Below are 102,469 nucleotides of genomic sequence, written 5' to 3' on the forward strand. Positions count from 1 at the left end.
TGCGTCGCTGCATCTGCAGCAGAGAAACGAGATTATGTACGTCGTTTCAGTTACTGTCAACAAGAATTTGAAGCTTTTCTTGTTGACTTGCCTTTCAGCTTCTTCAGACCACTGCGGAACATACAACCCGCTCAAACCAAACGGGTCGTGCGGACATCGCACGACCCGTCTACGTAGTCTTGGTGCCGGCTGCAGGACTCGAACCCGCCACCTGATGATTACAAATCAACTGCTCTACCAGATGAGCTAAGCCGGCGAAGGACGGAATTCTACTTCATTTGACGACTTTAAGGTGCGATCGCCCAGATGATTTTGAAGCATCGTCATCCGAGCTTGCCGAAACGTCGTCGCTCGACGAAGTCCCGTCGGCGTTGGACAGTTCCTCTACCGCGTCTTCCACGATACTTTCGTCTCGCTCGACCGGATGCGGCGCGGTGTTCGCGCCCGACGCGTCGATAGCCGTTTGCGATGAAGGCTCGACCGGGAACGCCATTCCCTGCCCGTTCTCTCGTGCATAGATGGCCAGCACGTTCGTAACCTGCACTTCGATCTTGTGCGACTTACCCGAGAAACGCGCGCTGAATTCGATCCATTCGTTGCCCATCTGAAGCTGGCTCGTCGCCTCGAAACTGATGTTCAGCACGATTTCGTCGTTACGCACGAACTGACGCGGCACCCGTGTGGCGCCGTCGACCCGCACCGCGATGTGTGGGGTGAACCCGTTATCCGTGCACCACTCATAGAGCGCGCGCAGCAGATACGGCTTGGTGGAAATCTCTTGCATCAACTTTCCTCTACAGGAGCGGGGGGGGCGAAATGCGCACCGCCGCGCTCCGATGCCCGCAAACTATCGACGCATCACCTTTTCGGAAGGCGTCAGCGCTTCAATATAGGCCGGACGGCTGAAAATGCGTTCGGCGTACTTCATCAACGGCGCAGCATTCTTCGACAACTCGATGCCGTAATGGTCCAGACGCCACAACAGCGGCGCGATGGCCACGTCGAGCATCGAGAATTCTTCGCCGAGCATGTACTTGTTCTTCAGGAAAATAGGCGCGAGCTGCGTAAGACGATCGCGGATTGCACTGCGCGCCTTCTCGTGGTTCTTCTCAGCGGCTTTGCCCTTCTCGTTTTCGAGCGTGCCGACGTGCACGAACAATTCTTTCTCGAAGTTCAGCAGGAACAGGCGCGCGCGGGCGCGTTGCACCGGATCGGCCGGCATGAGCTGCGGATGCGGGAACCGTTCGTCGATATATTCGTTGATGATGTTCGATTCATACAGGATCAGGTCGCGCTCGACGAGGATCGGCACCTGACCGTATGGGTTCATGACCGCGATGTCTTCCGGCTTGTTAAACAGATCGACGTCGCGAATCTCGAAATCCATGCCCTTTTCGAACAACACCAGCCGGCAGCGCTGGGAGAACGGGCAAGTAGTGCCGGAATACAGAACCATCATGTCTTTAAAGTTCCTTCAGTAAACTCGAAAGGCCGGCCGCGACGCTTCCCGGGGAAACGCCGTCGTGCCGACCCACGCCGTCTAGGGCGCTATTTAATATCTTTCCAGTATGCCGCGTTCAGGCGCCATGCGAGGAAACTCAACAACGCCAGGAACAGCAGGACCCATACGCCGAGGCGCTTGCGAGTCTGCTGGGCGGGTTCGGACATCCACGAGAGGTACGAAACCAGATCGGCCACAGCATTATCATAATCCACGGAGGACATGGAACCCGGGCTAACCTGAGTGTAACCCACGAATCTCTTTACCTTTTCGCCGGTGTGCTCGTCGGTTTCGGTTTCGAATTTTGCATCGCGGATACCCTGCATCGTCCACAGCACGTGCGGCATGCCGACATTCTCATACACGCGATTGTTCCAGCCGGTCGGCCGCGCCGGATCGCGATAAAACCCCCGCAAGTACGTGTACAACCAGTCCTTGCCACGCGCCCGCGCTTCGACCGACAGGTCCGGCGGCGACGCGCCGAACCACGCTTTCGCGTCTTCCGGGCGCATTGCAATGGACATCGTGTTGCCGATCTTGTCTGTCGAAAACAGCAGGTTTTCCTGAACGTCCTGTGGCGTGATGCCGAGGTCGGTCAGCCGGTTGTACCGCATGAGATTGGCGCTGTGGCAATTCAGGCAGTAGTTTACAAAGATTTGGGCGCCGTGCTGCAACGAAGCAAAATTGTCCGCGTTATCGGGCGCGCGGTCGAGCACCGCTTCTTCCTGCGCGTACGCCGGCGCACTCGCGCCGAACGCGAACATCGCCGCACCGATGATTGCCAGGGAACCGAGCCATTTTTTCATTGTGTTTGTCTCCGGACGAGTGCTCAGTGAGGTTTGAAAGTCACTCGCTCGGGCGGCGTCTTGAATCTGCCGCGCGGCGTCCAGAACGGCATGCCGAGGAAAAACGCAAAGTAGATCAGTGCGCAGACCTGCGCGATCAGCGTCCCCACCGGTGACGGCGGCCTCGTTCCCAAGAAGCCCAGCACGAGGAACACGACCACGAAGATGCCGTAGAACACTTTATGGAAAAACGGCCGGTAGCGAATGGACCTCACCGGACTGCGATCGAGCCAGGGCAGGAAAAAGAGCGATACGACCGCCGTGCCCATGACCACCACGCCCCAGAATTTCGACTCTGTCAGCGCCATGAAGACGATCACGGCGAGCGAGAGCACCGGCAAGCCGATCCGCCATTTGCCACGCGCGCGTAACAGCGCAAAGAGGCCAAGCAGCGCGATGATGACCATCAGCACGATCTTGAACGGATCGGTGGTGGCGCGAAGCATCGCGTAGAAAGCCGTGAAGTACCAGACTGGCGCGATTTCAGGCGGCGTCTGCAACGGATTGGCCGGCACGAAGTTATTCGCTTCCAAAAAGTAGCCGCCCATCTCCGGCGCGAAGAAAATGATCGCCGCGAAGATCAGAAGGAAGACCGACACGCCCAGGAAGTCGTGCACCGAATAGTACGGATGGAACGGAATGCCATCGATAGGAATGCCGTTCGCGTCCTTCTTCGCCTTGATCTCGATGCCGTCCGGGTTGTTCGAGCCGACTTCGTGCAGCGCGACCAGATGCGCCACGACGAGGCCAATCAGCACGAGCGGAATCGCGATCACATGGAACGCGAAGAACCGGTTCAGCGTGACGTCCGACACGACGTAATCGCCGCGAATCCAGAGCGACAGATCCGGGCCGATGAAGGGAATCGCCGAGAACAGATTCACGATCACCTGCGCGCCCCAGAACGACATCTGCCCCCACGGCAGAAGATAGCCAAAGAACGCCTCGGCCATGAGGCACAGGAAAATTGCGCAGCCGAAAATCCACACCAGTTCGCGCGGCTTGCGATACGAGCCGTACATCAGCCCGCGAAACATGTGCAGATAGACGACGACGAAGAACATCGAAGCGCCTGTCGAATGCATGTAGCGAATGAGCCAGCCCCACGGCACCTCGCGCATGATGTATTCGACCGATGCGAACGCGAGCGTCGCATCGGGCTTGTAGTTCATGACGAGAAAGATGCCCGTGACGATCTGAAGCACGAGCACGAGCAGCGCGAGCGAGCCGAAGAAGTACCAGAAGTTGAAGTTCTTCGGCGCGTAGTACTCGGAAACGTGCTGCTTCCACGTCGCGGTGAGCGGAAAGCGCCGGTCGATCCAGCCGATCAGGCCCGTCGTCTCCACATCCTTGTCTGCGGTCGCCATTAAGCCTCTCCCTTTTCGTCCTTGCCGATCACGAGTTGCGTCGCGGAAGTGAACATGTACGGAGGCACGTCCAGATTTTGCGGCGCGGGCTTGTTCTTGAAGACGCGGCCCGCCATGTCATAGGTCGAGCCGTGGCACGGGCAGAGAAAACCGCCGGGCCAGTTATCGGGAAGATTGGGTTGGGCGCCTTCGGTGAAACGCGGGGTCGGCGTGCAGCCCAGATGCGTGCACACGGCCACCGCCACGAAAATGTTCTTGTGATCGGTGCGGGAACGGAACTCGTTGTTGCAGTACTCCGGCAACGGCATCGAGAATTCCATCTTCGATTTCGGATCGGCCACTTCGGTGTCGGCTTTCTTGACGTCCGAAAGCATCTCGTCGGTGCGGTTGACGATCCACACAGGCTTGCCGCGCCACGCGACGGTCATCATTTCGCCGGGCTTGAGTCCGCTGATATCGACCTCGACCGGCGCGCCTGCCGCCTTCGCCTTTTCCGACGGAGCGAACGACCCTACAAACGGAATTACTGTTGCTACACCTCCGACACCACCTGCTACGGTCGTCGCTATCAGCCAGGTACGGCGGCTACCGTCAACGCGCCCATCGTGCTTATCGTCCTTGTCTCGCATCACACGCCCCACTTCTGAGTTGGATTTATACCGTCACATCAGTGTTCCGTCGCTAGTGTGCGCGAATGGAGTTGGCATTTACAAGGCCCGAATAGGAAAAATCACTCCAAGTGATTGTTCTTTCCGGGTTTTCCCGCACGTTTTCGCGCCATCTTGTGAAGCAATCATTTAAGGCAACTGCAAGGCCGATTAAAACGATAATCGGCGCAAAACATTTATACCGGATTGTCGATATCGATAAACACATGCTCGATGTCGAATTCTTCCGACAGGTGATTACCCAGCGCCTGGACGCCGTAGCGCTCGGTCGCGTGATGGCCAGCCGCGATGTAGGCCACGCCCGATTCCGCCGCAATGTGCATGGTCTGCTCGGATACTTCGCCGCTGACGTAGACATCCGCGCCCGCCGCGATGGCTTCTTCGAAGTATCCTTGCGCGCCGCCCGTGCACCACGCGACGCGCCGCAGTTCGCGGTCTGAATCGCCGAATACGAGCGGCTTGCGGCCGAGCGCGTTTTCGACCGTTGCAGTGAAATGTTCGAGCGAAAGCGGCATGGTAAGCGGCGCGATCCACCCGAGATCCTGGCCTGCAAAACGGCCGTCCGCGATCAAGCCGAGGCGCGCGCCGAGCTGCGCGTTGTTGCCGAACTCCGGATGCGAATCGAGCGGCAAATGATAGGCAAACAGGTTGATATCGTTGGCGATAAGCGTGCGGATTCGCTGATACTTGCGTCCCGTCAACTGCGGCGCCTCATTGCGCCAGAAGTAGCCGTGATGCACGAGTACCGTGTCCGCGCCCCACTCGAGCGCGGCTTCGAGAAAGGCGAGCGAGGCCGTCACGCCGGTTGCGATCTTCTGAACCCGGCGCGCGCCTTCCACCTGTAGACCGTTCGGGCAATAGTCCTTGAAGCGGCCGATTTCCAGCAGATTGTTCAGATACAATTCGAGTTCGATCCGATCCATGAATTCCTCTATCCCTTCAAATGCTTAGACGCTTCTGGCTATTTTTTGCCCAAGCGGTCACCGTGTTTTTGGCCCTGATGTTCATCATCGCGACCTTGAAACCGCAGTGGCTTCAACGTCAGGGCCAATTCGGCAAGCAACTCGCCGAACCAATAGTCGCGCTGCAGGAAGTGGCGCCGAGCATAGGCTCGCGACCGCTTCAATCTTCCTATGCCGAAGGCGCGCAAAAGGCCATGCCCGCTGTGGTCAACGTCTTTTCCAGCAAGGACGGCAATCTGCCGCCGGACCCGCGCGCCAAAGACCCGCTGTTCCGCTACTTCTTCGGCGATAAAAACAAGCGCAAGAGTGACGAGCCGCCAGCGTCGAATCTCGGCTCGGGTGTCATCGTCAGCTCGGAAGGTTACATTCTAACGAACCAGCATGTCGTCGATGGCGCCGATCAAATCGAAGTCGCGCTTGCCGACGGCCGCACGTCCAGCGCGAAGGTAATCGGCGTCGATCCGGAAACCGATCTTGCCGTGCTCAAGATCAACATGACGAATCTGCCGACCATCACGCTCGGCCGCATGGACCAAACGCGCGTCGGCGATGTCGTGCTGGCTATCGGCAATCCGTTCGGCGTCGGGCAGACGGTAACCATGGGCATTGTGAGCGCGCTCGGGCGCAATCACCTCGGCATCAACACGTTCGAGAACTTCATTCAGACCGACGCGGCAATCAACCCCGGCAACTCGGGCGGCGCGCTCGTCGACGTGAACGGCAATCTGCTCGGCATCAACACGGCGATTTATTCGCGCAGCGGCGGCTCACTGGGAATCGGCTTTGCGATCCCGGTGTCGACGGCGCGCAGCGTGCTCGAGAGCATCATCACGACGGGCACGGTCACGCGCGGCTGGATTGGCGTGGAGCCGCAGGACGTGACGCCGGAGATCGCGGAATCGTTCGGGCTCGACCAAAAATCTGGCGCCATCGTGGCCGGGGTGCTGCAAGGCGGCCCGGCGGACAAGGCAGGCATCAAGCCGGGCGACATTCTCGTCAGCATCAACGACGACACTATCACCGACACCACGCGCCTCCTGAACGTGGTCGCGCAGATCAAACCGGGCACGTCGGTGAAGGTTCATTTAATGCGCAAGAACAAGGAACTCGATATCAACGTGACTATCGGCAAGCGCCCGGCTCAACCGCGCGCGCCACAGTTACCGGAAGACGAGGATCAAGGAAACGATCAGGGCGACGAATAAACTCGGTTCTCCGTTGAAAACAAAAAGGCAGCTTCGGTAATCGAAGCTGCCTTTTTTGCGCATCCGACATTTCACTGCCGCGGCAATACGCCGCACCTACTCGGCCGTTGCCTCTTCGCTTTTGATTGGCTGCTTTCCAACCACCAGCCGCGCCGCAATAATCCCCGCTTCGTAAAGAATGATGAGCGGAATGGCCAGGATCAGCTGCGAGAAAACGTCTGGCGGGGTAACGACCGCCGAAATGACGAACGCGCCGACAATCACATACGGGCGAATCTGCTTGAGCTTCTGGATGGACACGACACCCATGCGCGCCAGCAACACGACGACGATCGGCACTTCGAACGTTACGCCGAATGCGAGGAACATCGTGAGCACGAAGCTCAGGTAGTTGTCGATATCCGTGGTCATCTCCGCGCCGAGCGGCGCGTTGTAATGCGCCATCACGCGAAAGATGGTCGGAAACACGACGAAATACGCGAAAGCCATGCCGCAAAGAAAGAGCGCGTAGCTGCTGAACACGAGCGGCGCGACGAGCTTCTTCTCGTGCTGGTACAAACCCGGCGCCACGAACGCCCAAAGCTGATACAGCACAAGCGGCAGCGCGATGACGAAGGCGACGAGCATGGTCACCTTCATGGGCACGAAGAACGAGCCGGTCACGTCGGTGACGATCATCTTGCCGTCGGCCGGCAGGTTCTGCATCAGCGGCCGGGCCAGTAACTTAAAGATGTCCGGCGCCCAATACACCAGCGATACGAACACCACGATAACCGAAGCGCCCGCTTTAATGATGCGGTCACGCAATTCGACCAGATGCGAAATGAACGTCTCTTCGACGGGCTCGTCTTTATTTTGTAGCGGGTCGCTCACGCCGGCCCTCGGTATGGATCATCGATGAAAGGAAGTGGCCCGGATCAGAAAAACCGGGTCGGGCGGCGCAAGGTTTCTGGCGTATGACGCGCAACGCGAGCCGCGCCAGATTGAACCCGCGTGCGGCGCAGATTCGTTCGCTTGTACCAGTTGGGGATGGCGCTTTGTTTGACGCGCCAGTTCTTGCGCGCGGCGCGGATGCCCGATGTGCGCATCCACGGTTTGTCCGTGACCGCCGCGCTGCCGCCGATCGCCTCGGCCTCTTCTCTCGCGACGCTCGGCGACACGGACGTGCCCTGACTCCACGCGTCGTTCAATTCGGCTTCGTGGCGCTTCAGGTTGTCGTGAATGGACGTTTCGACGTTCGACGCAGCGGTTTCGAAGTCAGTGCGCATCTTCTTCAGCTCGTCGAGTTCCATCTCGCGCGCCACTTCGGATTTGACGTCGTTGATATAGCGCTGCGCGCGCCCGAAAAGTGCGCCGGCCGTGCGCGCAACCCCGGGCAGGCGCTCAGGCCCGAGCACCACGAGCGCCACGACGCCGATCAGCGCCATTTTGGTCAGACCGAGATCGAGCATTGAAGAGTAAGTGAAAGATTGCGGTCGATGACCGGATTAGCGATAGTCGCCCGAACGGGTCTTGTCCTTCGCTTCCACGTCAACCGCACCGTTGCGCGGCAGTTCGCGCGGATCGGTGGTCGAAGCCGGCTGCTCACCATCGCGCATGCCTTCCTTGAAGCCCTTGACCGCGCCGCCCAAATCGCCACCGATGTTGCGCAGTTTCTTCGTGCCGAAGACGAGCGCCACGATCAAAAGGACAATCAACCAATGCCAAATGCTCAACGAACCCATGAATGAAAATTCTCCGTAATTCCGCCGCAACGGCTTTGTGCGAACGGAAGATCGGCCTTGCGGCCCGCGCCGAAAAAGTCACTTCGGCTATGAATACCGATTCTGCGCGTCCAATATTGCAATGGAAAGGCGTTTGCCGACAAAATTTGCGGTTTTCAGCCCATCCGGCGCCACGGACGCTCTCCTGCCAGCAAATGCGCGTGGATGTGATAAACCTCCTGTCCACCGCCCGGCCCCGTGTTGATCACCGTCCGGAATCCCGTCTCGCCGCCCGTGTAGGAGACGCCGAGATCTTTTGCCAGACGACCAACGAGACTTACCATTCTACCAAGCAGCGGCGCGTCGCTTTCCGTGCAGTGCGACAGCGTTTCGATGTGCTTCCGGGGAATGACGAGCACGTGAACCGGCGCGGCCGGATTGATGTCGTTGAAGGCGACGAACTCGTCGTCCTCATAGAGCTTCGTGCTTGGCAGTTGTCCTGACGCAATCTTGCAGAAAATGCAGTTGTCTTGGCTCATGAAATTCCCGTGTCTCCTGTTGCCAGGTGTTGCCGTTCAAAACCACGCGCGTGGGTCGAACGTTTTTCCTTCATAAAGATACAGCCAACCTTTGATGACACGATAAAGCGTCCAGATGCCGACCGCGAAAAGAATCACGAAGCCGATCCCGACGAAAATGAGCGCCGCGCCGACCAGATGTCCGAGGACAGCCCACCAGAACGTGCGGATCTGCCAGGTGAAATGGGCTTCGTAAGGCGTTCCGACGGTATCGCCGCGTTTCAGATAATTGATGATGATCGCGACGAGCACGGTCAACCCGCCCGTCAGCCAATAGAGCGCGTAAAGCGCATACAAGACATGCGTGAGCGTCTTGAGGCTGCTCAGCCGCTGCGGGTCGAGCTGATTCTGATACACCGGCGGCGGGTACTGTTCGTGAGGCGTATTCACGGGGCCCTCCTTCGCAATGGGCGTCTCGTCAGCTGCCGTTTTGCTCGCGCTCGCGCGTTTTGCGCAGCGCTTTTTCTTCGATACCCGACAAACCTTCGCGCCGTTCCAACTCGGCGATCACGTCGGCGGGGCTCAGGTCGAAATGCGACAGCATCACGAGACAATGGAACCACAGGTCGGCGACTTCCCCGACGAGCGCTTTCGGCGCGCCGCCGTGGCGCGCATCCTTCGCGGCGAGCACGACTTCCGTCGCTTCCTCGCCGATCTTCTTCAGGATCGCGTCGTCACCTTTATGAAAGAGTCGCGAAACGTAGGATTGTTCCGGATCGCCGCCTTTTCGACCGTCGATAACCGCGGCGAGGCGCAGCAGCGTGTCCTGCGTGGTGGCTTGCGTCATTTGTAAATACTTTCGGGGTCTTTCAGAACCGGCTCGACTGCGACCCACGCGCCGTCTTGCGCCGTTCCTTCGAATTTCTGGAAAAAGCAGGAATGACGGCCGGTGTGGCACGCGATCCCCGATACCTGTTCGACTTTGAGCAGCACGACGTCTTCGTCGCAATCGAGCCGCACCTCGTGCACATGCTGAACGTGCCCCGATTCCTCGCCCTTGAACCACAGGCGCTGACGCGAACGCGAAAAATAGACGGCGCGCTTCAGTTCGATGGTTTTGGCGAGCGCCTCGCGATTCATCCAGGCGAACATGAGCACGTCGTTGCTCGACGCTTCCTGCGCGATCACCGGCACGAGGCCGTTCGCGTCCCAGTTCACCTTGTCGAGCCAATCGGCTTGATCCGTCACCGTCAATTCCTCACCGAAATGCCTTGCTCGGCCATGAAGCGCTTGGCTTCGCCGACCGTGTGTTCGCCATAGTGAAAGATGCTCGCGGCCAGAACGGCGTCGGCGCGGCCTTCCGTGATGCCATCCGCCAGATGCTTGAGCGTACCGACGCCGCCCGAAGCGATCACCGGCACGGGCACGGCGTCCGACACGGCGCGCGTGAGCGCGAGGTCGAAGCCGGACTTGGTGCCGTCGCGATCCATGCTGGTCAGCAGAATTTCGCCCGCGCCGAATTCGGCCATCTTGCGCGCCCATTCGATCGCGTCGATGCCCGTTGCCTTGCGCCCGCCGTGCGTGAACACTTCCCAGCGCGGCGGCTCGCCATCGGCGGAAACGCGCTTGGCGTCGATGGCAACGACGATGCATTGCGAACCGTGCTTGTCGGATGCATCGCGTACGAGTTGCGGATTCGCCACCGCCGACGAATTCATGCTGATCTTGTCCGCGCCGGCGTTGAGCAGGCGCCGCACGTCTTCGACGGCGCGCACGCCGCCACCGACGGTCAGCGGAATGAACACCTGAGACGCGACCGATTCGATGATCGGCAAAATGAGGTCGCGCTGGTCGGAAGTCGCGGTGATGTCGAGGAACGTGAGTTCATCCGCGCCTTGGTCGTCGTAACGTCGCGCGATCTCCACGGGATCGCCCGCGTCGCGCAGTTCGACGAAGTTGACCCCTTTGACGACGCGCCCGGCGGTCACGTCGAGACAGGGGATGATGCGTTTAGCGAGAGCCATGTTCCGCCACTGCAGGTCCAAAACGAATGAAGGGCGGCAAGAGCCGCCGCCCGGCGTGCTGCAACGTGCTCGCGCCCGAAAGAGCCTCAGGCGCCGTCCGCTTCGCGCAACGCATCCGCGCGCGTTTGCGCGGAAGTGAAGTCCAGGTCGCCGGAATAGATGGCGCGACCGCAGATCACGCCTTCGATGCCTTCGCCCTCGACTTCGCAGAGCGACTCGATGTCCGCGATGCTCGACAGTCCGCCGCTCGCGATCACGGGAATCTTCACGGCTTGCGCGAGCCGCACGGTGGCGTCGATATTGATGCCCTGAAGCATGCCGTCGCGCCCGATGTCCGTGTAGATGATCGACTCGCAGCCGTAGTCTTCGAACTTGCGCCCGAGATCCACTACTTCGTGGCCGGTCAGTTTGCTCCAGCCGTCGGTGGCGACTTTGCCGTCCTTGGCGTCGAGCCCGACGATGATATGCCCCCCGAACGCGCTGCACGCATCCTGCAGGAAGCCGGGATTCTTCACCGCCGCCGTGCCGATGATGACGAACGAGAGACCGTCGTCGAGATAGCGCTCGATGGTGTTCAGGTCGCGTATGCCGCCGCCTAGTTGCACGGGAATCTCGCTACCCACTTCGTCGATGATTGCGCGGATAGCGTCGCCGTTCCTCGGCTTGCCCGCGAAGGCGCCGTTCAGATCGACGAGGTGTAGTCTGCGCGCCCCTCGGTCGACCCAGTGCCGGGCCATTGCCGCCGGATCTTCTGAAAAAATGGTCGCCTGGTCCATATCGCCTTGTTTGAGGCGCACGCACTGACCGTCTTTGAGATCGATGGCCGGAATGAGCAGCATAGGTATCGCGTATTTTCTGGATTGAGTTGATCGAAACGGCCGCGCGTGAGGTCTCGGTGCCTTACAGCGGGCCGCTTCGCTAGTGTAGTACAAGTATTGCAACGCCCGGTTGCGCGCTTTACGGGTTCCAGTGAACGAAGTTGCGATACAGCCGCAAGCCCGCGTCGGCGCTCTTCTCGGGGTGGAATTGCGTGGCGAAGATGTTGTCGCGCGCCACCGCCGATGTGAACGCGGAACCATAAACGGTTTCGCCCGAAGTGTGCGCCGGGTTGTCCGGCACGACGTAGTAACTATGCACGAAGTAGAAGAACGCGCCATCCGCCACGCCGTCCCACACCGGATGCGCTTGCGTCTGACGCACGCGATTCCAGCCCATTTGCGGCACCTTGAAGCGCGAGCCGTCGTCCTGCAACTGGCCTTCGAGTTGAAAGCGCACGACCTTGCCGGGGAAAAGCCCGAGGCCCTTCGTGTCGCCTTCTTCGCTCCAGTCGAACAGCATCTGTTCGCCGACGCAAACGCCGAGCATCGGCTTGTTGCGCGACGCTTCGATCACCGCATCCTGCAAGCCCGACGCGCCCAAATGGCCCATGCAATCGCGCATCGCGCCTTGACCCGGCAGCACGATACGATCCGCCGCGCGAATGGCCTCGGGCTGATCGACGATCGCCACGTCGGCGTCGGGCGCGGCCTTCTTAAGCGCCTGATACACCGAGCGCAGGTTGCCCATTCCGTAATCAACAATCGCTATCGAAGTTTTCATTTCAAAGATGGCATCAAGGCCTTCAACCCGTTGACGATGAACTCCACCGCCAGCGCGGACAACATCAAACCCATGAGACGCGTGCCGATATTGATACCCGTGCGCCCGACCCAGCGCGCGATCGGCTCGGCCAGATTCAACGCGCCGAAACACAACGCCGCGATGATCGCGCCCAGCACGACGAGCCCGAAGCGGTCGTACCAGTGCTGCGCATTTGCAGCATAGACGATCACGGTGCTAATCGATCCCGGCCCGGTGAGCAGCGGAATCGCGAGCGGCACAACGGCAACGCTATTGCGCTCCTCGGCTTCCATGCGCTCTTCGACGGTCGAGCGCGCGTTGCCGACTTGCGCGTTCAACATGCTGATCGCCATGAGCAGCATGATGATCCCGCCGCCGACTTCGAACGAGCCGACCGAAATGCCGAAGAACGCGATGATCTGCTGCCCGAGCAGCGCGGTGATCGCGATTACGCAGAACACCGAGATCGACGCCACGCGGATGGTGTTGCGCTTTTCGAGATCGGATTGTTGCGCGGTCAGGCTAAGAAAAAACGGTATCGCGCCGACCGGATTGATCAGCGCGAGCAAGGATATGAACGACTTGAAGAGATCCATCGCGGGCGAGCCTTTCGTGCACGACGCATTGCTGCGTCGCTTGGAACGGGCTGATCAGAGACTGCCTTTGGTGGAAGGAATTTGTCCTGCGGCGCGTTCGTCGGCTTCGACGGCCATGCGCAACGCGCGGCCGAACGCCTTGAACACGGTCTCGACCTGATGATGCGCGTTGATGCCGCGCAGATTGTCGATGTGCAGTGTCACGCCCGCGTGATTCACGAAGCCACGGAAAAATTCGATGGTGAGATCGACATCGAACGTACCGATGCGCGCGCGCGTAAACGGCACATGGAATTCGAGGCCCGGACGGCCGGAGAAATCGATCACGACGCGCGACAGCGCTTCATCGAGCGGAACATACGAGTGGCCATAACGGCGAATGCCCTTGCGGTCGCCAATGGCTTTCGCCACCGCCTGACCCAGCGTGATACCGGTGTCTTCGACGGTGTGGTGATCGTCGATATGGAGGTCGCCATGCGCTTCGACTTCGAGATCGAACAGGCCGTGTCGCGCGATCTGATCGAGCATGTGATCCAGAAACGGCACGCCGGTGGCGAGCTTCTGCTTGCCGGTGCCGTCCAGATCGAGCTTCACACGGATCTGCGTTTCGCTGGTGTTGCGAACGACTTCCGCAATGCGCATGGTGTTTCCTTGAGGCTTTCGAAGAGTGGGGATTTAGTTGAGCGCGAGCTTTTTGAGCGCCGCGACCATGTGCGCGTTTTCCTCGGCCGTGCCGACCGTCAAACGCACGCAATTTGCCAGCAAAGCATGCATTTTACTCACGTTTTTGACGAGAACCCGCGAAGTCAGCAGGGTTTCGAACGCGACGGCGGCATCCGGCACGCGCACGAGCAGAAAGTTGCCCGCGCTCGGATACACCGTCATGCCGGGCAGCGCGGCGACTTCGCGCGCGAGGACGGCGCGCTGCGCGCGCAGATCGGCGGCCTGGGCGTCGAGGACATCGAGATGATCCAGCAGGAAATCAGCGGTTGCCTGCGTTAGCACGTTGATGTTGTACAGCGGGCGCACCTTGTCGAATTGCATGGTCCACGCGGGCAGACCGACCAGATAACCAAGCCGGATGCCCGCAAGTCCGAGCTTCGACACCGTGCGCATGACGACCACGTTGTCGTACTCGGCCGCGCGCGGCAGCCACGTCTTTTCCGCGAACGGCTGATAAGCCTCGTCGATGACCACGAGACTCTTCTTCGCCGACGCGATCACGCGCTCGATGTCGGCATCGGCGTAAAGCGTGCCGGTCGGATTGTTCGGGTACGCGAGATAAACGAGCGCGGGCTGATGTTCGTCGATAGCCGCGATGAGCGCGTTTGCGTCTAGCGTGAAGTCCGCGTTGAGCGGCACGCCGATGAATTCGAGCTGCGCGAACTTCGCCGACATCTGATACATCACGAAGCCCGGCACCGGCGCCACGACTTTCGCGCCGGGCGTGGCGCACGCCATCGACATCATGCTGATCAGTTCGTCCGAGCCGTTGCCGAGCAGCACGTCGCAGGCTTCCGGCACCTTCATTGCACGCTTGATCTTGGCGAGCAGATCCGCCGGACGCGGCGATGGATAACGGTTCAGCGCCACGCCCGCGAGATGTTCGCCAAGACGCTTGGCGAGATCGGCGGGCAAGGAGTACGGGTTTTCCATCGCGTCGAGCTTGATCAAGCCCGTGGAATCGGCCACGGGATAGCTCGTCATGGAAAGGACGTCGGGACGCAGGATGTCTTGAGGTGTGGTCATGATGTTGCCGACGTCTTTGCGCCGGACATATGGCGGCTCTCAGGCCGCCTTGGTCGTCTAAGCCGGCCAGATTCAGCCGACGTTTTTCATCCGATACTCCGCGCTCTTCGCATGCGCTTGCAAGCCTTCGCCGTAAGCCAGTTCCGCCGCGATCTCGCCGAGCGTCTGCGCGCCTTCCGCGCTCACTTCGATCACACTCGAACGCTTCATGAAATCGTACACGCCGAGCGGCGACGAGAAGCGCGCCGTGCGTGAAGTCGGCAACACGTGGTTCGGGCCCGCGCAGTAATCGCCGAGGCTTTCGCTCGTGTAGCGGCCGAGGAACATGGCGCCCGCGTTGTGGATCTGCGCAGCCCACTGATGCGGATCGAGCGCCGAAATCTCCAGATGCTCGGGCGCGATATCGTTCGCGATCGCGCACGCTTCGGCCATGTCCTTCACCTTGATGAGCGCGCCGCGGTCTTCGAGCGAGCGCTGAATGACTTCGCGGCGCGGCATGGCCGGCAGCAATTCGGCGATGGCTTCTTCGACGCGCCGAATGAACGTCGCGTCCGGACACAGCAGAATGGATTGCGCGAGTTCGTCGTGTTCGGCTTGCGAGAACAGGTCCATCGCGACCCAGCGCGGGTCGGTGGTGGCGTCGCAGATGACGAGAATCTCGGACGGCCCGGCGATCATGTCGATACCGACCGTGCCGAACACGCGCCGCTTCGCCGATGCGACATACGCGTTGCCCGGCCCGCAGATCTTGTCGACCGCCGGCACGGATTCGGTCCCGTACGCCAGCGCGCCAACCGCCTGTGCCCCGCCGATGGTGAACACGCGGTCCACGCCGCCGAGCAGCGCCGCCGCGAGCACGAGCGGGTTCTTGACGCCATCGGGCGTCGGCACGACCATCACGATTTCCTTGACGCCCGCGACGCGCGCCGGAATGGCGTTCATCAGCACGGACGACGGATACGCCGCCTTCCCGCCCGGCACGTAGATGCCCGCGCGATCGATCGGCGTCACCTTCTGGCCGAGCACCGTGCCGTCGGCTTCGGTGTAATGCCAGCTATGACTGCCGCATTCGATGCGTTGCTTCTCGTGATATCCGCGCACGCGAGCAGCCGCTGCTTCGAGCGCCGCGCGACGTTTCGGCTCCAGCCCTTCCAACGCGGCTTCCAGTTCCGCCACGGGCAATTCGAGCGCCGCGACGCTGTGCGCCTTCAGACGATCGAACTGGTTGGTGTAGTCGAGCACGGCGGCATCGCCGCGCGCTTTGACATCCGCGAGAATTTGCGCGACCGAGCGCTCGATTGCTTCGTCCTCGCTCGCCTCGAATGCGAGAACCGCGCGCAAAGCTTTCTGAAAACCGTCGGTGCTGGAATCGAGTTTGCGAATCTTGATAGACATGCTGGTTTTCCGTTTGCTGTGGCTCGCCGCGCGACTACGCGGCTGCCCTAATTATCCGTTCCTGCCGATGCGCGCTCGAAAGCGTCGAGATACGGCTTGAGCGCCGCGCGCTTCAGCTTGAGCGCGGCCTGATTCACGACGAGGCGCGACGAAATCTGCATGATCTCTTCAACCTCGACCAGATTATTCGCCCGCAGCGTGCCGCCCGAACTGACGAGATCGACGATGGCATCGGCCAGACCGACGAGCGGCGCCAGTTCCATCGAACCGTAAAGCTTGATCAGATCGACGTGCACGCCCTTCGCCGCAAAATGCTCACGCGCGGTCTCCGTATATTTCGTTGCGACACGCAGACGCGCGCCCTGACGCACCGCGTTCGCGTAATCGAAGCCGGCTTTCACGGCCACCGACATCCGGCAGCGCGCAATGTTCAGATCAACCGGCTGATAAAGCCCGCTTCCGCCATGCTCGATCAACACGTCCTTGCCCGCCACGCCGAAATCGGCCGCGCCGTATTCGACGTAGGTAGGAACGTCGGTGGCCCGCACGATGATCACGCGCAAGTTCGGATTCGTCGTCGGCAAAATGAGCTTGCGCGAGCTTTCCGGATCTTCCACGACCTCCACGCCGGCAGCGGCGAGCAGCGGCACCGTCTCCTCGAAGATACGCCCTTTCGACAGCGCGAGCGTCAGCGGCGCATTGGCGGCAAGCGAGGACGACGTCTGCGGCAACGAACTCATTGTTCGCTCCCGCTGCCCTTGATACGGCTCACCCGCGCGCCGACCGCCGTCAGCTTCGACTCCATGCGGTCGTAGCCGCGATCCAGGTGATAGATGCGGTCGATGAGCGTTTCGCCATCGGCGCACATTGCCGCGATCACGAGACTTGCCGACGCGCGCAGATCGGTCGCCATGACCTTGGCGCCCGACAGCATGTCCACGCCCGAGACGAGCGCCGTGTTGCCGTCGATGGTAATGCTCGCGCCAAGCCGGTTCAGTTCCTGCACGTGCATGAAGCGGTTTTCGAAGATCGTCTCGACGACTTGCGACGTGCCCTTGGCAATAGTGTTCAGCGCCATGAATTGCGCCTGCATGTCAGTGGGGAACGCCGGATATTCGGACGTGCGGATGTTGACCGCTTCGGGGCGCTTGTTCATGCGCACGCGCATCCAGTCGTCGCCTTCCTCGATGCTCACGCCCGCTTCGCGCAGCTTGGCGGTGACGGCATCGAGCAGCGACGGCGTGACGTTGCGCAGCGTGACATCGCCGCCCGCGGCCGCGACCGCGCACAGGAACGTGCCCGCTTCGATACGGTCCGGCACCACGCTATGCTTCGCGCCGTGCAGCTTCTCGACGCCTTCGATGACAAGCCGATCCGTGCCGATGCCATCGATCTTCGCGCCCATCTTCACGAGCAAATGCGCGAGGTCGGTAACTTCCGGCTCGCGCGCGGCATTTTCGATGACCGTCTCGCCGTCCGCGAGCACTGCCGCCATCAGCAGATTTTCGGTGCCGGTGACGGTAATCATGTCGGTGACGATGCGCGCGCCCTTCAGACGCTTCGCGCGCGCTTCGATGAAGCCGTGCTCGATATTGATCTCGGCGCCCATCGCCTGCAGACCCTTGATGTGCTGATCGACCGGACGCGCGCCGATTGCGCAGCCGCCGGGCAACGATACCTTCGCCTCGCCGAAGCGCGCGACGAGCGGACCGAGCACGAGGATCGACGCGCGCATGGTCTTGACCATTTCGTACGGCGCGACGAGGTTGTCCACTTTCGATGCGTTGAGCGTCACGCGGCCATCGCTCGACGCTTCGGAGTGCACGCCCATCTGGCGCAGCAATTTGAGCTTCGTGCGCGTGTCCTGCAAATTCGGCACATTCGACAGATGGACGTCGTCGGCCGTGAGAAGGCTTGCGCACAGAATCGGCAGAGCCGCGTTCTTCGCGCCCGATACGGTGATTTCGCCGGAGAGCTTCGCGCCCCCCGTGATGACCAGTTTATCCATGATGACGTGTCCTTCGACCGAGCGTCCTGCTGCGGAGCCGCTTTCGGCGCCGCGGTTGTCTTGAATGATTCGCACTGTTTCCTGCCGGTGTTGCCGGGTGTTACGGGATGTTGCGTGTTGCGTATTGCTACGAATGTCGCGTATTTACGCGGCTTTGAATTCGTCGGGCGTAAGCGTCTTCATGCTGAGCGCGTGAATTTCTTCGCGCATGCGCTCGCCAAGCGCCGCATAGACCAGTTGATGCCGCGCGATCAGCCGCTTGCCGACGAACGCGTCGCTCACGATGGTCGCGAAGAAGTGCTGGCCATCGCCTTCGACTTCGAGATGCTGGCAGGCGAGGCCGCCAGCGATGTAGTCCTTCACTTGCTCGGGAGTCGGCAACATGAAAGTCTCCTAAAGAATTAGTGACGCAGCTTGAAGCCGCTCGCGAGCAGACGCACGGCAATGAGCGCGAGCACGGCCAGAAATGCAGCGACGATACCCATGCTCACCAGCGGATTCACGTCCGAAAGACCGAAAAAGCCGTAGCGAAAACCGTCGATCATGTAGAAGAACGGATTTAGATGCGACACCGCGCGCCAAACCGGCGGCAACGTATGCGTCGAATAGAACACGCCGGAAAGAAACGTGAGCGGCATGATCAGGAAGTTCTGAAACGCGGCCAACTGGTCGAACTTGTCTGCCCAGATGCCGGCAATCAAACCCAACGTACCGAGGATTGCCGAACCGAGGATCGCGAACGCAATGATGTAGAACGGCGCGGAAAAAGACATCGGGACGAACCATATCGTCACGACGAAAACGCCGAGCCCGACACAAAGTCCACGCGCCACCGATGCCAAAACATACGCAAAGAACATTTCCCAATGCGCAATGGGCGGCAACAGCACGAACACGAGATTGCCTGTGATTTTCGATTGAATCAGCGACGACGAGCTATTCGCAAACGCGTTCTGCAATACGCTCATCATCACGAGGCCGGGCACGAGAAAGCTCGTATAACCAACGCCAGCATAAACTTGTACGTGCCCGGAAAGCGCGTGACCGAAGATGGTCAGATACAGCAACGCCGTGACGACCGGCGCGAGCACCGTTTGAAACGATACCTTCCAGAAGCGCAAAAGCTCCTTGTAGAACAACGTCTGAAAGCCGCTCATGAAAGTCCCTCGACCACGTCGGGTTCGTTCATGACTTGCACGAACACGTCTTCGAGATCGGCTTTGCGAACCTCGATTTCATCCAGCGCGCAACCGGCCGCGCGGCACTTCGCAAGAATCGGCTCGACATCGTCGTAGCTCGAAAGGCGCAGCAGATGCTGCATGCCGGACACCGCGTGCGGATCGACTTCCAGCGGACGCAATTCCACAGGCAGCGAGCCGCTTGAAAAGCGCAGATAAAGTTGCAGACCGGAAAAGCGTTGCAGAAGCGTGCTCGTGCGCTCGAGCGCCACGACTTCACCGCGACGAAGCATGGCGAGACGATCACACAGCGCTTCGGCTTCTTCGAGGTAATGCGTGGTCAGCACGATGGTGTGCCCTTCGCGATTCAATCGCGAGATGAACTTCCAGAGCGTCTGACGAAGTTCGACATCGACGCCCGCCGTGGGCTCGTCGAGCACGATCACCGGCGGCCGATGCACCAGCGCCTGCGCCACCAGCACGCGTCGCTTCATGCCGCCCGAGAGCGCGCGCGTGTTGACGTCCGCTTTCTCGGTGAGATCGAGATTGGCCATGACTTCGTCGATCCAGTCGTCGTTCTTGCGCAAACCGAAATAGCCCGACTGAATTCGCAAAGCCTCGCGCACGGTGAAGAACGGATCGAACACCAGTTCTTGCGGCACCACGCCAAGCGCACGGCGCGCCGCGCGGAAGTCGCTCACGACATCGTGGCCGCGCACGGACACCGTGCCGCTATCGGCGCGCGCGAGTCCGGCAAGGATGCTGATCAGCGTGGTCTTGCCGGCACCGTTGGGGCCGAGCAAGCCGAAGAATTCGCCCTCTTCAACCGTGAGGCTCACGCCTTTGAGCGCCTGAAGCTGCTTGTAGCGCTTTCTGACGTTTCGGATTTCTATGGCTGACATTGACAGTGCGCGTGCCTCGTGTGGCCGCGCCTCGATTGTGCGGATAACGCTTGACGGACCCGGGCTCGATCGAAAAATTGCCGGGTGCGGGCCCGAAAAAGCATTTGATTATAGGGCAAACCGGATGGAGCCGACTTCGGAGCGATCCTGATCGCGGCAACGCATGCCTGGTTGCCGCACCTGATATGGCGTCAGGACAGGATCAATGTCGGAAGGAGAGCAGCGTGTCGACGCCGTAAGCTTGCGCGAGACTGGCAAGCTTGGAAGGAACATTCACGACGCCAAGCGCCGTGCCGCGCTCGGTGGCGGCGCGTTGCCATGCAAGCAGCACGGCGAGCGCGGATGAATCGAAATGCGTGAGCGGCGCGCAGTCGACTTCGGTTGCACCCGCCGCGATACGCGACAAACCCGCGTCGAGCGCAGCCTTCGCGCTTTCGTGGGTCAGCGTGGCGGCCGTTTGGAAGCGGCCGCCCGCGACTTGCGCATTTGCCTGCGTGCTCACGATGCCTTGCCGTTCGCGAGTTGCTGATTACGCTGCGTGAGGAATTGCAGCAAGCCAGCCACGCCATTCTGCGAAATCTGCTCGTTGAACTGTTGCTGATACGCCTGGATCAGCCATGCGCCGAGCACGTTGATGTCGTACACGCGCCAGCCTTGCGGCGTTTTGTACAGGCGGTAGTCGAGTTCGATCGGCGAGCCGTTATTCATCACGACCGAGCGGACCACGACATCCGTGTCCTCCGGCGACGCGCGGAAGGGCTTGTACTGCACCGTCTGGTTACGAACCTGAGCGAGCGCGCCCGAATACGTGCGAATGAGCAGCATCTTGAATTGCTCGACGATCTGCTTTTGTTGCTCGGGCGTTGCCGTGTTCCAGTTGCGCCCCATCACGAGACGCGTGGTACGGGTGAAGTCCGTGTACGGCAGGATCTTCTGATTGACGAGTTCAGTGATGCGCTGGATGTCGCCCGACTGAATCTTGCTGTCGGACTTGATGTCGTCGAGCACTTGTTGCGTGACGGTCTTGATCATCACGTCGGGCGCGCTCGAGTCGACGGATTGCGCCGACGCCGCGCCGCAGAACGCGATCAGCATGGCGAAGATGGGAAGCAAAAAGATATTTTTCATCGCAGATCCTGCAAAAAAAGGGGCTTGAGTTTGAGCGCGCTGGCTAGAACGAGTTCAGACCGCGCGCCTGTCAAACTGTAAAAAATGCTGCCAAGTATTTTACCGGCCGTTAGCGCCAGTCCGCTCAACGCAAGCGGAACGAAGGGAATCCCGGCGCGCGCGGCGGAACGTACTGATGTCCCGGAACCGTGTTATTGCCCGTGTCGCTCGCTGCGCGCGGCGCGCCAGCGGCTCCAAAAGCAGGTGTCGCGCCCGATGCCGCTTCGGACGGAACCGCCGTGGCCGAAGCGCCCGCCGGAGTCGCGGCTTCCGCGCCTTCCGCATCGTAGTTTGGAAGCGGCGCTTCGCTGTAATCGGGCGAGTTGCCTTCGCCACCGGTAATCAGATATTGCCGCCGCTGCAGGTAAGCGTTACGAACGAAAGAGTATTTGTCGAGCGCGGCATCCGAAAGAATGTCGGATGCATCCAGCAGGTTCGCGCGCGTGTTCACGAGATTTACGCCGTACAAGGCCCAGCTCACGGAATCCGGCTGCACGTAACTCAGCGGATTACCGAAATAATCGACCGCGAGGCCGCCGGTATCGCGCACGGTGCTTGGTCCAAGGAGCGGCAGCACGACGTACGGGCCAGGCGGCACGCCGTAGTGGCCGAGCGTGAGACCGAAGTCGCCCGAATGCTTCGGCAGCTTGGCGATGGTCGCCACGTCGAACAGACCGCCCACGCCGAACACCGTGTTGATCGCGACGCGCATGATGTCCGACACGCCATCCGCGATTCTCAGTTGCAGAAGATTGTTCGCCGCGATGTAGACATCGCCGATATTCGAGAAGAAGTTCGTGACGCTGTTGCGCACGGGTTCCGGGACGGCCCAGACGTAAGCCTGCGCCACCGGCTTGAACGCGTATTGATCGACCTTGTCGTTGATCGTGAACATCGTCCGGTTGTAGCTCTCGAAGGGATCGCCCTTGGTCGGAGTGGTCACTGTCGCGCACCCGCCGAACATGCCCACCGTTGCCGCTAGAACGATTGCGCGCCGCATCCCTGTCGAGTGCATGTTGTTTCTCCTTATTGAGCCGTACCCGAGGCTGCGCTCGCGCCCATCGCGCTTGCCGCACCCGGAAATGCCGGTGCGGGAGCTGCCGTTGCCGCCGGCGCCGCCGAGGATTTCGACGCGCCGGAATCCGCTGCCTTGTTATAGAGGAACTGTCCGATCAGATTTTCCAGCACCACGGCGGACTGCGTCATCGTGATGGTGTCGCCATTCTTGAGCATCTGATCGTCGCCGCCCGGCTCCAAGCCGATGTACTGCTCGCCGAGCAGACCGGAAGTCAGAATCTTGGCGGACGAATCTTTCGGAAATTGATATTGCTTGTCGATGTCGATGGCGACCACCGCCTGATACGTATTTCCATCGAAGCTGATCGAGCCGACGCGCCCGACCGTCACGCCCGCGCTCTTGACCGGCGCGCGCGCCTTAAGGCCGCCGATGTTGTCGAACTTGAGCTTCACCGCGTAGGTCTGCTGGAACGACAGCGAACTCATGTTGCCCGCCTTCAGCGCAAGGAACAGCAGCGCCACGAAACCGAGCACCACGAAGAGGCCGACCCAAAAGTCGAGAGCAGTCTTTTTCATCGTCTTCCCAAAGAGAATCTTGTCGCAGAGCGCGTGTGAGGTCTGTGCCCTTCACAACGCCCACGCCCTCGCGGGCGTTTTGCATTTGGTTCATTAGCTGGACATCAGCTGAACATCAACGCGGTCAGCAGGAAATCGAGGCCGAGCACCGCGAGCGACGCGTACACGACCGTTTTCGTGGTCGCGCGCGACACGCCTTCCGGCGTAGGCCGTGCTTCGTAGCCCTGGAACAATGCGATGAACGTCACCGCGAAGCCGAACACGATGCTCTTGATGACGCCATTGCCGACATCGCGCCACACGTCCACGCCGCCTTGCATCTGCGACCAGAACGCGCCGGAATCCACGCCGATCAGCAACACGCCGACCACATACCCGCCGATTATGCCGACCGCGCTGAAAATGGCCGCCAGCACGGGCATGGCGATGATGCCCGCCCACATGCGCGGCGCGACCACCACTTTCATGGGATCGACGGCCATCATTTCCATTGCCGTGAGTTGTTCGCCCGCCTTCATCAAACCGATCTCGGCGGTCAGCGACGTACCCGCGCGGCCGGCGAACAACAGCGCCGTGACGACCGGCCCGAGCTCGCGCACGAGCGAAAGCGCGACGAGCAGTCCAAGCGCCTGCTCCGAACCATAGCGGTTCAGTGTGTAATAACCCTGCAGCCCGAGTACGAAGCCGACGAACAGGCCCGACACCGCGATGATGACAAGCGAATAATTGCCGACGAAGTGAATTTGCTTCGTGACGAGACGCGGCCGCCGCAAAAGCGGGAAGAATTCGAGTACGAGGCGCAACAGCATGCGCATTGCATAACCGGCGGTTCCGAAACCGTCGAGCACCCAGCGTCCGAGTGCGCTGATCATGCTTTCCCTCCGATGCCGAAATCCGCCGCGAGCGGCTGGCTCGCGTAATGAAACTTGAAGGGACCGTCCGGCGTGCCGTCGATGAACTGACGCACGGTCGGGTCTTCCGACGCGCGTAATTGCTCCGGCGTGCCTTCCGCGTGAATGCCGCCGTTCGCGACGAAGTACACGTAGTCCGCAATGGCGAACGACTCGGGCACATCGTGCGAAACGAGAATGGACGTGGCGCCGAGAGCGTCGTTGAGCGTACGGATGAGTTGCGCGGTTATGCCGAGCGAGATGGGATCGAGACCGGCGAACGGCTCGTCGTACATCATCAGTTCGGGATCGAGCGCGATGGCGCGGGCAAGCGCGACGCGGCGCGCCATGCCGCCGGAAATCTCCGACGGCGCGAGATCGCGCGCGCCACGCAGGCCGACCGCGTTGAGCTTCATCAGGACGAGATCGCGGATGAGCTCTTCCGGCAGATCCGTGTGTTCCCGCAGCGGAAACGCGACGTTCTCGAACACGGTCTGGTCGGTGAACAGCGCGCCGAATTGAAACAGCATGCCCATCCGGCGGCGCAGCGCGTAAAGACCATCGCGCGATTGCGTGCCGACGTCCTTGCCCGCGAACAGCACCTGACCGCGGCTGGCTTTCACCAGCCCGCCGATCAACCGTAAGGTTGTCGTCTTGCCGCAGCCGGAGCCACCCATGACCGCAACCACCTGACCACGCGTGAAACGCATGTTCAGGTTCGAGAGAACGGGCCGATTACCGTAACCGAAATCGACGTCGCGAAGCTCTAGCAGGGGCTCGGGGAAAGCTGGCACGAGGTAAGAAATTCCTTGGACGCAAGAGGCCGAATTATAGGGCCTGCGCGCAATCGGTGCTTTACCTACGCTCTACCCGATATGATTTTCAGAACATTTACCCTTGATTTGCAAAGCTTTGTTGTAGCGACTCGACGGCGGCTTCGGTGTCCGCCGCTTCTGTCACGGCACGCACGACAGCAGCGCTTCCTACGCTGGTCGCCAGCACCTCGGGCAATACCTTGCCGTCGATACCGCCGATCGCGACGAGCGGCACACGTCCTTTCAGAAGCTTTACGTAGCGTGTAAGCCGCGCCAGGCCTTGCGGTTTGGTGGGCATGACTTTCGTCGTGGTGGGAAACACCGCGCCGAGCGCGAGATAGCTCGGCCGGAAGTGCAGCGCGCGAAGCATCTCGTAATAGCCGTGCGTCGAAAGTCCGAGGCGCAACCCGGCTTGCGCGATTGCCTGCAGATCGGCGGTTTCGACATCTTCCTGACCGAGATGCACGCCGTAAGCGCGTGCGGCGATCGCTTCGCGCCAATGATCGTTGATGAAAAGCTGCGCCTGATGCCGCTGCCCCGCCACGACCGAACGCTCGATTTCGCCGTGAAGGTCCGCTGCGTCGGTGGTCTTGCGGCGCAACTGCGCCGTGCGCACTCCGAGGTCCAGCACGCGTTCGACCCAATTCGCGCTCGGCAAGACGGGGTAAAGACCGAGCTTGTCCGGGCAAGCGGGAAAAGCAGGTTCCGGCGCGGGTGGAAGATCGCCGACGCGCGGGAACGTGTCGAAGTCGCTTGGCCACGCGTCTTCTTTCTGTTCGTCGCCGGCGCGCCATGCCATTGCCAGGACGAGCGCATCGTGCGGTTCGAAATTGCAGTCGAGGAACGCCGCCAGCGCGGCCAGCCAGTCGTCGGAACGCTCGCCTTCGAGAACATGGCGCGCGCCTGCATGCAGCAATATCACGCGACGTTCGTACGCTTCCAGCACCGTCGCATTGCCCGCGGCGTATGGCTCGTTGACGACGAGCAGATCCTGCGCACTTGGCGTATCCGGCACGGTCAGGCAGATGCGCCAGCGCGTTGGCGGCGCGGGCCACTCGCCGAGCCGCGCGCGGATACGTTCGGCGACTTCGGTCAACTCGTCCGCCGGCGGCCAGAAAACTTCGTGTCCGAGCAAGCTCATGCAGCACCTCCGTCCTGATGCCAGAACGGCATGCCAACGACCGGCGTGCTGGCCTGCGCGCTGTCGCGCTCGGCCATCGGACCGGCGAGAAACGCCGTGCGCCCGGCTTGGACACCCAGCGCGAACGCGCGCGCCATCTGCGACGGAAAGGTCGCCTGCGACACGGCGGTGTTCAAGAGCACGCCGTCGAAACCCCATTCCATCACCTGGCACGCATGCGAGGGCACGCCGAGGCCTGCATCGACGATCAGCGGCACGTCTGGCAGCCGCTCGCGCAACGTGCGCAGACCGTAGGGATTGGTCACGCCCTTGCCGGTGCCGATGGGCGCGCCCCAGGGCATCAACGCCTCGCAGCCGGCATCGAGCAGACGGCGGCCGATCACGAGATCCTCGGTGCAATAAGGCAGCACCTTGAAGCCGTCGCGCACGAGCTTGCCCGCCGCTTCGACGAGGCCGATCGGGTCGGGCTGCAACGTGTAGTCGTCGCCGATCAGTTCCAGCTTGATCCACGGCGTGTCGAAAACCTCGCGCGCCATGTAGGCGGTGGTCAGCACTTCATCGACGCTATGGCAGCCCGCCGTGTTTGGCAGCAGCGCGACGCCGTGACGCTTGAGGACATCGAAAAAACCGGCCTCGCCAGTCTCGGACTGACGGCGCAGCGCGACGGTCACCATGCCGGGCCGCGCGGCATCGATGGAATCCGAAAGCGATTGCAGCGACGGATAACGCGATGTGCCGAGCAGCACACGGCTCGGGAACGTCTGGCCGTAGAGCGTGAGGCTATGGGCGGCGGTGTGTGAGGTCATGATTCGATCCTTCGGATTCGATAGATTCAGCCGCCCGCGACGGGCGACACGACGTCGAGCTTGTCGCCGGCTCGAAGCGTCTTCGTGCCGTGCTCGCCGCGCGCGACGAACTGTCCGTTGAGCGCGACCGCGAACGGCGGTTTTGCGCCGAATGCGGCGAGCGCGTCGGTGACGGTGGCGGCATCGGTCAGACTGAATTCGCGCTGATTGATGTGGATGTTCATGGCTTTGACTTTCGATGACTAGAGCGCGGCCGCGATGGGCGGTTCGCTATGCAGAAGTTCGGACCAGCGCGCGCCGCCGCGATAATCCGCGAACGATGCGGCGTCCGCGACGGTTCCGCCCGCGATGGCTTGGGCGAGTGCGCAGGCGGCATCGGCGACTTCCGGCGCGATCAGGAAGCCGTGCCGATACAGGCCGTTCACGCGCACGGTCCGCGCCCCGTCCCAGACGATGGCCGGCCGATGATCCGGCAGCGTCGGCCGGCACTGAGAATTGAGTTCGAGGATGCGCGCCTCGCCGAAACCCGGATGCACCGCGAACGCCGCACTCATCAGTTCCAGCGCCGAGCGCACGCTCACGGGCGACATGTCCTCGCCTTCGACTTCGGTCGCGCCGATCACGTAAAGATCGTCCTCTTTCGGCGCGATATACAGCGGATAACGCGGATGCAGCAGCCGCACCGGCCGCGACAACCCGATGCCCGGCGCATGCACGCGCGCCACTTCCCCGCGAATACCACGCAACGCGGGCCACGCCGTTTTGCCGCCCAGCCCACGGCAATCGATGATCCAGCGCGCGTCGGGCAGGGCATCGACCGGAGAATTCCAGTGCGTGCGCACGCCGCGCGCCCCAAGTCCGGCCGCGAGCGCTCGAAGCGCCTGACGATTGTCGAGTTGACCTTCGTGCGGCAGCAGCCAGCCTTGCGCGAAACGCGTGCCGAGCGCGGGTTCCGCTTGCGCGACTTCCGCGCCCGCGAGCTTGACGAAGCCGCCATCGAGCAAGCTTGCAGGCGCGTTGGCGCGCAACCTGCGTTCGAATAGCGGCGCTTCCGCGCGATCCGCGCCGTGCCAGACGACGAGCGTGCCGTTGCGCTGAAAGTAAACCGGCTCGGGCAACTCGGCGATGAGACCCGGCCAGCGTTCCAGCGACGCCGCGCCGAGTTCGACGACGAGCGGCTCCGCACTCGTCGCCTCGGCGAGCGGCGCGAGCATCGCGGCGGCCACCCACGCAGCCGACTGCGTGCCCGCCGCGTCGCCGCGCTCGTATAGCGCGACGCCGTGGCCCGCGCCCGCGAGTTGCCACGCCACGAGCCGCCCGACGAGTCCTCCGCCGATGACGGCGAAGTCTGGCCGGCGCGCGGCGGGCTGATCGATCGTGTTCACTTTTCCGATGTCTCCTGTCGATCGAAACGAGGCTGGGCGCCGCTCCGGTCTTATCCACGACTGATAACGCCGTGCAGCAAACGCACGAACGCGAAGACAAAACTTGCAGAGGAGAGACCGGCCCGGCAGCGGCAACGCAAACAACGCGCGCCAGGCGGAAAAGAAAGATGATGGAAGAACCTGGAGGAAAGGCGCGACGGCCGCGCGTTCTCCGGAAACTTCCCTCGCCGGTATTACCCGGATCGGGTGCAAAGGGTCTCTCTCAGCCTCGCCGCGCCAGCACACCGATAATTCGATGACATCGCGCGCGAAGCACCCCTGTTTCGTCGAAGATCATTAGACCATGAAAGCCAAAGCCGCTGCAAACCGGGATTCCCCGCCTTTGGTCGCCTCGGTCGGCACTCTGGCACAATGCCGCGAGCATGGTTCTCCGCATGGTTGTGCGAATGAGCACGGAATTAAGCGGCAGTTAAGGGAACCTCTGAACAATCTGCGGGACAGGAAAGAGGCTGCGCGTGCGAGTATCGCGGCGCGGTGCGTCCATTCGTAACTCGGACCGGCATATCATCAGGAAGGTCATGGCCAATTCTCAACCGGAAAACACGCAGCAACAAGCCGACACGGTCTCTGCGTGGAGCCTCATCAAGCCCTACTGGGTCTCGGAGGAGCGCGGCTTCGCGTGGGGTCTGCTCGTTGCCATCATCGCGATCAACATGACGGTCGTATGGATCAACGTGCGGCTCAACAGCTGGAGCGCGGCGTTCTACAACGCGCTGCAGAACAAGAACGTCCACGACTTTCCGCACCTGCTGCTGGTCTTCACCGGCCTCGCCTTCGCGTACATTCTGCTCGCGGTTTATGGGCGGTATCTGCGGCAGATGCTCGGCTTCCGCTGGCGCCAGTGGCTGACCAACAAGTATCTCGAACAGTGGTTCGGCGACCGCGCTTTTTACCGCATAGAACGCGACCGTCTCGCCGATAACCCCGACCAGCGGATCAGCGACGACCTGCAATCCTTCGCGACCACCACGCTGTCTCTGTCGCTCGATCTGCTTTCCACGCTCGTCACGCTCGTCACGTTCATCACCATTTTGTGGACGCTCGCGGGCGCGCTGACCATCACGGCATTCGGCACGCCGCTCGTCATTCCCGGCTACATGGTCTGGGCGGCGGCGCTTTACGCGATCATCGGCTCGGTCATCATCCAGAAGGTCGGACATCCGCTGGTGTCGATCAACTACCAGCAACAGAAGGTCGAGGCCGATTTCCGCTTCGGGCTGATCCGCGTGCGCGAGAATGCCGAGCAGATCGCGTTTTACGATGGCATCGCCACCGAGACGGCCAACGCGAAGACCATTTTCCAGCGCATTCGCGACAACTGGTGGATGATCATGAAGTACACGAAGCGCATGACCTTCGTGCTCAGTTTCTACGGACAGATCGCCATCATCTTCCCGATCATGGTTGCCGCGCCGCGCTATTTCGCGGGCGCGTTCTCGTTCGGCGTCTTGATGCAGATTTCATCGGCGTTCGGCACGGTCAGCGATTCGTTCTCCTGGTTCATCAACAGTTACTCGACCTTGGTCGAATGGCGCGCCACGGTGAATCGTCTGCGCGAATTCAAGCGTGTGATGCGCTCGACGCATATCCGCGAGGAAACGTCGCCGGCAACGGCGCATGGCGGTATCAACCTGCATTACACGAGCACGAAAGCGCTGACTACCAAGGGGCTTGCGCTCGCGTTGCCGAATGGCACGCCGCTTTCGCGCGTGGGCGATGTGACGATAGAACCGGGATCGCGCTGGCTCATAGTCGGGCCGTCGGGCGCGGGCAAGAGCACGCTGATGCGGGCTCTGGCGGGCCTTTGGCCGTTTGGCGACGGTAGTATCGACGCACCCGTCGACGCGAAGATGCTGTTTATCCCGCAAGTGAGCTATCTGCCGATCGGCACGCTGCGCGCGGCGTTGAGCTATCCGTCGCCGGGTGGCACCTTCACCGACGAGGAATCGCGCGAGGCGCTGCGTCTGTGCAATCTGGCCGAGTATGGCGACCGCCTGGAAGAAAATGCGCACTGGGCGCGCAGCTTGTCGCCGGGCGAGCAACAGCGTCTTGCCGCCGCGCGCGTGCTGCTGCACAAGCCCGACTTCCTGTTCCTCGACGAAGCCACCAGCGCCCTCGATGCGGATAACGAACTGCATATCTACAACACGCTCGTCGAACGTTTGCCGAAGGCGGCGATTTTGAGCGTTGCGCACCGGGAGTCGGTGGCGCTGTTCCATGATTATCGGATCGAGATAGAGAGGACGATGGCGGAGGCTTGATTCCGTCTCTTGCTGAAGGAAGAACCGCATCCGCGAGCAATTGTGGGTGCGGTTTTTTTTGGTGGCATAACCCCGCCAACAAAAAAGGGCGAACCCCAAAGGTCCGCCCTTTCGTCCCATCATCCCCGCTCTCTTATCGCGGCAATTCGCTACTGCCCATCAAATACGCATCCACCGACCGCGCGCACTGACGCCCTTCGCGAATCGCCCACACCACGAGCGACTGACCGCGCCGCATATCGCCTGCGGTGAACACCTTGTCCACCGACGTGTAATACGCTTTGTCACCTTCGGTCGAGGCGCGCACGTTACCGCGCGCGTCCTTGTCGACGCCAAACGCATCCAGCACCGGCGAAGCTGGCTGCGTGAAGCCCATGGCGAGCAGCACGAGGTCGGCCTTCAGCTCGAACTCGCTGTTCGGCACTTCCTGCATCTTGCCGTTCTTCCACTCGACGCGCACCGCGATCAGCTTCTCGACCTTGCCGTTCTTGCCTTCGAAACGCTTCGTCGCAACCGACCAGTCACGCTCGCAACCCTCTTCATGCGACGACGACGTACGCAGCTTGATCGGCCAGTAGGGCCACACGAGCGGCTTGTTCTCTTCCTCGGGCGGCTGCGCGAGCAGTTCGAACTGCACCACGCCCTTCGCGCCATGCCGGTTCGAGGTGCCGACGCAATCCGAACCCGTGTCGCCACCGCCGATCACGACGACATGCTTGCCCTTCGCGACCAGTTGCTCCGCGAGCTTGTCGCCTGCGTTAACCTTGTTCTGCTGCGGCAGGAATTCCATCGCGTAATAGATGCCTTCCAGTTCGCGCCCCGGCACCGGCAGATCGCGCGGCGTTTCCGAACCGCCCGCCACCACGACCGCATCGAACTGTTCTTTCAGTTCGTCCGGCGTGATGGTTTCCTTGGCCGTATTGCCGATGTGCCCCGGCAGCGCGTCCTTGCCGATGAACACGTTGGTGCGGAACGACACGCCTTCCGCTTCCATCTGGCGCATGCGGCGGTCGATCAGCCACTTCTCCAGCTTGAAGTCGGGAATGCCATAACGCAGCAAACCACCAATGCGATCGTTCTTTTCGAACACGACCACGTCGTGACCGGCGCGTCCCAGTTGCTGCGCGACCGCGAGCCCGGCGGGACCGGAGCCGACCACCGCAACCTTCTTGCCGGTCTTGTGTTTGGGCGGCTGCGGCGCGACCCAGCCTTCGGTCCACGCCTTGTCGATGATCGCGTGCTCGATCGACTTGATGCCCACCGGATCGTCATTGATACCGAGCGTGCAAGCCGACTCGCACGGCGCCGGACAAATGCGTCCCGTGAACTCGGGGAAGTTGTTGGTCGAATGCAGCACTTCGATCGCGCTCTTCCAGTCCTGACGGAACACGAGATCGTTGAAGTCCGGAATGATGTTGTTCACCGGACAACCGTTGTTGCAAAACGGAATGCCGCAGTCCATGCAGCGTGCGCCCTGAACCTTGGCGTCTTCATCGGTCAGCGCGGCGACGAATTCCTTGTAATGCTTGACGCGGGTCAGCGGTGCTTCGTACGCCTCGTGGCGGCGTTCGAACTCGAGAAAACCGGTTGCCTTGCCCATGTGGTTCTCTTCTTTCTCTGTATTTAGTGAGGAACTCGCTCTCCGGCGTACCGGAGAGCTCTTCTATAGTGAGACCGCTCAGGCCGCGAGTGCGTCCTTTGCCTTCTTCGCGCCGATCTCGCCGAGCGCGCGCTTGTAGTCGGTCGGGAACACCTTCACGAACTGACGGCGCGACGCATCCCAGTTCTCGAGCAGCGCCTTGGCACGCGGCGATCCGGTGAATTGGAAGTGACGCTCGATCAAACCCTTGAGCAGCGCTTCGTCGGTCTTGCCGGCATGCCACAGCGCGCGATCCACCGTGCGCTCCTGTTCGGCCTGTTGCAGCACCGGATCGAGCGCCACCATGGTCTTGTTGCACTTGGCGCCGAACGTGCCGTCCGGATCGAACACGAACGCGACGCCGCCCGACATGCCCGCCGCGAAGTTACGGCCCGTCTCGCCGAGCACGACCACCGTGCCACCCGTCATGTATTCGCAGCCGTGATCGCCCGTGCCTTCGACGACTGCCGTCGCGCCCGAGTTACGCACGCAGAAGCGCTCGCCCGCCACGCCACGGAAGTACGACTCGCCTTCGATCGCGCCGTACATCACCGTGTTGCCGCAGATGATGTTCTCCTCGGACTTGCCACGGAAGTCGTTGGTCGGGCGAATGATGATGCGCCCGCCCGACATGCCCTTGCCGACATAGTCGTTACCGTCGCCGACGAGGTCGAGTGTCACGCCCTTGGCGAGGAACGCGCCGAAGCTCTGGCCCGCCGTGCCCTTCAACTGGATATGGATGGAGTCGTCGGGCAAACCGTCGTGGCCGTACTTCTTCGCGATCAACCCGGACAGCATGGCGCCGACCGTGCGGTTCACGTTGCGCACCGGCTGGATGAACGAAACGTGCTCGCCCTTCTCGATCGCCGCCTTCGACTTCTCGATCAACACGTGATCGAGCGCCTTGTCCAGACCGTGGTCCTGCACGTCGACGTGCTTGCGCGCGACTTCCGCGCCCACCGGCACTTGATAGAACACGCGCGAAAAGTCGAGACCCTTCGCCTTCCAGTGCTCGACGCCCTTCTTCGTGTCGAGCAATTCGGCGTGGCCGATCAGATCCTCGAACTTGCGAATACCCAGTTGCGCCATGATCTCGCGCACTTCTTCCGCAATGAAGAAGAAGAAGTTGACGACGTGTTCCGGCTGGCCAGTGAACTTCGCGCGCAGCACCGGATCTTGCGTCGCGACGCCGACCGGGCACGTGTTCAGATGGCACTTGCGCATCATGATGCAGCCTTCGACGACGAGCGGCGCCGTCGCGAAGCCGAATTCATCCGCGCCGAGCAGCGCGCCGATCACGACATCGCGGCCGGTTTTCATCTGGCCGTCGGCCTGCACGCGAATACGGCCGCGCAGACGGTTCAGCACCAACGTCTGCTGCGTTTCGGCAAGACCGAGTTCCCACGGCGTGCCCGCGTGCTTCAGCGACGACAAGGGCGATGCACCCGTGCCGCCATCATGACCCGCGATCACGACGTGATCCGCCTTTGCCTTCGCCACACCCGCAGCGATGGTGCCGACGCCCACTTCGGACACCAGTTTCACCGAAATGCTCGCCGCGGAATTCACGTTCTTGAGATCGTGAATGAGCTGCGCCAAGTCTTCGATCGAATAGATATCGTGGTGCGGCGGCGGTGAAATGAGACCGACGCCCGGCACCGAGTAACGCAGCTTGCCGATATAGTCGGAAACCTTGTGGCCCGGCAGTTGACCGCCTTCGCCCGGCTTCGCGCCTTGCGCCATCTTGATCTGAATCTGATCCGCCGACGACAGATATTCCGCCGTCACGCCGAAGCGGCCCGATGCAACCTGCTTGATCTTCGAGCGCAGCGAATCGCCGTCTTTCAACGCGACGTCGGTGACGATTTCATCGCCGATCAGGGACTTGAGCGTGTCGCCGGTCTTGATCGGAATGCCGCGCAGTTCGTTCCGGTAGCGCTTCTCGTCCTCGCCGCCTTCGCCCGTGTTCGACTTGCCGCCGATACGGTTCATGGCGACCGCGAGCGTGGCGTGCGCTTCCGTGCTGATGGAGCCGAGCGACATCGCGCCGGTCGCAAAACGCTTCACGATGTCCTTCGCCGGCTCCACTTCGTCTAGCGGAATGGCCTTCGACGGGTCGAGCTTGAACTCGAAGAGACCACGGAACGTCATGTGACGCTTCGTCTGGTCGTTGATCAGATGCGCGTATTCCTTGTACGTCTGATACGAGTTGCTGCGCGCCGAGTGTTGCAGCTTGGCGATGGCATCCGGCGTCCACATATGCTCTTCGCCGCGCACGCGATAAGCGTATTCGCCGCCCGCATCGAGCATGTTCGCGAGAACCGGGTTGTCGCCGAAGGCATCGCGATGCAGGCGAATGGCTTCTTCCGCCACGTCGAAGATGCCGATGCCGCCGACCTTGGACGCCGTGCCACGGAAATACTTCTCCACGAGCTCGGAGGACAAGCCGACCGCTTCGAAAATCTGTGCGCCGGTGTAGGACATGTAAGTGGAAATGCCCATCTTCGACATGACCTTGTACAAGCCCTTGCCGACCGCCTTCGTGAAGTTGTAGATGACCTTCTCGGCCGACAGATCGCCCTTGAAGCCTTCCGCCATGTTGGCGAGCGTTTCCAGCGCGAGGTACGGGTGAACGGCTTCCGCGCCGTACGCCGCGAGCAGCGCGAAGTGATGCGTCTCGCGCGCCGACCCGGTTTCGACGACGAGACCCGTGCTCGTGCGCAGACCATGCTGCACGAGATGCGAGTGGATGGCTGACGTGGCGAGCAGCGCCGGAATCGCGACATTGTCGCGGTCCATCTTGCGGTCGGACACGATCAGCATGTTGTAACCGGACTTCACGGCATCGACGGCTTCGGCGCACAACGACGCAATGCATGCTTCCACGCCTTCCTTGCCCCAAGCCACCGGATAGCAGATGTTCAGTTCGTACGAGCTGAACTTGCCGCCGGTGTATTTGTCGATGGCGCGAATCTTTGCGATGTCTTTGAAGTCGAGCACGGGCTGCGACACTTCGAGACGCATCGTCGGGTTGATGTTGGTCGTGTCGAGCAGATTCGGCTTAGGACCGACGAACGAGACCAGCGACATCACCATGTTCTCGCGGATCGGATCGATCGGCGGGTTGGTCACTTGCGCGAACAACTGCTTGAAGTAGTGATAGAGCGTCTTGTTCTTGCCGGACATGACCGCGAGCGGCGAGTCGTTGCCCATAGAGCCCACGGCCTCTTCGCCCGACTGCGCCATGGGCGCCATCAGAAACTTGAGGTCTTCCTGCGTATAGCCGAACGCCTGCTGACGGTCGAGCAGCGCGGCGGCTTCGCGACGCTGCGTTTCGACGTCTTCCGCCTTCGGCTCGATTTCGTCGAGCTTGATACGCACGGCGTCGATCCAGCTCTTGTACGGCTTCGCGTTCGCGAGGTTGTCCTTGAGCTCCTTGTCCTCGATGATGCGGCCTTGTTCCATGTCGATCAGGAACATCTTGCCCGGCTGCAGACGCCACTTCTTGACGATCTTCGATTCCGGGATAGGCAGCACGCCCGATTCCGACGCGAGGATCACGAGGTCGTCGTCGGTGATGAGATAGCGCGCCGGACGCAGGCCGTTACGGTCGAGCGTGGCGCCGATCTGGCGGCCGTCCGTGAACGCGATGGCGGCGGGACCGTCCCACGGCTCCATCATCGCTGCGTGATACTCGTAGAACGCGCGGCGGTTGTCGTCCATGAGCGTGTGCTGTTCCCATGCCTCGGGAATCATCATCATCATGGCGTGGACGAGCGGATAGCCCGCCATCACGAGAAGTTCGAGGCAGTTGTCGAACGAAGCCGTGTCCGACTGGCCGGGATAAATCAGCGGCCAGAGCTTGGGCAGATCGTCGCCGAGCACGTAGGAGGCGATCGCGCCGGTGCGCGCGTTCAGCCAGTTGACGTTGCCCTTCACGGTGTTGATTTCACCGTTGTGCGCAATCATGCGATACGGGTGAGCCAGTTCCCACGCCGGGAACGTGTTGGTCGAGAAGCGCTGGTGCACGAGCGCGAGCGCCGAGACCACGCGCTCGTCCTGCAGGTCGCGGTAATACACGCCGACCTGACCGGCCAGCAGCAGGCCCTTGTAGACGACCGTGCGCGACGACATGGACGGCACGAAGTATTCCTTGCCGTGCTTGAGCTTGAGCGCCTGAATGCGGTGGCTCGCCGTCTTGCGGATGATGTAGAGCTTCCGCTCGAGCGCATCCGTCACGACGATGTCCTTGCCGCGCCCGATGAAGATCATGCGGATGAGCGGCTCACTCGCCTTCACGGTCGGAGAAATAGGCATGTTGCCGTCGACCGGGACGTCGCGCCAACCGAGCACGACCTGGCCTTCCGCCTTCACCGTGCGTTCCAGTTCCTGTTCGCACGCGAGCCGCGAAGCATGTTCCTTCGGCAGGAAGATCATGCCGACGCCGTATTCGCCGGCAGGCGGCAAAGTCACGCCTTGCTTGGCCATCTCTTCGCGATAGAAGCCGTCCGGAACCTGAATCAGAATGCCCGCGCCGTCGCCCATGAGCGGATCGGCGCCGACGGCGCCACGGTGATCGAGATTCTCGAGGATCTTGAGACCCTGTTGAATGATCTCGTGGCTCTTTTTCCCCTTGATATGGGCGACGAAACCGACGCCGCAGGCGTCATGTTCGTTGGTAGGGTCATACATGCCCTGCGCGGCGGGAGGCGAACCGACTGCCGGTTGCTGATGATCGTTCATGGGGACACCGTCTCTACTGTGAGGGGCCGACTCGGCCGTTGAACCATTTTTTATGTCGCCCGCGACGTTTATTTCGACTTGGAAGCCGCGAAGCCGGTCGTGCAACGGGCGCGCTGCGCCGCAAAAACCGCCGGAAATCGAAATATACGCGACCAATCAAAGAGATGGCAAATAAAATATGATGATGCGTCACTAATTATCGATATGGTGCACGCATGCCCCAAAATATTGGTTCCATATCGATATTGGGCAAAAATAAACGGCGCGCCCGAATCTTCGTGCCGCCGTCCTTTTGAAGCGTCGTTTTCCGCGATGCCCGTGGTTATTGAGATTGAGGCGTCTCGCGCACTTTACGCGGCCGTCCGCGCGGCAATGGCGACACGCGCCGGTTCGCCGCACGAGATGCCCAATCGCGGTACGCATCGCTGCCGAGCACCCAGCCTTTCAGTGTGGCTTGCAGGAGACGATTAGCCTCACGCTCGTCGAGCGGCTGATCGCACAACTCCTTGTATGCATGCTGGCGTTCGAACGGCGTGTTGCCGAGCGACCAGAAAAGCGGATGATCGGTGATCAGTCCGTCGAGCGTCAGCCCTATATGGTGCCGAAAACTCGACCACTTGTAGTCCTGCGGCGCGGCAACCAGACCCGCGCGAACCGGCGCGGTTTCAACCACGCGCGTGGCAAGCAGGAAATAACGTTCACCCTCGATGACCGTTGCGCGATATCGCCCTTCCCACAACGTCCCGCGCCGCGTGTAACGGCGATTGAAATGCGCCACGTAACGACGCCCGACTGCCTGCATCGCCTTGGGAAGGCTCGATTCGTCGCGCGGCGTGACAAGCAGATGCACCGCCTGCGGCATCAACGCATATGCATGAATGGAAAGATGATGATCACGTGATGCAGTTCTCAAGCAGTCGATAAAAAGCTCGTAGTCCTGGTCGTCGACGAAGGCAGGTTGCTGGTCGAGACCGCGCAGGATGACATGCTGCGGCTGATCGGGAACATAGAGTCGTGCAAGCCGTGCCATTCTGGATATTCCATTGGTCGCGTTTGTGTTACCCCAATCGGGGACCTTGTGGAGATGTTGAGGCAGCGTGGACGAAACACATGCAAATGCCATGCAACACGATTCCAACGCCGCACACGTCTTAGGGAAAATGCTCTACGGCGACGCTATGGTTACTTTGAAATCTTATGCTCATAATGAGCGTGCTTTTCTGGAGGAGCACAAATTGAAAATAAAACAAGTCATGGTGGGAGCAGCGGCATTTGCGTGTGTAGCCAGCGCGGCGCACGCACAGTCGGCGGGTTCCTTCTACGCAACCGCTGGCTGGTTTCACTTCGCCCCGCAAGACAGCAGCGGCCCGCTCAAAGAGACAAGTGTAGGCGGATCTCCCGTCAATATCGACGTACAGGGCACGGGCGCCGGCATTTCAAGCGCGGATACGGCAGGCTTCACGCTTGGTTACTTTGCCACCGACCACATTGCGGCGGAATTCGAAATGGGCATTCCGCCCTCCTTCGACCTCGAAGGCACAGGCTCGTTCTCGCAATACGGCAAGCTCGGCAGCGCGAAACAATGGAGCCCAACGCTGCTTTTCAAATACTTCTTTAATGCTCCTCAAGCGAAGTTTCGTCCGTTCGTCGGCATTGGCGTAACGCGCACCTGGTTCACCGACGCCAAGATCACGAACTCATCGTTCGAAGGCAACGTCCTGCATGGTCCGACCTCCGTCGACACGGATAGTTCGTGGGCGCCGGTGTTCAACGTGGGCGCCGTCTATAACTTCACGGAGCATTGGTTCGCGGGTTTTTCCGTGTCGTTCATTCCGTTGAAGGCAACGGCGACTTTGAACTCGCAAGCGCAGACGCCGGTTGGCACGTTGAACGTGCAGTCGAAAGCGAAGATCACGTTGAATCCCATCGTGACTTATTTGCGTGTCGGCTATCGTTTCTAAGAACACTGGATTAACCACGGCGTTCCCGAAATTTTATTTGCGGGCATGCAAATAAAAGCGCCGCCATGCATGAAGCGTGGCGGCGTTTGATTTTACCGGCTCTTGTAAATGTGACCCGCGCATTTGCGGAGCTTGCGCATTTATTACGCTGTCGCAACGCCGTTCACCGACAGTCTTGGTGGTGACACGACCGTGCGCGCCCATGGGCATCGAATTTGCTGCATCATCGATTTCCCGCTCTTCGCGAGCGGTGTGGTCATCCATCCACGATTCATCCATCGACGGAGCGATCTATGAACGCATTGCCTAACACGCGAGACGCCATCGGAGATTCCTGGAGCAGCACCAACCGCCGTGCGCGCCGTATGGCGCGTCATGGCCGTGATGCCGCCGAGGACATCAGCGGCGAGTTGCGCGCGCTGCTTTCCGATCTCGAAGAAACGCTGTCGAACGGCGCATCGGCCGATGCCGCCATCTTGCGCAAGCAAATCAGTTCGCAACTGGACGGCGCACGTTCCCGTCTGAACGACACGCACGCCGCGCTCAGACAACGCGCCGGCGCTGCTATAGACGACGCCGACGCGTATCTGCACGAAAAGCCCTGGCAGACGATTGCACTTGTCGGCGGCTTGGCGCTCGTCGCGGGCGTTTTGCTGGCCCGCGCTCGCTGACGGAACGAGCGGCGCCAGTATCAATGGCGCCGCGCGCGTCGTTCAACTTCCCGCGAGAAAATCCGCACCAATGATATCGATGCGATCCGTGCAGATCGCATCGACTCCCCATTGGGCGAGCAACTTCACGCGCTCAGGTTCATTCGGTGTGTAGGCAAGTACGCGCAACCCCGCGTCCTTGATTTCGCGAACGAGTGCTTCGCTCAAATGCCGGTAACTCGCATGCAGCGACACGCATGCGAGTGCCGACGTTTGCTCGCGCCAGTCGACCGGAACTTCCTCGTACAGCATGCCGCGAGGAAGCTCTGGTGCCGCATCGCGCGCGGCCTCCAGCGCCTCGTAAGAAAACGACGACAACAACGGCGCCGGTTCCGCACTTGCCCACAAGCGCGCCGTCTCACGCGCGACAAGCTCACCCGTCTCGACTTCGCGTCCGGGACACGGCTTGATTTCCACGTTTGCCGCCATGTCGAGTTCCGTGCAACGCGCGTGTACTTCAGCGAGCGTCGGCATATGCGCGCCCGCGAATGGCTTGCCGAACCACGAGCCCGCATCGAGTGCACGGATTTGCGCGTAAGTCATCGAGCGTGCGGGTCCATGACCGTTCGACGTGCGATCGACGTCATCATCGTGCAGCAGAAAAACCACATTGTCGGCCGAGAGCTTTGCATCGAATTCGATCATGCGCAGACCGCGCCGCGCGCCTTCGTCGATGCCTTCGAGCGTGTTCTCGGGCGCGAGCTTGCCGCCGCCGCGATGCGCGACGATTGCGGGATAAGGCCAGGTTCTCATCGCGGATACTCCCTTCAGTTGACGCGCCGACCGCTCGCCGGATCGAAGAAATGCAGTTGTTGCGGCGGCACGGACACCGCCAGCTTTTCGCCACGCTGCGGCCGGTGCGTATGCGGCAAACGCGCCGCCACGTCGTGCTTGCCCCACCTGCCGTGCGCGAGATTGTCGGCGCCGAGCAGCTCGGTGGAATCGACATCGAGCGTCGCGCTCGCCGCGCCGACGATGCCTGGTGTCATATGCTCGGGACGAAGGCCGATGATCCACTCGCGGCCGTGCATCGTGCCGTTCAAACCGGCAGCGCCCGCAACCGGCAGCTTCGGTCCGCCGTCCGCCACCTCGAACGTCGAGCCGTTTTCCGACAGGCGCCCTTCGAGCAGATTCATCGCGGGCGAGCCGATGAAGCTCGCGACGAACACCGTCGCCGGCCGCTCGTAGACTTCGGTCGGCGCGCCGATCTGCTCGGCGTGTCCCTTGTTCATGACGATGACGCGTTGCGCGAGCGTCATCGCTTCGATCTGGTCGTGCGTAACGTAAAGGCTCGTGGTTGCGAGTCGCGCGTGAAGGCGTTGAATCTCGAGGCGCATTTGCACGCGCAGTTTGGCGTCGAGATTCGAGAGCGGTTCGTCGAAGAGGAACACGGCCGGTTCGCGCACGATCGCGCGGCCCATGGCAACGCGCTGGCGCTGCCCGCCCGACAGTTCGCGCGGCTTGCGCGCGAGCAGCGGTTCGAGTTCGAGAATGCGCGCCGCATTCGCCACGCGGCTCTCGATAGTCGCGCGATCCGCGCCGCCGATCTTGAGCGCGTAAGCCATGTTCTGCGCGACGCTCATATGCGGATAGAGCGCGTAGTTCTGGAACACCATCGCGATGTCGCGATCCTTTGGCTCCAGCTTGTTGACGACCTTGCCGCCGATCTGGATCTCGCCCTCGGACACGCTTTCGAGCCCCGCGACCATGCGCAGCAACGTCGATTTTCCGCAGCCCGAAGGACCGACCATGACGACGAACTCGCCATCCGCGATTGCCACGTCGATGCCGTGCAGCACGAAGTTCTTGCCGTCGTAGCTTTTCCTGACCGCCTTGAGATTCAACGCAGCCATCGATCAGTCCCGCAGCGCGCCGCACACCGTCGCGAAATGCGCGACCGCGATGCCCGGCTCATAGAAGCGATGCAGCAGCGCGCGCCATTGCTGGTAACCCGCCGATTGCCGAAAGCCCGGATCATGCGCCGCGACCGAATCCCAACGCACCAGCAACACGTATTGCGAGCCGTTGCCGGCGTCCGCCCCGCGCACGAGCTCATGCGAACGATAGCCCGGCTGCGCCGCGATGATCTTTTGCGCTTCGTCGAAAGCGGCTTCGAATGCGCTTTCCTCGCCGGCCATGACCGGCAACTGCGCGATTTCGAGAATCATGTTTGAAGTCTCCCGTTTGAGCCCGAGCGGACGCTTTCTGTTCTCGGGCGTCATGCCAAGGTAATTGGGTTATTTTTCCGAATCGACGAGGCCGCGCACGAACCAGCGCTGCATCGTCAGGACGACCGCGAGCGGCGGCAACATGGCGAGCAAGGTCGCGGTCATGACGAGATGCCACTCGGTCGCGGTATCGCCCGATGCGATCATGCTCTTGATGCCCACCACCGCGGTTTGCAGCGACTGCTCGTTGGTGATGAGAATCGGCCACAGATACTGATTCCAGCCGTAGATGAACGTGATGACGAAGAGCGCCGCGATGTTCGTCTTCGACAGCGGCAGCACGACATCCCAGAAGAAACGCAGCGGCCCCGCGCCGTCGATGCGCGCCGCTTCCATCAGTTCGTCCGGCAGCGTCATGAAGAACTGGCGGAACAGAAAGGTAGCGGTCGCCGATGCAATGAGCGGCAGCGTCAGCCCGGCGTACGTGTTCGACAGATGCATCGACGACACGACCTGCACCGTCGGGAAGATACGCACCTCCACCGGCAGCATGAGCGTGACGAAGATCAACCAGAACGCTAAGTTCTTGAACGGAAAGCGGAAGAACACGATCGCATACGCCGAGATGATCGACACCGCGATCTTGCCGATGGAAATCACGAGCGCCATCACGAGGCTGTTGATCAGCATGCGTCCGAAAGGCGCCGCCGCGTTGCCGCTGCCGTGCGTCCAGATGTTCGCCACGTTTTCGAAGAGATGCGTGCTCGGCACGAGCGAGAGCGGCACGGTGAAGACTTCCTTCGAATTCATCGTGGCCGCGCAGAACGCGACATACACCGGAAACACGATCAGCGCGACGCCTATGAGCAGCACCGCGTGACAGAAGATATCGAAGCCGCGTCGGTTCTCGATCATGAATATTGCACCCTGCGTTCGACGAAGCGGAACTGCACGATGGTCAACGCAACGACGATCACCATCAGCACGACCGATTGCGCGCCCGAACTACCGATGTCGAGACCCTGAAAGCCTTCCGCGAAAATCTTGTAGATGAGCGTCTTGGTCGACTGCGCCGGGCCGCCGCCGGTGGCGGCGTCGATCACGGGGAAGGTGTCGAAGAATGCATAGACCAGATTCACGACGAGCAGGAAGAAACTCGTCGGCGAAAGCAGCGGCAACGCAATGCCGAAGAAGCGTCGCACGGGACCGGCTCCGTCGATGGCCGCGGCTTCGATCAGCGACTGCGGAATTGCCTGAAGTCCCGCATAGAAGAACAGGAAGTTGTAGCTGACCTGCTTCCACACCGACGCGAGCACGACGAGAAACATGGCCTGCGTGCCGTTCAGCGCGTGGTTCCACACGATGCCCTGCTTCGCGAGCGCATACGTCACGAGCCCGATGCTCGGGTTGAACAGAAACGACCACAACACCGCCGCAATCGCGGGCGCGACGGCATATGGCCAGATGAGCAACGTCTGATACGCTTTCGCGCCGCGCGTCACGCGGTCGGCGCACGCGGCGAGCAGCAGCGAGATCACGAGTCCCGACACGGTAACGAGCGCGCAGAAGATCATCGTCGTATTGAACGAAGACAGATAAAGCGGGTCCGCGAAGAGCTGCTTGAAGTTCGCGAGGCCGACGAATTCGCTCGACGTGCCGAACGCGTCCTGACTTTGCGTGGATTGCCAGAGCGCTTCGCCCGCCGGCCACAGAAAGAACAGCGCGGTGATCGCGAGCTGAGGCGCAACGAGCAGATACGGCAGGACGCTCGTATCGAAACGAGACCGTTTTTCCATCGATGTATCCTGAAACGGCGCCCGCGAGAAACACGCGGGCGCGCTGCGTCATGGGCGCTTAACCACCGCTCTTTTCGAAGCGGCGCAGCAGTTCGTCACCGCGCGAAACCGAAGAATCGAGCGCCTGTTGCGGCGTCTTCTTCTCCGCCCAGACCTGCTCCAGTTCTTCATCGACGACGGTGCGAATCTGCGGCATGTTGCCAAGACGCAAACCCTTGGTGAAGGCGAGCGGCGGCTTGTTCAGCATCTGCTTGATGGCGATATCCGCGCCGGGATTCTTGTCGTAGAAACCCTGCTTCTGCGTGAGTTCGTAGGCCGCTTGCGTGACCGGCAGATAGCCCGTGTCCTGATGCCACTTCGCCGCGACCGGCGGCGAAGTCAGATAAGCGAGAAACTTCGCGACGCCCTTGTACACGGCCGGGTCCTTGCCCGACAGCACCCAGAGACTCGCGCCGCCGATGATCGCGTTCTGCGGCGCGCCCTTCACGTTCGCGTCGTAAGGCATCATGCCGACGCCGTATTCGAACTTCGCGAACTTGTTGATGGTCGCGCGCGAGCCCGACGAGTTCGTGATGATGCCGCAATCGCCGCTATAGAACTTCGAGACCGGCTCGTCCTTGCGGCCCACGTAGGTGAAGTTGCCTTCTTTCGCCATCTTCTGCAGGAAGGCGATATGCGCGACTTGCAGCGGCTTGTTGAAGTCGAGCTTGGCGTCGAGCCCGTCGAAGCCGTTGTTCTTCGTCGCGAACGGCGCCGCATGCCACGCGCTGTAGTTTTCGAGCTGAATCCAGCTTTGCCAGCCCGACGAATAACCGCACGAGTAACCGGCGGCCTTGATCTTCTTTGCGTCGGTTTCGACATCGGCCCAGGTCTTCGGCGGCTGGTTCGGGTCGAGTCCCGCCTTCTTGAAGGCGTCCTTGTTGTAGTACAGAACCGGCGTGGAGCTGTTGAACGGCATCGAGATGAGATGGCCGGTCTTCGCGTCGCTGTAGTAACCGGAGATGGTCGGCACGAAGGCCTTCTCGTCGAGCGGCACGCCTGCCTGCTTGAAGACGTCGTAGACCGGAACGACGGCTTTCTTGCCCTGCATCATCGTTGCCGTGCCGACTTCGTAGACTTGCAGGATAGCGGGCGCGTTACCGCTGCGAAACGCCGCGATGCCCGCCGCGAGCGTCTGATCATACGTACCCTTGAACACGGGGACGATCTTGTAATCGCTCTGCGACGCGTTGAAGTCGTTGGCTATGTCGTTGACGCGCTCGCCGAGCGCGGCTTCCATGGCGTGCCAGAACTGGATTTCCGTCGCGGCCTGCGCTTCGGTGCTGCCGGCGAACGCGAGCACGGCAGCTGCTGCGATCGAGCGGAACGAGGGCATGCGTCTCATCGAGAAAGTCTCCTTGAATTGATTCTTGCGCGTTGAAACGCGCGATATTAGTTGTTGTCGATGACAAACAGGCGTTGATACTCCTTCAGTGCATAGCGGTCGGTCATGCCCGCGATGTAATGCGCGACGAGCCGCGCCTGCGAGCTGTCGTGGCCGGTTGAACTCGCGTCGTTGGCCGACTCCTCCACCGCGGCCTGACGCGCCTGATAAGCGGGCGGCAACAGGCGCGGGTCGTCGGTGAACGCGTTGAAGAGACCCGTCACGACGCGCTTCGCCTTGTTTGCCATGCGCATCACGCGATAGTGCCGGTACAGGTTCCTGAACAGAAAACGCTTGAGCGCGGCAGCTTGCGCGGCAATTTCATCGCTATGCGCGACGAGCGGCGGCGCGTTGCGGATATCGTCGATGGACTTCGGCGCCACGCGCGTGAGATTGCGGCTCGTCGCCTCGATCAGATCGACGATCAGCGTATTGATGATGCTGCGAATGGTCTCGTGAATCAGCCTGCGTCCGCCGATGTCCGGATACGCGGCGCGCGCCACATCGAAATGCGTATGCCAGAGGCTGACTTCGGAAAGCTGTTCGAGCGTGATGAAGCCGGAGCGCAAGCCGTCGTCGACATCGTGATTGTTGTAGGCGATTTCGTCGGCGACATTGGCGATCTGCGCTTCGAGCGACGGCTGCTTGCCCGTGAGAAAGCGTTCGCCGAGATCGCCGAGCTTGCGCGCATTTTCGCGCGAGCAATGCTTGAGAATGCCCTCGCGCGTCTCGAAGCAGAGGTTGAGGCCGTCGAATGCGCCGTAATGCTCTTCGAGCTGATCCACCACCGCGAGGCTTTGCAGATTGTGCTCGAAGCCGCCGTGATCGCGCATGCATTCGTTGAGCGCGTCCTGCCCCGCGTGACCGAACGGCGTGTGGCCGAGATCGTGCGCAAGCGAAATCGCTTCGACCAAATCTTCGTTCAAATTCAGATTGCGAGCGACCGAACGCGCGATCTGCGCGACTTCGAGACTATGCGTGAGACGCGTGCGAAAGAGGTCGCCTTCGTGATTGACGAACACCTGCGTCTTGTATTCGAGCCGCCGGAATGCAGTGGAGTGCACGATGCGGTCGCGGTCGCGCTGGAATTCGGTACGGGCGGCAGGCGGCGCTTCGGCATACCGGCGTCCGCGCGACAACGCCGAATGCGCCGCGTACGGCGCGAGATACGCTTCGAACGAGCCCGATGGCGGCCCGCTCGACGGAAGAAGACTTTCTATTTCGCTCACCGGCTGCTCCGCTCAAGTCGTGGTTCCGGTTGTCTCCGGCATTGCCGCCGGGTCGGCGCCGATCCAATACTCAGACGCTTGCGGCGAGCGTCTCGCGCACGGCGTGGTCGGGCGCCTTTGCTATTTCGACCTCGCCGAAGCGGGTCAGCAAAATGAATTTGATCTCGCCGGCTTCGGCTTTCTTGTCGACCTTCATCAGATCGATATAACGCGCCGCGCCGAGCGTGGGCGCCACGACCGGCAGCTTCGCGGCTTCGATCACGCGCACGAGACGCTTGCGCGCGGGCTCTTCCAGTTTGCCGAGGCGCACGGAAAGATCCGCCGCCATCACCATGCCGCAGCCCACCGCTTCGCCGTGCAGCCATTCGCCGTAGCCCAGGCCCGCTTCGATGGCATGCCCGAAGGTATGACCGAAGTTGAGAATTGCGCGGCGTCCGCCTTCGCGTTCGTCCGATGCCACCACCGACGCCTTGATCTCGCACGAACGCTTGACCGCGTGAGCAAGCGCTTCTTCGTCGCGGTCGTTCAGCTTCGCGATGTTCGCTTCGATCCACTCGAAGAACTCGGCGTCCGCGATTGCCGCCGTCTTGATGACTTCCGCGAGTCCCGCAGCGAGTTCACGGTCCGGCAGCGTGCGCAAAGCGCCGATGTCCGCGATCACCGCTTGCGGCTGATAGAACGCGCCGATCATGTTCTTGCCGAGCGGATGATTGATGCCCGTCTTGCCGCCCACCGACGAATCCACTTGCGAGAGCAAAGTGGTCGGCACTTGAATGAACGGCACGCCGCGCATATACGATGCCGCCGCGAAGCCGGTCATGTCGCCCACCACGCCGCCGCCGAGTGCGATCAGCGTGGTCTTGCGGTCGGAGCGTTCGCTGAGGAGCGCGTCGAAGATCGTGTTGAGCGTTTCCCAGTTCTTGTGCGCTTCGCCATCCGGCAGCACGACGGTCGTCACCTTCTTGCCGAGCGTGGCGAGTGCGGCGCGGAGTTCGTCGCCGTAGAGCGGATCAACGGTGGAGTTGGTGACGATGGCGACCGACGCGCCCTTGACATGCGGCGCGAAAAGCTCCGTGCGACCGATGAGGCCCGCACCGATATGAATGGGATAGGCGCGTTCGCCCAATTCGACGTCGACGGTAATCGAGGGGGAAATCATGACGGACATTATGACTGAGCCGGTTTGATGACGCCGGCCACCTCCAGTTGCATCAGGACCATGTTGACGAGCGCGTTGACGGTAGGTCGGCCGGTTTCCACGACGAAATGCGCGCACTCGTTGTAGAGCGGATCACGCGTCTGAAAGAGCGCTTCCAGCTTGCCGCGCGGATCGTCGGTCTGCAAAAGCGGCCGGTTCTTGTCGCGCCGCGTGCGCTGCCAGAGATCGTGCGGATTTGCACGCAGATAGATGACGACGCCGCGATTCTTCAGATGTTCGCGATTCTCCGGACGCAGCACCGCACCGCCGCCCGTAGCGAGCACGATACCGCTCTTTTGCGACAGCTCGTCGATAACGTTGGCTTCGCGCTGACGAAAACCCGCCTCGCCTTCGAGCTCCCAGATCACCGGGATGCGCGCGCCGGTGCGCGCCTCGATTTCCTGATCCGAATCGATGAATGAGCGCTGCAAGCGGCGCGCAACCGCGCGGCCCACGGTGGTTTTACCCGCCCCCATGAGTCCGACGAAAAAGATGTTCGCGTTCGCGTGCCCTTCCTGCAACTCGGTTTCCTTCAAGTCAATCGAATTTTGTTCGTGCGGCAGCTTAAGGGCAAATAGCCCGCTTTGTCGAGTCGGGCCGCCCGCTCGCGGCCCCGCTTTCCGCTTCTTTCCGCCTTCATCCACTCGAAGCAATGACGCGCGGCGTAATCAGGATCACCAGCTCGTTGCGCGAGCTGCGGCGCGCGTCATGGCGAAACAGCCAGCCGAGCCACGGCAGCTTCGACAGTCCGGGCACGCCCGTGACGTCGTTGCGCTCGTCTTCCGAGTAGATGCCGCCGATCGCCACCGTGCCGCCGTCCTCGACCTCGACGCGCGTCTGGACGTGCTTGGTGTTGATGGCCGGACCCGCGTCGGTCTGCTCGCCGACGCTGTCTTTCGCGACATCGAGATCAAGAATGACATGCCCGTGCGGGGTAATCTGCGGCTCGACCTCCAGTTTGAGCGCCGCGCGCCGAAACTGCACGCCGGAAACGCCGTTGCCCACTTTCGCCTGATACGGCAGCTCCGTGCCCTGCTCGACCAGCGCCTTCGCGCGGTCAGCCGTCACCACACGCGGCCGGGAGACGATCTGACCGCGTCCCTCGGCTTCGAGCGCGCTCAGTTCGATGTTCAGAAGCCGTGTGGCCTGAGCCGCGAACAGCGTGAGTCCGGCCGTGGCGGCGTCGAAACCGTTGATCGGCCGCGCCGATAAATCGTACACGACACCGTCCTTGCCGCCCGAGAGACCGCGCGCCGGGTCGTTCACGCCCGCGACGCCCAGCTTGACGCCAAGCGTGCGCGAAATGCCCGCCTCGCCTTCCAGGATCTTCGCTTCAATCACGACTTGCGGCGTGGGCTTGTCGATCTGCGCGACGAGTTCGGCGATTTGCTTCACGCGCGCGTCGAGGTCCGTCACGAAGAGCAGATTGGTGCGCGTGTCGGCCATGGCGGAGCCGCGTTTGGACAGCACGCGCTGGCTCCCGGAGCCTGTCAGCAGCTTGCGGACGTCTTCCGCGCGCGGATAGCGCAGCACGAACGTGCGGCTCGCGAGCGGTTCGAGATCAGCGGCGCGCGCGTGCGTCTCGTAGCGCAGCTTCTCGCGTGCGGCGAGTTCCGCGAGCGGCGCGACCCAGATCACGTTGCCGTGCTGCTCCATGGCGAGGCCGTTCACGTCGAGCAGCGTGTCGAACGCGCGGCGCCACGGCACGGCGACGAGATTGATCGACACCTGGCCGCGCACCTTGTCGCTCGCGATGATATTGAGCCCGCTGAAGCGCGCAAACGCATGCAGCGCGGCGCCCAGGTCGGCGTTCTTGAGATCGAGCGTGATCGGCTTGCCGTCGTCGGCGCTGCCGGGCGATTGCGTGCTCAGACGTTCGGGCTGCGGCATCGGCACGGGCGGGCCTTCGAGCGCCTCGCTCGTTTCCGTCGATGACATCGCGGCAGCCACGGGCTCCGCACTCTGCGCGACGGGCGGCGACAAGAGCGCGGGCGGCGCGCTCGTATCGATGGCGAACTGGTCGGTCGGCAAGGTCTCGTAGCCCGCGGGCAACGGCGGCAAAGGCGCAATGGGTTCGCTTTGATCGGCTTCGGCCCAGACCGCGTGCGACGCGAAAAGGAGCGCCAGCGCCAGAACGAGCCTCTTGAAACGAAAAGTTGGTGGCGCGATCACTTGCGGTCCTCCGCGAAACTCAGCGTGCGCGAAGCGCCGTCGTCACTCGCGAGCTCGACCGCGCGCGGCCGCACGCGTCCGAGCCATTCGTCTCCGATCTTCTCGCCGGGCCGGAAGTCGCCAACGCCCTCGCTGCTCTGCATCAGCGCCATCGCGCGATGACGTCCGAGAAGCGTCCCGACGAGCAGCAAGTCCGCGCTGCGCGAAAAGCCACCGGCGCTTTCCTTGCCGAACGGATCGATGACGAAGGCGTTCGTGCGCGCCGGTTCGGGCAGCGGCACGGCCGGAAGATCATCGTGGATGCGCAAGGTCGTATCGATGGAAAGTACACCCGTCCGCCGCCGGATTTGCACGCCTTCCGGTATGACGAGACGCGGCAAACCCGCGAGCGCCTCGATGAACCGCTTCATCTCGGCAAAGCCGCCTTCCGCGCGAAACCGGAGCGCGCGCGGTGCCTGGACCTCGGCGAGTTTCGTCTGAAGCGGCTCGATCTCCGTTACGTGCAACCCGCTTTGCGCGGCGAGACTGGCTACGGCGTGCAGCGCATCGGCGGCAGTCCAGTGTTCAGGGTTCAGACCGCCCGCCGCCACGCGTTTGCGCAGATCGGGCAATTGCGCCTCGATACCGCGCAGTTGGCCTGCTTTCTCCTGCGCGACGGAGAGCGCCGCGTGGCTTGCATCGAGATCGATCAGACCGGCCGCGCGCCAGCCCTGCACGCCGATGACGCAGATGATCGCCGCGAGAAGCATCGCGCCGCAGAGCGTCCATCGAAGCGGCCATTCATGGAAGGCCGCGACTGAGCGCAGACGGCCGGCATCGTTGAAGGACATCGTGTTCATTGACTGCTCCCGTGAGCGGTGTTGATCGTGCGGCGGACGGCGAGCGCGGCTTGCGCGGTCTTTGCCGCCGCCGCGGTTTTGCGTGCGTAGCGCACCAGCGCCGTGAATTCGTAGCGTTCGACGTTCGATACGGCATCGCGCCTCGCCGGCGCCGGCGTGGTTGGCCGCCGCTTCATCTCGATCACTTCCACCGACTGCACGTCGCGCACGTCCTCCAGACGCTTGAGCCAGTTCGCCGCCGCTTGCGAATCGGGCGCGAGCGCCGCGAGTTCGACTTCGTCGGTCCGTTGCGAGACGCGTTGAAGCTCGACGCCGGGTTGCCGGGGCGCGTCAGCCAGCGCGTCGAGAAGCGCGAGAAAACGGTCGCGCGGCGCGGCAAGCGGTTGCGCGTTTTGGCGCGCGCGCCGCCGGTCGGCTTCGGCACGCGTGAGCCGTGCGTGCTCTTCGAGCTGCGCGCCCGATGTCCGTAGCGACGCTTCCAGCGCGAGACGCCGCTCATCCAGACGCGCGCGCTGCAAGGCATCCCAGCCCGCGACCGCGCCGACCGCCGCGCATCCGGCAAGACTCGCCGCCGCGAGAATCGCGAGCCGCTGACGGCGCATCTCGCGGCGCTTGCGCAAGCGGTAAGGAAGCAGGTTGAAGCCTTCGACCACGCTCGCGCCGCTCATTGCAGCACCTCGCGCAACGCCAGACCGAACGCCACCGCGAAGAGCGGCGAATGTTTGAGCGACGCATCGATGCCCGCCACGCCATTGCAATACGGCGCGCACTCGAACGGCAGCGCCGGGCAGCCGAACATCTTCGCCAGCGCGGGAAGTGGCAGCGCGGCCTGCGCCATCAGGTCCGCTTCGCCGCCGACGTACACGCAGTCGAGCGGCGCATCGGTGCCAGCGAGATCGCGGAGCGCGTCGGCGAGACATGAATGCTCGGGCGCCGGATACCGCACTTCGGACTCGACGCCGTGAGCGCCGGCGACCCAGCCGTGCAGCCCCGTTTTTTCGAGCCAGCAAAACATGAAGCGCGCATCCGGACCGAGCTCCACCTTGCCGGAATGACGCATTGCGCGCATGGCGGCCGCCGGTTCGCCGTCGATGGCGGACAGCGCGATTCCCGCCGCAGCCGCCGTTTCGACGCGCGCCTCGACATGCCGGCGCGCAGTGGCGGCAATCGCGACTTGCGCGCGGCCGTCCTCCTGCGTTTCGACTGACCAGTCCACCGCGAGCGCGCCGCGTTCGATGCCCGAGATGCGCTCGGCCTCCGCGAGCACGGCGGGTTCGAGCACGCCGCGCGGATCGCCGTCCGCCACGAGCGCGTGCGCATCGCGCGTCTCCAGCAACGCGGTGAGCGGCACGCGCGTGGTGAGCGTCGCGGACGACGGCAAGCCCATTGCGCAACGCAGCGCGCGCGACACGCCGTTCTGCGGCAAGCGCTCGACCGTACCGCAGAGCGCCGCGATCACGGCGGCGCGATCGACGAACTCGCCGTCGATCACCGCGCCCGGTTCGAGCGCCACCCAATCGATATGCTCGACGCACACCGCCGAGGGCGAACGCACGCGCTTGCTGAGCACCACTATCCGCACCGCGCTTTCGCTCACATCGATACCCGCTGCAAAGCGGCGCGTAACTGTCAATAAGGCCTTGTTCATGACTCACTCCATCGTCTCTTGCGCGCCGAACCTTTCGAGCGCTTGCACGAGAAGAATTGTGGTGAGCCGCGCGTCTTTCGAACATTCAGCCAAATGGCTAACGCTTGTGTTTGGCGCGTTTCAGAGGTGCTTATCCGCACGATCCCGCGTATCTTGAAGGGACGAAGTTTCGAAGCAGGAGAAACGGGACCGAAGCACGCCCGCGGTTCGTCGCAAGTCTTAAGAAAGGCTCGAAACCCGGACGGCTATAATCCCGAGACTGTTTTTTGGTGGTGCCATGCAATCCTCTTCCCCGACCAACCCGCCATCCAAACCGCCCGAAGGTCAGACGACCAGGCGACCGTGGTATTTGCGGCTGCTTTCCGCGCTTGTCATCAGCTTTTTCGCGCTAATCGTTTGCGCGGCGCTCGTGCTCGGGTATGCGCTCGTCGTCGCGATGCCGAACCTGCCTTCGCTCGATGCGCTCACTGACTACAAGCCGAAGGTGCCGCTGCGCATCTATACGGCGGATCACGTGCTGATCGGCGAATTCGGCGAAGAGCGGCGCAGCGTCGTGCGCATTCGCGATGTGCCGGACCATCTCAAGAAAGCGGTGCTCGCCATCGAGGACTCGCGTTTCTACGACCACGGCGGCGTCGATCTCACCGGCATCCTGCGCGCGGGCACGGTGGCGCTGTCGAACGGTCACGCGTCACAGGGCGCAAGCACGATCACCATGCAGGTCGCGCGCAACTTCTTCCTGTCGAGCGAGAAGACCTACACGCGCAAGATCTACGAGATGCTGCTCGCTTACAAGATCGAGCGCGCGCTGACGAAAGATCAGATTCTCGAGGTCTATATGAATCAGATCTATCTCGGACAGCGCGCGTATGGTTTTGCGAGCGCCGCCCGGGTGTACTTCGGCAAGGATCTGAAGGACATCTCGCTCGCGGAAGCCGCCATGCTCGCCGGTCTGCCGAAGGCGCCGTCGGCCTATAACCCGGTCGTGAATCCGAAGCGCGCGAAGGTGAGGCAGGAGTACATCCTTCAGCGCATGCGCGAACTCAACTTCATCACGCAGGACGAATACGACCAGGCGAAGAATCAGCCGCTCGTCGTGAAGGGACAAGGCCGCGAGTTCAGCGTGCATGCCGAATACGTCGCGGAAATGGTGCGGCAGATGATGTACGCGCAGTACAAGGAAGAGGCGTACACGCGCGGTCTGAATGTCGTGACCACGATCGATTCCGCCGATCAGGACGCCGCCTACCGCGCGGTACGCAAGGGGCTGATGGACTACGAACGCCGGCATGGATATCGCGGGCCCGAGGGTTTCATCGATCTGCCCGCGAATGCGGACGACCGCGAGCAGGCTATCGACGACGCGCTTGCCGAGCATCCGGACAACGGCGAGATCGTCGCGGCGGTGGTCACGTCGGCGAGCACGAAGGAAGTGAAGGCGAGCTTCATCGACGGCAACGTGGCGACCATCAACGGCGCCGATCTGCGCTTCGTCTCCAATGCGCTCTCCACGCGCGCACAGCCCAATGCCCGCATTCGTCCTGGCGCGATCGTGCGGCTCATGAAGAACGACGACGGCGAGTGGATCATCACGCAATTGCCGCAAGTGGAAGGCGCGCTGATCTCGCTCGTGCCGCAGGACGGCGCCATCCGCGCCCTCGTGGGCGGTTTCGACTTCAACAAGAACAAGTTCAATCACGTGACGCAAGCGTGGCGTCAGCCGGGATCGAGCTTCAAGCCGTTCATCTATTCGGCGTCGCTGGAAAAAGGCTTGTCGCCCGCGACCATCATCAACGATGGTCCGCTCTTCTTCACCGCCGCCGAAACCGGCGGTCAGGCGTGGGAGCCGAAGAACTACGGCGGCGGCTTCGACGGACCCATGACCATGCGCTCCGCGCTGCAGAGGTCGAAGAACATGGTGTCCATCCGCATTTTGAACACCATCGGCACGAAGTACGCACAGCAGTACATCACGCGCTTCGGCTTCGACGCGGACCGGCACCCCGCGTATTTGCCGATGGCGCTCGGCGCGGGTCTCGTCACGCCGCTGCAGATGGCGACGGGCTACGCGGTGTTCGCCAATGGCGGGTATCGCGTGAATCCGTATCTGATCGCCGATATCACCGACCCATACGGCGCGGTCGTTTCGCATCCGCAACCGCTCGTCGCGCAGCAAAGCGCGCCGCTTGCCATCACGCCGCGCAACGCGTTCGTAATGAATAGCCTTTTGCAAAGTGTCGCGCAGCACGGGACGGCGGCCAAGACGAATCAGTTGAAGCGCACCGACCTCGCAGGCAAGACCGGCACGACGAACGATTCGCGCGATGCCTGGTTCGCGGGCTATCAGCGTTCGCTCGTGGCGATTGCGTGGATCGGCTATGACAATCCGCGCACGCTCGGCGACAAGGAAACGGGCGGCGGTCTCGCACTGCCCGTGTGGATGGATTACATGGCGCGCGCGCTGAAGGGCTTGCCCGAGTACAAGCCGATGACGCCGCCCGACGTGACCTCGCTCGGTGGCGAACTGTACTTCGACGACATGACGCCGGGCCACGGCTTCATCGCGACAATCGGCGTGAGTCAGGCGTCGTCGGCAGCGGGCGTGTCAGGCGTCACGGCTCCGGCGCCCGAAGTCGGCGAGCAGGAAAAGCAGGACATCATGAATCTGTTCAAGGGACAGTGACGTTCCTTGCCGGGCGTGCCTTACTTCGCTGAAAAGCGAACGGGCTCGCCCGCCTGTTCGGTCGAATACTTCGTGAGCGTGGCGAAAAACTCGCTGTTGTCGCGTGTGTCGCGCCAGGCGCCATCCACGTATTTGTAGTGAAAACCGCCCGCCTTCGCGGCTAGCCAGATCTCGTGTTTCGGCGGCTGAAGATTGACGATCACCTTCGTGCGGTTCTCGAATTCCAGCGTGAGCACATTGCCGCTACGCTCGAATTCGATATCGGCTTCAGCCCGATCCACAGCACGTTCGATGGCCGTCAGCGCGGCCTCTGCCAAGCTCAGGTATTCCTGGTCTGTCATGCTAAACTCCATCGATTCAATGGTACAGGGACGGTCATGCGAGTCGTTTTCAGGATGAGCGCGATTGTAGCGGCTTTGAGCATGAGCGCCGCGGCAACACTCGCACTCGGCGGTTGTGGACAACGTGGTCCGCTCTATCTTCCCACTGTCCCGCCACTGCCGCAGCGTCCTAGCGACCTTCAGGATACGCCGCCTTCCGCTTCCGTCGACAAGGCAAGCGCTGCATCGGCTGCGAGCGAGACTGGCGACATTCCCGATACCTCCGGCGCGCCGCTGTCGCTTTCGCCGGACACCACTCTGAAACCGGCGCCCGCCGGGTACTGACCTAAGCCTCACGCGCACCAAGCCGCGTACATCCGACTCCACGCATGAACGATTCCGCATTCCACTACGTCGACGGCGCGTTGCACGTCGAAGGCGTCCCCGCCGCGTCGCTCGCGGAACAGTTCGGCACGCCGCTTTACGTCTATTCGCGCGATGCACTGACGCGCGCCTATCGCGCTTACGCCGATGCCTGCGCGGGCCGAAAGGCAACGGTGCACGTCGCGGTCAAAGCCAACAGCAATCTCGCGGTGCTCAACGTGTTCGCGCGCCTGGGCGCGGGCTTCGACATCGTGTCGTCGGGCGAACTGGCGCGTGTGCTGGCCGCGGGCGGCAAGGCTTCCTACACGGTTTTCTCGGGTGTCGGCAAGAGCGCGGCCGAGATGCGCGAGGCGCTCGAAGCGGGCGTGAAGTGCTTCAACGTCGAGTCCATTCCCGAGTTGCACGCGCTCAACGAAGTCGCGAAGTCGCTTGGCAAGAAGGCGCCCGTGTCGCTGCGCGTGAATCCCGATGTCGATGCCAAAACGCATCCGTACATCTCCACCGGTTTGAAGTCGAACAAGTTCGGCGTGGCCTTCGGCGACGCGCGCGCGACGTATCGTGAAGCGCATGACATGGCGAATCTCGATGTCGTGGGTATCGACTGTCATATCGGTTCGCAGATCACCGAAGTGAGCCCGTATCTCGATGCCGTCGACAAGCTGCTCGACCTCGTCGAACAGATCGAGTCCGACGGCATGAGCATTCGTCACGTGGACGTCGGCGGCGGTCTCGGCATTACATACGACGACGAAACGCCGCCGGATATCGGCGACTTCGTGCGCACGTTGCTCGCGCATTTCGAAAAGCGCGGCCACGGTCAGCGCGAAGTGTATTTCGAGCCGGGACGCTCGCTCGTCGGCAATGCGGGCGTGCTGCTAACGCGCGTCGAGTATCTTAAGCCGGGTGAAGAGAAGAACTTCGCCATCGTCGATGCCGCGATGAACGACCTCGCGCGTCCCGCCATGTACGAGGCGTTTCATCGCATCGTGCCGGTCATCGAACGCAAGGCAAGCGCGCGTTTATACGATGTCGTCGGCCCGGTTTGCGAAAGCGGCGACTGGCTCGGACGCGATCGTGAACTGGCCGTCGAGCAAGGCGACTTGCTCGCCATTCTTTCGGCGGGAGCGTATGGCTTCGTCATGAGCTCGAACTACAACACGCGTGCGCGCGCCGCTGAAATCATGGTCGATGGCGAACGCGCGCGCGTGGTGCGCGAACGCGAAGAAGTGAAGCAGTTGTTCGCGAGCGAATCCATTTTGCCGGACTGAATCTTCGTGCCGTGAATTAAAAAAGCGATGCCGTGGCATCGCTTTTTTTTATGCGCTCAACCGGCGTCGCTCGATTCGTCCTTTGAGCCACGCGATCAGCCGCCAGCCCAGCAACACGATCACGATTGCGCCGTAAATCTTCGGCAAAGCGAAATCGTGCTTGCCGGCCTTCATCCACCAGAAATGCAGGATGGCCAGAATGGCGACGAGATAGATGTTCCGATGCAGCATCTGCCAGCGGCGGCCGAGCTTGCGGACCATCGCTTTCGGCGATGTCACCGCGAGCGGTATCAGCAACACGAACGCGGCAAAGCCCACGGTGATGAACGGCCGCTTGCCGATGTCCTTCAATATCGCGGCGACATCGAACCATTTATCGAACCAAATGTATGTCGTGAAGTGCAGCACGGCGAAGAAGAACGCGTAAAGGCCGATCATGCGGCGAAAGCGCACGAGCGCCGTCACGCCCGTCAGCCGGCGCACCGGCGTGATGGCGAGCGTGATGCAGAGATAGACGAGTGTCCAGAGGCCGGTCGAACGCGTGATGAACTCGATCGGATTCGCGCCCAGTCCGCCCATGACGCCGAGCAATACAATGCGCGCCAGCGGATAGAGCGCCGCGATGAACACGATCACTTTTGCGGGCGCGATCCAGCGCGGCCCGGACCGCACGTTCGCGCGCGTTTGCGATCCCTTGAGTTCGGATGCAGTGGGCATCGTTCAGAAGTTTTTCTTGAGGTCCATGCCCTGATAGAGCGACGCAACCTGATCGCCATATCCGTTGAACATGAGCGTCTTGCGCTTGGGCGCAAAGAAACCGTCCTCGCCAATACGCCGCTCCGTCGCCTGACTCCAGCGCGGATGATCCACGCCAGGATTCACGTTGGAATAGAAGCCGTATTCCGTCGGCGCGTATAGATTCCAGCTCGTCGGCGGCTGCTTTTCGACGAAGCGAATCTTGACCAGCGACTTCGCGCTCTTGAAGCCGTATTTCCACGGCACGACGATACGCACCGGCGCGCCGTTCTGATTCGGCAGCACTTCGCCATACAAGCCGACGGTGAGCAAGGTGAGCGGATTCATCGCTTCGTCCATGCGCAGGCCTTCGGAATACGGCCATTCGAGGATCGGCGTCGAAAGACCCGGCATCTGCGAAGGATCGGCAAGCGTGATGAACTGCACGTACTTCGCGCTGCCCGTGGGCTCCGCGCGCTTGATGAGCTCGGACAGCGAGACGCCGATCCACGGAATGACCATCGACCAGCCTTCGACGCATCGCAGGCGATACAAACGTTCTTCGAGTGGCGCGAGCTTCAGAAGCTCGTCGATGTCGTAGGTTTTCGGGTTCTTGATCGCGCCTTCGACCGACACTTTCCACGGCCTCGGCCGCAACGTGCCCGCGTGTTCGGCGGGATCGCCCTTGTCGGTGCCGAACTCGTAGAAGTTGTTGTAGCTCGTGATGTCCTTGAGCGACGTCGCCTTGTCGAGCGCGATGAACTTCGGATTCGCCTTCGCCGCGAGTTTCTGGCCCTTCGCATCCGGCGATGTAAACGCCGCATTCGCGATGCCGCTCACGCCAGTCAAGCCAGTCGCCGCCAGCGCGCCGATCGAGCGCAGCGCACGCCGCCGATTCTCGAACACATCGCGCGGCGTGATTTCGTGCGCGGCGATATCGTCACCATAAAGCGCGCGATTACGTCTGATCCACATGGAGCCATACTCCCTTTGCTTGCGCGGCATTGGATACGCCGCCCATCCATTCATATACGTGCAAACAGCAAACCGGATGCCGCTATTCCATCACAAGACAAAAAAAAACCGCCAGCGCGACGCATGGCGGTTTCTCTTCTTTCGATGGCGCGAGATCAGAGCTTGCCGTAACTGTGCAGTCCCGAAAGGAACATGTTGACGCCCAGAAACGCGAAGGTCGTGACGATCAATCCCGTCAGCGCCCACCACGCCGCCGCCGCGCCGCGCAGGCCCTTCATCAACCGCATGTGCAGCCATGCCGCGTAGTTCAGCCAGACGATCAGCGCCCACGTTTCCTTCGGGTCCCAGCTCCAGTAGCCGCCCCACGCTTCGGCGGCCCACAGCGCGCCGAGAATGGTCGCGATGGTGAAGAACGCGAAACCGACCGCAATGGACTTGTACATCACGTCGTCGAGCACTTCCAGCGACGGCAGACGGTCGGCCAAAAAGCCGCGCTGCTTTGCCAGATACGCGACGGAAACCATCGCGGAAAGCGCGAAACTGCCGTAGCCGATGAAGTTCGCAGGTACGTGAATCTTCATCCACCAGCTTTGCAGCGCGGGCACGAGCGGCTGAATCTGCTGCGCGTCGCGGGCAATCGAATACCACATCAGGAAGCCGACCGCCGCGCTGATCACGAGCAGCACGAACGCGCCCATCTGACGCGTCGCGTAATGCTGTTCGTAGTAGAGATAGAACAGTGACGTGATGAGGCAAAACAGTACGAACACTTCGTACAGGTTCGAGATGGGAATGTGTCCGACATCCGCGCCGATCATGTACGACTCGTACCAGCGCACCATCAGGCCCGTGAAGCCCATGAGCACCGCGACCCACGTCATGCGCGAGCCGATTGCGCCGCCCGTCTGCGAGCGCGACACGAGGCCGATCCAGTAAAAGAGCGTCGCCAGGATGAAGAGCGCGCTCATCCATAGAATCGCGGATTGGCTCGACAGGAAGTATTTGAGGAAGAAGTTGGTTTCGGCGCGCGCGAGGTCGTGCTGATAGAGCTGGATCGAGAACAGCGACATGACCGCGATCGTCGCGATGAGCAGCCGCGCCGGTTTCCAGCGCCAGCCGAGCACGACGAAGGTCGGCACTGCGGCGACCAGCACCGCCATGTCGTACACGTCCATGAACGCGTGATAGCGGTTGAGCGCGAAGCCCGCGCCCGCGACCATCGCAATGGCGAACAGCCAGTCGATTGCGCCCAGGCGTTTGAGGAACGGTCGATCGTCGAAAACGGCGACATCGGGCAGGCCCGACGACGATGATGCCGGACGTTCCGTCTTGGGCTGCGCGTGGGAGGAGGTCTGAGAAAGGTCCATGATCTTACCGTGTTGATACTTCCGAGCCGGAGGCCGCGGATGGCTCGTGTGTTTGCGTCGCCGATGCTTTCGACGAATGCTGCGCCGCCGGATCGATCGGCGTGGTGCCGAGCGCCGCCGCGACCGTCGCGCGCGTACGCTCGAATTCCTTCTCGAAATCGAGCGTGCGGCGCGCCGTGGACATTGCCATCAAAACGCTCGCACCGCCTTGCCCTGAATCTTTGAGCCAGAACCAGAGCCGGCGTTCACGCACGTAAAACATCGAGAAAATGCCGAGCACGAGCAGCAGGCTGCCAAGATACACCACTTTTTTGCCCGGTGCGCGCGTCAGCTGGAATACCGATGCTTGCACCTGTTTGAACGTGTCGAGCTGCAAAAATACCGGCGATCCGTACAGAAAGCTGTCGGAAAGCGCGTTGATGGAAGACTGAACGAAGGCGCTGTTTTTCTCGTCCACTTTTGCGGCCGGCTCGCCGTTTTGTTCGCGGGAAATCTGCCAGACGTCCCACATTGCGCCTTCCAGCATGCGCATGAGCAAACCGGCGGCCTTTTCTTGCTCGCCCTTCGGCACCGAACGATCGATGAACGCCGCGATACTCTGAAATCCGCCGCTCATTTGCGGATTCGTGGACCCGTTGCCCGATTCATCCGAGCCGGCGAAAAGATTCAGCACGCGGATCGCGCTTTCGTCCAGGTGCTTCTGCAAATCGCCGCTTTCCTGCGGCACGGAACGCTGCGCGAACCGATGCGCAGCCTCGATGCGCGTCGCGGGCGTGGCAAGCGCGGCGCGCAGATTCATCCATTCCTTCACCGTGCCTTGCTCGTCGGCAGGAATGCGCAAGTAGCGGAACGGATCGCTCGGGCTCAGGCGCATGCCGGCGAGGAACATCCGCTGACCGCTGACATCGACCGGCAACATGTAGTTGCTGTACTCGCGCGCCTGACCGTCCGTGCCGCGCACCTTGTACTGCACCGATGGGCCGATATTGCGCAGATCCGTCGGCTTCGACGTCTTTGCGCCGGAGCCGAGGCGCTCGTCGAACGCATCGCGCAAGGTTTCCTTCTTGCCGACGCCGCGTGCGTCCGGCGCACCGTTGCCGTCCGTCATGTTTTCGACGTTGATTGCGCGGAAATCGGTGAATTCGACCGTTTGGCCTTGCGCACCGGCAATCTGCTGATTCACGGGCGCAGTGCCGCCGATCGTACCGTTGAAGGGCGTGGTTTTCGCGCTGCCGCCGCTCATGGGCCAGGCGGTCATCTGCATCTTCGAGCCGCCATCCTGAAAACTCGACTGATAGATCGACACGCCGTCGTACGTGAACGGCTTGTTCACCTCGACGCGCGCCGGAATGCGCTTGCCGGTCTTGTGGTCGATCACCACGATGTCGCTCGCGAACAGCTTCGGCATGCCGGTCGAGTAGTAATCGACGATGAATTTGTCGAGTTGAATCGAGAACGGCAAGTCCTGAATGATCGAGCCGTCCTGTTGATTCAAGATTGCCGTGCCGACGTATTGACCTTCCGGGACCCACGCGTAACCGCGAAACGTCGGATTCGACACGGACAGGCGATGCTCCGCCGGAATGTCGTTGATGACCGCGTTGGTCTGAATGGGCGTCTTGTTGAAGAGCCACATCTGCAGCTTGATGGGCAGATTGCTGTCGAGCAGCCCGCCGACGCAAATGATGACGATAGCCAGATGCGCCGAGATGTAGCCGATCTTCGTGAGCGCGCCGCGCTTGCCCGCGATGAGCGTCGAGCCTGCGTCAATCTGACGCGCGACAAAGCGATAACCCATCTTTGCGGAAAGACGTTCGAGCGTGGCGGCCGTCTGCGCGCGATCCGCGCTGACCACGAATTCACCCTTGTGATGAAATGCGCGCAAGCCGCCTTCGTGAACGCGATCCTTCCAGCTCTTGAGGTCCGCGATCATTTTCGGGCCGTTGCGAATGACGCATAGCGAGACCGAAATCACAAGAAAGATCAGGATCAGCATGAACCACCACGCGCTGTACACGGTGTAGATGCTGATGCCGCGGAAGATGTCCGCCCAGAACGGGCCGAACTGATTGACGTAGTTGGGGTACGGGTCGTCTTGCGTAAGCACCGTGCCGATGATGCTTGCTATGGCCAGTACGACCAGCAAGGCGATGGCGAAGCGCATCGAACTCACGAGTTCGACAAAATGCCTGACCGCGCGACGGCTCGACTTCGACTGCAATCCCGATGTGGTGACGCTCATTCAAACTCCGACTGACAGCAAAAAAGGGTGGCGACGCGAGCGGTCTCGTCGACCGACGTCCCACCCTTTTCTTGTTTTCGCGCCGGCCTCGTTGGACCGGCTGCTTAATGTTTGCTCAGTGGCAACTTACGGGCAACGCGTGGGGCAACTCAGTATCGACGATTACCGGGTTCGATGCCGAAGAACGCATGCCCTGCCCGGATCAATGCAAACCGGCGATGTAATCCGCCACCGCTTTCATCTCCGTTTCGCTCAAACGGGAGGAGATGGCATGCATGGGCTCGCTATTGTTACGCGTGCCTTGCGCGAACGCATTCAACTGCGCCACCGTGTAATCGCCCCACTGCCACGACAGCCGCGGATATTGCACCGGGATACCCATGCCTGTCGCGCCGTGGCACGCCGCGCACGCCGGCACACCCTTGTCCGCGATGCCGCCGCGATAAATCCTCTGCCCGAGCACAACGTCGTTCTTGTCGCGCGCGAAGTTGGGCTTGGCCTTCTGCGACGCAAAGTATGCGGCGACGTTGATCATGTCCTGATCCGACAACGCGCCCGCAATGCCCGCCATGATCGGATTGTTACGCGCCGGCGCCTTGGCTCCCGGCTGCGTCTTGTAATCCTTCAACTGCTTGACGATGTATTCGGCGTGCTGGCCCGCGAGCTTGGGAAACGCCGCGCCAGCGCTGTTGCCATCTGCCGCATGACACGCCGCGCACACTTGGGTTGCAATGGCCTGACCTCGGGCCACATCCGGCTTTGCCGGTTGCGCGGGCTCCGCCGCGTTTGCTGATGCTGTTATCAATCCACCGAAAGCCGCCGCTGCCTGAATCAACATCAGAGACCTGTACAGTCGGTTCATTCGCGTACCCTGTTTTTCGTCTTGTGAGAATGTGAGGTTCTGCAAAAAACGACGGCGGCAAACCGGGAACGGCCACAACATGACCCGAACGAAAGGGCTCAAAAGACGCCCTTAAAACTGTCTCGCTCCATTGTGGGTGCGCTTGCAACCCGGGTCTTCCGTGCCCGTGCGGATCTTTAAAAAACCGTCGTATTGTACAATAACCCGCTACACGCAAAGACGCCAGTCGGGGCATGCCCAGTATTTGCCGGGTTCTCAAGGCTTCATGTTTTCGCAGCTCTCTCAGTCGACCCGCCAAATGCCATTTCTGCTCCATCAAGCTCGCTTCTTCACCACTGTCAATCACCTTCGTGATCTGCCGCCGACGCCGCAACCTGAAATCGCTTTCGGCGGCCGTTCCAACGCAGGCAAGTCCACTGCGATCAATGTGCTCTGCAATCAGAAGCGGCTCGCGTTCGCCAGCAAGACGCCCGGACGCACGCAGCACATCAACTACTTCTCCGTCGGGCCTGAAGACGAACCGACCGGCTTTCTGGTCGATCTTCCGGGTTACGGCTATGCCGAAGTACCCGGCGCCGCGAAGGCGCACTGGCAGCAATTGCTTTCGACGTATCTGCAAAGCCGCGCTCAATTACGCGGCATGATCCTGATGATGGACTCGCGTCGTCCGCTCACCGAGCTCGACCAGATCATGATCGACTGGTTTGCGCCCACCGGTAAGCCCATTCACGCGCTGCTCACCAAATGCGACAAATTGACGCGACAGGAGATGACCAACGCCCTGCGCGCGACGAAAAAAGCATTCGGCGAGTACAAGGATGCGGGCTATCGCGGTGAATTGAGCGTGCAGCTTTTTTCAGCGCTCAAGCGCACGGGACTGGAAGAAGCGCATGAGCTTATTGAAGGCTGGCTCGCGCCTAAGCAAGCGGCTTCGGAAGACGTCGCGGAGTGAAAATTAACGCGTGCGGCATGAAAAAAACCCGCCGCATGACGGCGGGTTAACAGCCTGATCGAATAACGACAGGCACCCGCTCAGGGAGGAGAAGCGGGGAGTTCAGCGCGAAGCGCCTTACTCGATCGGTATGATATACCATTGTCTCAAAACGTTTCCGGACCGCTCCGAGCGCTTGCCCGGCAAGGCTTCGAGCATTTTCGAAGCGCGTTTTCATCCTCGTCCCCGAAGCACTTCAAACCGAGCCAAGTCATGAGTTTCTATCCCCATCATCGCCCGCGCCGCATGCGCCGCGATGACTTCTCACGCCGTCTGATGCGCGAGAACATCCTCACCACGAACGATCTGATTTATCCCGTGTTCATCGTCGAAGGCACCAACGTGCGGCATGCCGTGCCGTCTATGCCCGGCGTCGAGCGCACGTCCGTCGACTTGTTGATGAGCGTGGCCGAGCAGTGCGTCGAGCTGGGCGTGCCCGTGATCTCGCTCTTTCCGGCAATCGAGCCGTCGTTGAAAACACCGGATGGACGCGAGGCGATCAATCCCGAAGGTCTGATTCCGCGTGCCGTGCGCGAACTGAAGAAGAACTTCCCGACGCTCGGCGTGCTCACCGATGTCGCGCTCGATCCGTACACGAGTCACGGCCAGGACGGCGTGCTCGATGAAGAAGGCTACGTGAAGAACGACGAAACGAGCGAGATTCTCGTCGATCAGGCGCGCACCCAGGCGGAAGCAGGCGTGGATATCGTGGCGCCGTCGGACATGATGGACGGGCGCATCGGCGCCATCCGCGAGATGCTGGAAAGCGACGGCCACATCCACACGCGCATCATGGCTTACGCGGCGAAATTCGCGTCGGCGTTCTATGGCCCGTTCCGCGATGCCGTCGGCTCCGCCGCGAATCTCGGCAAGGGCAACAAGATGACGTATCAAATGGACCCGGCGAACTCTGATGAAGCGATGCGCGAAGTGCGCATGGACATCGAGGAAGGCGCGGACATGGTGATGGTCAAGCCCGGCATGCCATATCTCGACATCGTGCGGCGCGTGAAGGACGAGTTCCGCTTTCCGACGTACGCCTATCAGGTGAGCGGCGAGTACGCGATGATCAAGGCCGCCGCGCAAAACGGCTGGCTCGATCACGACAAGACGATGATGGAAGCGCTGCTCGCGTTCAAACGCGCGGGCGCGGATGGCGTCTTGACCTATTTCGCGCTGGATGCCGCGAAGATTTTGCGGGCGTCGAAGTAAGTCGTTTCAGGGCGGTGCGCAATGCATCGCCCTTCGTTACCCGTTCGCCGGACTGACTTTATCGAGGCTTTTCAAAAACGTATCCGCCGATTCATAGCCAACCACGCGCGCGACCTCGTTGCCTTGCGCATCGAAAAAGATGATGCCGGGCGGGCCGAACAGCTTGAAGCGCTTGAGCAAGGTCTGATCATCGGTGTTGTTCGCGGTCACGTCCGCACGCAACAGATTGAGTTGCGCGAGACGCGCCTGAACGCGGGCGTCGGAGAAAGTCAGGTTCTCCATTTCCTTGCAGGACACGCACCAGTCGGCGTAAAAGTCGAGCATGGCGGGACGTGCCGCCGATTTCACCGCCGAATCCAGTTCCGTCGATGACTTGACCGGCGCGAAGATCGGCCCCGATGCTCGTGCCGTCGCGCCTGCATTGCTACCGCCGCGCGCGGCTAGTACGGCTAGCGGGCGCAACGCATCCGTCGATCCCGCCGCGAGACCGACCAGCAACGCCGCCGCCCAGATGGCCAACGCGGCGCCCAGGCCGCGCCCCAGCCGCTTCCAGACGTTGACCGGCGCGATCGCGCCCGACGCAAAGAGACCGAGCGATGCCGCCGCGACCAGCAGCCAAAGCGCGGCCAGCAACATTTGCGCGACGCCACCGATGACCGGCCACACGATCCACAAAGCGGCCGCAAGCAACGCGACGCCGAAAAACACCTTCACGCCGTCCATCCAGGCGCCCGCTCGCGGCAGCACCGACCCCGCGCCGAGACCGATGATCAGCAACGGCACACCAAGCCCGATACCCATGGCGAACAGCGCGGCCCCGCCGAGCACGGCGTTGCCCGTGTGCGCGACAAACGCGAGCACGGCGAAAAGCGGCGCGGTCATGCACGCGCCGACGACGAGCGCCGACAACGCGCCCATCACGGCGACCGCCGCGAACTTACCGCCGCCGCGTTTCTGAGACGCCTCGTTGACGCCGCTTTGCCAGCGCTCCGGCAACGCGATATCGACTCCCGAGATCAGCGCGATCGCGAAAACCGCGAGCAGGATGCCGAACGCGCCCAGCACCCACGGGTTTTGCAGCCACGCGCCGAGGCTTTGACCGACGAGCGCTGCGGCAATCCCAAGCGCGGTATAGACAAGCGCCATGCCGACGACGTACGACACCGACAGCGCAAAACCACGCGTGCGCGTGACGCGCGCGCCTTCGCCGACGATGATCGCGGAAAGAATCGGGATCATCGGATACGAGCAAGGCAACAAGCTCAACACCATGCCCGCCAGAAAGTACAAGCCGACCACAGCGAAGAAGCTGCCGCCTTCGAGCATCGACTGCGCGTAGTCGGCGCTCGTCGCGCGTTCGAACCAGGATTGGGACGACGCAGTGTTTGTCGCTGGAGACGTCGCAGAACCGGCACCGGCAGCTTGCAACGCGTCACCCTTGACGCGATAAACGCGCTCCATCGGCGGATAGCAGATGCCCTGATCCGCGCAACCTTGCGACGTAACCGATAGCTCGAACGGCCCCTTTGCCTGAGTCACCGGGATGCGGATGAGTAGTTCGCCGCGATAGGTTTCGACGTCCTTGTTGAATGTCTGGTCGAAATGAACCTTGCCGGCGGGCAGTTGCGCCGCGCCGATAATCGCCCCCCCGCTTTTGACCGCAAAGGCAAAGCGCTCGCGATACATGTAGTAGCCGTCGGCGATCTTATAACGCACGTCCACTTCGCCCGGCTGTTCGGACGCACTGAACTTGAAGGCGACGGCGGGATCGAGGAAGTCGTCCGCGGCGTGCGCGGCGTTTATCGCCAAAGGCAGAAAGGCGAGCGTCGCGGCCATCATCAGCCAACGCAAAACGAGACGAGGAAGATCAAACATGAAGAGGACGCTGCGTTTCTGCATTGACCCATTGTCCATATCCGGGCGATGCATCGGCCTGCCAGACAAGAATTTCGGGCGTTTCATAAGGATGCGCCGCCGCGACGAAGCGCTGCAATTCGGCGCTGCACGCAAGGCTCGTCTTGAAGAGCAACTGCACTTCCCGCGATGTCTCCAGTGCGCCCTTCCAGTGATATTGCGATTGCACTTCGCCGAGCCTCGTCACGCACGCAGCCAGGCGCGTCTCGAGCACCGCTTGCGCCAACGTGTCGGCAGCGTGTGCATCCGGAACGGTGGTCAGCATAAGGACGACAGGGACATTCACTTCGAGCTCCGGTGCGGCGCGGTGCGTGAGACTTGTGGATCGGGCCTTATCGTAGCACTCCGCTCACTTCGACGACCGCAACGACTCCGAAGCCCACAATGCAAAAAGGCCAAGCTACGCTTGACCTTTTCGTTCACCACCAACCGAATTTATTCAGCTTCCTGAACTTCTTCGGTTTCTTCGACTTCCGGGCGGTCCATCAGTTGAACCAGCGCCATCGGAGCGTTGTCGCCAACACGGAAACCAAACTTCAGGATGCTGAGGTAGCCACCCGGACGGCTTGCGTAACGCGGGCCGAGGACGTCGAACAGCTTTGCGACGGAGTCACGATCGCGCAGGCGATTGAACGCCAGACGACGATTTGCCAGCGACGGCTTCTTGCCGAGCGTGATGAGGGGCTCGACAACCTTGCGCAGTTCCTTGGCTTTCGGCAGCGTCGTCTTGATGACTTCGTGCTCGATCAGCGAGTTCGACATATTACGGAGCATTGCCAGACGGTGGCTGCTCGTGCGGTTCAGTTTCCGCAAACCATGCTTATGGCGCATTTCAGTTCCTTAAACGAGTTTTGATCCAGCTCTTCTATTGCGCTTTAAAGTGGCGCACGGGCCGGTCGAAGAAAAAGCAAGACGCGGATTTTAAAGCAAAATCCGCGTCTTTGCCAGTAACGCGATTGACTCTTTCGCTTACTTGTCGAGACCAGCCGGCGGCCAGTTTTCGAGCTTCATGCCGAGCGTCAGACCGCGCGAAGCCAAGACTTCCTTGATTTCGTTCAGCGACTTGCGGCCCAGATTCGGCGTCTTCAGCAGTTCGTTTTCCGTACGCTGGATAAGATCGCCGATGTAGTAGATGTTTTCGGCCTTCAGACAGTTCGCCGAGCGAACCGTGAGTTCCAGGTCATCCACCGGGCGCAGCAGGATCGGATCGATCTGCGGCGCACGCGACGGCGCTTCCGCTGCCGCTTCCGTGCCTTCCAGCGCTGCGAAGACCGACAACTGATCGACCAGAATGCGCGCCGATTGACGGATCGCTTCCTCCGGCGAGATCACGCCGTTGGTTTCGATGTTCATCACGAGCTTGTCGAGGTCGGTACGCTGTTCGACACGCGCGCTTTCCACGGCATAGCTCACGCGGCGAACCGGCGAGAACGACGCGTCAAGCACGATACGACCGATGATCTTGGCCGACTCCTCGCCGTAACGACGCACGTTGCCCGGCACGTAGCCACGGCCCTTTTCAATCTTGATCTGGACGTCGAGCTTGCCGCCCTTCGAGAGGTGGGCAATCACGTGACCGGGATTGATGACCTCGCAATCATGCGCGAGTTCGATATCGCCAGCCGTGACGAGGCCTTCGCCTTCCTTGCGCAGCGTCACCGTGACTTCGTCGCGGTTATGCAGCTTGAAGACGACGCCCTTCAGGTTCAACAGCAGGTTGACCACATCCTCTTGCACACCGTCGAGCGTCGAGTATTCGTGCACTACGCCTGCGATCGTCACTTCGGTCGGCGCGTAGCCCACCATCGACGACAACAGCACGCGCCGAAGCGCGTTGCCCAAGGTGTGGCCATAGCCGCGTTCGAACGGCTCCATAACCACTTTCGCATGGCTCTCGCCAAGCGATTCAACTGCAATGATCTTGGGCTTCAACAAACTGGTTTGCATAGGTTTTCCTTTTCAATACCCTCGGCTCGTTACACCGATAAGGCTGACCGGTAACAACCTGAAAAAAACAGCCGAGGCCGCCCTCTTGCCACCGGCAATCAGGGTCCCCGGCTGCCAATCCGGTTACCGCGCGATTAACCGCGCGATTAACGCGAATACAATTCGACGATCAGGCTTTCGTTGATGTCGCCAGCAATATCGCTGCGTTCCGGCATCGACTTAAACGTTCCTTCGAACTTCTTGGCGTCGACCGACACCCAGCTCGGCATACCGCCTTGCTCGGCGAGCGACAGCGCTTCGACGATACGAGCCTGCTTGCGCGACTGCTCACGCACGGAGATGACGTCGCCCGACTTCACTTGCAGCGACGGGATATTCGCGACTTGGCCGTTCACGACGATCGACTTGTGGCTCACGAGCTGACGTGCTTCAGCGCGCGTCGAGCCGAAGCCCATGCGATAAACGACGTTGTCGAGGCGCGATTCGAGCAATTGCAGCAGGTTCTCGCCCGTCGGACCCTTGCGGCGGTCGGCTTCAGCGAAGTAGCGGCGGAACTGACGCTCGAGCACGCCATAGATACGCTTCACTTTTTGCTTTTCGCGCAACTGGGTACCGTAGTCGGACGTACGTGCGCCCGAAATGCGGCCATGTTGACCAGGCTTGCTGTCGAGCTTGCACTTGTCGGCGAGCGAGCGGCGTGCGCTCTTCAGGAACAGATCGGTGCCTTCACGGCGGGACAGCTTGGCTTTGGGACCGGTATAGCGTGCCACTTTGAATCCTTAAAAATTGATCACGCAAACTTTCGTCTGCGCTAGTTCGAACCCTATAGGCCGAACGGTGGGCTTAGTGAAATGCGCGAAGCAGATGCATAACGCACGAAGCCCGCCGACGCCTTCGCATCGACAGGAAACATGCGGTCGCGAATCAACTGATGCGCGACTTTAGATACGGCGACGCTTCGGCGGACGGCAGCCGTTGTGCGGGACCGGCGTCACGTCGGAGATCGCGGTGATCTTGATGCCAAGACCATGCAGCGCGCGCACCGCCGACTCACGGCCAGGGCCGGGGCCCTTGATCCGCACTTCGAGGTTCTTCACGCCGTATTCCATTGCCACGCGGCCAGCCGATTCTGCTGCAACCTGAGCTGCGAAAGGCGTCGACTTACGCGAGCCTTTGAAACCCTGGCCGCCCGAGGTCGCCCATGCCAGCGCGTTACCTTGACGATCGGTGATCGTGATAATGGTGTTGTTGAACGACGCGTGAACGTGAACCACGCCCTCGGCGACGTTCTTCTTGACCTTCTTGCGAACGCGTTGCGCCGCGGAGTTGTTCGAAGCCTTAGCCATTACGTTTTCCTGTAACTGTCAGTTCCGCTTACTTCTTCAGCGATTGCGCTGCACGACGCGGACCCTTGCGAGTACGGGCGTTGGTGCGCGTGCGCTGGCCACGCAGGGGCAGACCCTTGCGATGACGCATGCCGCGGTAGCAACCCAAGTCCATCAGGCGCTTGATGTTCATCGTCACTTCACGGCGCAGATCGCCTTCGACGATGAACTTGCCCACTTCGTCACGCAGCTTTTCGAGGTCTGCGTCGGTGAGGTCCTTGACCTTCTTCGAAAATTCCACACCAGCAGCACTGCAAATGCCGCGGGAACGCGTGCGACCAATGCCGAAGATTGCCGTCAGGCCGATCTCGGTATGCTGGTGATTCGGGATGTTAACCCCTGCGATACGAGCCATTGTTTTTCCTCAAACAAAAAGCGCAAGCAAAAAGCGCGGCGTTCAGCCTTGACGCTGTTTGTGGCGCGGATCAGAGCTGCAAATCACGCGCACAACGCCCTTGCGCTTAATGATCTTGCAATTGCGGCAAATGCGCTTAACCGATGCCATCACTTTCATGATATTACCCTTTTTTCAAATCACTTCGCCCGGAACACGATCCGTGCACGAGACAGATCGTAAGGCGTCAATTCAACCGTAACCTTGTCGCCCGGTAGGATACGGATGTAGTGCATCCGCATCTTTCCGGATATGTGTCCCAGAACGACATGGCCATTTTCCAATTTCACCCGGAAAGTAGCGTTGGGGAGGTTTTCAATGACCTCGCCCTGCATCTGGATTACATCGTCTTTGGCCATAGTCCTAACTAGCGCATCGGGACGTTGCCGCCCTTGAAGTTTGCCTTCTTGAGCAGCGATTCATATTGTTGCGACATAACGTACGACTGCACCTGAGCCATGAAGTCCATCGTGACGACGACAATGATCAGCAGCGACGTTCCACCAAAATAAAACGGCACGTTCCAGCGCAACACCAGAAACTCAGGCAACAAGCACACAAACACGATGTAGATCGCACCGGCCAGCGTCAGACGCGTGAGGATGCGGTCGATGTACCGTGCAGTCTGATCGCCCGGACGAATACCCGGAACGAACGCACCGCTCTTCTTCAAGTTGTCGGCGGTTTCCCTGCTGTTGAACACCAACGCGGTGTAGAAAAAGCAGAAGAACACGATAGCCAACGCATACAGCAGCACGTACACAGGTTGACCGGGCTTGAGGGCTTCAGCCACGCTGTGCAACGTGTTCGCGAACCAGCCGGTACGCGTTCCCGAACTGAACCAGTTCAGGATGGTTGCCGGGAAGAGAATGATCGACGACGCGAAGATCGGCGGAATCACACCCGACATGTTCAGCTTCAGCGGCAGATGTGACGACTGTCCACCGTAAATCTTGTTACCGACCTGGCGCTTCGCATAGTTCACGAGGATCTTGCGCTGACCGCGTTCGATGAACACGACCAGATACGTAACCGCCGCGATCAACGCGACGATGATAATCGCCGAGATGATGCTCATCGAACCGGTGCGAACCAGCTCGAACAGACCGCCGATTGCATTCGGAAAGCCTGCCGCGATACCACCGAAAATGATGATCGAGATGCCGTTGCCGAGACCGCGCTCCGTGATCTGCTCACCAAGCCACATCAGGAACATCGTGCCCGTCACCAGCGTGACCACCGTCGTCAGCCGGAACACCATGCCGGGATCCAGTACCAGGCCGGGCTGATTTTCCAGCGCCACCGCGATACCGAAAGCCTGGAAGGTTGCCAGAACCACCGTGAAGATCCGCGTGTACTGCGTGATCTTTCGTTGACCTGCCTGTCCTTCCTTCTTCAACGCCTCCATTTGCGGCGACACGATCGACAACAACTGCATGATGATCGAGGCCGAAATGTAGGGCATGATGCCCAACGCGAAAATCGTGAATCGTGACAGTGCGCCACCCGAGAACATGTTGAACATGCCAAGGATGCCGCCCGACTGGCTTTGGAACAACTTCGCCAGCTGATCCGGATCGATGCCGGGAACCGGAATATGCGCACCAATGCGGTAGACAACCAACGCCAGCAGCAGGAACACTGCACGCCGACGCAGATCGCCAAATTTCGCCGCGCTTCGACCGGGTTTTGCGAGACTCGGGCTGTTAGCCAAGAACCTTCTCCGATGCTAGTGCTAGTAACGGCGAAATCGCGTTACTCGGCGAACGAGCCGCCAGCGGCTTCGATTGCTGCACGGGCGCCCTTCGTTGCCGTCAGACCCTTCACCGTGACTTTGCGGGTGATCTCGCCGGTCTTGATGATCTTCGCGCTCTTGATGAGCTCGCCGACCAGACCCGCTTGCTTCAAAGCCAACAGATCGATTTCGTCGACCGGCAGCTTCTCGAGATCAGCCAGGCGCACTTGACCGACGAATTCCTTCGTCAGCGAAGTGAAGCCGCGCTTCGGCAGACGACGCTGCAGAGGCATCTGACCGCCTTCGAAGCCGACTTTGTGAAAGCCGCCCGAACGCGATTTCTGACCCTTGTGGCCGCGACCTGCAGTCTTGCCGAGGCCCGAACCGATGCCACGACCGACGCGACGCTTAGCGTGCTTCGCGCCTTCTGCCGGCTTCAGGTTATTCAATTCCATGTTCAACTCCTTGGATCCTAGTCGGCGGCCTTAGCCGATGACCTTAACGAGGTACGAAACCTTGTTGATCATTCCGCGCACTGCCGGCGTGTCCTGCAGCTCGCTCACCGAGTTGAGGCGACGCAGGCCGAGGCCACGCACCGTAGCGCGGTGCGTTTCGCGGGTCCCGATCAGGCTCTTGACGAGCTGAATCTTGACAGTTTTCTCAGACATGATGACCTCGAGGCTTAGCCCAAAATATCTTCGACGGACTTGCCGCGCTTCGCCGCGATGTCGCCCGGCGTGGACTGCTTACGCAGACCGTCGAGCGTTGCACGAACGAGATTGTACGGGTTCGTCGAACCGTGGCTCTTGGCCACCACGTTCTGCACGCCCATCACGTCGAACACTGCGCGCATCGGGCCGCCTGCGATCACGCCAGTACCGTCCTTCGCCGGAGCGAGGAGGACTGCGGAAGCACCATGCTTACCGTGCACTTCGTGTTGCAACGTACCGTTCTTGAGCGGCACCTTGAACATGTTGCGGCGGGCTTGCTCCATTGCCTTTTGAACGGCGACCGGAACTTCTTTCGCTTTGCCCTTGCCCATGCCGACGCGGCCATCACCGTCGCCTACCACGGTCAGTGCGGCGAAACCGAGAATCCGGCCACCCTTAACGACCTTGGTCACGCGGTTGACCGAAATCATCTTTTCGCGCAGGCCGTCGTCGCGTTCGTCAGCCTGAACTTTCGCTTGCATCTTTGCCATGACGAATTCTTCCCTTAGAACTTGAGCCCGGCTTCGCGCGCGGCATCAGCCAGCGCTCTCACGCGGCCGTGGTAGCGGAAACCCGAGCGGTCAAAGGCGACGGATTCGATGCCGGCAGCCTTAGCCTTTTCGGCAATACGCTTGCCGATCAGGGTTGCAGCGTTGATATTGCCGCCCTTGCCCGACTTGTCAGCCAGTTCAGCACGCACTTCGGCTTCCAGCGTCGAGGCGCTTGCAAGCACCTTCGTGCCGCATGCCGAGAACACTTGCGCGTAGATATGCGTATTCGTGCGATGCACGGCGAGACGCGCGACCTGCAGCTCAGCGATCTTGATACGCGTCTGACGAGCGCGGCGCAGGCGAGATTGAGTCTTATCCATGATTGCGCACCCTTACTTCTTCTTCGTTTCTTTGAGGATCACGACCTCGTCGGCATAACGCACGCCCTTGCCCTTATAGGGCTCCGGCGGACGATAGCCACGAACTTCCGCCGCGACTTGGCCGACTTTCTGCTTGTCGATCCCCTTGATCACGATTTCGGTCTGCGTCGGGGTTTCAGCCTTGACGCCTTCCGGCATCTGGTGCACCACGGGGTGCGAGAAACCCAGCGACAGATTCAGCTTGTCGCCTTGCGCTTGTGCACGATAACCGACGCCAACCAGCGTCAGCTTGCGTTCGAAACCCTTGGTGACGCCATGCACCATGTTCGCCACCAGGGCGCGCATCGTGCCGGACATCGCGTTCGCTTCGCGGCTTTCGTCAGCCGGCGCGAAATTCAACGTACCGTTGTCGTTTGCCACGCTCACCAGCGGATTGCCCGCTTGCGAAATCGTGCCGAGCGGACCCTTGACGGTGATGACGTCGCCCTTGACGGCCACTTCGGCGCCTTGCGGCAACGCGATCGGGCTCTTACCTACTCGAGACATGTTTCTTCTCCCTTCGGCGTTAAGCGACGTAGCAGATGACTTCGCCACCGACGCCGGTCTGGCGCGCCTTGCGGTCAGTCATCACACCCTTCGGCGTCGAGACGATTGCAACGCCCAGGCCATTCATCACCTGAGGAATGTCGTTGCGACCGCGGTACACGCGCAGACCAGGCTTCGACACGCGCTCGAGGCGCTCGATAACCGGACGGCCAGCGTAGTACTTCAACGCGATGTTCAATTCCGACTTCGCACCTTCAGCCTTCACTGCGAAATCGTCGATATAACCTTCGTCCTTCAAAACCTGCGCAATCGCAACCTTGACTTTCGACGAGGGCATAGTCACCGAAACCTTCTCGACCATCTGCGCATTGCGGATGCGAGTCAGCATATCGGCGATAGGATCACTCATGCTCATTTATGTTTCTCCTATTACCAGCTCGCCTTGGTGAGGCCAGGGATTTCACCGCGGAATGCGATTTCGCGGATCTTGCTACGCGCGAGTCCGAACTTGCGGAACGTGCCGCGAGGACGACCCGTGATCGCGCAGCGGTTACGCTTGCGAGTGGGGTTCGAGTTACGCGGCAATTGTTGCAGCGCGAGACGGGCGATATAGCGTTCTTCGTCCGACTTGCTTGCGTCGTCGATCACAGCCTTCAGCTCAGCACGCTTCGGAGCGTACTTGGCTGCGAGGCGTGCGCGCTTCTTTTCACGTTCGATCAGTGCCAGTTTAGCCACGGTAACCTCAGTTTCTGAACGGGAACTTGAAGCCGGCGAGCAGCGCCTTTGCTTCGTCGTCACTCTTCGCGGTGGTCGTGATGCTGATGTTCAGCCCACGCAGCGCGTCGATCTTGTCGTAGTCAATTTCGGGGAAAATGATCTGCTCTTTCACACCGATGTTGTAGTTACCACGACCGTCGAATGCACGGCCCGAGACGCCACGGAAGTCGCGCACACGGGGGAGCGCAACCGTCACGAAGCGGTCCAGGAATTCGTACATCGCTTGACCGCGCAGCGTAACCATCGCGCCGATCGGGTAGCCTTGACGAATCTTGAAGCCCGCGATTGCCTTGCGCGCCTTCGTGATAACCGGCTTTTGGCCAGCGATCTTCGTCAGGTCGCCCACGGCGTTTTCGATAATCTTCTTGTCAGCGACCGCTTCGCCAAGACCCATGTTGAGGGTGATCTTGGTGATGCGCGGCACTTCCATGATGGACTTGTAGCCGAACTTTTCAACCAGTTGCGGCACAACCGTTTCTTTGTAAATTTCTTGCAGACGAGCCATTTTTAAACTCCGCGTCAGGCGTTAAGCGTGGCGCCGGTCGACTTCAAGAAGCGAACCTTCTTTCCATCTTCGACCTTGATGCCCACACGCGACGCCTTGCCATTCGCGTCGACCAATGCGACGTTCGAAATATGCAGCGGCATCGTTTTGGCTTCCACACCGCCCGTCGTACCCTTCATCGGGTTCGGCTTCACATGCTTCTTGACGAGGTTGATACCCTCGACCGTGACATGCTCTTCCGCAACGACCAGCACGGTACCGCGCTTGCCTTTGTCCTTGCCGGTAGTGACGATAACTTCGTCACCCTTGCGAATCTTGTTCATCGCGACTCCTTACAGCACTTCCGGCGCGAGCGAAACGATCTTCATGAATCGTTCGCTACGCAGTTCACGCGTCACCGGCCCGAAAATACGCGTGCCGATCGGCTCGAGCTTCGTGTTCAACAGTACGGCGGCATTGCCGTCGAACTTGATGAGCGAGCCATCCTGGCGACGCACGCCTTTGGCCGTGCGAACGACCACGGCGTTATAAATTTCGCCCTTCTTTACGCGTCCGCGCGGCGTCGCTTCCTTGACGGTCACCTTGATGATGTCGCCAATGCTAGCGTAACGACGCTTCGAACCGCCGAGCACCTTGATGCACATGACTTCACGCGCACCCGTGTTGTCGGCCACTTCAAGCCGAGTTTCGGTCTGGATCATGGTTTATCTTTCCCAACTTAATCCGGTCACACCACCATGGCGCATCCGGTCAGTCTTGGTCCCGTCAGCCAATCGGCTGCTTGGGTTAGAACAGGCAGCGAGGGCAGACGAAACCCGCCATCGCAATCCGGTGAATCTGTCGACTCAGGCTGGCGCCTGAACCGGCTTCCCCCACCAGTTTCGCCCGCGACGGGGCTCCCACAAAGAGGGAAGACCGAGATTATAACAAATAATCTCGGTCTTGCAAGCGAAACTTACTGCGACACTAGTTACTGCATCGCGGCACTACAACTACAGACTTAGATCACGCGCGCCGCTTCGACCAACTTCGATACAACCCAAGCCTTCGTCTTGGAAATCGGACGAGTTTCCTGGATTTCGACGAGATCGCCTTCGTTGTACGTATTCGCGTCATCATGCGCGTGGTACTTCTTCGAACGCACGACGTACTTGCCGTAGATCGGATGCTTCACGCGGTGCTCGACCAGAACGGTGACCGTCTTGTCCATCTTGTTGCTGACGACCTTGCCGACCAGCGTCCGCTTGAGCGAGGTTTTTACGCTATCGTTCATTTCTGGTTCGCCTTCTCAGTCAGGACGGTCCGCACACGTGCGATGTCGCGACGAACCTTCTTCAGCTGGCTCGTGTTCGTGAGCTGCTGGGTCGCGAGTTGCATGCGCAGGCCGAATTGCGCCTTCAGCAGGTCCGTCAGCTCTTTGTTGAGCGCGGCCTGGTCTTTCTGGTGAAGTTCAGATGCCTTCATCATTTACTCCTTAGGCGCCGAGCTGACGCACGACGAAGTACGTCTTGAGCGGCAGCTTGGCTGCAGCCAGACGGAACGCTTCGCGCGCCAGTTCTTCGGTGACACCGTCCATTTCGTACAGCATCTTGCCCGGTTGAATTTCAGCGACGTAGTACTCCGGGTTACCCTTACCGTTACCCATACGTACTTCTGCCGGCTTCTGCGAAATCGGCTTGTCCGGGAAAATGCGGATCCAGATCCGGCCACCACGCTTGATGTGACGCGTCATTGCACGACGCGCGGCTTCGATTTGACGCGCGGTCAAACGGCCGCGACCGATAGCCTTCAGACCGTATTCACCGAACGACACCGCGTTGCCGCGCGTCGCCTTGCCGGTGTTACGACCTTTCTGCTCTTTGCGATACTTTCTGCGTTTCGGTTGCAGCATCGTTATTCTCCACTCTTCGCGTCACCGCCAGCGCCGCCACGACGGGGACCGCCGCGACGAGCACCTGCCGGAGCGCCTTCGCCATCACGACGCGGACGGCGATCGCCACCCGGACGTGCGTTGCGGCGCGGACGCTTGTCTTCCGCCACTTCTTCCACCACCGGTGCTTCATTACGGCCCAGCGTGTCGCCCTTGTAGACCCACACCTTCACGCCGATGATGCCGTACGTGGTTTTCGCTTCCGACGTTGCGTAGTCGATGTCGGCACGCAGCGTATGGAGGGGCACGCGACCTTCGCGATACCACTCGGTACGAGCGATTTCGATACCGTTAAGACGGCCCGCGCTCATGATCTTGATACCTTGCGCGCCAAGGCGCATGGCATTCTGCATCGCACGCTTCATCGCGCGACGGAACATGATCCGGCGTTCGAGCTGTTGCGTGATCGAGTCAGCGATCAGCTGAGCATCGGTTTCCGGCTTCCGAATTTCTTCGATGTTGACGTGAACCGGAACGCCCATGCGCTTCTGCAGTTCAGCCTTCAACAGTTCGATGTCTTCGCCCTTCTTGCCGATGACAACGCCCGGACGCGAGCTATAAATTGTGATACGCGCGTTCTTTGCCGGACGCTCGATGATGACGCGACCAACAGAAGCGTTCTTCAGCTTCTTCTTCAGGTACTCACGAACACCGATGTCTTCCTGGAGCATCGCCGCGAAGTTGCTGTTGTTCGCATACCAGCGCGAAGCCCAGTTGCGGCTGACGGCCAAACGGAAGCCAGTCGGATGAATTTTTTGTCCCATCGTATGGCTCCTTAATTCCCGACCGTCACAGTGATGTGACAGGATTGCTTCTCGATGCGGTTACCACGACCCTTAGCGCGTGCGGTAAAACGCTTCAACGAAGCAGCCTTGTCGATATAGATGCTCGTGATCTTGAGCTCATCGATATCGGCGCCTTCGTTGTGTTCCGCATTCGCGATCGCAGACAGCACGACCTTCTTGACGATACCCGCCGCCTTCTTCGGCGAGAACGTCAGAACGTTCAGCGCCTTGTCGACCGGCAAACCACGAATCTGGTCAGCCACAAGGCGCGTCTTCTGCGCCGAGATGCGGGCACCGCGATGAATTGCTTTCACTTCCATCTTGATAGCCCCTTATTTCTTGGCCTTCTTGTCGGCCGCGTGACCCTTGAACGTACGGGTCAATGCGAACTCGCCAAGCTTGTGGCCGACCATGTTTTCCGTGACATACACCGGAACGTGCTGACGGCCGTTGTGAACAGCGATCGTCAGACCGATGAAGTCCGGGAGAATCGTCGAGCGACGCGACCAGGTCTTGATCGGCTTCTTGTCGCGCGTAGCTGCAGCCGACTCAACTTTCTTCAGCAAATGAGCGTCGCAGAACGGACCTTTTTTAGCAGAACGTGTCATTGCCTACTCCTTAACGCTTGTGACGGCGCTGGACGATCATCGTCGTCGTGCGCTTGTTGCTACGGGTGCGATAACCCTTAGTCGGCGTGCCCCACGGGCTCACCGGATCGCGACCTGCAGCCGTCTTGCCTTCACCACCGCCGTGCGGGTGATCGACCGGGTTCATTGCAACGCCGCGCACCGTCGGACGGATACCACGCCAGCGGTTCGCGCCAGCCTTACCGATTTGACGGAGGCTATGCTCTTCGTTGCCCACTTCACCGATCGTTGCGCGGCACTCGACGTGCACGCGGCGAATTTCGCCCGAACGCAGACGAACCTGCGCGTAGACGCCTTCGCGCGCCAGCAGCATCGCGGACGTACCAGCCGAACGCGCGATTTGCGCACCCTTGCCCGGCAGCATTTCGATGCAGTGGATCGTGGTACCGACCGGAATGTTGCGGATCGGCAGCGTGTTGCCTGCGCGGATCGGCGCTTCCGAACCGGACATGAGCTGCGTACCAACAATCACGCCCTTCGGCGCGATGATGTAGCGACGCTCACCGTCTGCGTACAGAACCAGCGCGATGTTCGCGCTACGGTTCGGGTCGTACTCGAGACGCTCGACCTTTGCCGGAATGCCGTCCTTGTTGCGACGGAAGTCGACGATACGGTAGTGCTGCTTGTGACCACCGCCCTTATGACGCGTGGTGATGCGGCCGTTGTTGTTACGGCCGGCGGTCACGGACTGCGAATCGAGCAGCGCCGCAAACGGCTTGCCCTTATGCAGATCCTTGTTGACCACCTTGACCATCGCGCGGCGACCCGGCGAAGTCGGCTTAACTTTAACGATTGCCATGATTACTTGGCCTCCGCTTCAAAGTTGATTTCCTGGCCGGGCTTCAAGCAGACGTACGCCTTCTTCACGTCCTTGCGCTTGCCGTTGAAGCGGCCAAAGCGCTTGGCTTTACCCTTCGTGACGAGCACGTTGACGGAATTGACTTCGACCTTGAACAGCAGCTCGACAGCAGCCTTTACTTCCTGCTTCGTGGCGTCCGGGGCGACTTCGAACACGACTTGTTCGTTCTTGTCGGCCACCAGCGTCGCCTTTTCGGAGATCACCGGCGCGAGCAGAACTTGCATCAAACGATGATCGTTTTTGCGAATCTCGCTCATGACAGCAACTCCTCGATCTGAGCGACCGCAGCCTTCGTGATCAGAATCTTCTTGAAGTAGATCAGCGAGAGCGGGTCGGCGTAACGCGGCTCGACAACGGCCACGTGGGCCAGATTGCGCGACGCGAGGTACAGGTTCTCGTCGACCGTATCGGTGATGACCAACACGGAATCGAGACCCATCGCCTTGAATTTATCGGCCAACAGCTTGGTCTTCGGCGCTTCAAGCGCGAGGTCTTCGACCACCGAGATACGGCCTTCGCGAGCCAATTGCGAGAAGATCGAGCAGAGACCTGCGCGATGCATCTTCTTGTTGACCTTGTGCGAGAAGTTTTCTTCCGGCGAATTCGGGAAGATACGACCACCGCCACGCCACAACGGGCTCGACGACATACCGGCACGAGCGCGACCCGTACCTTTTTGACGCCACGGCTTTTTGGTGGTGTGCTTGACCTGCTCACGATCCTTCTGAGCGCGGTTGCCGCTACGTGCATTGGCTTGATAAGCCACGACGACCTGGTGAATCAGGGCTTCGTTGTAATCGCGACCGAACACGACGTCCGATGCGTTCACGCCAGCAGCTTCCTGACCATTGGCATTCAGGAGCTTAAGTTCCATTATTTCGCTCCTTTCACAGCACGCGTCTTGACGGCCGGCGTCACGAATACCTTGCCGCCCTTCGCACCCGGAACCGCGCCGCGAACCAGCAGCAGATTGCGGTCGGCGTCGATGCGAGCGATTTCGAGATTCTGAACCGTGACGGTTTCGTCACCGAGGTGACCCGTCATGCGCTTACCCGGGAACACACGACCCGGATCCTGCGCCATACCGATCGAACCCGGAACGTTGTGCGAACGCGAATTACCGTGCGAGGCACGACCTGAGGCGAAGTTGTAACGCTTGATGGTACCGGCGTAGCCCTTACCAATCGACGTACCTTGCACGTCGACCTTCTGGCCAACTTCGAAAATGTCCGTACCGATCACAGCGCCGCTCGCCAATTCGGCGGCCTTCGCGGATTCGATCTGGAATTCTTTGAGGATTTCACCAGCTTGAACGCCGGCTTTGGCGAGGTGACCCGCCAGCGGCTTCGTCACGCGCGATGCGCGGCGAGCACCGAATGCAACCTGAACGGCGGTATAACCATCCGTTTCAACGGTCTTGATCTGCGTCACGCGGTTGTCCGACACGTCCAGCACGGTGACGGGAATCGAGTCCCCTTCAGGCGTGAAGATACGGGTCATGCCAACCTTGCGACCTACGAGTCCAAGGCTCATCGTTTTCTCCATTCCCGACTGCGATTGGTCGGGGCTGATTACAAAATGTCCACTTCGTTACGAGAAACTGGGCGGACTTTTTTGCGCAAGTGCGCGAAAAGCCTTGGAGTATAACAAGGCTTTCCGTTTTCTGCAAGCAATCAAAGACTTAGCTTCACCCGAAAACCCGGCGAAGCTTTAGAGGCTTACTGCAGCTTGATTTCGACGTCGACGCCAGCCGGCAGGTCGAGCTTCATCAGCGCGTCGACCGTCTTGTCGGTCGGATCGACGATGTCCATCAGGCGCTGATGCGTACGGATTTCGAGCTGATCGCGCGACGTCTTGTTGACGTGCGGCGAACGCAGAATGTCAAAGCGCTGAATGCGCGTCGGCAGCGGCACCGGGCCACGGACGATTGCGCCAGTCCGCTTTGCCGTATCGACGATTTCGGCTGCCGATTGATCGATCAGGCGATAGTCGAATGCTTTCAGACGGATACGGATTTTTTGGTTCTGCATGACGATTCCTTAAAAGAGCGAGGCGATGTTGCACCGCCGATTTGGCAAAAGAGCGAGAGACCGGGCATTCGCTTGGGGCGAACACCCGGCCTCGGTCACGTTACTTCAGTACTGCAACGACAGGTGAGCCCGAGATTTTACTCGATAATCTTGGCAACCACACCTGCGCCGACGGTACGGCCGCCTTCGCGGATAGCGAAGCGCAGACCTTCTTCCATGGCGATCGGTGCAATCAGCTTCACCGTGATCGACACGTTGTCGCCCGGCATCACCATTTCCTTGTCCTTCGGCAGCTCGATCGAGCCCGTCACGTCCGTCGTACGGAAGTAGAACTGCGGACGGTAGTTGTTGAAGAACGGCGTGTGGCGGCCGCCTTCGTCCTTGCTCAGCACGTACACTTCTGCCGTGAAGTGCGTGTGCGGCGTGATCGAACCCGGCTTGGCCAGAACCTGGCCACGCTCCACGTCTTCACGCTTCGTGCCGCGCAACAGGATACCGACGTTGTCGCCCGCTTGACCTTGGTCCAGCAGCTTGCGGAACATTTCCACGCCCGTGCAAGTCGTCTTCACCGTCGGCTTGATACCGACGATTTCGATTTCCTCGCCAACCTTCACCACGCCGCGCTCCACGCGACCCGTCACCACCGTGCCGCGACCCGAGATCGAGAACACGTCTTCCACCGGCATCAGGAAGGCGCCGTCCACTGCGCGCTCCGGCGTCGGGATGTACGTGTCCAGCGCGTCGGCCAGATTCATGATCGCCACTTCGCCCAGCTCGCCCGTGTCGCCTTCCAGCGCCAGCTTGGCCGAACCCTTGATGATCGGCGTGTCGTCGCCCGGGAAGTCGTACTTCGACAGAAGCTCGCGCACTTCCATTTCGACGAGTTCGAGCAGCTCGGCGTCGTCCACCATGTCGCACTTGTTCAGGAACACGATGATGTAAGGCACGCCGACCTGACGCGCCAACAGGATGTGCTCACGCGTTTGCGGCATCGGGCCGTCAGCGGCCGAGCACACCAGAATTGCGCCGTCCATCTGCGCCGCGCCCGTGATCATGTTCTTCACATAGTCAGCGTGGCCCGGGCAATCGACGTGTGCGTAGTGGCGGTTAGCCGTTTCGTACTCGACGTGCGCGGTGTTGATGGTGATACCACGTGCCTTTTCTTCCGGCGCTGCATCGATCTGGTCGTATGCCTTCGCTTCGCCGCCGAACTTCTTGGTCAGCACCGTCGTGATCGCTGCCGTCAGCGTGGTCTTGCCGTGGTCAACGTGACCGATCGTGCCCACGTTCACGTGCGGCTTGGTCCGCTCGAATTTACCTTTTGCCATGATTACCTTCTTTCAGAGATTGTTTATCGGTTAAAGCTTATGGCTCGCCGAATGACTTGCAGGGCTTACTTGCCCTTGGCGTTGATGATCGCTTCGGCAACGTTACGCGGAGCTTCAGCATAGTGCTTGAATTCCATCGTGTACGTAGCACGGCCTTGCGACAGCGAGCGCAGCGAGGTCGAGTAGCCGAACATTTCCGACAGCGGTACTTCGGCGCGAACGATCTTGCCGCCGCCGATCATGTCTTCCATGCCCTGGACGATACCGCGACGGCCCGACAAGTCGCCCATCACGTTGCCCATGTAATCTTCCGGCGTTTCGACTTCCACGGCCATCATCGGTTCGAGGATGACCGGGCTCGCCTTGCGCATTGCTTCCTTGAAGGCCATCGAACCGGCCATGCGGAACGCGTTTTCGTTCGAGTCGACGTCGTGGTACGAACCGAACGTCAGGTGAACCTTCACGTCGACGACCGGGAAGCCAGCCAGCACGCCCGACTTCAGCGTTTCCTGGATACCCTTGTCCACCGCCGGGATGTATTCGCGCGGAATCACACCGCCCTTGATCTCGTCCAGGAACTCGTAGCCCTTGCCCTGTTCGTTCGGCTCGAGCGTGATGACCGCGTGACCATACTGGCCGCGACCACCCGACTGCTTGACGAACTTGCCGTCGACATCGGCAGCCGTCGCGCGGATCGTTTCGCGGTACGCAACCTGCGGCTTGCCGACAGTTGCTTCAACGCCGAATTCACGCTTCATCCGGTCGACCAAAATTTCGAGGTGGAGCTCGCCCATACCGGAAATGATGGTCTGGCCCGACTCTTCGTCCGTTTGAACGCGGAACGACGGATCTTCCTGAGCCAGACGGTTCAGCGCCAGACCCATCTTTTCCTGGTCGGGCTTCGTCTTCGGCTCAACTGCCTGCGAAATCACCGGCTCCGGGAAAATCATGCGTTCGAGAACGATCGGGCTCTGCGGGTCGCACAGCGTGTCGCCCGTGGTCGCTTCCTTCAGGCCCACGGCTGCCGCGATGTCGCCTGCGCGCACTTCCTTGATTTCTTCGCGCTGGTTCGCGTGCATCTGCAGAATACGACCCAGACGTTCCTTCTTGTCCTTGGTCGCGTTTAGCACGGTGTCACCCGAATTGACCACACCCGAATACACACGGAAGAAGATCAGCTGACCGACGAACGGGTCGGTCATGATCTTGAATGCCAGCGACGAGAATTTTTCGTCGTCGGCAGCACGGCGCTCGCCCTTCTCACCGTTTTCGAGTTCACCCGTAACCGGCGGAATGTCGACCGGCGACGGCAGGAAGTCGATCACGGCGTCGAGCATGCGCTGCACGCCCTTGTTCTTGAACGCGGTGCCGCACAGCATCGGCTGAATTTCGCACGCGATGGTCCGGTCGCGGATCGCCTTGACGATTTCCGCTTCGGTCAGCTCTTCGCCGCCGAGGTACTTTTCCATCAGTTCTTCGCTGGCTTCGGCAGCCGACTCGATCATCTTCTCGCGCCACTCGTTGCACGTGTCGACGAGTTCAGCCGGGATGTCGACGTAGTCGAACTTCGTGCCCTGGGACGCTTCGTCCCAAATGATCGCCTTCATCTTGAGAAGGTCGACCACGCCCTTGAAGTTTTCTTCCGAGCCGATCGGCACGACGACGGGAACCGGGTTCGCCTTCAGACGCGTCTTCAGTTGCTCGTAGACCTTGAAGAAGTTTGCGCCAGTGCGGTCCATCTTGTTGACGAACGCGAGACGCGGAACCTTGTACTTGTTAGCCTGACGCCACACGGTTTCCGACTGCGGCTGCACGCCGCCCACTGCACAGTAGACCATGCACGCGCCGTCGAGGACGCGCATCGAGCGCTCCACTTCGATCGTGAAGTCGACGTGCCCCGGGGTGTCGATGATGTTGATGCGGTGCTCGGGATAGTTGCCGCCCATGCCCTTCCAGAAGGCCGTGGTAGCAGCCGACGTGATGGTGATGCCGCGCTCCTGCTCCTGCTCCATCCAGTCCATCGTTGCAGCGCCGTCGTGAACTTCGCCGATCTTGTGGTTCACGCCCGTGTAAAACAGGATGCGCTCGGTCGTCGTCGTTTTGCCGGCGTCGATGTGAGCGCTAATACCGATGTTGCGGTAGCGCTCGATAGGTGTCTTGCGAGCCACTTTGGATCCTTTTTTGGTCGACCCGCCGACTCGATCTATAACGAGCCGGCAGCGTCCTAACACAAACGGGCGAGGCGCCTGGAGTAGCGCACCCGCCCTTATTTTTCCGTTTGCCCTACGAGCGGGAGCTTAGAAACGGAAATGCGAGAATGCCTTGTTGGCCTCTGCCATGCGGTGAACTTCGTCGCGCTTCTTCATCGCGCCGCCACGGCCTTCTGCCGCTTCGGAGAGTTCGCCCGCAAGCCGCAGGGCCATCGACTTTTCGCTGCGCTTCTTCGCGGCTTCACGCAACCAACGCATCGCCAATGCCATACGACGCGAGGGACGCACTTCGACCGGAACCTGGTAGTTGGCACCACCAACGCGACGGCTCTTCACTTCGACCACCGGCTTCACGTTGTTGAGCGCAACCGTGAACACTTCCAGCGGGTCCTTGCCACCCTTGGTCTGGATCTGTTCAAAAGCGCCGTACACGATACGCTCGGCAACCGACTTCTTGCCTGAGAGCATCAGCACGTTCATGAACTTGGCTACATCTACGTTGCCGAACTTCGGGTCCGGCAACACTTCCCGCTTGGGGACTTCGCGACGACGCGGCATGATTCTTCCTTTACTTTTTCAGTTGGAGCCGACTCCGAACGAGTCTTTAAGCTCCGCGGCCACCAACAAACCCGATCCATCTTTTCGACAAAACCAGCTTGGCCGGGTGACCACTTACTCGATAGCACTGGCATCCAGTACCACCGCCTAAACCGCCTTACGGCGACCTCAAACAACTTGCAGATGACTGCAGACCGGCGACTTACTTGCCAGCCTTCGCGCGCTTCGCACCGTACTTCGAGCGAGCTTGCTTACGATCCTTGACGCCCTGGGTATCCAGCGAGCCGCGAACCATGTGGTAACGCACACCAGGCAAGTCCTTGACACGACCGCCGCGAATCAGCACGACCGAGTGTTCTTGCAGGTTGTGGCCTTCACCACCGATGTACGAAATAACTTCGAAACCGTTCGTCAGGCGAACCTTCGCAACCTTACGAAGTGCCGAGTTCGGCTTCTTAGGCGTCGTGGTGTACACGCGAGTGCACACGCCACGACGCTGGGGGCAGTCCTGCAGGGCCGGCGACTTGCTCTTCGTCGTTTCCGACGTGCGGCCTTTGCGAACCAATTGATTGATGGTTGGCATCGTTTATTCCTGAAAATGATCAAATTCGGCGCGATTCTCGACGGGCAAAGCGTCGGGAAATGCGCGTCTAACGTTCTCGAAGAAGCTCGATCCCTTGTCGTACGCGGCGCTAAGCCGGTTCCGAAAACGGACCAAGAACGAGAACCTAGCATGATATGCTGAAAATCCCAATTGGGTCAACACGTTGCGCGCATTTCGGAGTACCGCGCAAAGCGTTGGCTTATTCAGTCGTCACGACATCCAGCAACTCGTCGCCGAAACGCTCCAGCTTGCGCGCGCCGATGCCCGGGATATGACGCAGATCATCCACCGTATCGGGATCGCTTCGAGCTATTTCGGCAAGCGTGGCGTCATGAAAAATGACGTAGGCCGGCACGCCGTCGCTCTTGGCGGTTTCTGCGCGCCATATGCGCAGACGCTCCCAGCGAGACTTCTGCCGCTGCGACATGCCCGTGGTCGGATCGGCGCGTTGCCGCGTGCGTCCCGACGATTGCCGGCTACGCACCGGCTTCACGTATTTGCGCAGCGTGACGTGCTCCTCGCCTTTCAGCACGGGCTTGCTCGCATCGGTGAGAACGAGCGCGCCGAAGCCGTCGTGGTCAATCGCCAAATAGCCAAAAGCGACGAGCTGCCGAAACACCGCGCGCCACTCCGGCTCGGAAAGCGCGGCGCCGACGCCGAACGTCGATAAATTTTCGTGTCCGCGCTGTAGGACCTTTTCGCTGCGCGACCCGCGCAGAATGTCGATCAGGTGTCCCGCGCCGAAATGGAAGCCGCTCGCTTTGCGCGCGCGGAAGACGCAGGACAGCGCCATTTGCGCTTCGCGCGTGGCATCGAACGACGCGGGCGGTTCCAGGCATGTATCGCAGTTGCCGCACGGTTGGCTCGTCTCGCCGAAATAAGCCAGCAGCCGCACCCGCCGGCAGGCAGCCGTTTCGCACAAGCCAAGAAGCGCATCGAGCTTGCCGGTCTGTACGCGTTTGTGGGCGTCGTCGGCTTCGGATTCGTCGATCATCTTGCGCTGCTGCACGACATCGCCGAGTCCGTAAGCCATCCATGCGTTCGCCGGCATGCCGTCACGACCCGCGCGTCCGGTTTCCTGATAGTAGCCCTCGACGCTCTTTGGCAAGTCCAGATGCGCGACGAAGCGCACATCCGGTTTATCGATACCCATGCCGAACGCAATCGTCGCGCACATCACGACGCCTTCCTCGCGCTGAAACATCTCCTGATGCTTCTGCCGCGTCTCGAATTCCATGCCCGCGTGATACGGCAGCGCGCGCACGCCCTGACCCTTCAGCCACTCGGCGGTCTCTTCCACCTTGCGACGCGACAGACAATAAACGACGCCTGCGTCCGTCGTGCCGTCCGTATTCGTATGCTCGGCGCGGATGAAATCGAGTAACTGCGAGCGTGCGTTGTCTTTCTCGACAATCCGATAACGGATATTCGGCCGATCGAAACTCGATACGAAGATACGCGCGTCGTCGAGCGCCAGCCGATGCACGATCTCGTCGCGCGTGATGGCGTCCGCGGTCGCCGTGAGCGCAATGCGCGGCACCGAAGGGAACCGTTCGTGCAGCACGGAAAGCTGGATGTATTCCGGGCGGAAATCGTGTCCCCATTGCGATACGCAATGCGCTTCGTCTATGGCAAAAAGACCCACGCGCGCGCTTTCGAGCAATTCTAGAAAGCGTGGCGTCATGAGACGTTCGGGCGCCACATACAAAAGGTCGATGGTGCCGTTGCGCAGCGCGCGCTCCGTGGCGGCGGCCTCCGCGCCGGAGAGCGTCGAGTTCAAGTACGCCGCGCGCACGCCAAGCTCGGTGAGCGCCGCGACCTGATCCTGCATCAACGCAATCAACGGCGACACGACGATTCCCGCGCCGAAGCCCGCCTCCTTGCGCACAAGCGACGGAATTTGATAGCAGAGCGATTTGCCGCCGCCCGTCGGCATGAGCACGAGCGAGTCGCCACCGTTGGCGACGTGTTCGACGATATCCGCCTGCTGTCCGCGAAAAGCCGGATAGCCGAAAACTTCCTTGAGGATCTGCAGCGGACGGGACATGGACGGGAGACGCTCACTACAACATGGAGATACCGAATTCTAACAACGCATGCTCGCCTGCCGAGGCGCTCGTTGCAGCGTTAGCCAATCGGCAGAGTGGGAATCGTCGAAAACGAACCGGCGAAAAAAAACCGCCCGGCTAAAAGCCGAGCGGTTCGATGTTGCAACCGACAATCCAGCGAGAGAACTTACTCGTTGGTATGCGGCGCCTGCTCCGTTGCCGGGGTTTCCGGCGTACCGAAATCGAATGCCTCTTCGGCAGCGATCTGGTCGAAGCGTTCGCGATCCGACATTTCCTTGCTCTTGCGCGCCTTGTGGAACGCGAGACCCGTACCAGCCGGAATCAGACGGCCGACGATCACGTTTTCCTTCAGGCCACGCAGATCATCACGCTTGCCCATGATCGCCGCTTCGGTCAGCACGCGGGTCGTTTCCTGGAACGACGCCGCCGAGATGAACGAATCGGTCGACAGAGAAGCCTTCGTGATACCGAGCAGCACGTTTTCGTACGTGGCCGGACGCTTGTCGTCCGCGGTCATGCGGTCGTTCTCATCGAGCATGTCCGACCGCTCGACTTGTTCGCCCGGGATGAAGCGCGTGTCGCCGTTGTCCGTGATCTGGACCCGACGCAGCATCTGACGCACGATAACTTCAATGTGCTTGTCGTTGATCTTCACGCCTTGCAGACGGTACACGTCCTGCACTTCGTCCACGATGTAACGCGACAGCGCCTCGATACCCTGCAAACGCAGGATATCGTGCGGATCGGCAGGACCGTCGACGATCATTTCGCCCTTGTTGACGACCTGACCATCGTGCACCAGCACCTGCTTTTCCTTCGCGATCAGGAACTCGTGCTGATTGCCTTCGAGGTCCGTGATAACGAGACGCTGCTTGCCCTTCGTGTCCTTACCGAACGACGTCGTGCCCGTGACTTCCGCCAGAATGCCGGCGTCCTTCGGCGAGCGCGCTTCGAACAGTTCGGCCACGCGCGGCAGACCACCGGTAATGTCACGCGTCTTCTGCGCTTCAACCGGGATACGTGCCAGCACTTCACCAACCTGCACTTGCTGACCATCCTTCACGGTGATCAGTGCGCCGACCTGGAAGCCGATCTGCACCGAATGCTCGGTGTTCGGGATCTTCACTTCCTCGCCGTTCGCGTCGAGCAGCTTCACCTGCGGACGCACGCTCTTCGAAGCCTGCGAACCACGGCGCTTCACGTCGATTACGACGAGCGTCGAAAGACCCGTGACGTCGTCGATCTGCTTCGCGACCGTCACGCCTTCCTCGACGTTTTCGAACTTCACCGTACCGCCCCACTCGGTGATGATCGGACGCGTCAGCGGATCCCATTGAGCCAGTTGCGAACCGGCCTTGATCTGCGCGCCGTCGAGTTGCAGCAACGTGGCGCCGTACGGGATCTTGTGACGTTCACGCTCGCGACCGAGGTCGTCCGCGATGATCGCCTCGCCCGAACGCGAGATGACGACTTGCTCGCCCTTCGCGTTGGTGACGTAACGCATCGTGGCCGTGAAGCGCACCGTACCGTTCGACTTCGCTTCGACCGTCGAAGCAACCGCCGCACGCGATGCCGCGCCACCGATGTGGAACGTACGCATCGTAAGCTGCGTGCCCGGTTCACCGATCGACTGCGCCGCGATCACACCAACCGCTTCGCCGACGTTCACGCGCGAACCACGACCCAGGTCGCGGCCATAGCACGAAGCGCACAAGCCATAACGCGTTTCGCAGGTCAACGGCGTGCGCACGCGCACTTCGTCGATACCGAGGCGTTCAATTTCCTCGACCGCGTCTTCATCGAGCAGATCGCCCGATGCGTACAGCGTTTCCTGCGTTTCCGGATTGACGACGTCCGCCACCGCGACGCGACCGAGAATACGGTCACGCAGCGCTTCGACGACTTCACCGCCTTCGACCAACGCCTTCATCGCCACGCCGTTCGACGTGCCGCAATCTTCTTCGACGACGACCAGATCCTGCGTCACGTCGACGAGACGGCGCGTCAGGTAACCCGAGTTCGCCGTCTTCAACGCCGTATCCGCCAGACCCTTACGTGCACCGTGCGTCGAGATGAAGTACTGCAGCACGTTCAGGCCTTCGCGGAAGTTCGCGGTGATCGGCGTCTCGATGATCGAGCCGTCCGGCTTCGCCATCAGGCCGCGCATACCGGCGAGCTGACGAATCTGCACCGCGGAACCGCGCGCGCCCGAGTCGGCCATCATGTAGATCGAGTTGAACGATTCCTGACGCGTTTCCTTGCCGTCACGATCCGTCACCGGCTCCGTTGCGAGCTGTTCCATCATCGCCTTGCCGACCGCTTCCGACGTTGCCGACCAGATGTCGACCACGTTGTTGTAGCGTTCTTGCGCGGTGACGAGACCCGACATGTACTGACGGTCGTATTCCTTCACCTTCTTCGCGGCGTCACCGACGATCGTCTCTTTCTGCGGCGGCACGAGCATGTCGTCCACGCAGATCGAGATGCCGGCGCGCGTTGCAAGACGGAAACCCATTTGCATCAGCTGGTCGGCGAAGATCACCGTTTCGCGCAGACCGCACTTGCGGAACGCCGTGTTGATCAGACGCGAAATTTCCTTCTTCTTCAACGGCTTGTTCAGCACGGTGAAGGGCAGCCCCGGCGGCAGAATCTCCGACAGGATCGAGCGGCCGACCGTCGTTGCGAACAACGAGATCTTCGGCACGAACTTCGGCGCGCCTTCGCTCTGGTCTTCGTTGTGGACCATTTCCGTGATCCGCACGTTGACGCGCGATGCCAGCTCGACTTCCTTGTTCTCGTACGCGCGAATCACTTCCGACACGCCCGTGAACGTCATGCCTTCGCCCTTGCCATTCACCGCTTCACGCGATGCATAGTAAAGACCCAGCACGATATCCTGCGACGGCACGATCGACGGGTCGCCGTTGGCCGGGAACAGAACGTTGTTCGACGCGAGCATCAGCGTACGCGCTTCCATCTGCGCTTCCAGCGACAGCGGCACGTGAACGGCCATCTGGTCACCGTCGAAGTCGGCGTTGAACGCCGCGCAAACGAGCGGGTGCAGCTGAATTGCCTTACCTTCGATCAGCACCGGCTCGAAAGCCTGAATGCCGAGTCGGTGAAGCGTAGGCGCGCGGTTCAGCATGACCGGATGTTCGCGAATGACTTCTTCGAGAATGTCCCACACCACGGGCGTCTGGTTCTCGACTTCCTTCTTCGCGGCCTTGATGGTCGTAGCTACGCCCATCACTTCCAGCTTGTTGAAGATGAAAGGCTTGAACAGTTCGAGCGCCATCAGCTTCGGCAGACCGCACTGATGCAGCTTCAACGTCGGGCCGACCACGATCACCGAACGGCCCGAATAGTCGACGCGCTTACCGAGCAAGTTCTGACGGAAACGACCGCCTTTACCCTTGATCATGTCGGCGAGCGACTTCAGCGGACGCTTGTTCGCACCCGTCATTGCCTTACCGCGACGACCGTTGTCGAGCAGCGAATCGACGGCTTCCTGCAGCATCCGCTTTTCGTTGCGGACGATGATTTCAGGCGCCTTCAGTTCGAGCAGACGCTTCAACCGGTTGTTACGGTTGATCACGCGGCGATAAAGGTCGTTCAGGTCCGACGTCGCGAAACGGCCGCCATCCAGCGGCACGAGCGGACGCAGTTCCGGCGGCAGCACCGGCAGCACTTCGAGCACCATCCAGTCGGGCTTGATGCCCGAACGCTGGAAAGCCTCGAGCACTTTAAGGCGCTTTGCGTACTTCTTGATCTTCGCTTCCGAACCCGTGTTCTTGAGTTCGGTGCGCAACATCTCGACCTGTTCGTCGATGTTGATCGAACGCAGCAGTTCGCGCACGCCTTCCGCGCCCATCTCGGCGCGGAATTCGTCACCGTACTCTTCGACCTTGTTGTAGTAATCCTCTTCGGTCATGATCTGCCGCGCTTTCAGCGGCGTCATGCCCGGATCGATCACCACGTATGCCTCGAAGTACAGCACGCGTTCGATGTCGCGCAGCGTCATGTCGAGCACCATGCCCAGACGCGACGGCAGCGACTTCAAGAACCAGATGTGCGCAACCGGCGAGGCCAGTTCGATATGGCCCATGCGTTCGCGACGCACCTTGGCGAGCGTCACTTCGACGCCGCACTTTTCGCAGATCACGCCGCGGTGCTTCAGACGCTTGTACTTGCCGCAAAGGCATTCGTAGTCCTTGATCGGACCAAAAATCTTCGCGCAGAACAGACCGTCCCGCTCCGGCTTGAAGGTACGGTAGTTGATGGTCTCCGGCTTCTTCACTTCGCCGAATGACCACGAACGGATCTTGTCGGGCGAAGCCAGACCGATCTTGATCGCGTCGAATACTTCTTCTTGCTGGACTTGCTTGAATAGATCGAGCAGAGCTTTCATTGCTTTCTCTCCGTAGTCCGATTAGTTGCGGTCGAGATCGATATCGATACCGAGCGAGCGGATTTCCTTCACCAACACGTTGAAGGATTCCGGCATGCCGGCGTCGATCACGTGATCGCCCTTGACCAGGTTCTCATAAACCTTGGTCCGGCCTGTCACGTCGTCCGACTTGACCGTCAGCATTTCCTGCAGTACGTACGACGCGCCGTACGCTTCGAGCGCCCAAACTTCCATTTCACCGAAACGCTGGCCACCGAATTGTGCCTTACCACCCAGCGGCTGCTGCGTGACGAGCGAGTACGGGCCGGTCGAACGCGCGTGCATCTTGTCGTCGACCAAGTGATGCAGTTTCAGGTAGTGCATGTAGCCAACCGTGACCGTACGCTCGAACGGTTCGCCCGTTCGGCCGTCGTGCAGCGTGACCTGATTCTTCGAAGGCGTCATGCCGAGGTTCTTCGCGATGTCATCCGGATAAGCCAGATTCAGCGCGCGCGACATTTCGTCTTCCGTTGCGCCGTCGAACACCGGTGTTGCGAACGGCACACCTTCGCGCAGGTTCTTCGCCAGTTCGACGATTTCGTCGTCGGAGAAGCTTTCCAGCTCTTCCTTGCGGCCCGACTCGTTGTAGATCTGGGTCAGGAACTGACGCAGTTCTTCGATCTTCGCCTGACGCTGCAGCATTTCGCCGATACGCCAGCCAAGACCCTTCGCGGCCCAGCCCAGATGCACTTCGAGAATCTGACCCACGTTCATCCGCGACGGCACGCCGAGCGGATTCAGCACGACGTCGGCCGGACGGCCATCGGCCATGTACGGCATGTCTTCGATCGGAACGATCTTCGACACGACACCCTTGTTACCGTGACGACCCGCCATCTTGTCGCCAGGCTGCAGGCGACGCTTGACCGCGAGATACACCTTGACCATCTTCAGCACGCCCGGCGGCAGTTCGTCGCCCTGCGTGAGCTTCTTGCGCTTTTCCTCGAACGCGAGGTCGAACTGGTGACGCTTCTGTTCGATCGAGTCCTTGATGGCTTCGAGCTGCGCCGCTGCTTCTTCGTCCGCGAGGCGGATATCGAACCAGTGGTAGTGATCGAGGTCTTCGAGGTACGGAAGATCGATCGCCGTGCCCTTCGCCAGCTTCTTCGGACCGCCGTTCGCGACCTTGCCGTTCAGCATACGTGCGAGACGCGAGAAGGCGTCGCCTTCCACGATACGCAACTGGTCGTTCAAGTCGAGGCGATAGCGCTTCAGTTCGTCGTCGATGATCTGTTGCGCGCGCTTGTCACGCGTGATGCCTTCGCGCGTGAACACTTGCACGTCGATCACCGTCCCGCTCATGCCCGAGGGCACGCGCAGCGACGTGTCCTTCACGTCCGATGCTTTCTCACCGAAGATCGCGCGCAGCAGCTTTTCTTCCGGCGTCAGCTGGGTTTCGCCCTTCGGCGTGACCTTGCCGACCAGCACGTCGCCCGCTTCGACTTCCGCGCCGATGTACACGATGCCCGACTCATCCAGACGGCCAAGCTGCACTTCCGCAAGGTTCGAGATGTCGCGCGTGATTTCTTCCGGTCCGAGCTTCGTGTCGCGAGCCACGACGTTCAGTTCTTCGATGTGGATCGACGTATAACGGTCGTCCGCCACGACTTTTTCCGAGATCAGGATCGAGTCTTCGAAGTTGTAGCCGTTCCACGGCATGAACGCGACCAGCATGTTCTGACCGAGCGCGAGCTCACCCAGATCCGTGGATGCGCCGTCGGCCAGCACGTCGCCGCGCGCAACCTTGTCGCCCACCTTGACGATCGGACGCTGGTTGATGTTCGTGTTCTGGTTCGAACGCGTGTACTTGATGAGGTTGTAGATGTCCACGCCGACATCGCCGGCGACGGCTTCATCGTCGTTCACGCGAATCACGATACGGCCGGCATCGACGTAATCCACGACACCGCCGCGGAATGCCTGCACCGTCGTACCCGAGTCGACCGCGACCGTGCGCTCGATACCCGTACCGACCACGGCCTTTTCAGGACGCAGACACGGCACTGCCTGACGCTGCATGTTCGAACCCATCAACGCGCGGTTCGCGTCATCGTGCTCAAGGAACGGAATCAGCGATGCCGCCACCGACACGATCTGCGACGGCGCCACGTCCATGTACTGGATGCGGTCCGGCGTGACCATCAGCGTTTCGCCTGCTTCACGCGACGAAACCAGTTCGTCGGTCAGCGTGCCGTCTTCGCCCACGGCGGCATTCGCCTGCGCGATTACGTAACGGCCTTCTTCGATCGCCGACAGATAGTCGATCTGATCCGTCACCTTGCTATCCACCACCTTGCGATACGGCGTTTCGAGGAAGCCGTATTCGTTCAGGTGCGCGTAAAGAGCCAGCGAATTGATCAGGCCGATGTTCGGACCTTCCGGCGTTTCGATCGGGCACACGCGGCCATAGTGGGTCGGGTGCACGTCGCGAACTTCGAAGCCAGCGCGCTCACGCGTCAAACCGCCCGGGCCAAGTGCCGAAACACGGCGCTTGTGAGTGATTTCCGACAGCGGGTTGGTCTGGTCCATAAACTGCGACAACTGCGACGAACCGAAGAACTCGCGAATTGCCGACGAAATCGGCTTCGAGTTGATCAGGTCGTGCGGCATCAGGTTTTCGCTTTCGGCTTGACCGAGGCGTTCCTTCACCGCGCGCTCGACACGCACGAGACCCGCGCGGAACTGGTTCTCCGCCAGTTCGCCGACGCAACGCACGCGACGATTGCCCAAGTGGTCGATGTCGTCCACTTCGCCCTTGCCGTTACGCAGCTCGACGAGAATCTTGATGGTCGCGAGGATGTCGTCGTCTTGCAACGTCATCGGGCCGATGATTTCATCACGGCCAACGCGGCGATTGAACTTCATGCGGCCGACCTTCGAAAGGTCATACGCGTCTTCGCTGTAGAACAGACGGTTGAACAACGCCTCGACTGCTTCCTCGGTCGGCGGTTCGCCCGGACGCATCATGCGGTAGATCGCGATACGCGCGGCCATCTTGTCGGCGGTTTCATCGATACGCAGCGTCGACGAGATATACGGGCCTTGGTCCAGATCGTTCGTGTAGAGCGTCTGGATTTCCTTGACCTTCGCCTCGCGCAGCTTTTCGAGCACCGTCTCGGTGATTTCCTCGTTAGCGTTCGCGATCACTTCGCCCGTTTCCGGATCGATCACGTTCTTCGCCAGCACGCGGCCGAGCAAATAGTCCTCGGGCACCGAGATGAACTTCGTCTTGGCGTTTTCGAGGTCGCGAATGTGCTTCGCGTTGATCCGCTTGTCCTTCGTGACGATGACATTGCCATCGCGGTCCTGGATGTCGAAGCGCGCGACTTCACCGCGCAAGCGCTCCGGCACGAATTCCATTTGCGCGCCTTCGCCCATCAGCGCGAAGTTGTCGAACACGAAGAAGTTCGCGAGGATCTGCTCCGGCGTCATGCCGATAGCCTTGAGCAGAATCGTGACCGGCATCTTGCGGCGACGGTCGACGCGGAAGTACAGCACGTCCTTCGGGTCGAACTCGAAGTCGAGCCACGAACCGCGGTAAGGGATGATACGAGCCGAGAACAACAGCTTGCCGGAGCTATGCGTCTTGCCCTTGTCGTGCTCGAAGAACACGCCAGGCGAACGGTGAAGCTGCGACACGATCACGCGCTCGGTACCGTTGATGACGAACGAACCCGTCGGCGTCATGAGCGGAATTTCGCCCATGTACACTTCCTGTTCCTTCACTTCCTTGACCACCGGCTTGCTCGGCGATTCCTTGTCGAGCAAAACCAGACGCACCTTCGCGCGCAAGGCGGAGCAGTACGTCAGGCCGCGTTGCTGACATTCCTTGATGTTGAACGCGGGTGGCGACAGCATGTAGCTGACGAACTCGAGACGCGCAAACCCGTTGTGCGAAACGATCGGAAAAACAGAGGTAAATGCAGCTTGCAGGCCTTCCGCCTTGCGCTGCGTGGAGGACGTATCCGCTTGCAGAAACGTCTGGAATGATTCAAGCTGGGTCGCCAGCAAAAAGGGAACTTGGTGAACGATGGGGCGTTTCGCGAAACTCTTGCGAATACGCTTCTTCTCGGTGAAGGAATATTGCATACGATCTCCGAATCACGGCGGGCGTTGGCGAGGCGGGATACCTCGACGTCACGGCCCGGTGTTCACCGACTGAGATTCGCGCGAATGTCCGGGGAGGACGCGCGAATCTAGAAGCTTGGTGGTTGGCCGCTACCAACCGCTGGCTGACGGCAGCGGATGCCTGTGTTTCCCGCTACCCGACCAAACTTGCCTTCTGCAGTCGCTTCAGAAGACAAAGAGAACTGCCGGAAATTCATGCTGACCCGACTGTTCTCTTTGGCCTCTGCGAGGACATTTATGCTTGATTACACGCATAAAAACTCTGCCCTCACAAAGCACAAAAAGGCCGGCGGTGGAAAACCGCCAGCCTCAACACAGCGCAATGAAACTTACTTGATTTCAGCTTTCGCGCCTGCGTCTTCCAACTTCTTCTTTGCTTCGTCAGCAGCAGCCTTCGGCACCGCTTCCTTGATGGGCTTCGGTGCACCGTCGACCAGGTCCTTCGCTTCCTTCAGGCCAAGACCCGTCAGTTCACGAACGGCCTTAATCACGGAAACCTTGTTCGCACCAACTTCGAGCAGATTCACGGTGAACTCGGTTTGCTCTTCAACAGCAGCAGCAGCGCCGCCGCCTGCGGGGCCAGCGACTGCAACAGCAGCTGCCGACACGCCAAACTTCTCTTCGAACGCCTTGACCAGCTCGTTCAGTTCGAGAACCGACATCGAGCCAACGGCTTCGAGGATGTCTTCTTTTGCGATTGCCATTTGAAATACTCCTAGATTGAATTCGGATCGAGCTAGCGATCTAGCTAATACCTAACTGAGCGACTGGCGCCCAAGCGTGTGCGTTATGCAGCTTCGCCTTGTTTCTTTTCTGCCAGCGCGGCCAAAGCGCGCGCAAAGCCGGAAACAGGTGCTTGCATGACGAACAACAACTTGGAGAGCAGTTCTTCGCGGCTCGGGATGTTGGCCAGCGCTTGCACGCCTGCCTTGTCCATCACCTTGCCTTCGTAGGAACCAGCCTTGATGATCAACTTGTCATTGCTCTTGCCGAAGTCATTGACGACCTTGGCAGCGGCAATGGCATCTTCCGAGATGCCGTAGATCAGAGGACCGGTCATCTGCTCAGCCAGCGAAGCGAACGGGGTACCTTCGACGGCGCGACGCGCCAACGTGTTCTTCAACACGCGCAGATACACCTGTTGCTCACGCGCTTTCGCGCGCAGCTTGGTCAGATCGCCAACCGTGATCCCACGATACTCAGCGAGCACCATCGTCTGAGCCTTCGCGACTTGCGCGGCGACTTCAGCGACGACTGCCTGCTTACTTTCTTTGTTCAGTGGCACGGTTAAACCTCCAGATTCGATGCACTCGGGTTACCAACCCTCATGCACCACGTTCGACAACGGCGTCCGACTGTTAGGAGTATCTCGATCGATTGGTGTTCGCATCACAGCGCACGACAACCGACTTCAACCACTGCAAAACCGTTTCGGGTTCGCCATCTGCGTTGGCTTGAATTAAGGCAGTGTCCAACCGCGACGCCACCACCAACGGTCTTTGACAACCGGTTGCTCGATTTAGACTGCAACCTCGCAACCGCCCAAAGCCCTTTACAGCGCGGTCTCAAGACCGCGCCCAAATTCTTTACTGCTGCGCGAGCGTGGCTTGATCCACGCGTACGCCGACACCCATCGTGCTCGACAGAGCGATCTTGCGCAGGTACACGCCCTTACTCGTGGCCGGCTTGGCCTTTTGCAGCGCGTCGACCAGTGCTGCCAGGTTTTGACGCAGCGAAGCAGGTTCGAACGATGCACGACCGATCGTGCCATGAATAATACCGGCCTTGTCGACGCGGAATTGGACTTGACCAGCCTTCGCGTTACGCACAGCTTGCGCGACGTCCGGCGTGACCGTACCGACCTTCGGGTTCGGCATCAGGCCGCGGGGGCCGAGGATCTGGCCCAACGTACCGACGACGCGCATCGTGTCCGGCGAAGCGATCACGACGTCGAAATTCAGGTTACCGGCCTTGACTTGCTCGGCCAGGTCTTCCATACCCACGATGTCTGCGCCCGCTGCACGTGCTTGCTCGGCCTTTTCGCCTTGCGCGAACACAGCAACACGAACGGACTTGCCCGTGCCTGCCGGCAGAACGACCGAACCGCGAACCACTTGGTCCGACTTCTTCGCGTCGATGCCGAGTTGGACTGCGACGTCGATCGACTCGTCGAACTTGGCGCTTGCGCATTCCTTCACGAGAGCCAATGCGTCGTCGATCGGGTACAGCTTCTGGCGATCAACCTTGCTTGCGAATGCCTGAAGGCGCTTAGAAAGCTTAGCCATTTACACGCCCTCCACAGTGATGCCCATCGAACGGGCGCTGCCGGCGATCGTGCGCACGGCGGCGTCAAGATCAGCTGCCGTAAGATCCGGCATCTTGGTCTTCGCGATTTCTTCCGCTTGAGCGCGGGTGATGTTGCCAACCTTATCGGTGTGCGGCTTTGCCGAACCCTTATCGACTTTGGCTGCCTTCTTGATCAGAACGGTAGCCGGCGGCGTCTTCATGATGAACGTGAAGCTCTTGTCCGCGAATGCCGTAATCACGACCGGCACCGGCAGACCCGGCTCCATGCCCTGAGTCTGCGCGTTAAACGCCTTGCAGAACTCCATGATGTTCAGGCCACGCTGGCCCAGTGCCGGACCGACCGGCGGCGACGGGTTGGCTTTACCTGCAGGAATCTGCAGTTTGATAAAGCCGATGATTTTCTTTGCCATTTTGAAAACCTCTGCTGAACGCCGAAACGTTCGATGAGTGATAGCGCGCGTTCAACAACGATGCCTACTGACGCTCCTCAACAGCCATTACGCGGACTGTAAGCGCAAAATCGCGCGAGAACCCAAAGGCCTCACGCGATAAAACTTTTTAAACTTTTTCGACCTGACCGAACTCGAGTTCGACCGGCGTCGAGCGCCCAAAAATCGTGACAGACACACGGACTCGGGACTTTTCGTAATTCACTTCTTCGACGTTGCCGTTGAAGTCGGTGAAAGGACCTTCCTTCACTCGAACCATCTCGCCAACTTCGAACAACGTCTTGGGCCTAGGCTTTTCGACGCCTTCCTGCATCTGCGACATGATCTTTTCGACTTCACGCGGCGAGATGGGACTCGGACGATTGCGCGCTCCACCAACAAAGCCGGTGACTTTTGCAGTGTTCTTCACCAGGTGCCAGGTTTCGTCCGTCATCTCCATTTCCACCAGGACGTAACCGGGGAAGAAACGACGCTCAGTAACCGACTTGTGACCGCCCTTGACCTCAACCACCTCTTCGGTCGGGACGAGAATTTGACCGAACTGATCTTGCATGCCTGCTCGGTCGATACGCTCCTGAAGCGCACGTTGCACGCTCTTCTCCATTCCGGAGTAGGCGTGCACCACATACCAACGTTTTCCGCTCGGGGATGCCGGAGTATCGCTCATATCATTTCCAACCCAGAATCGCCGAGAAAATCACCCATTCGATCGACTTATCGCTAAGCCAAAGGAAGATGGCCATGATTAAAACAAACGCGAAGACCACGAGGGTCGTTTGCGTTGCTTCCTTGCGGGTGGGCCAGACAACCTTGCGGACTTCCTTATAGGAGTCTTTCGCGAAGGCGATGAAGCCCTTGCCCGGCGTCGAGAGGAGGCCGACTGCGACACCCGCGATGACACCAACAGCCAGCGCTGCGCCGCGGACGTACCACTCTTGGCCTGACAGCCAGAAGAAACCCACGAACCCGGCCAAGACCAACAATACGCCCGCCACCAACATCAACTTGTCGCCGGAAGTATTTACAGTTTCGACGGAAGGATTCGCCATAACACCTTAAGCAGCGCCACTTGGCGCAATAATTTGGCAGGGGCAGAGGGAATCGAACCCCCAACCTTCGGTTTTGGAGACCGACGCTCTGCCAGTTGAGCTATACCCCTAAACCATTTGGGGTCGACGGTTTCGCCGACCCCGAAAACTACAGACTACCGAGAGATTTCTGGCTCTTACTCGATAATCTTGGCAACCACACCTGCGCCGACGGTACGGCCGCCTTCGCGGATAGCGAAGCGCAGACCTTCTTCCATGGCGATCGGTGCAATCAGCTTCACCGTGATCGACACGTTGTCGCCCGGCATCACCATTTCCTTGTCCTTCGGCAGCTCGATCGAGCCCGTCACGTCCGTCGTACGGAAGTAGAACTGCGGACGGTAGTTGTTGAAGAACGGCGTGTGGCGGCCGCCTTCGTCCTTGCTCAACACGTACACTTCAGCCGTAAAGTGCGTGTGCGGCGTGATCGAACCCGGCTTGGCCAGAACCTGGCCACGCTCCACGTCTTCACGCTTCGTGCCGCGCAGCAGGATACCGACGTTGTCGCCCGCTTGACCTTGGTCCAGCAGCTTGCGGAACATTTCCACGCCCGTGCAAGTCGTCTTCACCGTCGGCTTGATACCGACGATTTCGATTTCCTCGCCAACCTTCACCACGCCGCGCTCCACGCGACCCGTCACCACCGTGCCGCGACCCGAGATCGAGAACACATCTTCCACCGGCATCAGGAAGGCGCCGTCCACTGCGCGCTCCGGCGTCGGGATGTACGTGTCCAGCGCGTCGGCCAGATTCATGATCGCCACTTCGCCCAGCTCGCCCGTGTCGCCTTCCAGCGCCAGCTTGGCCGAACCCTTGATGATCGGCGTGTCGTCGCCCGGGAAGTCGTACTTCGACAGAAGCTCGCGCACTTCCATTTCGACGAGTTCGAGCAGCTCGGCGTCGTCCACCATGTCGCACTTGTTCAGGAACACGATGATGTAAGGCACGCCGACCTGACGCGCCAACAGGATGTGCTCACGCGTTTGCGGCATCGGGCCGTCAGCGGCCGAGCACACCAGAATTGCGCCGTCCATCTGCGCCGCGCCCGTGATCATGTTCTTCACATAGTCAGCGTGGCCCGGGCAATCGACGTGTGCGTAGTGGCGGTTAGCCGTTTCGTACTCGACGTGCGCGGTGTTGATGGTGATACCACGTGCCTTTTCTTCCGGCGCTGCATCGATCTGGTCGTATGCCTTCGCTTCGCCGCCGAACTTCTTGGTCAGCACCGTCGTGATCGCTGCCGTCAGCGTGGTCTTGCCGTGGTCAACGTGACCGATCGTGCCCACGTTCACGTGCGGCTTGGTCCGCTCGAATTTACCTTT

Annotated in this window: 111 protein-coding genes, 2 tRNA genes, 1 pseudogene and 1 riboswitch; of the genes and pseudogenes, 9 read left to right on the top strand and 105 right to left on the bottom strand. The window is 60.7% G+C overall.

Translation table 11 applies throughout. The features are described 5' to 3' along the window. Positions 1–180 precede the first annotated feature (180 nt). The 7 genes from NCR98_RS12065 to NCR98_RS12095 form a co-directional block, all read right to left on the bottom strand. Positions 181–256 (bottom strand) — tRNA-Thr (locus NCR98_RS12065). Positions 257–274: 18 nt separating this feature from the next. Then, positions 275–784 carry a ClpXP protease specificity-enhancing factor gene (locus NCR98_RS12070; protein ID WP_250526308.1) on the bottom strand — a complete coding sequence of 170 codons (510 nt, stop codon included), beginning with the start codon at positions 782–784 and terminating at the stop codon, positions 275–277. A gap of 63 nt (positions 785–847) precedes the next feature. Then, a complete protein-coding gene (locus tag NCR98_RS12075) occupies positions 848–1,459 on the bottom strand; it encodes a glutathione S-transferase N-terminal domain-containing protein (protein ID WP_008344155.1) in 612 nt (203 codons plus the stop codon). A gap of 89 nt (positions 1,460–1,548) precedes the next feature. Further along, the gene (locus tag NCR98_RS12080) at positions 1,549–2,307 is read right to left on the bottom strand and encodes a cytochrome c1 (RefSeq protein ID WP_244826358.1); all 759 of its coding nucleotides are present in this window, start codon (positions 2,305–2,307) and stop codon (positions 1,549–1,551) included. Between the two features lie 23 nt (positions 2,308–2,330). Next, on the bottom strand, positions 2,331–3,713 hold the full coding sequence (locus NCR98_RS12085; protein WP_250526309.1) for a cytochrome b: 1,383 nt from the start codon (positions 3,711–3,713) through the stop codon (positions 2,331–2,333). Continuing rightward, positions 3,713–4,342 carry a ubiquinol-cytochrome c reductase iron-sulfur subunit gene (gene petA / locus NCR98_RS12090; RefSeq protein ID WP_244828130.1) on the bottom strand — a complete coding sequence of 210 codons (630 nt, stop codon included), beginning with the start codon at positions 4,340–4,342 and terminating at the stop codon, positions 3,713–3,715. The genes NCR98_RS12085 and petA overlap by 1 nt, the downstream gene beginning before the upstream one ends. Before the next feature lie 215 nt (positions 4,343–4,557). Further along, complete coding sequence (locus NCR98_RS12095; protein ID WP_250465803.1) at positions 4,558–5,304, bottom strand: Nif3-like dinuclear metal center hexameric protein; 747 nt, start codon at positions 5,302–5,304, stop codon at positions 4,558–4,560. 20 nt (positions 5,305–5,324) lie between these two features. Between NCR98_RS12095 and NCR98_RS12100 the strand changes: the two genes are divergently transcribed. Further along, on the top strand, positions 5,325–6,548 hold the full coding sequence (locus NCR98_RS12100) for a S1C family serine protease (RefSeq protein ID WP_250526310.1): 1,224 nt from the start codon (positions 5,325–5,327) through the stop codon (positions 6,546–6,548). 96 nt (positions 6,549–6,644) lie between these two features. Here NCR98_RS12100 and tatC read toward each other — a convergent pair whose 3' ends face one another. The 29 genes from tatC to NCR98_RS12245 all read right to left on the bottom strand — a co-directional run bounded on the left by tatC (position 6,645) and on the right by NCR98_RS12245 (position 28,038). Beyond that, positions 6,645–7,421, bottom strand: coding sequence for a twin-arginine translocase subunit TatC (gene tatC / locus NCR98_RS12105; protein WP_244826362.1), 777 nt, complete (start codon positions 7,419–7,421; stop codon positions 6,645–6,647). 44 nt (positions 7,422–7,465) lie between these two features. Next, positions 7,466–7,999 carry a Sec-independent protein translocase protein TatB gene (gene tatB / locus NCR98_RS12110; RefSeq protein WP_244826363.1) on the bottom strand — a complete coding sequence of 178 codons (534 nt, stop codon included), beginning with the start codon at positions 7,997–7,999 and terminating at the stop codon, positions 7,466–7,468. Positions 8,000–8,035: 36 nt separating this feature from the next. Continuing rightward, a complete protein-coding gene (tatA, locus tag NCR98_RS12115) occupies positions 8,036–8,272 on the bottom strand; it encodes a Sec-independent protein translocase subunit TatA (protein ID WP_250465805.1) in 237 nt (78 codons plus the stop codon). Between the two features lie 155 nt (positions 8,273–8,427). Continuing rightward, complete coding sequence (locus NCR98_RS12120; protein WP_250509557.1) at positions 8,428–8,790, bottom strand: histidine triad nucleotide-binding protein; 363 nt, start codon at positions 8,788–8,790, stop codon at positions 8,428–8,430. Positions 8,791–8,826: 36 nt separating this feature from the next. Further along, the gene (locus tag NCR98_RS12125; RefSeq protein WP_244826366.1) at positions 8,827–9,219 is read right to left on the bottom strand and encodes a DUF4870 family protein; all 393 of its coding nucleotides are present in this window, start codon (positions 9,217–9,219) and stop codon (positions 8,827–8,829) included. 28 nt (positions 9,220–9,247) lie between these two features. Then, complete coding sequence (locus NCR98_RS12130; RefSeq protein WP_250509558.1) at positions 9,248–9,616, bottom strand: phosphoribosyl-ATP diphosphatase; 369 nt, start codon at positions 9,614–9,616, stop codon at positions 9,248–9,250. Further along, positions 9,613–10,017, bottom strand: coding sequence for a phosphoribosyl-AMP cyclohydrolase (gene hisI / locus NCR98_RS12135; RefSeq protein ID WP_244826368.1), 405 nt, complete (start codon positions 10,015–10,017; stop codon positions 9,613–9,615). Before hisI ends, NCR98_RS12130 begins: the two co-directional genes overlap by 4 nt. Positions 10,018–10,019: 2 nt before the next feature. Then, positions 10,020–10,793: an imidazole glycerol phosphate synthase subunit HisF gene (gene hisF / locus NCR98_RS12140; protein WP_244826369.1), complete on the bottom strand. Its 774-nt coding sequence runs from the start codon at positions 10,791–10,793 to the stop codon at positions 10,020–10,022. Between the two features lie 86 nt (positions 10,794–10,879). Next, entirely contained in the window at positions 10,880–11,632 is a 753-nt protein-coding gene (gene hisA / locus NCR98_RS12145; RefSeq protein ID WP_244826370.1) for a 1-(5-phosphoribosyl)-5-[(5-phosphoribosylamino)methylideneamino]imidazole-4-carboxamide isomerase, read from the bottom strand. Positions 11,633–11,750: 118 nt separating this feature from the next. Beyond that, positions 11,751–12,392: an imidazole glycerol phosphate synthase subunit HisH gene (hisH, locus tag NCR98_RS12150; RefSeq protein ID WP_244826371.1), complete on the bottom strand. Its 642-nt coding sequence runs from the start codon at positions 12,390–12,392 to the stop codon at positions 11,751–11,753. Continuing rightward, positions 12,389–13,009: a MarC family protein gene (locus NCR98_RS12155; RefSeq protein WP_244826372.1), complete on the bottom strand. Its 621-nt coding sequence runs from the start codon at positions 13,007–13,009 to the stop codon at positions 12,389–12,391. Before NCR98_RS12155 ends, hisH begins: the two co-directional genes overlap by 4 nt. A 54-nt stretch (positions 13,010–13,063) precedes the next feature. Further along, positions 13,064–13,651 (bottom strand): imidazoleglycerol-phosphate dehydratase HisB, encoded by a 588-nt coding sequence (gene hisB / locus NCR98_RS12160; RefSeq protein ID WP_244826373.1) that lies wholly within the window; start codon positions 13,649–13,651, stop codon positions 13,064–13,066. 33 nt (positions 13,652–13,684) lie between these two features. Then, complete coding sequence (gene hisC, locus NCR98_RS12165; RefSeq protein ID WP_250526311.1) at positions 13,685–14,758, bottom strand: histidinol-phosphate transaminase; 1,074 nt, start codon at positions 14,756–14,758, stop codon at positions 13,685–13,687. A 72-nt stretch (positions 14,759–14,830) separates the two neighbouring features. Then, a complete protein-coding gene (gene hisD / locus NCR98_RS12170; RefSeq protein ID WP_250509560.1) occupies positions 14,831–16,153 on the bottom strand; it encodes a histidinol dehydrogenase in 1,323 nt (440 codons plus the stop codon). A gap of 47 nt (positions 16,154–16,200) precedes the next feature. Next, on the bottom strand, positions 16,201–16,893 hold the full coding sequence (gene hisG, locus NCR98_RS12175; RefSeq protein ID WP_244826376.1) for an ATP phosphoribosyltransferase: 693 nt from the start codon (positions 16,891–16,893) through the stop codon (positions 16,201–16,203). Continuing rightward, positions 16,890–18,161: a UDP-N-acetylglucosamine 1-carboxyvinyltransferase gene (gene murA / locus NCR98_RS12180; RefSeq protein WP_244826377.1), complete on the bottom strand. Its 1,272-nt coding sequence runs from the start codon at positions 18,159–18,161 to the stop codon at positions 16,890–16,892. Before murA ends, hisG begins: the two co-directional genes overlap by 4 nt. Positions 18,162–18,305: 144 nt before the next feature. Continuing rightward, positions 18,306–18,545 (bottom strand): BolA family protein, encoded by a 240-nt coding sequence (locus NCR98_RS12185; protein ID WP_244826378.1) that lies wholly within the window; start codon positions 18,543–18,545, stop codon positions 18,306–18,308. Positions 18,546–18,562: 17 nt separating this feature from the next. Further along, a complete protein-coding gene (locus NCR98_RS12190) occupies positions 18,563–19,318 on the bottom strand; it encodes an ABC transporter permease (protein ID WP_244826379.1) in 756 nt (251 codons plus the stop codon). Next, positions 19,315–20,241 carry an ABC transporter ATP-binding protein gene (locus NCR98_RS12195; protein ID WP_244826380.1) on the bottom strand — a complete coding sequence of 309 codons (927 nt, stop codon included), beginning with the start codon at positions 20,239–20,241 and terminating at the stop codon, positions 19,315–19,317. Before NCR98_RS12195 ends, NCR98_RS12190 begins: the two co-directional genes overlap by 4 nt. Before the next feature lie 202 nt (positions 20,242–20,443). Beyond that, positions 20,444–20,743 carry an STAS domain-containing protein gene (locus tag NCR98_RS12200; RefSeq protein ID WP_250509561.1) on the bottom strand — a complete coding sequence of 100 codons (300 nt, stop codon included), beginning with the start codon at positions 20,741–20,743 and terminating at the stop codon, positions 20,444–20,446. Further along, complete coding sequence (locus NCR98_RS12205) at positions 20,740–21,369, bottom strand: MlaC/ttg2D family ABC transporter substrate-binding protein (RefSeq protein ID WP_250526312.1); 630 nt, start codon at positions 21,367–21,369, stop codon at positions 20,740–20,742. The genes NCR98_RS12200 and NCR98_RS12205 overlap by 4 nt, the downstream gene beginning before the upstream one ends. 124 nt (positions 21,370–21,493) lie before the next feature. Then, positions 21,494–22,423 (bottom strand): MlaA family lipoprotein, encoded by a 930-nt coding sequence (locus tag NCR98_RS12210; protein WP_250526313.1) that lies wholly within the window; start codon positions 22,421–22,423, stop codon positions 21,494–21,496. Between the two features lie 11 nt (positions 22,424–22,434). Then, entirely contained in the window at positions 22,435–23,001 is a 567-nt protein-coding gene (mlaD, locus tag NCR98_RS12215; RefSeq protein ID WP_244826384.1) for an outer membrane lipid asymmetry maintenance protein MlaD, read from the bottom strand. 104 nt (positions 23,002–23,105) lie between these two features. Then, complete coding sequence (gene mlaE / locus NCR98_RS12220; protein ID WP_244826385.1) at positions 23,106–23,873, bottom strand: lipid asymmetry maintenance ABC transporter permease subunit MlaE; 768 nt, start codon at positions 23,871–23,873, stop codon at positions 23,106–23,108. Continuing rightward, positions 23,870–24,685 carry an ABC transporter ATP-binding protein gene (locus NCR98_RS12225; protein WP_244826386.1) on the bottom strand — a complete coding sequence of 272 codons (816 nt, stop codon included), beginning with the start codon at positions 24,683–24,685 and terminating at the stop codon, positions 23,870–23,872. The genes mlaE and NCR98_RS12225 overlap by 4 nt, the downstream gene beginning before the upstream one ends. A 97-nt stretch (positions 24,686–24,782) precedes the next feature. After that, positions 24,783–25,847 (bottom strand): thiamine phosphate synthase, encoded by a 1,065-nt coding sequence (gene thiE, locus NCR98_RS12230; protein WP_244826387.1) that lies wholly within the window; start codon positions 25,845–25,847, stop codon positions 24,783–24,785. Further along, positions 25,844–26,653, bottom strand: coding sequence for a thiazole synthase (locus tag NCR98_RS12235; protein WP_250526314.1), 810 nt, complete (start codon positions 26,651–26,653; stop codon positions 25,844–25,846). The genes thiE and NCR98_RS12235 overlap by 4 nt, the downstream gene beginning before the upstream one ends. Positions 26,654–26,679: 26 nt before the next feature. Continuing rightward, entirely contained in the window at positions 26,680–26,877 is a 198-nt protein-coding gene (thiS, locus tag NCR98_RS12240; RefSeq protein WP_244826389.1) for a sulfur carrier protein ThiS, read from the bottom strand. A gap of 18 nt (positions 26,878–26,895) precedes the next feature. Beyond that, positions 26,896–28,038 (bottom strand): FAD-dependent oxidoreductase, encoded by a 1,143-nt coding sequence (locus tag NCR98_RS12245; protein WP_250526315.1) that lies wholly within the window; start codon positions 28,036–28,038, stop codon positions 26,896–26,898. Between the two features lie 202 nt (positions 28,039–28,240). Then, a riboswitch (TPP riboswitch) is annotated at positions 28,241–28,368 on the bottom strand. Between the two features lie 248 nt (positions 28,369–28,616). Between NCR98_RS12245 and NCR98_RS12250 the strand changes: the two genes are divergently transcribed. Further along, complete coding sequence (locus tag NCR98_RS12250; RefSeq protein ID WP_250526316.1) at positions 28,617–30,359, top strand: ABC transporter ATP-binding protein/permease; 1,743 nt, start codon at positions 28,617–28,619, stop codon at positions 30,357–30,359. Positions 30,360–30,492: 133 nt separating this feature from the next. Here NCR98_RS12250 and NCR98_RS12255 read toward each other — a convergent pair whose 3' ends face one another. The 3 genes from NCR98_RS12255 to NCR98_RS12265 all read right to left on the bottom strand — a co-directional run bounded on the left by NCR98_RS12255 (position 30,493) and on the right by NCR98_RS12265 (position 37,771). Further along, complete coding sequence (locus NCR98_RS12255) at positions 30,493–31,959, bottom strand: glutamate synthase subunit beta (protein ID WP_250465834.1); 1,467 nt, start codon at positions 31,957–31,959, stop codon at positions 30,493–30,495. Positions 31,960–32,037: 78 nt separating this feature from the next. Next, a complete protein-coding gene (locus NCR98_RS12260) occupies positions 32,038–36,741 on the bottom strand; it encodes a glutamate synthase-related protein (RefSeq protein ID WP_250526317.1) in 4,704 nt (1,567 codons plus the stop codon). A 322-nt stretch (positions 36,742–37,063) separates the two neighbouring features. Further along, the gene (locus NCR98_RS12265; RefSeq protein WP_244826396.1) at positions 37,064–37,771 is read right to left on the bottom strand and encodes a transposase; all 708 of its coding nucleotides are present in this window, start codon (positions 37,769–37,771) and stop codon (positions 37,064–37,066) included. 223 nt (positions 37,772–37,994) lie between these two features. Here NCR98_RS12265 and NCR98_RS12270 point away from each other — a divergent pair, with 223 nt between their 5' ends. After that, positions 37,995–38,702: an OmpW/AlkL family protein gene (locus NCR98_RS12270; RefSeq protein ID WP_370652139.1), complete on the top strand. Its 708-nt coding sequence runs from the start codon at positions 37,995–37,997 to the stop codon at positions 38,700–38,702. A 33-nt stretch (positions 38,703–38,735) separates the two neighbouring features. Here NCR98_RS12270 and NCR98_RS12275 read toward each other — a convergent pair whose 3' ends face one another. Next, positions 38,736–38,966 carry a hypothetical protein gene (locus tag NCR98_RS12275; RefSeq protein ID WP_250526318.1) on the bottom strand — a complete coding sequence of 77 codons (231 nt, stop codon included), beginning with the start codon at positions 38,964–38,966 and terminating at the stop codon, positions 38,736–38,738. 29 nt (positions 38,967–38,995) lie between these two features. On the opposite strand from NCR98_RS12275, the gene NCR98_RS12280 reads away from it, so the two are divergent. After that, positions 38,996–39,373, top strand: a complete 378-nt coding sequence (locus tag NCR98_RS12280; RefSeq protein WP_250509569.1) for an ElaB/YgaM/YqjD family protein — start codon at positions 38,996–38,998, stop codon at positions 39,371–39,373. A gap of 42 nt (positions 39,374–39,415) precedes the next feature. On the opposite strand, the gene ugpQ is transcribed toward NCR98_RS12280, so the two are convergent. The 13 genes and pseudogenes from ugpQ to pilM all read right to left on the bottom strand — a co-directional run bounded on the left by ugpQ (position 39,416) and on the right by pilM (position 51,885). After that, a complete protein-coding gene (ugpQ, locus tag NCR98_RS12285) occupies positions 39,416–40,165 on the bottom strand; it encodes a glycerophosphodiester phosphodiesterase (protein ID WP_250509570.1) in 750 nt (249 codons plus the stop codon). A 14-nt stretch (positions 40,166–40,179) separates the two neighbouring features. Then, complete coding sequence (locus tag NCR98_RS12290) at positions 40,180–41,265, bottom strand: sn-glycerol-3-phosphate import ATP-binding protein UgpC (RefSeq protein WP_250526319.1); 1,086 nt, start codon at positions 41,263–41,265, stop codon at positions 40,180–40,182. Between the two features lie 3 nt (positions 41,266–41,268). After that, positions 41,269–41,580: an antibiotic biosynthesis monooxygenase family protein gene (locus NCR98_RS12295; protein ID WP_244826402.1), complete on the bottom strand. Its 312-nt coding sequence runs from the start codon at positions 41,578–41,580 to the stop codon at positions 41,269–41,271. A 69-nt stretch (positions 41,581–41,649) separates the two neighbouring features. Continuing rightward, positions 41,650–42,495: a sn-glycerol-3-phosphate ABC transporter permease UgpE gene (gene ugpE, locus NCR98_RS12300; RefSeq protein WP_250526320.1), complete on the bottom strand. Its 846-nt coding sequence runs from the start codon at positions 42,493–42,495 to the stop codon at positions 41,650–41,652. Next, positions 42,492–43,376, bottom strand: a complete 885-nt coding sequence (gene ugpA, locus NCR98_RS12305; protein ID WP_244826404.1) for a sn-glycerol-3-phosphate ABC transporter permease UgpA — start codon at positions 43,374–43,376, stop codon at positions 42,492–42,494. The genes ugpE and ugpA overlap by 4 nt, the downstream gene beginning before the upstream one ends. 58 nt (positions 43,377–43,434) lie before the next feature. Next, the gene (gene ugpB / locus NCR98_RS12310) at positions 43,435–44,760 is read right to left on the bottom strand and encodes a sn-glycerol-3-phosphate ABC transporter substrate-binding protein UgpB (protein ID WP_250526321.1); all 1,326 of its coding nucleotides are present in this window, start codon (positions 44,758–44,760) and stop codon (positions 43,435–43,437) included. A gap of 47 nt (positions 44,761–44,807) precedes the next feature. Next, positions 44,808–45,974: pseudogene (locus tag NCR98_RS12315) on the bottom strand (deoxyguanosinetriphosphate triphosphohydrolase); the annotation flags it as partial. A 124-nt stretch (positions 45,975–46,098) separates the two neighbouring features. After that, positions 46,099–47,187, bottom strand: coding sequence for a 3-dehydroquinate synthase (gene aroB, locus NCR98_RS12320; protein ID WP_250526323.1), 1,089 nt, complete (start codon positions 47,185–47,187; stop codon positions 46,099–46,101). Between the two features lie 8 nt (positions 47,188–47,195). Continuing rightward, positions 47,196–47,702, bottom strand: a complete 507-nt coding sequence (locus tag NCR98_RS12325) for a shikimate kinase (RefSeq protein ID WP_244828131.1) — start codon at positions 47,700–47,702, stop codon at positions 47,196–47,198. A gap of 160 nt (positions 47,703–47,862) precedes the next feature. Continuing rightward, positions 47,863–49,398: a type IV pilus secretin PilQ gene (locus NCR98_RS12330; protein WP_250526324.1), complete on the bottom strand. Its 1,536-nt coding sequence runs from the start codon at positions 49,396–49,398 to the stop codon at positions 47,863–47,865. Next, the gene (locus NCR98_RS12335; protein ID WP_250526325.1) at positions 49,395–50,237 is read right to left on the bottom strand and encodes a type 4a pilus biogenesis protein PilO; all 843 of its coding nucleotides are present in this window, start codon (positions 50,235–50,237) and stop codon (positions 49,395–49,397) included. Before NCR98_RS12335 ends, NCR98_RS12330 begins: the two co-directional genes overlap by 4 nt. After that, on the bottom strand, positions 50,234–50,905 hold the full coding sequence (locus NCR98_RS12340) for a PilN domain-containing protein (protein WP_250526326.1): 672 nt from the start codon (positions 50,903–50,905) through the stop codon (positions 50,234–50,236). Before NCR98_RS12340 ends, NCR98_RS12335 begins: the two co-directional genes overlap by 4 nt. Next, positions 50,902–51,885, bottom strand: coding sequence for a pilus assembly protein PilM (gene pilM / locus NCR98_RS12345; protein ID WP_250526327.1), 984 nt, complete (start codon positions 51,883–51,885; stop codon positions 50,902–50,904). Before pilM ends, NCR98_RS12340 begins: the two co-directional genes overlap by 4 nt. Before the next feature lie 277 nt (positions 51,886–52,162). Here pilM and NCR98_RS12350 point away from each other — a divergent pair, with 277 nt between their 5' ends. Next, positions 52,163–54,568, top strand: a complete 2,406-nt coding sequence (locus NCR98_RS12350; RefSeq protein WP_250526328.1) for a penicillin-binding protein 1A — start codon at positions 52,163–52,165, stop codon at positions 54,566–54,568. 20 nt (positions 54,569–54,588) lie between these two features. Here NCR98_RS12350 and cyaY read toward each other — a convergent pair whose 3' ends face one another. Further along, entirely contained in the window at positions 54,589–54,909 is a 321-nt protein-coding gene (gene cyaY / locus NCR98_RS12355; RefSeq protein WP_244826413.1) for an iron donor protein CyaY, read from the bottom strand. Positions 54,910–54,945: 36 nt separating this feature from the next. Between cyaY and lptM the strand changes: the two genes are divergently transcribed. Both lptM and lysA read left to right on the top strand, forming a co-directional pair. After that, a complete protein-coding gene (gene lptM, locus NCR98_RS12360) occupies positions 54,946–55,233 on the top strand; it encodes an LPS translocon maturation chaperone LptM (protein WP_244826414.1) in 288 nt (95 codons plus the stop codon). 44 nt (positions 55,234–55,277) lie between these two features. Next, entirely contained in the window at positions 55,278–56,540 is a 1,263-nt protein-coding gene (gene lysA / locus NCR98_RS12365; RefSeq protein ID WP_250526329.1) for a diaminopimelate decarboxylase, read from the top strand. 48 nt (positions 56,541–56,588) lie between these two features. On the opposite strand, the gene msrQ is transcribed toward lysA, so the two are convergent. From msrQ to NCR98_RS12390, 5 genes are all read right to left on the bottom strand, one after another. Further along, positions 56,589–57,257 carry a protein-methionine-sulfoxide reductase heme-binding subunit MsrQ gene (msrQ, locus tag NCR98_RS12370; RefSeq protein ID WP_250526330.1) on the bottom strand — a complete coding sequence of 223 codons (669 nt, stop codon included), beginning with the start codon at positions 57,255–57,257 and terminating at the stop codon, positions 56,589–56,591. A 3-nt stretch (positions 57,258–57,260) separates the two neighbouring features. Then, positions 57,261–58,250: a protein-methionine-sulfoxide reductase catalytic subunit MsrP gene (gene msrP / locus NCR98_RS12375; protein ID WP_244826417.1), complete on the bottom strand. Its 990-nt coding sequence runs from the start codon at positions 58,248–58,250 to the stop codon at positions 57,261–57,263. A 155-nt stretch (positions 58,251–58,405) separates the two neighbouring features. Then, on the bottom strand, positions 58,406–59,617 hold the full coding sequence (ccsB, locus tag NCR98_RS12380) for a c-type cytochrome biogenesis protein CcsB (protein WP_244826418.1): 1,212 nt from the start codon (positions 59,615–59,617) through the stop codon (positions 58,406–58,408). A 4-nt stretch (positions 59,618–59,621) separates the two neighbouring features. Next, positions 59,622–61,859 carry a cytochrome c biogenesis protein ResB gene (locus NCR98_RS12385; protein ID WP_250526331.1) on the bottom strand — a complete coding sequence of 746 codons (2,238 nt, stop codon included), beginning with the start codon at positions 61,857–61,859 and terminating at the stop codon, positions 59,622–59,624. A gap of 202 nt (positions 61,860–62,061) precedes the next feature. Continuing rightward, positions 62,062–62,721 (bottom strand): c-type cytochrome, encoded by a 660-nt coding sequence (locus tag NCR98_RS12390; RefSeq protein WP_250526332.1) that lies wholly within the window; start codon positions 62,719–62,721, stop codon positions 62,062–62,064. A 298-nt stretch (positions 62,722–63,019) separates the two neighbouring features. Here NCR98_RS12390 and yihA point away from each other — a divergent pair, with 298 nt between their 5' ends. Beyond that, the gene (gene yihA, locus NCR98_RS12395) at positions 63,020–63,673 is read left to right on the top strand and encodes a ribosome biogenesis GTP-binding protein YihA/YsxC (RefSeq protein ID WP_244828132.1); all 654 of its coding nucleotides are present in this window, start codon (positions 63,020–63,022) and stop codon (positions 63,671–63,673) included. A gap of 252 nt (positions 63,674–63,925) precedes the next feature. Further along, a complete protein-coding gene (gene hemB, locus NCR98_RS12400; RefSeq protein WP_244826421.1) occupies positions 63,926–64,924 on the top strand; it encodes a porphobilinogen synthase in 999 nt (332 codons plus the stop codon). A gap of 36 nt (positions 64,925–64,960) precedes the next feature. Here the strand turns inward: hemB and dsbD are convergent, their stop codons facing one another. The 46 genes from dsbD to tuf (NCR98_RS12630) form a co-directional block, all read right to left on the bottom strand. Then, positions 64,961–66,799 carry a protein-disulfide reductase DsbD gene (dsbD, locus tag NCR98_RS12405; RefSeq protein WP_250526333.1) on the bottom strand — a complete coding sequence of 613 codons (1,839 nt, stop codon included), beginning with the start codon at positions 66,797–66,799 and terminating at the stop codon, positions 64,961–64,963. Continuing rightward, entirely contained in the window at positions 66,792–67,124 is a 333-nt protein-coding gene (gene cutA / locus NCR98_RS12410; protein WP_250526334.1) for a divalent-cation tolerance protein CutA, read from the bottom strand. Before cutA ends, dsbD begins: the two co-directional genes overlap by 8 nt. Before the next feature lie 149 nt (positions 67,125–67,273). Next, entirely contained in the window at positions 67,274–67,669 is a 396-nt protein-coding gene (rplQ, locus tag NCR98_RS12415; protein WP_016346459.1) for a 50S ribosomal protein L17, read from the bottom strand. A gap of 138 nt (positions 67,670–67,807) precedes the next feature. Then, positions 67,808–68,785: a DNA-directed RNA polymerase subunit alpha gene (locus NCR98_RS12420; RefSeq protein ID WP_244826424.1), complete on the bottom strand. Its 978-nt coding sequence runs from the start codon at positions 68,783–68,785 to the stop codon at positions 67,808–67,810. Positions 68,786–68,931: 146 nt separating this feature from the next. Continuing rightward, positions 68,932–69,555: a 30S ribosomal protein S4 gene (gene rpsD / locus NCR98_RS12425; protein WP_244826425.1), complete on the bottom strand. Its 624-nt coding sequence runs from the start codon at positions 69,553–69,555 to the stop codon at positions 68,932–68,934. Positions 69,556–69,726: 171 nt separating this feature from the next. Then, positions 69,727–70,131 (bottom strand): 30S ribosomal protein S11, encoded by a 405-nt coding sequence (gene rpsK, locus NCR98_RS12430; protein WP_006052224.1) that lies wholly within the window; start codon positions 70,129–70,131, stop codon positions 69,727–69,729. Positions 70,132–70,159: 28 nt separating this feature from the next. Continuing rightward, a complete protein-coding gene (gene rpsM, locus NCR98_RS12435) occupies positions 70,160–70,525 on the bottom strand; it encodes a 30S ribosomal protein S13 (RefSeq protein WP_061179113.1) in 366 nt (121 codons plus the stop codon). Between the two features lie 42 nt (positions 70,526–70,567). Further along, complete coding sequence (gene rpmJ / locus NCR98_RS12440; RefSeq protein ID WP_004199844.1) at positions 70,568–70,684, bottom strand: 50S ribosomal protein L36; 117 nt, start codon at positions 70,682–70,684, stop codon at positions 70,568–70,570. Positions 70,685–70,704: 20 nt separating this feature from the next. Further along, positions 70,705–70,923, bottom strand: coding sequence for a translation initiation factor IF-1 (gene infA / locus NCR98_RS12445; protein ID WP_004521905.1), 219 nt, complete (start codon positions 70,921–70,923; stop codon positions 70,705–70,707). Between the two features lie 8 nt (positions 70,924–70,931). Then, complete coding sequence (secY, locus tag NCR98_RS12450) at positions 70,932–72,278, bottom strand: preprotein translocase subunit SecY (RefSeq protein ID WP_250465878.1); 1,347 nt, start codon at positions 72,276–72,278, stop codon at positions 70,932–70,934. 41 nt (positions 72,279–72,319) lie between these two features. Further along, the gene (rplO, locus tag NCR98_RS12455; protein WP_244826427.1) at positions 72,320–72,754 is read right to left on the bottom strand and encodes a 50S ribosomal protein L15; all 435 of its coding nucleotides are present in this window, start codon (positions 72,752–72,754) and stop codon (positions 72,320–72,322) included. Positions 72,755–72,784: 30 nt separating this feature from the next. Further along, positions 72,785–72,967, bottom strand: a complete 183-nt coding sequence (gene rpmD, locus NCR98_RS12460) for a 50S ribosomal protein L30 (RefSeq protein ID WP_016346466.1) — start codon at positions 72,965–72,967, stop codon at positions 72,785–72,787. 14 nt (positions 72,968–72,981) lie between these two features. Further along, positions 72,982–73,500 (bottom strand): 30S ribosomal protein S5, encoded by a 519-nt coding sequence (gene rpsE / locus NCR98_RS12465; RefSeq protein WP_244793886.1) that lies wholly within the window; start codon positions 73,498–73,500, stop codon positions 72,982–72,984. A gap of 14 nt (positions 73,501–73,514) precedes the next feature. Next, the gene (gene rplR, locus NCR98_RS12470; protein WP_250526335.1) at positions 73,515–73,880 is read right to left on the bottom strand and encodes a 50S ribosomal protein L18; all 366 of its coding nucleotides are present in this window, start codon (positions 73,878–73,880) and stop codon (positions 73,515–73,517) included. A 12-nt stretch (positions 73,881–73,892) separates the two neighbouring features. Beyond that, positions 73,893–74,426 carry a 50S ribosomal protein L6 gene (gene rplF / locus NCR98_RS12475; RefSeq protein ID WP_244826428.1) on the bottom strand — a complete coding sequence of 178 codons (534 nt, stop codon included), beginning with the start codon at positions 74,424–74,426 and terminating at the stop codon, positions 73,893–73,895. 19 nt (positions 74,427–74,445) lie between these two features. Then, the gene (gene rpsH / locus NCR98_RS12480; RefSeq protein ID WP_062638157.1) at positions 74,446–74,841 is read right to left on the bottom strand and encodes a 30S ribosomal protein S8; all 396 of its coding nucleotides are present in this window, start codon (positions 74,839–74,841) and stop codon (positions 74,446–74,448) included. 14 nt (positions 74,842–74,855) lie between these two features. Continuing rightward, the gene (gene rpsN, locus NCR98_RS12485) at positions 74,856–75,161 is read right to left on the bottom strand and encodes a 30S ribosomal protein S14 (protein WP_244826429.1); all 306 of its coding nucleotides are present in this window, start codon (positions 75,159–75,161) and stop codon (positions 74,856–74,858) included. 7 nt (positions 75,162–75,168) lie between these two features. Then, positions 75,169–75,708: a 50S ribosomal protein L5 gene (gene rplE / locus NCR98_RS12490; RefSeq protein WP_244826430.1), complete on the bottom strand. Its 540-nt coding sequence runs from the start codon at positions 75,706–75,708 to the stop codon at positions 75,169–75,171. 14 nt (positions 75,709–75,722) lie between these two features. Beyond that, positions 75,723–76,031, bottom strand: a complete 309-nt coding sequence (gene rplX, locus NCR98_RS12495) for a 50S ribosomal protein L24 (protein WP_244826431.1) — start codon at positions 76,029–76,031, stop codon at positions 75,723–75,725. A gap of 9 nt (positions 76,032–76,040) precedes the next feature. Then, complete coding sequence (gene rplN / locus NCR98_RS12500) at positions 76,041–76,409, bottom strand: 50S ribosomal protein L14 (RefSeq protein ID WP_006998478.1); 369 nt, start codon at positions 76,407–76,409, stop codon at positions 76,041–76,043. A 299-nt stretch (positions 76,410–76,708) separates the two neighbouring features. Beyond that, positions 76,709–76,981: a 30S ribosomal protein S17 gene (rpsQ, locus tag NCR98_RS12505; RefSeq protein WP_008343854.1), complete on the bottom strand. Its 273-nt coding sequence runs from the start codon at positions 76,979–76,981 to the stop codon at positions 76,709–76,711. Continuing rightward, the gene (gene rpmC, locus NCR98_RS12510) at positions 76,978–77,172 is read right to left on the bottom strand and encodes a 50S ribosomal protein L29 (RefSeq protein WP_035933103.1); all 195 of its coding nucleotides are present in this window, start codon (positions 77,170–77,172) and stop codon (positions 76,978–76,980) included. Before rpmC ends, rpsQ begins: the two co-directional genes overlap by 4 nt. A 10-nt stretch (positions 77,173–77,182) precedes the next feature. Beyond that, a complete protein-coding gene (rplP, locus tag NCR98_RS12515; protein ID WP_061170924.1) occupies positions 77,183–77,599 on the bottom strand; it encodes a 50S ribosomal protein L16 in 417 nt (138 codons plus the stop codon). A 2-nt stretch (positions 77,600–77,601) separates the two neighbouring features. Continuing rightward, positions 77,602–78,402 (bottom strand): 30S ribosomal protein S3, encoded by an 801-nt coding sequence (gene rpsC / locus NCR98_RS12520; RefSeq protein WP_244826432.1) that lies wholly within the window; start codon positions 78,400–78,402, stop codon positions 77,602–77,604. Between the two features lie 11 nt (positions 78,403–78,413). Continuing rightward, positions 78,414–78,743 carry a 50S ribosomal protein L22 gene (rplV, locus tag NCR98_RS12525; RefSeq protein WP_011490054.1) on the bottom strand — a complete coding sequence of 110 codons (330 nt, stop codon included), beginning with the start codon at positions 78,741–78,743 and terminating at the stop codon, positions 78,414–78,416. 12 nt (positions 78,744–78,755) lie between these two features. Then, a complete protein-coding gene (rpsS, locus tag NCR98_RS12530) occupies positions 78,756–79,031 on the bottom strand; it encodes a 30S ribosomal protein S19 (protein WP_035506764.1) in 276 nt (91 codons plus the stop codon). 10 nt (positions 79,032–79,041) lie between these two features. Beyond that, positions 79,042–79,869, bottom strand: a complete 828-nt coding sequence (rplB, locus tag NCR98_RS12535; RefSeq protein ID WP_250509589.1) for a 50S ribosomal protein L2 — start codon at positions 79,867–79,869, stop codon at positions 79,042–79,044. A 2-nt stretch (positions 79,870–79,871) separates the two neighbouring features. Continuing rightward, entirely contained in the window at positions 79,872–80,186 is a 315-nt protein-coding gene (rplW, locus tag NCR98_RS12540; RefSeq protein WP_008343846.1) for a 50S ribosomal protein L23, read from the bottom strand. Next, positions 80,183–80,803, bottom strand: a complete 621-nt coding sequence (gene rplD, locus NCR98_RS12545) for a 50S ribosomal protein L4 (protein WP_244826434.1) — start codon at positions 80,801–80,803, stop codon at positions 80,183–80,185. The genes rplW and rplD overlap by 4 nt, the downstream gene beginning before the upstream one ends. After that, a complete protein-coding gene (gene rplC / locus NCR98_RS12550; protein WP_250526337.1) occupies positions 80,803–81,462 on the bottom strand; it encodes a 50S ribosomal protein L3 in 660 nt (219 codons plus the stop codon). The genes rplD and rplC overlap by 1 nt, the downstream gene beginning before the upstream one ends. Positions 81,463–81,647: 185 nt before the next feature. Continuing rightward, positions 81,648–81,959, bottom strand: coding sequence for a 30S ribosomal protein S10 (gene rpsJ, locus NCR98_RS12555; protein WP_006998489.1), 312 nt, complete (start codon positions 81,957–81,959; stop codon positions 81,648–81,650). Between the two features lie 137 nt (positions 81,960–82,096). Beyond that, a complete protein-coding gene (gene tuf, locus NCR98_RS12560) occupies positions 82,097–83,287 on the bottom strand; it encodes an elongation factor Tu (RefSeq protein WP_090541958.1) in 1,191 nt (396 codons plus the stop codon). 65 nt (positions 83,288–83,352) lie between these two features. Further along, positions 83,353–85,455: an elongation factor G gene (gene fusA, locus NCR98_RS12565; RefSeq protein WP_250509591.1), complete on the bottom strand. Its 2,103-nt coding sequence runs from the start codon at positions 85,453–85,455 to the stop codon at positions 83,353–83,355. A 129-nt stretch (positions 85,456–85,584) separates the two neighbouring features. Next, positions 85,585–86,055: a 30S ribosomal protein S7 gene (rpsG, locus tag NCR98_RS12570; protein WP_006053291.1), complete on the bottom strand. Its 471-nt coding sequence runs from the start codon at positions 86,053–86,055 to the stop codon at positions 85,585–85,587. 202 nt (positions 86,056–86,257) lie between these two features. Beyond that, on the bottom strand, positions 86,258–86,638 hold the full coding sequence (rpsL, locus tag NCR98_RS12575) for a 30S ribosomal protein S12 (RefSeq protein WP_006053290.1): 381 nt from the start codon (positions 86,636–86,638) through the stop codon (positions 86,258–86,260). A 220-nt stretch (positions 86,639–86,858) separates the two neighbouring features. Next, positions 86,859–88,706 (bottom strand): DNA helicase RecQ, encoded by a 1,848-nt coding sequence (gene recQ, locus NCR98_RS12580; RefSeq protein ID WP_250526336.1) that lies wholly within the window; start codon positions 88,704–88,706, stop codon positions 86,859–86,861. Positions 88,707–88,894: 188 nt separating this feature from the next. Beyond that, positions 88,895–93,136, bottom strand: a complete 4,242-nt coding sequence (rpoC, locus tag NCR98_RS12585; protein ID WP_244826438.1) for a DNA-directed RNA polymerase subunit beta' — start codon at positions 93,134–93,136, stop codon at positions 88,895–88,897. Between the two features lie 21 nt (positions 93,137–93,157). Beyond that, entirely contained in the window at positions 93,158–97,264 is a 4,107-nt protein-coding gene (gene rpoB / locus NCR98_RS12590) for a DNA-directed RNA polymerase subunit beta (protein ID WP_244826439.1), read from the bottom strand. A 368-nt stretch (positions 97,265–97,632) separates the two neighbouring features. After that, positions 97,633–98,007 carry a 50S ribosomal protein L7/L12 gene (gene rplL, locus NCR98_RS12595; RefSeq protein WP_244826440.1) on the bottom strand — a complete coding sequence of 125 codons (375 nt, stop codon included), beginning with the start codon at positions 98,005–98,007 and terminating at the stop codon, positions 97,633–97,635. An 83-nt stretch (positions 98,008–98,090) separates the two neighbouring features. Next, a complete protein-coding gene (gene rplJ / locus NCR98_RS12600; protein ID WP_250465884.1) occupies positions 98,091–98,588 on the bottom strand; it encodes a 50S ribosomal protein L10 in 498 nt (165 codons plus the stop codon). A 301-nt stretch (positions 98,589–98,889) separates the two neighbouring features. Then, the gene (rplA, locus tag NCR98_RS12605; protein ID WP_244826442.1) at positions 98,890–99,588 is read right to left on the bottom strand and encodes a 50S ribosomal protein L1; all 699 of its coding nucleotides are present in this window, start codon (positions 99,586–99,588) and stop codon (positions 98,890–98,892) included. Further along, on the bottom strand, positions 99,589–100,020 hold the full coding sequence (gene rplK, locus NCR98_RS12610; RefSeq protein WP_244826443.1) for a 50S ribosomal protein L11: 432 nt from the start codon (positions 100,018–100,020) through the stop codon (positions 99,589–99,591). 148 nt (positions 100,021–100,168) lie between these two features. After that, positions 100,169–100,726: a transcription termination/antitermination protein NusG gene (gene nusG / locus NCR98_RS12615; protein ID WP_244826444.1), complete on the bottom strand. Its 558-nt coding sequence runs from the start codon at positions 100,724–100,726 to the stop codon at positions 100,169–100,171. Between the two features lies 1 nt (position 100,727). Beyond that, positions 100,728–101,108: a preprotein translocase subunit SecE gene (secE, locus tag NCR98_RS12620; RefSeq protein WP_244826445.1), complete on the bottom strand. Its 381-nt coding sequence runs from the start codon at positions 101,106–101,108 to the stop codon at positions 100,728–100,730. Between the two features lie 34 nt (positions 101,109–101,142). Further along, positions 101,143–101,218 (bottom strand) — tRNA-Trp (locus NCR98_RS12625). 66 nt (positions 101,219–101,284) lie between these two features. Next, on the bottom strand, positions 101,285–102,469 hold a 1,185-nt coding region (gene tuf, locus NCR98_RS12630; protein ID WP_243842726.1), incomplete at its 5' end, for an elongation factor Tu.

Origin of the sequence: Caballeronia sp. GAWG2-1, from assembly GCF_023631405.1 — a bacterium.
Lineage (GTDB): Bacteria > Pseudomonadota > Gammaproteobacteria > Burkholderiales > Burkholderiaceae > Caballeronia.

Excerpts from the sequence above, each read along its gene's own strand:
- rpmD (WP_016346466.1), bottom strand. The coding sequence starts at position 72,967 with ATGTCTGAGAAAACTGTCAAGATTCAGCTCGTCAAGAGCCTGATCGGG.
- NCR98_RS12350 (WP_250526328.1), top strand. The coding sequence starts at position 52,163 with ATGCAATCCTCTTCCCCGACCAACCCGCCATCCAAACCGCCCGAAGGT.
- hisB (WP_244826373.1), bottom strand. The coding sequence starts at position 13,651 with ATGCGCATTGCGGAAGTCGTTCGCAACACCAGCGAAACGCAGATCCGT.
- rplC (WP_250526337.1), bottom strand. The coding sequence starts at position 81,462 with ATGAGCCTTGGACTCGTAGGTCGCAAGGTTGGCATGACCCGTATCTTC.
- petA (WP_244828130.1), bottom strand. The coding sequence starts at position 4,342 with ATGCGAGACAAGGACGATAAGCACGATGGGCGCGTTGACGGTAGCCGC.
- rplO (WP_244826427.1), bottom strand. The coding sequence starts at position 72,754 with ATGGAATTGAATAACCTGAAGCCGGCAGAAGGCGCGAAGCACGCTAAG.
- yihA (WP_244828132.1), top strand. The coding sequence starts at position 63,020 with ATGCCATTTCTGCTCCATCAAGCTCGCTTCTTCACCACTGTCAATCAC.
- rplL (WP_244826440.1), bottom strand. The coding sequence starts at position 98,007 with ATGGCAATCGCAAAAGAAGACATCCTCGAAGCCGTTGGCTCGATGTCG.
- NCR98_RS12205 (WP_250526312.1), bottom strand. The coding sequence starts at position 21,369 with ATGAAAAATATCTTTTTGCTTCCCATCTTCGCCATGCTGATCGCGTTC.
- NCR98_RS12075 (WP_008344155.1), bottom strand. The coding sequence starts at position 1,459 with ATGATGGTTCTGTATTCCGGCACTACTTGCCCGTTCTCCCAGCGCTGC.
- rplV (WP_011490054.1), bottom strand. The coding sequence starts at position 78,743 with ATGGAAGTGAAAGCAATTCATCGCGGTGCCCGCATCTCGGCGCAGAAG.
- NCR98_RS12190 (WP_244826379.1), bottom strand. The coding sequence starts at position 19,318 with ATGAGCGGCTTTCAGACGTTGTTCTACAAGGAGCTTTTGCGCTTCTGG.
- rplR (WP_250526335.1), bottom strand. The coding sequence starts at position 73,880 with ATGGATAAGACTCAATCTCGCCTGCGCCGCGCTCGTCAGACGCGTATC.
- tatB (WP_244826363.1), bottom strand. The coding sequence starts at position 7,999 with ATGCTCGATCTCGGTCTGACCAAAATGGCGCTGATCGGCGTCGTGGCG.
- msrP (WP_244826417.1), bottom strand. The coding sequence starts at position 58,250 with ATGTGGATCAGACGTAATCGCGCGCTTTATGGTGACGATATCGCCGCG.
- NCR98_RS12210 (WP_250526313.1), bottom strand. The coding sequence starts at position 22,423 with ATGCACTCGACAGGGATGCGGCGCGCAATCGTTCTAGCGGCAACGGTG.
- rpsK (WP_006052224.1), bottom strand. The coding sequence starts at position 70,131 with ATGGCTAAGGCTTCGAACAACTCCGCGGCGCAACGCGTTCGCAAGAAG.
- rpsJ (WP_006998489.1), bottom strand. The coding sequence starts at position 81,959 with ATGCAGAACCAAAAAATCCGTATCCGTCTGAAAGCATTCGACTATCGC.
- ugpA (WP_244826404.1), bottom strand. The coding sequence starts at position 43,376 with ATGGAAAAACGGTCTCGTTTCGATACGAGCGTCCTGCCGTATCTGCTC.
- NCR98_RS12295 (WP_244826402.1), bottom strand. The coding sequence starts at position 41,580 with ATGATTCTCGAAATCGCGCAGTTGCCGGTCATGGCCGGCGAGGAAAGC.
- rplB (WP_250509589.1), bottom strand. The coding sequence starts at position 79,869 with ATGGCAATCGTTAAAGTTAAGCCGACTTCGCCGGGTCGCCGCGCGATG.
- NCR98_RS12390 (WP_250526332.1), bottom strand. The coding sequence starts at position 62,721 with ATGAACCGACTGTACAGGTCTCTGATGTTGATTCAGGCAGCGGCGGCT.
- rpoB (WP_244826439.1), bottom strand. The coding sequence starts at position 97,264 with ATGCAATATTCCTTCACCGAGAAGAAGCGTATTCGCAAGAGTTTCGCG.
- pilM (WP_250526327.1), bottom strand. The coding sequence starts at position 51,885 with ATGAACAAGGCCTTATTGACAGTTACGCGCCGCTTTGCAGCGGGTATC.
- NCR98_RS12185 (WP_244826378.1), bottom strand. The coding sequence starts at position 18,545 with ATGTTGCCGACTCCCGAGCAAGTGAAGGACTACATCGCTGGCGGCCTC.
- rpoC (WP_244826438.1), bottom strand. The coding sequence starts at position 93,136 with ATGAAAGCTCTGCTCGATCTATTCAAGCAAGTCCAGCAAGAAGAAGTA.
- rplX (WP_244826431.1), bottom strand. The coding sequence starts at position 76,031 with ATGAACAAGATTCGCAAGGGTGACGAAGTTATCGTCACTACCGGCAAG.
- NCR98_RS12255 (WP_250465834.1), bottom strand. The coding sequence starts at position 31,959 with ATGGGCAAGGCAACCGGTTTTCTCGAGTTCGAACGCCGCCACGAGGCG.
- recQ (WP_250526336.1), bottom strand. The coding sequence starts at position 88,706 with ATGTCCCGTCCGCTGCAGATCCTCAAGGAAGTTTTCGGCTATCCGGCT.
- NCR98_RS12340 (WP_250526326.1), bottom strand. The coding sequence starts at position 50,905 with ATGAGCGGCGCGAGCGTGGTCGAAGGCTTCAACCTGCTTCCTTACCGC.
- NCR98_RS12070 (WP_250526308.1), bottom strand. The coding sequence starts at position 784 with ATGCAAGAGATTTCCACCAAGCCGTATCTGCTGCGCGCGCTCTATGAG.
- NCR98_RS12085 (WP_250526309.1), bottom strand. The coding sequence starts at position 3,713 with ATGGCGACCGCAGACAAGGATGTGGAGACGACGGGCCTGATCGGCTGG.
- rplD (WP_244826434.1), bottom strand. The coding sequence starts at position 80,803 with ATGGAACTTAAGCTCCTGAATGCCAATGGTCAGGAAGCTGCTGGCGTG.
- NCR98_RS12095 (WP_250465803.1), bottom strand. The coding sequence starts at position 5,304 with ATGGATCGGATCGAACTCGAATTGTATCTGAACAATCTGCTGGAAATC.
- NCR98_RS12420 (WP_244826424.1), bottom strand. The coding sequence starts at position 68,785 with ATGCAAACCAGTTTGTTGAAGCCCAAGATCATTGCAGTTGAATCGCTT.
- rpsQ (WP_008343854.1), bottom strand. The coding sequence starts at position 76,981 with ATGAACGATAGCGTAAAAACCTCGCTCAAGCGGACGCTGGTCGGCAAG.
- hemB (WP_244826421.1), top strand. The coding sequence starts at position 63,926 with ATGAGTTTCTATCCCCATCATCGCCCGCGCCGCATGCGCCGCGATGAC.
- NCR98_RS12195 (WP_244826380.1), bottom strand. The coding sequence starts at position 20,241 with ATGTCAGCCATAGAAATCCGAAACGTCAGAAAGCGCTACAAGCAGCTT.
- msrQ (WP_250526330.1), bottom strand. The coding sequence starts at position 57,257 with ATGCCCACTGCATCCGAACTCAAGGGATCGCAAACGCGCGCGAACGTG.
- NCR98_RS12130 (WP_250509558.1), bottom strand. The coding sequence starts at position 9,616 with ATGACGCAAGCCACCACGCAGGACACGCTGCTGCGCCTCGCCGCGGTT.
- rplE (WP_244826430.1), bottom strand. The coding sequence starts at position 75,708 with ATGGCTCGTCTGCAAGAAATTTACAAAGAAACGGTTGTGCCGCAACTG.
- tatA (WP_250465805.1), bottom strand. The coding sequence starts at position 8,272 with ATGGGTTCGTTGAGCATTTGGCATTGGTTGATTGTCCTTTTGATCGTG.
- hisC (WP_250526311.1), bottom strand. The coding sequence starts at position 14,758 with ATGACCACACCTCAAGACATCCTGCGTCCCGACGTCCTTTCCATGACG.
- NCR98_RS12385 (WP_250526331.1), bottom strand. The coding sequence starts at position 61,859 with ATGAGCGTCACCACATCGGGATTGCAGTCGAAGTCGAGCCGTCGCGCG.
- NCR98_RS12250 (WP_250526316.1), top strand. The coding sequence starts at position 28,617 with ATGGCCAATTCTCAACCGGAAAACACGCAGCAACAAGCCGACACGGTC.
- mlaE (WP_244826385.1), bottom strand. The coding sequence starts at position 23,873 with ATGATCAGCGCACTCGGACGCTGGGTGCTCGACGGTTTCGGAACCGCC.
- rpsL (WP_006053290.1), bottom strand. The coding sequence starts at position 86,638 with ATGCCAACCATCAATCAATTGGTTCGCAAAGGCCGCACGTCGGAAACG.
- hisD (WP_250509560.1), bottom strand. The coding sequence starts at position 16,153 with ATGTCTATCAAGATTCGCAAACTCGATTCCAGCACCGACGGTTTTCAG.
- rplQ (WP_016346459.1), bottom strand. The coding sequence starts at position 67,669 with ATGCGCCATAAGCATGGTTTGCGGAAACTGAACCGCACGAGCAGCCAC.
- NCR98_RS12080 (WP_244826358.1), bottom strand. The coding sequence starts at position 2,307 with ATGAAAAAATGGCTCGGTTCCCTGGCAATCATCGGTGCGGCGATGTTC.
- rpsE (WP_244793886.1), bottom strand. The coding sequence starts at position 73,500 with ATGGCAAAGATGCAAGCGAAAGTTCAGGCTGACGAACGCGACGACGGC.
- hisF (WP_244826369.1), bottom strand. The coding sequence starts at position 10,793 with ATGGCTCTCGCTAAACGCATCATCCCCTGTCTCGACGTGACCGCCGGG.
- NCR98_RS12325 (WP_244828131.1), bottom strand. The coding sequence starts at position 47,702 with ATGGGGGCGGGTAAAACCACCGTGGGCCGCGCGGTTGCGCGCCGCTTG.
- rpsS (WP_035506764.1), bottom strand. The coding sequence starts at position 79,031 with ATGACACGTTCTGCTAAAAAAGGTCCGTTCTGCGACGCTCATTTGCTG.
- hisA (WP_244826370.1), bottom strand. The coding sequence starts at position 11,632 with ATGCTGCTCATTCCGGCCATCGATCTCAAAGACGGTCAGTGCGTGCGC.
- dsbD (WP_250526333.1), bottom strand. The coding sequence starts at position 66,799 with ATGTTTGATCTTCCTCGTCTCGTTTTGCGTTGGCTGATGATGGCCGCG.
- NCR98_RS12235 (WP_250526314.1), bottom strand. The coding sequence starts at position 26,653 with ATGACCTCACACACCGCCGCCCATAGCCTCACGCTCTACGGCCAGACG.
- cyaY (WP_244826413.1), bottom strand. The coding sequence starts at position 54,909 with ATGACAGACCAGGAATACCTGAGCTTGGCAGAGGCCGCGCTGACGGCC.
- NCR98_RS12290 (WP_250526319.1), bottom strand. The coding sequence starts at position 41,265 with ATGGCTGCGTTGAATCTCAAGGCGGTCAGGAAAAGCTACGACGGCAAG.
- ccsB (WP_244826418.1), bottom strand. The coding sequence starts at position 59,617 with ATGGACCTTTCTCAGACCTCCTCCCACGCGCAGCCCAAGACGGAACGT.
- NCR98_RS12120 (WP_250509557.1), bottom strand. The coding sequence starts at position 8,790 with ATGAGCCAAGACAACTGCATTTTCTGCAAGATTGCGTCAGGACAACTG.
- rpsG (WP_006053291.1), bottom strand. The coding sequence starts at position 86,055 with ATGCCGCGTCGTCGCGAAGTCCCCAAGCGGGAAGTGTTGCCGGACCCG.
- nusG (WP_244826444.1), bottom strand. The coding sequence starts at position 100,726 with ATGAGCGATACTCCGGCATCCCCGAGCGGAAAACGTTGGTATGTGGTG.
- aroB (WP_250526323.1), bottom strand. The coding sequence starts at position 47,187 with ATGATTTCCCCCTCGATTACCGTCGACGTCGAATTGGGCGAACGCGCC.
- rplN (WP_006998478.1), bottom strand. The coding sequence starts at position 76,409 with ATGATCCAGACCGAAACTCGGCTTGAAGTGGCCGACAACACGGGTGCG.
- rpsC (WP_244826432.1), bottom strand. The coding sequence starts at position 78,402 with ATGGGACAAAAAATTCATCCGACTGGCTTCCGTTTGGCCGTCAGCCGC.
- thiE (WP_244826387.1), bottom strand. The coding sequence starts at position 25,847 with ATGAGCTTGCTCGGACACGAAGTTTTCTGGCCGCCGGCGGACGAGTTG.
- hisG (WP_244826376.1), bottom strand. The coding sequence starts at position 16,893 with ATGAGTTCGTTGCCGCAGACGTCGTCCTCGCTTGCCGCCAATGCGCCG.
- NCR98_RS12260 (WP_250526317.1), bottom strand. The coding sequence starts at position 36,741 with ATGAACGATCATCAGCAACCGGCAGTCGGTTCGCCTCCCGCCGCGCAG.
- rpmJ (WP_004199844.1), bottom strand. The coding sequence starts at position 70,684 with ATGAAAGTGATGGCATCGGTTAAGCGCATTTGCCGCAATTGCAAGATC.
- NCR98_RS12275 (WP_250526318.1), bottom strand. The coding sequence starts at position 38,966 with ATGGATGACCACACCGCTCGCGAAGAGCGGGAAATCGATGATGCAGCA.
- tuf (WP_090541958.1), bottom strand. The coding sequence starts at position 83,287 with ATGGCAAAAGGTAAATTCGAGCGGACCAAGCCGCACGTGAACGTGGGC.
- rplF (WP_244826428.1), bottom strand. The coding sequence starts at position 74,426 with ATGTCTCGAGTAGGTAAGAGCCCGATCGCGTTGCCGCAAGGCGCCGAA.
- rplW (WP_008343846.1), bottom strand. The coding sequence starts at position 80,186 with ATGAGCGAGATTCGCAAAAACGATCATCGTTTGATGCAAGTTCTGCTC.
- rplP (WP_061170924.1), bottom strand. The coding sequence starts at position 77,599 with ATGCTGCAACCGAAACGCAGAAAGTATCGCAAAGAGCAGAAAGGTCGT.
- NCR98_RS12155 (WP_244826372.1), bottom strand. The coding sequence starts at position 13,009 with ATGGATCTCTTCAAGTCGTTCATATCCTTGCTCGCGCTGATCAATCCG.
- rpmC (WP_035933103.1), bottom strand. The coding sequence starts at position 77,172 with ATGAAGGCATCTGAACTTCACCAGAAAGACCAGGCCGCGCTCAACAAA.
- rpsH (WP_062638157.1), bottom strand. The coding sequence starts at position 74,841 with ATGAGCATGAGTGATCCTATCGCCGATATGCTGACTCGCATCCGCAAT.
- murA (WP_244826377.1), bottom strand. The coding sequence starts at position 18,161 with ATGGATAAACTGGTCATCACGGGGGGCGCGAAGCTCTCCGGCGAAATC.
- NCR98_RS12100 (WP_250526310.1), top strand. The coding sequence starts at position 5,325 with ATGCTTAGACGCTTCTGGCTATTTTTTGCCCAAGCGGTCACCGTGTTT.
- NCR98_RS12265 (WP_244826396.1), bottom strand. The coding sequence starts at position 37,771 with ATGGCACGGCTTGCACGACTCTATGTTCCCGATCAGCCGCAGCATGTC.
- ugpE (WP_250526320.1), bottom strand. The coding sequence starts at position 42,495 with ATGATCGAGAACCGACGCGGCTTCGATATCTTCTGTCACGCGGTGCTG.
- NCR98_RS12335 (WP_250526325.1), bottom strand. The coding sequence starts at position 50,237 with ATGAACACGATGTCCTTCAACGATGCCGGCCGTCTGCGCTCAGTCGCG.
- NCR98_RS12270 (WP_370652139.1), top strand. The coding sequence starts at position 37,995 with ATGGTGGGAGCAGCGGCATTTGCGTGTGTAGCCAGCGCGGCGCACGCA.
- rplA (WP_244826442.1), bottom strand. The coding sequence starts at position 99,588 with ATGGCTAAGCTTTCTAAGCGCCTTCAGGCATTCGCAAGCAAGGTTGAT.
- NCR98_RS12280 (WP_250509569.1), top strand. The coding sequence starts at position 38,996 with ATGAACGCATTGCCTAACACGCGAGACGCCATCGGAGATTCCTGGAGC.
- rplK (WP_244826443.1), bottom strand. The coding sequence starts at position 100,020 with ATGGCAAAGAAAATCATCGGCTTTATCAAACTGCAGATTCCTGCAGGT.
- ugpB (WP_250526321.1), bottom strand. The coding sequence starts at position 44,760 with ATGAGACGCATGCCCTCGTTCCGCTCGATCGCAGCAGCTGCCGTGCTC.
- mlaD (WP_244826384.1), bottom strand. The coding sequence starts at position 23,001 with ATGAAAAAGACTGCTCTCGACTTTTGGGTCGGCCTCTTCGTGGTGCTC.
- thiS (WP_244826389.1), bottom strand. The coding sequence starts at position 26,877 with ATGAACATCCACATCAATCAGCGCGAATTCAGTCTGACCGATGCCGCC.
- hisH (WP_244826371.1), bottom strand. The coding sequence starts at position 12,392 with ATGAAAACTTCGATAGCGATTGTTGATTACGGAATGGGCAACCTGCGC.
- lptM (WP_244826414.1), top strand. The coding sequence starts at position 54,946 with ATGCGAGTCGTTTTCAGGATGAGCGCGATTGTAGCGGCTTTGAGCATG.
- rpsM (WP_061179113.1), bottom strand. The coding sequence starts at position 70,525 with ATGGCTCGTATCGCAGGGGTTAACATCCCGAATCACCAGCATACCGAG.
- lysA (WP_250526329.1), top strand. The coding sequence starts at position 55,278 with ATGAACGATTCCGCATTCCACTACGTCGACGGCGCGTTGCACGTCGAA.
- secE (WP_244826445.1), bottom strand. The coding sequence starts at position 101,108 with ATGGCGAATCCTTCCGTCGAAACTGTAAATACTTCCGGCGACAAGTTG.
- infA (WP_004521905.1), bottom strand. The coding sequence starts at position 70,923 with ATGGCCAAAGACGATGTAATCCAGATGCAGGGCGAGGTCATTGAAAAC.
- ugpQ (WP_250509570.1), bottom strand. The coding sequence starts at position 40,165 with ATGAGAACCTGGCCTTATCCCGCAATCGTCGCGCATCGCGGCGGCGGC.